Source organism: Runella aurantiaca (genome assembly GCF_003339505.1).
Lineage (GTDB): Bacteria > Bacteroidota > Bacteroidia > Cytophagales > Spirosomataceae > Runella > Runella aurantiaca.
In genome coordinates, this window is record NZ_QPIW01000009.1 from 114,297 (window position 1) to 229,639 (window position 115,343).

Here is a 115,343-nt window from a genome sequence, read left to right on the forward strand (position 1 = left end):
CTAATTCCCTCAAAATCACTGACAACAATAGACAATTGTGTTAATTAGGGCGCAAAATTACGGCTTTTCAGCGACTTTTGGGTTTTGGGGGTGAAATTGTTATTTTTGAATAAAAAACGGTTAGAGATTATGGTTGCATTGGATGAATATGTACTCAGGCTTCCCGACGAGATTCGGTGGGATGATGCCGCGTTTTTGGCATTTTGCCGCATGAACGATGAACTGAATATTGAGCGCGATGCCGACGGGAATATTATCATTATGTCACCAACCAACACACTTTCAGGTTTTTACGAGAATAAGCTCTTGTTCATTCTCGAATTGTGGAACCACTCTTCGAAGCTGGGCTATACGTTCAGTTCGTCGGCGGGGTTTACGTTTGCCGACGGTTCTATGCGTGCCCCTGATGCTTCTTTTATTCTGAAAGCCCGTTTTGACGCGTTGCCTGAAAGTGAAAAAAATCAGTTTGCCCACATCGCTCCCGATTTTGTGGCCGAACTTCGCTCCAAAACCGATAGCCTTCCGAAGCTCCAACTCAAAATGAATGCATACATTCAAAACGGCGTACGATTGGGTTGGCTGATTGATTTGGCGGGCCAAGAAGTGTGGATATATCGCCAAAACGGAACGGTGGAGCTGGTGCCGTTTTCAGCAGGGAAGGTGTCAGGCGAAGAGGTGCTGCCTGGTTTTGAATTGGAATTGAGTGTTTTTGAGTGATAGCGATGTGGGTGTTATTCCACCAACATTTCTTTCGTAATTAAAACTTATGCTTCTACCTGTTTGGTGATAACACCAAACAGGGCAGTAATAGTATAATTGTAACTTGTACTTCTACGGCTTGGCGTCATCACCTGAATAGAATCAGGCCGCCAGATTGAAATTTGGCAGTTAAGGATTATCGACATTTTCGTACCTTTGTATTCAATTTTAATGGTCAATAGTATGAAAAGTACTGTTATTCAGATAGACCCTGATATTCAGAGTGGAGAACCGGTTTTTTTTGGTACTCGCGTTCCAATCAAAAGCCTTTTCGATTATTTAGGTACAGGAGAGACGTTAGAAACGTATCTGGAAGATTTTCCTGCCGTTACTAAAGAGCAGGCATTGGTTGTGATTGAGCAATCTGGCTATTTATTAATCCAAGCATATCACGTTATTAATGCCGAAAATATTGCTGGATGAAAACATCCCTAAAAGGCTTAAATTTAGGCTTTTAGAGGTGGAGCCTGATGTGTTTACGGTAAGGGATATGGATTGGCTCAGCGTCAAAAATGGTAAGTTATTGGCATTAGCAGTTGAAAACAGATTCGACATATTTGTTACAACGGATAAAAACATTCCTTTTCAGCACAATATATCACAGATAGATTTGGCATTCATTGTTTTAAATGTATCCAATCTTAAATATGAATTTATCCAACCGCTTCTTCCGCAGATTTTTATGCTCATTCCTAACGCAGCGAAGGGGCAAGTTTACAGTTTACACGTATAAATACAAATGATTATCGGTATTATTCCCGCTCGCTACGCTTCGACGCGTTTTCCGGGCAAACCCCTCATTGATATTCAAGGCAAAAGCATGATTCAGCGCGTGTACGAGCAGGCATCGCAGGCCAAATGCCTGTCGGAAGTGATTGTCGCTACCGACGATGAGCGCATTCTCCAACACGTACAAGCGTTTGGTGGCAAGGCCGTGATGACCCACCCCGACCACCCCAGCGGCACCGACCGGTGTTGGGAGGCGTATCAGTTTACAGTTCACGGTTTACAGTTTAAAAATTCAGAAACAACCGTAAATCCCAAACCCGAAACCCATTACATTATAAACATTCAAGGCGATGAACCCTTCGTGGCACCCGAGCAGATTGATGAGTTGGGAGCGGTTTTGGACGGGAGTGTAGAGTTGGCTTCGCAGATGATTCCCGTGAGCGATTATGAAGTACTTTTTGATGTGGGGGAGGCTAAAGTGATTGTAAATCAGAATTTTGAAGCCATCTATTTCAGCCGTCAGGTATTGCCTTTTCTGAAAGGAGTTGACCCCAAAGAATGGCACAAACACCACATTTATTATCGTCAGGTGGGAATGTACGCTTACCGGTCCGATATTTTAGAGAAAATTACAAAATTGCCCGTTTCTAGTTTAGAAAAAGCCGAATCCTTGGAGCAATTGCGCTGGATTCAAAACGGTTATAAAATCAAAATGGGGCTTACGGCCTACGAAAGTCATTGCATCGACACGCCTGAAGACGTAGAAAAAGTGTTGCGATTGATGGCTCAATAGTAACATTCACCTACTAAAATCGGCGACCGAAAACCACAAATCAATAACCCATGACACCCCCACCCAATACCTCTACGTTTGGCCTTTCTCCTGGTACATTGGTGTATGTGGGGCCAGAAGTGGCAAAAGATACTACCCTTAAAATCGTTAAATACAACGAGCAGTACCACGAGCAACACACCATCAAACAAATCAAAGATTGCCAGATTTCGGGCGATAAACCCTACATCAGTTGGCTAGATGTGGACGGGATTCACGAGTCGGGCGTCATTGAGGCCGTGGGGCAGTTGCACAATATTCATCCGCTTTTGTTGGAAGACATCATGAATACCCGGCAAAAGCCCAAGATTGAATTTTTTAACGAAACCTACGTGTTTGTGTCCCTCAAAATGCTGTATTGGCACGATGAGACGGGAGAAATCGAAGCGGAGCACGTGAGTTTTTTGTTGGGGAGCAATTACCTGATTTCGTTTCAGGAAAAACGTACGGGTGATATTTTTGGTCCCGTTTTGGATAGAATCAAAGCGTCGGTTGGAAAAACGCGCCGCAATGGGGCGGATTATTTGCTGTTTTCATTGATTGATTTGATTGTGGACAATTACCTCGAAATCCTTGAAAGAATGAGCGAGGAGTTGGAAGAACTGGAAGGGTTGATTTTGGCCGGAAAACACAAAGACCCCATCAGTGAACTTTATAACATGAAACGTCAGCTTACCCTCATGCGCAAATACGTATTGCCGCTGCGCGATATGTTGAGTCAGGGTCTGCGCGAAAATTCAAAACTCATTGGCAAAAGTACGTTTCCGTATTTCCGTGACGTACACGACCACGTCATCAATGCCATTGAAACCATTGACTCCAACCGTGAATTATTGACCGGGTTGATTGATATTCACTATTCTACGCTTAGCTCCCGCATGAATACCGTCATGAAAACCCTCACTATTTATTCGGCGGTTTTTATGCCCCTCACGTTTATCGTTGGAATCTACGGCATGAACTTCGACAATATGCCAGAATTGCGTCAGCCCAACGGGTATTTTTATACCATAGGCGGCATGGCGGTGTTGGCGGGGGGGCTGTTGATTTATTTTAGGCGGCGAGGTTGGATGTAAGGGATTGATAGAATAAAAATATCTTACGATTAAATGGTATATATTCCATAAAAAGACGCTCCTACGCAAGAAATTGTGCAATTTTGGGATAGACCATTTGTCGTATATGAAAGATATAAAATTAGTGGCTACCGACATGGACGGTACGTTGCTAAACTCTAAAGGGGAGTTAAACCCGGCCATCTACCCCATTTTAGCTACCCTTAAAGCCCACGGGATACGTTTTGTGGCGGCCAGTGGACGCCAGTATTTCAACCTTCAAAAACAGTTTGAGCCCGTTAAAGATGACGTGATTTTTGTGGCCGAAAACGGCAGTTACGTCGTGTACCAAAATCAAGAACTGTATGTCCAACCGCTGCAAAGAGAAATTGTTGATTCTTTGATTCTGACCTCCCGACCCATTTCGAACGCATACCCTATTTTTTGCGGCAAGAAAAAAGCCTACGTCGAAAACACCGAGCCTGCCTTTTGGGCGCAATTGACCAAGTATTTTGAACGCTACGAATTGGTGGAAAATTTGCTGGACGTCGCGGATGATGAATGCCTGAAAGTGAGCATCTGTGATTTGGACGGCTCGGCGGCCAATAGTTATCCGCACTTTAAGGCGTGGGAAGATGAAATTAAAGTGAAGGTCTCGGCGGGGATTTGGCTTGATTTGTCGCACAACTTGGCCAATAAAGGCAAAGCTATGAACGTACTTCAGCAATTGCACGGTATCTCGGCGGCCGAAACCATGGTCTTTGGCGATTACCTCAATGACTTGGAAATGATGCAGCAAGCCTATTTTTCGTACGCCATGGACAATGCCCATCCCGACATCAAAGAAGCGGCGCGTTTTAGGGCCGAATCAAACGATGAAAATGGCGTGGCTAAGGTATTGGAACAATTGATTGCGGAGCTTACAATGGTGAAGAATTAGCCCCTTTTATTCTCCCAACTTCAAATAAAGCTCTTTGGCTTCGTTGAGCGATTGGAAGATTGCGGTGCGCTCGCTGGAAAGCGTTTGCATTAGTGTAGGTTTACGCCGAAAGAGCCGTATAGCATGCCATACATGGCTCAGGCGAGTGACTCGACCCCAGTACCACAAAACAAAAAAACCGCTAAGGGGCAGACAAATTGCCAAGCCTATCGTCAGCCAGGGTAGTTGGAAAATAGCCTGAAATATCCACAGTTGGAGTCCGTAAAAGAGGGGAAATGTGAAGATTCCAAGGGTCATCATGAGGGGGGCGCGGTAGGAGATGTCTTTAGAAATCAAAGGGGTAATTTTGGAAGGTAAGATGTACGGTAGATAATTGAAAAATAGCCCGAATAGGTACACTGGAAGGCCTAAAATCAATAAACTTACGGTGCTCCTGAGATGGCGGCTGAGGTGTTGGGTTTGGGTGAAAATTTCATCTGAAAGACGGAGCTTGTGTAGTGTATCCAAATAGTTGGACATTTTGACTTGCATAGACTTAAAGAGGGCGGGGCGGTGTTGCTCAAAATACCGTACCGCCGTCACAATTTGCTTAATGAGGTCAAACTCGTCCTTTTGGGCTTTGCTGTCCAAAACCAATTCTTCAAAGAGTTGATTCTTATATAAAATTTCGACTTGTTTTACCAATGTATCTTCTTCTTCATCCTCGGTAATGATGACCGTTTCGGCCATGCGCTGTTGAATCAAGTCCGTTAGTTCTTCAACGGTTTCAAAGGACTCTGAATTGTATTTTTCTTTGAAACCAGCGAGGGCTATCGGATTGCCAACGTTGATAAACACGTCGCTTCTAAAGCGCGTAGGGTCTGAATAATTAAGACCAATCGGTAAAATTTGAAGGCCCAGTTGGAAGTTGTTTTCGTATTCAGCACCCAAGGCAATGCGGGCAGTGCCCGTTTTGAGCTCGCGCAAACGACGCTCGATTTCGCTCGTTCCTTCGGGAAAGATAAGAATCGTTCCTTTGGCTTTTAAGTAATCATAACACCGCTGAAATGTCATTTTATTGAGTTCGGCGGGGGAGAGTGGAACGTCGGAGGTGTCTTTTTTTCTATATACAGGAATGACGTGAAAATACTTGAAAACGGGTCGGGTCAATCGGTTGAAAATACCGCCGTTGGCAATAAAAGCAACCCGTTGGGGCATCAAAGTAGCCACAATGAGCGGGTCCATAAAAGTATTGGGGTGGTTGACCGCCAGAATCAACGGACCTTTGGCTTTCCGCAATTTTTCGAGTCCATGAACCTGAAACCGCCGAAAAAAGAGGCGAAGCGTAACCGTAAAAACAAACTTTAGCAAGGAGTAAAAGAGCATAATAATCCTCAGGGTCAGATTTGGCTCAAATTAGGAATTTTCGTTTAACTTTGTAAAAACTGCTTATTTTATGGTTGCATTACTTTCGCCCGAAACCACGTATAGCATCGAAGAATACTTCGAACTGGAGGCGCAATCATTGGAAAAACTGGAATATTACGACGGAAAAATAACTAAAAAGCGTGCGGCTTCCTACGTTCATAACCGCATCGCTACTAATGTCTTAACGGCATTAGGCAATGCACTTCAAGACTCGCGTTTTGAAGTTAGCAACAGTGATACCAAAATCCATATTCCCACCATTGAGAGTTTTGTGTATCCAGATGCTGTGGTGATTTGTGAAAAACCGTTGTTTTATCAAAATCGAGTAGATACCATCCTGAATCCATTGTTGATTGTGGAGGTGCTGTCGCCTTCTACGGAAGAGTATGACCGGGGCGAAAAATTCTATTTATACCGTTCGCTACCCTCATTTAAAGAATACGTGGTAGTTCATCAAAAACACGCACTGGTTTCTGCTTACTTCCGATTGAATGAAAAAGATTGGCGCACCAACGACGTAGCCAGTCTTTCAGAAACAATTCATTTACAATCAATTAATGTAACGCTGAAGCTCTCAGATATTTATCGGGGAATTGATTTGTCGGCGAGATAAAGGGAATTATTAACTATTTGTCGCAGACCAATAGAACACCGATAAAACGGACGGTTGGCCGCTGCCATGTTCCAACACGGGTTTAATCCGTGAAAACCCGTGTTTCCAAAGGAATCAGTGTCATCCGTGGGTCATTAATTAATCAATGCCCCCTTTTGTTCTAAATTAACTCCGTATTCCATCCCAAAGTACACTAAATGTCAATTCCCATTCGGCGGTACTAATGGGCTTTTGGGTATAAACAGACACTTTTGCCATTTCATTCAGCATTCCGTACACCAACGTAACGAGCAGCTCAGGGTCGGCTTCTTTGATGAGACTTTGGCGTTGGCCTTCCACCATCAATTGGTAGAGTGGTTGTTTGGTGATTTCTTTTTCGACGCGGGTCGAATCCTCTTTATGAAAGTAGGGTGAACGAAAATATTGTTCCAAAAATGCGCCGTATTCGGGGTTGTTTATGTTGTCTTCTAGGTAGTTACGGGCTATTTTTTTGATTTTGATTTTGAGTGGATCGGTCTCCGAAATTTGCGGTGCTAAATCATTGATACTGACATGCATCAGGTAATGGTATAGCTCAAAAATAAGTTGATTTTTATCCTCAAAATAAATATAAACGGTTCCCGTTGCTACGCCTGCCTCTTTGGCTAAATCCGACATTTTGAGTCCCGTCAATCCTACCCGAGCCACCATTTTGAGGGCAGTTTTGAGAATGAGCTGTACTTTGGTTTCATCTTTTGTTCTCATGATTTGGGGGCGTTGTACGGAGTTATTTACTTCAATTTAGGGTTGTAAGAAACTAAACGTACGATTTTGGTAGTAGGGGCGAGTCAGCAGTTTTTCCATGCTTGAAAAAGACTGATAAGGCCCCACCGCAATCAGGGCATTGACGAGCCAAATCGGTAGCTCACCGCCTGGGTCAACGGCAAAATTGTAGTCTATCCTCAACCGTTTGCTGTCAATTTCCTGGACTGTCCAAAGCGAATGCCAAAGAGGAATTCTAACCACTCCTTTTTTTTGGGGAGCCAACTCTGGGGCATTGTTGCCACGAATACGGAGGGTTCGGGTCGTGCGGTTCATGTCAAACTCCATACGGATAACCAAGCCACGATTCGATACAGGCCAAACCATTTCGGTTTCGCTGTAATAATAAAACTCCCGGTCGCTGATGCGCTTAACTAAATAGGCATCTGCTACCCGATACACGGCGTCTTTGTAGTGGTCGATGTCTGATACAAACGCCACAAGTTGCGATAAGGTAGCGTTGAGTTCACAGGTTACTTTTACCTCTTTCAACTTACTTCCAGTGAGGTGGCGTGAGTACACCCTGATTCCGTTTTTATCCTTTTCCAACTTCCACTCATTCTGTTCCTGACTTACGGAAGTAAATGGTAATAGAAGGAGAAAAAAGTAGAAATAATGAGTTAAGTTCCAATTTTCAAGCATACGCAATCGGCAATAAAGCGGCCGTGGCCGTAGGTAGTTTAAGTTAATAATGTTTGTAATTTCTTATTGTTTGTTAGCACTGTTTGTTAATTCATAGACTTTTTCGATGTCTAAATCCTTCATTTTGAACACATCCTGAAACGTGTACGCTACTGGAATGTCGGGCATTACACCGCGCCCTTTGTCGTAGCCCGGAAGGTTTAACACAATTTTGTACATCGGGATTCTGACCTTTGCTTTTGTGTTTGGGAGGGTAAGATAAGGGGAAATGAAGGCGTTGCAACCGTACTGCCCGCCGCCGGTTTCGCGGCCAATAACGACTGCCCTTGGGTTATATTCCTGAATGATAGAAGGGAAAATCGCCGCCGCTGAAAACGACCCGCCGTTGGTCAGTAAGTAAACCTTGCCTTTAAAACCGTATTTTTTGTTAGGGCGTATTTTTTTTGCGGTCGACCGGTTGCGAATTCGGTCGGAAGAGATTTTTTTAGACCAGAAATTACGCGCTGCAAAGCGCAGCAGTTTGCCGCCGTAATAGCGGTTGAAAGAGGGGCGCCCCCGTACGGCGTCGATGGTATCATAAACCACGAAGGTTGAGTCCAACAGATACGACATCAGGTTGACGCTGGCATCGGAGCGGCCGCCGCCATTGGCGCGTAGGTCAATGACCAAATGTTGAATGTTTTTTTGCTTAAGGGTGCGAAAAGATTTTCGGTAGAACTTGCGATGACCGCCGTCGCGGAAAGTGTTGATGTCCAGAATTGCCACGCTGCTGTCGCGCGTCGATATGTTCAAGGTGCGTCGTCTATCGACTTTGGGTGCTTTAGGGCGAGGAATGGGCGTCGTGGTCGGAACGGTGTTGGGTTTAGGCGCACCGACTGGCTTAGGAGCGTTCTTTTTGGCGGGTTTGGGAGGAGCCGTAAACGAAATTTTTAGATTATGCGACTTTCCCAAACTGTCTTTTACAGTCATAGTAAATGTGCTGTCGTTGCCGTACAAATAGCGATAAAATGAACCAAAATTGGTGTTCGCTACGGAAATTTTAAAGGTTTGGTTATAGCCATCCGATGGAATTAAATCCCACATTTCTTTCATCACTTTTTCGATGGGCCGACCATCCATGCGGGTGATTTCGCCACCCACGGCAAGGGTGGAATCTTTGGTGCGGTTTTGAGTGATACGAAGCTGATTATCAGCCCAAAAAACCGAAAGTGGAAGTTCTTTGGATTTATTTTTTTTGATGTATTTTGTGTACTGTTTGGATGGATAAATGTCGGTATGGCCGCAGCGGATGTAAGAAAAAACGGGATTGACCGTACGCCTAAATTCGCGCTCGGTCATGGAGTGGGTCAGTTGCTGAGCGGTTTTATTAAAAATCCACTGAATGGTATCGGGTGAAGAATACCGATAAATTCCTGGATGAGACTCCAGCAACGCCCGTTGCATGAGGTTGAAATCATCCTGAATTTGTTGCACCGAATACGTTTGTTTGGGGTTAAACGTGGAGCTACAGGCGGTAAACAGGCAAAGGCAGATACAACTTGCGAAAATAGAAAATTTCATCGGGTGGTGCATTTCGTTTTATGTCGCCAGAAAAATGATTTGGACAACGTAAAACCTTAATTTTTACAAAAAAATACATAAATTGCCTTAAAACAAAAACCAGCAACAAGGTGTTTTTTGGTTAATTCATTATCGAAACGATTCAATTAACTTAATCAATACATTTACGATTATGGCACGCCCGAATCTTGACCTTATTGCGGCGCTTCGTCGTACGGCCCGAAAAATCGAAAAAGGTTCACCTTATCAATGGGGCCACATGGGAAGCTGCAATTGCGGAAACTTAGCGCAGGAACTTACCCGCCTGACCAAAGCCGAAATTCATGTCCATGCCCTTGCCAATGGGCGCGGCGATTGGAACGAGCAGCTCAATGACTATTGCCCAACGAGTGGTTTGCCCATGGATTTGCTCATCGGCGAAATGATGGAGGCGGGCCTCGACCCCGACGATTTGAAGCAATTGGAACGACTGTCGGATGTCCGCATTTTGCAGCGCCTGCCCGCCGAGAAACGCTACTTGCGTCATAATTTTCGGGATGATGTGGTGCTCTACATCAGCGAATGGGCCAATATGCTCGAAGAACAATTATTGGCTCCGATTAAGCTTCCGCATTTTGAATGGAGCGAGCAAACGGTGCTTTCATAGTAATTTATTATTTTTGTTGCTCGGTATAAGATGATATAAATCAAGCGCTTATGTAATGTAAGCGCTTATTTTTTTGTAAATAAAATTGGGTTGGGCCTACCTTTTTGGATGTTTATTACCAGTGGGGAAGCACTGCTCACCCTTTGGCGCAGCCTCAAACAGTCGATTGCGCGCTGTGTTTTGGAAAGAAAAGGCTTGAAACAACAAAAAAAATGGGCCGCAAATAGCCAGCCCATTTTTGAAAATATGAGTTGTTTATATCGTAACTACTTCTTCCCCAGCGAAATTAAGTTGGCAAACAACCGATACGCACCCGATACTCCGCCAGGAAGCTCGCGGAAAAACACCAAGCCAGTATACACAAAATGGCCTTTTCCGTAGGGTGCATAAATAAGGCTACCTTCTTTGGCGGCTTCGTTGGTATCGTTGGCTGAGAAAAGGGGCGTGTAGTTTTTGTCCCATTCTACGGCAAAATAAATACCGCGCTCCTGAATCCAGCCTTCAAAGTCTTTCGACGTAATTTTGTTGGGGGTATTCAAGATAGGATGCGTGGGTTGTAAAATCCGCATTTCGGCATCCTCTTCCGTGACTCGGTCGCGGCCTACTTTAAAGGGGTACGGACCTATGTTGTTCACTTTGAGTGTATTACCAAATCCTCCCGCCGTTACGTATTGCACCACCATCGTACCGCCGTTTTTGACGTACTCCATCAATTTCTCCTGAAAATACTTGATGCGCTCTTCGGTGTTATAGGCCCGAACGCCCACTACGATGGCGTCATAAACCGCAAGATTTTTGCTGAGTGCGGCTTCATCAAGTAAGGTTACATTGCAGCCCATTTGGCGCAAGGCCGCGGGTACTTCGTCGCCTGCGCCCGCAATGTACCCGATGGTTTTTGCTTTGTTTTTGATGTCGAGTTTGACCAAGGCGGTGGTGGCCATCGGAAAAATCGTCTGCGTCGGAATGTGCTTATATTCAACCGATTTGAGGCTATAAGGACTCTCTCCGTTCTCGGTTTTGGCAATTACTTTCAGTTTTACTTCACTCTGCTGGGCAGAAGGGAAAATCTTGACGCTCACAGTTTGTTCTTGGTATTTTTCGGGCAAATCAAACGGAATTTGGGCTGGCTCCACGCGCCAGCCAGCGGGCACGTCAAACGTCAACGTCCCTTTCACTTTGGCACGGTGGGCTTTTACCACAATGTCCACCATTTTGGGTTGGTTGTCGGCAAAAACGTACACTTTTTCGCTCACGTTGGCGGTCACTTCGGGACGAATCTCGAACGGACGGTATACTTCACCATCCACGGGGTCGGTTGATTTGTAGACCCAAGGTTTGGTAAAGATAAATGATTGACCATCAATGAGGAATGTGAACGATGTTTGTAACGAAGGCACATTTTCGGGTGTGCTTAGTTTGGATTGGTCGTCAATCTGGAAAGCTCCGTTTTTGATGGGTTTTTCTAACCAATACGGCTGACTGATTTTGATTGTTTTAGGAACCTCCGCGCTGAAAGTAAAGGTTGAAAGTTCATTGTTTTTCAACTCCAATGACAACGTAGAATCTTTTTGAGCACCCCAAAATTGCACACTGGTAAGTTTGAGGGGATAATCGGCGCGTTTTACCACGCTTACCCGCACCGCCGCGCGGTCGCCTTGGGCTACGGCGTAGTCGATGGGGTTGGTTTCAAACCAAAGTCCTAAACAGTTTTGAAGCAATACTTCGATTTCGGCTTTCTTTTGCTGAACGTATTTATTTTGAGCGTCTAGCTTTCCTAATTCTTGATGAATTTTGACCAAAACTGGTACCGACGAGGCGGGATAATTGACGTTGTAATTGCGAATGGCTTGGTCTACAAGTTGCGCTACCTGCTCACTTCCTTTGACGCGGTTCCACGACATATCAACGCCGTCAAACAGGTCTTTTTCGGCGGGTACGCCGTCTTTGTGCATCATAAAATCAATGCGTGCGTTGCGGTTAGCCCCTGAGCCAAATCCCTGGCTTTTGTGTGAACTACGGCTTTCGGCGGCGATTTCAGCGTGCGATTTTCCGAGGTATGGGCTATAGCCGCCAATGTCGATGGTAATAAAACTGCCTTTATCGGTGGGTTTTTGGTTAGAAAAACCCGGTGAAAAAGTATTCCAAACCACCCGCTTGGGTTGCCACGTTTGTACTTCTTTGAGTTGTTCTGGAAATTTGGTGGGGTCGCCCGCCATATTGAAGGCCAATTCTGCTAAGAATGCCGACGAATTGTGGTGGCCGTGACCTGCCCGTGCATCTGGCGGAAAGCGCGTAATGAGTACATCGGGTTGGTTTTTACGAATGTGATACACCACGTCGGACAAAATGTTGTTTTCTCCCCAAAATTTGAGCGTTTCTTCGCGGGTTTTGGAAAAGCCAAAATCGTAGGCTCTCGAAAAAAGTTGCTCAGCTCCGTCGATGCGCCGAGCGGCCAGCAACTCCTGCGTACGGATGATGCCGATGTATTCGCCCTGCTCAGGTCCGATGAGGTTTTGACCGCCATCGCCACGCGTGAGGGCGAGGTACTGGGTCTTAACGAGTCGTTCTTTGGATAAATACGTAAGGAGTAAGGTGTTTTCGTCGTCGGGGTGAGCGGCGATGTGCATGGCGCTACCCAATACATTTAGTTTTTTAAGATTAAGGAGGATTTCGCTGGAGGTTAATGGTTTTACCTGGGCGTGGATGTTAAGGGTGGAAAGTAATAAAAGGAGAAAGAAAAAGGTGTAAGACGTAAGTTTTCTCATAGTTCGGCAAATTTGCAAGTGATTTGACAAAGCTACAAAAACCGTCGAAAATGAATACATCATTGGGTTTGCCTTTTCTTTTTTAGACCCGAATTTTTTTCAGGGACTCCATCGTACCTGCGACGGGCGGAATATAGGAACGAAGCCTTTCTTAAAAACGATGCTGTCCATGCCCCAAACAGCCATAAACTGGAACATGGTCAGATTTAGAAGATATACAAGAGAAAACTCGGCTGTTTTTGTCACGACCATAACAGCCAATTTTGCATAAATAGGCATAAAAACCACTGGGGATGCGATTTCTCAACCCTTTTTTTTACCTTTAATGCACATAAAAGAACCTCAACATGAATCAGGTAAAAAAACTAATCAGCGAAGTATTGGCGGCGCGCAATCGTTACCTTGACACTGTTAGGCAACTTTCTGAAGCGCAAGCCCAATGGAAACCTTCTCCCGATGTTTGGAATGTGGTAGACAACACGGAGCACTTGTATTGGGCCGAGCACGGCGGCATACTCGGGATGTGGAAAGTACTTCAGGCCGCCCGCGAAGGCAAAAAAATCTGGAATGGAGAGATGATTCACAAAGGACTGTCGATTGAAGAAATTGTGGAAAAGACCTGGAAGCCAAAAGAAATCGCCCCTGCAATAGCCGCTCCCCGTTTTGGTGGTCCGATCGGTTTTTGGGCGGCTTCGTTGGAAAGTCTTCAAGTGGAACTAAACGCTTTGGGGCACGAATTGCATGACGATGAGTTGGAATCCCTGATTCATCCGCATCCTATCTCTGGCCCGATTGATATTCGTCAGCGCTTTGAATTTTTGCGGTTTCACATTGATCGACATCTCAATCAGGTCGAAGAACTCAAAAACAACATGCCTGCCTGAGCCTTTGATTTAATAGCAATCTAACGTTTATTTATTTATCGCACCGTTTATGGAATTTGTGCCTCATTTACTTTTGGTTGAAGACGAAACAAAAGTGGCCGCATTTATAAAAAAAGGCTTGGAAAGACAGGGTTTTACGGTCGAAATGGCCGAAGATGGCAAATTGGGACAGCGTCTTTTTGACGAGCGCACGTTTGATCTCATCATTCTGGACGTGAATTTGCCTTTTATGGACGGGGTAGAATTGGCTGCTTACATCCGTACCAAAAATACCCAAATCCCCATTTTGATGCTTACGGCCCTGGATACTACCGCCGACAAACTGGCGGGTTTTGATGCGGGAGTTGACGATTATCTGGTCAAACCTTTTGATTTTATGGAGTTGGTGGCTCGTTTGAAGGCACTGCTCAAACGAGCCGTAAAAACCATCGAGCAGACCAACGTACTGCGAGTGGCAGACTTGGAATTAGATTTGGACCAAAAACTGGCCCGACGGGGCGGACAAACCATTGACTTGACGGCCAAGGAGTTTGCTTTATTGGAATACCTGATGCGAAATCGTGGAAGGGTGGTCTCAAAAGTAGATATTGCCGAAAAAGTATGGGACATTGATTTTGATACAGGCACCAATTTTATTGAGGTCTATATCAATTATTTACGAAAAAAAATCGACAAAGACACTGCTAACAAGCTCATCCATACGGTAGTTGGGATGGGTTATACGCTCAAGGAAAAATGACGATTCGTACCCGTTTGACGCTGCTTTTTACGGCGGTCGTCTCGATTTTATTACTGTTGTTTTGCATTGTTATTTATTTGCTCGCAGAGCGGCACCGTAAAGCCCAATTTTACGAACAACTGAAAGCCGAGGCCAATACCAACGTAGAGTTACTTTTTGGAAAAGAAACGTTCAGTCCAGAGCTTTATAAGTGGCTCGATAAGAATCATTTAACGGTTCTTAACGAAGAAGAAATTATTATCTACAATTACCGCGATTCGCTGGTGTATGAAAGTGGTACCGATTTTCTAAAAGTCGATAAGACAATCCTGAATCAAGTGCGCCTTGAGAAGGAATTTCGTTGGGATGAAGGAAAAAGAGAGGTGGTAGGTGTATTGTTTGCAGATGAATATAACCGCTTTGTGGTCTTTGCCTCGGCAGTTGATAAATACGGCCACAGCGAAGTCAGCAACCTGCTTTGGGTGATGGGAGTAGGGTGGTTTATTTCTGGTTTTATCGTCTTTTTGGTGGGGTGGTTTTATGCACACCGGGCTTTGTTGCCGCTCAAAAAACTAATTGGAAGGGTAGATGCGATTACGGCGTCACGTCTGGATTTGCGGGTAGATGTTGGAAATACACCCGACGAAATCGGTCAGCTGGCCGAACGCTTCAACCAAATGCTCGACCGTTTGGAAGAAGCGTTTCAATTACAGCGGGCGTTTGTCTCCAATGCTTCGCACGAGCTACGAACGCCGCTTACGGCCATTACGGGCCAAATTGAGGTTGCGCTGATGGACGATAACCCGCAGGAATGGCACGATACGCTCCGCTCCGTACTCGACGACGCCCGCCAGCTGAATCGACTCTCCAACGGTTTGTTGTCGCTGGCAAAGGTCAGCATGGAAGAGTCGGCCGTTAAATTGTCGGAGGTTTACCTCGACGAAATTTTTTGGCAGGTTCGTAGTGAGTTACTCAGGGCCTATCCAGGGTATACGGTTAAAGTAAATTTGGCGAATTTTTCAAATGAATCAACGCATTTCAATGTGTTAGGAAATGAACCTCTTCTTCAAATTGCGTTGACAAATTTATTGGAAAACGGGGCTAAATTCTCCCCTAACAACACAGTGGAGGTTCGTTTCAACAAGTTGGGGAGTGCTTTTGAAATCCATTTTCATAACAATGGGCCAGCCATTCCGAAAGAAGAATTACCCCTTATCTTCAAGCCATTTCGGCGCGGTTCAAACGCACGCAATATTGCTGGGCATGGTATTGGGCTTTCATTGACCGCCCGAATCATCAAATTACACCACGGTAGCCTATCGGTAGAATCGGGACCTGAGGTTGGCACTACCTTTGTGATAACGCTTCCCCAAAAATCCTAATACTTTTCTAATATCCTTCTAAGTTCCTTCCAAGGTGGCGGTAGTAGTTTTGCCTACTTAAAATAGGGCAAAAACATGACGCGCTACAAATTAGATTATTTTTCCACACCCAATCCCCAAGCCACGGTGCGCAAGCGCAGTCGTCGATGGGCGGCTACGTTTGTGGGTGGGATTGTCTTTTTGGCCTTTGCCCTGTTGTTTTTTGGCGGTCTGGACACGGCTTTTCGGTACCGAGGTCAGCACCAAAGCCTCCAGCAGCAGCACGACGCGCTTCGGTTGCGTTATGACTCGCTCTACGCGGCTAAACTGCAAACCGATAAGCAGCTCAATATGATTCGTAAGCAATTGGAGTTGCTCCAGAAGTCAACACCTTAATTTTCTAAGTTACTTCTAATTTGGTTATAATATCCCTCTAATAGTAGCACGCTACTTTTGTATCATCAAAAAAAACAACGACATTCTCTTGGATGACGGGGCATCCTTAAAACCTCCCCGGATAAGGTAGAGTAGTAATGGCTGTAGTGACTTTAGACAGGATAAATGATTGGTTTGTCCTGTCTTTTTTTGTCCTAAAGTTCTCGAAAAGTAAATTTTAAACACACATTAACCGCTAAAATACCATGAAAATCATCGCTCCAAATTTATACATTGGTTTAGGAAGTGCCGTATATGCACTCATAAAAATAGACGGACAATTGCAGGATCAGGAATCCCTGAAAGCCCGAAAAGTACTGATTAACGAGCCACATGGGGAGTTGGCGATGCAATCTTTTCAGTTGCGAGAGCATTACCAAACCCCCGTTGAAGAGGCCTACAATTTTGCCATGCGCTGCTTCGCGTCGCACAGTAAAGACCTGGATGATTCTACACGCGAATATTTTATTAAGATAATGACCGATATAGCACAAGCTGATGAGAGAGTATCAGGAAAAGAAACAGAATTTATTCGCCGGTTCAGACGCGATATACGCAAAGTATAAGAGGAGAGAAGAAAGGGACGCGGATTTCTAAGGCAATTCTAATCTTGGCCTAATATCCCTCTAAGACCAGCGCCGTACTTTTGTAGTGTCAAAAGACAACAACATTTGCTAAGTATTCCAAAACATAATAATTATCATGAAATCGTTCATTCAATCATTTATCGTCTTAATTTTGTTGGGTTCGTCGTCTGTATTGGCGCAAAATGCATCCATTAACTCACCGCATAATTACAAGCGTCCGGTTTCGCAGAAAGCGCCGCAAAATGCATCGTCGTTGGTCGTTTCGTCAAATGAGCGTGTCATGCCGCTTGAATTAAAAAATAATGTCCAATCGGTACATAATTATAAGCGTCAGGGAAAGGTCAATTTTGAGCAGGAGGCAACGGTGGTTATGAGTGTGCCAACGATTGGGCTCGAACCCCAAAATCCGCTGGTATTACCTAATCACTACAAAAGCCAGGCTAAGCCCGCGCAAGTGGATGAAAGGGTAGCTCGCAAAGCGAAAAAAACAAATGTGCAGGCAGATAGTTTAAGTAAATAAAACATGCTTCATAAGGGTAACCTTATGGAAACCCTCGCTGATGGTGTGGGGAGCACAAGAAAGCACCATTTCGTTTAGATTAAGAATTGTAGTACATAGTTCCACTGAGAAGATTCTCGGTGGAACTTTTACATTTATGTCAATCTAAACCCGTAATGCCATTATTTTTGGCAGAAATAAATTACTTCGTTGGCTGGCAACGCAAAGCGTTTTACTTCTTCAGGGCTGAGCTCGTTCATGACGAAACGGTCTTCGGTTACTTTAAATCCTCCTTTTTCAAGACGTTTGCCGTAATCTCGCCCAAAAAGACGAAGGTGGTCGTCCTGCCAATAGTGCTTTTCGCGCTCTTTGGGGTCGGTGATGGTCGGATCTTCAAACGTTTCGGCCCTTGACCAATCTTGCGGTGATTGAATGATGGCCCAGCCACCGGGCTTGAGCACGCGATAAAGTTCGGACATGGCTTTGATGTCGTCGTCTACGTGTTCCATGACGTGATTACAAAAAGCGACATCAAACGTATTGGCTTCAAACGGAATCTGGTGAATGTCCATTTTTACCTTTGCCAAAGGAGACTCAATATCGGCGGTGATATAATCCAGATTTTTCATCTTCTCGAAGCGGTCGATGAAACAATACTCCGGTGCTACGTGTAGCAATTTGAGATTAGCTTTGAAAAACGGCGTTTTGCGCTGTAAGTACAAATACATCAATCGGTGACGTTCTAGTGATAAACAGCTGGGACACAGGGCATTGTCTCTGCCTGAACGACCATAAGGCAGAAATTTTCTGAATTCGCTGCCGCAGACGCTGCATTCGACTCCCTTACCACGATAAAAAACCGACAGTACTTTGACGCCAAAATGACTGACTAATTGTAAATATTTGCGCGGTACGTGTCGTAACACCCAACTGATGATGTCTTTCATTCGAGAATTTTATGAGATTTTTATTCAACAAGTCCTGCAAAGTTTTTACTTTTCGGTTTAAAAGCAAAACTTAAAGACACCTACCACAAAGATGATTCCGAAAACGTCAAAACCACCCGGCCAAAAATTGGTAAAACGCATGAACTCCCGAACAAAGTGGCTCCTGTTGGCCCCGACAAGTTTGGTCGTGATTGGGTACGGACTGTGTGTATTTAGTGAGGCAGGGCATTTAAAACATACCAACGCTCCTTTCAGACAATGGTTTTTGATGGGAACGTATAGCTTAATCGTCATCAATGCGGGTATTTCACTGTTTGGTCAAGCCGTTATTTTTCGCGTACAATACCAATACCGTCAGGAAGTGCGCCGGAAATTGAGAAAAATGCAAAAGGAGTTTGAAACTGCCCTTAAAAAGAAAAATGCCGCTCAAGGCGGCAAAATTGGCTAGGCTTTGGCGGCAAACTCTGCCTTGATTGCCTCGATGTCAATTTTCTTAATTTCTGGTTTCCACGTGCGGTGCTTAATAAGAGCCTCTTTGTTTTGTGGAATCATTACGTTGCGCTTTGCTTTGCGCAAAAGTTTGGTCACGCCCATTGTAGTATTATCTTTTAATGTTGATTCTAAAATTGAGCCGCAAAAATACGGACTTCTTTCCGAAAAAAATAAACCATGCGCCTATTTTTTTCAAAGAGGATGCTACTTTTGCGGTTTAATAGTTGGGAGTGGCTTGTGAATAGTGACTATTACTCACCAACCACGAACTGCTAATCACCAACCACGAAAATAATGAGTAAACCTTCTCTGGCCCGTGGAACGCGCGATTTTGGGCCCGCGCAGATGGCCAAGCGTAACTATATTTTTGATACCATTCGCCGTATTTTTCAACGTTATGGGTTTCAGCCTATCGAGACGCCTGCCATTGAAAATCTTTCGGTGCTGATGGGTAAATACGGCGATGAAGGAGACCAACTCCTCTTCAAAATTCTTAATTCGGGCAATTTTGCCGAGGGCCTCACCGAAGCCCAATGGCAGGAAGGTCACAAAAAACTCACCCTCAAAGTCTCTGAAAAAGGATTGCGTTATGATCTGACGGTGCCTTTTGCCCGGTTTGTGGTGATGAACCGCAGCGATTTGGTGATGCCCTTTAAGCGGTACCAAATTCAGCCCGTATGGCGGGCCGACCGTCCGCAGCGGGGACGTTATCGGGAGTTTTATCAGTGTGATGCCGACGTCGTTGGGACAGATTCTCTGCTGTGCGAAGCCGAGATTGTGCTGATGATTCATGAAGTGCTGCGTGGATTGGGCGTGTTGGATTTTACCGTAAAAATCAACAATCGTAAGATTTTGAGCGGCATCGCCGAAATCATCGGTGCGCCGGGACAGGAAGGGCCGATGTGCGTGGCGATTGATAAATTGGATAAAATCGGCAAAGAAAAAGTCGAGCAGGAGCTTTTGGAGCGTGGCTTTTCAGCCGAGGCGATTGAGAAATTGCAGCCTATTTATGAATTAGCCAACAATCAAACCGATATTTTCGACAATCTCCGCCAATGGCTGGCAGGCTCCGAAATCGGCTCCAAAGGGGTGGCAGAGTTGGAAGAAGTTTGGACCAAAGTGACGAACTTTGGCTTGCCGTCTCCCCAACTGCAATTGGACGTGACACTGGCGCGTGGTTTAAGCTATTATACTGGGGCTATTTTTGAAGTAAAAGCCAACGGAGTACAAATGGGAAGTATCTCGGGCGGTGGCCGCTACGATAACCTGACGGGGACGTTTGGAATGCCCGGGCTGTCGGGTGTGGGGATTTCGTTTGGCGTAGACCGTATTTATGATGTGATGGAAGAGTTGAAGCTTTTTCCTGAAAATCAATCTATTACTACCCAAGTGATGATTACGAACTTTGACGCCGACGCCGAAGCCTACGGATTGGGGGTATTGCGCCAATTGCGCGAAGCGGGCGTCAACGCCGAGCTGTATCCTGATGCCTCAAAACTCAAAAAACAATTCGACTATGCCGACCGCAAACGCATTCCGTACGTGTTAATTATCGGCTCAGAAGAAATTCAAACGGGAGTATTATCTCTCAAAAACATGCATTCGGGTGAGCAGCAGAAATTGACTTTGGCGGAGATATTGGACCGCATTGCCTAACAAAAGATGTTTACCTGAATACGGATGACTTACCTTTGGAGTAAAAAATAACGTTTTCCTCAACACAATAAAGGCTGCGAAGTAATACTCCGCAGCCTTTATTGTTATTCATACTCCGTAATTCTTAGGGATTTTTCTTCTTTAATTGTTGGCGTTTTGCCTCAGTTTGTTTCTTGGCATCGTCCGATTGTTTTTTAGCTTCTTCAGCGGCTTTCATGGAGCGCTCTAGAATATCGGAGAACTTCGATTTCTTTTTCACGCCCGATGCAATCTTCTTGCGATTTTCTTCCAGAATCGCCCGGATTTTATCATCGTTTACAAAGCGACGAATAATCTGCTGTTGAAGAATGGTCACGACGTTGGAAACCAAATAATAAAAGCTCAGACCCGCAGGAAACGAGTTCATGATAAACATAAACATGACAGGCATGAAGTACGTCAACATGCGCATATCGGGCATACCTGGCTGCTGTACTTGCGTTGGCGTGATTTGGTTGTTATACCATGCGTACACTAATTGTGAAACCGTCATGGCCAGGGTGAAAATACTCACGTGCGCACCGTAGAACGGAATCGAGAAAGGCAACTTGATGGGTGCGTCATAGGTAGAAAGGTCGCTTGCCCACAAGAAAGCCTCCTGACGAAGTTCAATCAAGTTAGGAAACAGAAAGAACAACGACATCAAAATTGGCATCGTTGCCAATACTGGAATACAACCGCTCAACGGACTGACGCCTACTTGCTGGTAGAGTTTCATTTGCTCCTGTTGCATTTTGGCGGCATCGTCGCCCACTTTTTCGCGTATCACCGCCAACTCAGGCGCTAGCATTCGCATCTTGGCCATACTCACGTACGATTTATACACGAGTGGCGTCATCACGAGCTTGACAATCAGTACCAGAACAATGATTAAAATTCCGTAATTGCTGAAGAATTTCTCCAGAAAGTTGAACATCGGAACAAAGAAGAACTTGTTGAGCGGCTTCAGGATAGCGTAGCCTAGGTCTACGTTGTCGCCAAAATCAGGGGCAGCTTTTACTTCTTTTACCACCTGATAATCGTTAGGCCCGAAAAATAACTGGAAGTTCCCTTTGCCAGCTTTCAAATCTGCCGTGGCCAGCGAACCCTCACTTTGCATGGTTTTGATATAGGTCGTATCCGTAGCATCCACCAGTGATTTTAGGGTTACGTTGCTCAGTGCCGTGCCTTTTGTAATGAATGCCGTTAGGAAGTACTTGTTTTTGTGCGAAAACCACGAAACAGGTTGTTCGATTTTTTCTTCCACATTTTCGCTTTGGCCAACACCGATGTTGGAAAGAGAACCTTCTGAGTAGTAATTGGTGGTCACTACTTTGCGGTTTTCAGCCATATCGTTTTCGAGTTGTTTGAGTTTGTCTTGCCACACAAGGCGTGTAGGCTCATTTTTGACAAGCCCGTCTAGTCCGACCAATTGCACATCATAATCAATTAGGTAACCGTTACCTTGTATGGTGTAGGTTTGCTCTACATACTGGTTGTTGCCCATTGGCAGGCGAAACGATACTTTTGCGGATTTGCCAGCGGTGATGGTTTGGCTTTGTGCATCGGTGGTGAAATATAACTCCGAAAGATTAACCGTTCCTTTGTTGGTAGGAAGTTCAAGGCTGAAAGCACTGCTTTGTTCATCAATCAGATACAAGGGTTGCAGCGTGTACGTTTTGTATTTCTTGAGCAATACTTCTTTGACATTTCCGCCCTTGGTACTGAATGTAACACGCACATCGTCGTTTTCTACGACAATGTCGCGGGCCGTTCCCTGCGCCGCACTTGCAAAGTCACCATAGACCGCTTGGGCCGTGATGGAATCCAATTTCTTTTGGGCCGGAGCCGTGGCCGCGGGTCTCGGTGCGTTTTTGGCTTGCTCCGCAGGATTAGGCTTGGTTGGTTCAGGACTTGGGGCCAAGAGCTGGTACCCAATCAGCATCGTCATAATCAGCGCTAATCCAATGATTTGATTTCTCTCCATTTGTTTGGTTTTGACGTTATATGTTACACGTTGTCCGTTAGCCGTAAATCAGTTTGTTGCTTTTTTCTGATTACCCGTTAAACTTTAACGTTTAACTATCTTTTTTTAAAACGGCTGCAAAGTTAGTGAGTTTTCAAGAAATAGCACTTGAAGGAAGGATAAGCGGTAATATTTTACCGAAAATTTAACTTGTACAGTTAAAAAATTAATAATAGCTGAAAATTTTCTTGACACAATCACGTTAAAGAGTTATCATTGCGAAACTTTCTGGCAGTACTGCGGTTACAATCTGATACCGGTTCATCCAAATACCGCCTCTCTTGTTCAGTTTCAGCTTACATTCAGATATTTTCCTGGTTTGCTCTCTAATTGTTAAACACTTAATAGTCAACGATTTTCTTGCGTAAAGATTCTCTTTACTCTCCTCTATTTTATGCTCAGCATTGACGATCTTAACCTCAAGCTCCTGTCCGAGCTACGGGTACTTGCCGAACAACTCGGTATCAAAGACCAAAACAAGTATTCTAAAAAAGACCTCATTAACCGAATTTTCGAACAGCAAACGGCATCAGCGGCTTCCGAAGCTGTTATTCCGCCCAAGCGCGCTCGTAAACCGGCCAGCAGTACGCCTGCCCCTGCACCTTCTGTTCCTAAAGAGGAAGAGATGCCTATTCCTTCGGCTCCCGTCGTTGAAGAAAAAGTGGTGAAAAAAGCAGAAGAGCCAGTAAAGCAGATGCCTATTGCCCACAAACGCTCACAATCTCATTCATTTGTGTCAGACAACTCCGATAAACGTTCAAAGCGTCAACGAATACAAAAAGAAAAAGAAGACGAGCCTGAACTTTCCTTTTTCAATGCCCCTGCGGAAGTGGCTGTTCCTCAAGAACCTGCCGCCATTTCAGAAGAAATGGTGCCCGCTTCGTTGATGGAAGAAGGAGAAGATTTCGGTGATCTTAAAATTGATTTGCCCGAAGAAGAATTTCTGGATACTTCCTTTATTACGGAAAGCCTCGAAGTAGAGCCGGTAGCGGAGGTTGGCCCACCCAAACCCGAAGAACGCCCTCGTGAATATCGGGGCGATGAGGTCCACAACAAAATCAAACGTCAGTATAATAACTACGTAAAAGAATTTGACGGACTGATTGTCAACGAAGGGGTGCTCGAAATTATGTCGGATGGCGGGTACGGATTTCTGCGCTCGGCCGATTATAACTACCTCGCCAGCCCCGATGACATTTATGTATCACCGTCACAAATCAAACTTTTTGGTTTGAAAACGGGCGATAGTATTCGTGGCTCGGTTCGACCGCCCAAAGAAGGTGAAAAATATTTTGCCTTGCTCCGCGTTGAAACTGTCAACGGAAAAACCACCGAAGAAATTCGTGACCGTATTCCGTTTGAGTATTTAACGCCTTTATTTCCAGAAGAACATATCAAGTTGAGCGGCAAAGCCGACAACTACTCGGCGCGGGTATTGGACTTGTTTGCCCCTATCGGTAAAGGCCAACGTGGTATGATTGTGGCCCAACCCAAAACGGGTAAAACCGTGTTGTTGAAAGAGATAGCCAACGCCATTACGCGCAATCACCCCGAAATTTATTTAATTATTCTTCTTATCGACGAGCGTCCTGAGGAAGTAACCGATATGCAACGCAGTGTGCGGGCCGAAGTGATTTCGTCTACCTTTGACGAGCAGGCCGACCGCCACGTAAAAGTGTCGGGCATGGTGCTCGAAAAAGCCAAACGAATGGTAGAATGTGGCCACGATGTGGTCATCCTGCTAGACTCAATTACGCGTTTGGCGCGGGCGTACAATACCGTCACTCCCGCTTCGGGTAAAATCCTGTCGGGTGGGGTGGATGCCAACGCCTTGCATAAACCCAAACGCTTTTTTGGAGCGGCTCGTAACGTGGAGCACGGTGGCTCGCTGACCATCATTGCCACGGCCTTGATTGATACGGGTTCAAAAATGGACGAAGTAATCTTTGAAGAATTCAAAGGAACGGGTAACATGGAACTCCAACTTGACCGTCGTTTGGCCAACAAACGTATTTATCCTGCCGTTGACGTGATGGCTTCAGGAACGCGCCGGGAAGATTTGTTGCTTGACAAAGAAACCCTACAACGTATGTGGATTCTGCGTAAGCACTTGTCTGACATGAATCCCAACGAAGCGATGGACTTCCTGCTCGACCGCATGAAAGGTACCCGCAGCAACGAAGAGTTTCTGGTTTCAATGAACCGATAAGCTATACAAGTGGATTTTCATTAACCGCCGAGCCGCAACACGTTGCGGCTCGGCGTGTTTTTAGCCAATCAAAAACACGGTAGGTTTTCGGTGCAAATCGTAGGGTTTATTTTTCCAGTCTTTGACAAAAAGCGTTTTGACAAATCCGTCAGGAGCCGTCAGGTTACAGGCTACGCAGAGGCGGGTGGTAGGCTCACAATGAATCAGTAAATCTTCCATTACCTGATTATTTCGGTAAGGTGTTTCGATAAACAACTGGGTTTGTTTGCGCGCCATGGCCTCTTTCTCCAAATACTTAATCGTTTTTACCCGTTGGGCGCGTTCGATGGGCAAATAGCCGTGAAACACAAACGATTGGCCATTCAGTCCCGAGGCCATAAGGGCCAATAAAAGGGACGACGGACCCACCAACGGCACCACTTCGATGTTGAGTTGATGCGCTATCTTCACGGCGGTTGCGCCAGGGTCAGCCACGCCCGGGCAGCCCGCTTCTGACAATACACCCGCGTTTTTGCCTTCTTTCAACAAAGCTTTGAGTTGAGCCAGCGTTTCGACTTCGGGGGTTTCTTTGTTGAGGTCGTAAAAAGTCAGGGTATCAATGACTTTCCCCAGTTTAAGGCCGCTAATAAAACGCCGGGCGGTACGTAGGTTTTCGGCAAAAAATACATCAAGATTTTTGACGCTTTCGGAAACTTGGGCAGAGAGTACATCGGCAGAGGTATCGTCGGCGAGGGGCGTGGGAATCAGAAATAATTTCATTGTAAAAAGTTAACCAACGATTGCACAAATGCTTCGGGCTTTTCGGCCTGCACCCAATGGCTTGCACCTTCGATGGTGTCAACGGTGGAGTTAGGAAAAAGATGCTGAATGGTGGGAAGGTCTTTATCCCGGACGTAACCAGATTTTTCGCCACGCATAAAGAGCGTGGGCTCGGTCACGATGCGCGGGTTGATGAGGTCTTGCCCGATGATTTCGATGTTTGCTTCAATGACGGGCAAATTGAGTCGCCACGCAAAAACGCCATCGTCGTTGCGGTAGAGGTTTTTGAGCAAGAACTGCCGTACCGACGGAATCGACTCGTACTGACTCAAAATTGCATCGGCCTCGTTACGACTTTGCAACGAAGCCAGAGGAATGGCTTTTAAGCCCGCAATGATTTCGGCGTGGTGTACTGGGTACGAACGCGGGGCAATATCAACCACCACCAACTGACTGAATGCATCAGGATACTGCATGGCGTACTGCATTACGGTTTTGCCACCCATCGAATGTCCGACCAAAATGGGTTTTTCCAGTCCCTGTTGTTGGATAAATTCGTGTAAATCATCGGCTAACTTAGGATAAGAATGCGTAGGGGCGTGTGGAGAACGCCCGTGGTTGCGCTGGTCGACGGCGTATACCGAAAAGCCTTGGTCGGCAATTACTTTGCTGATGGTGAGCCAGTTGTCGCACGAGCCAAAGAGGCCGTGCAAGATTACCATGGGACGTCCTGTCCCGACTTGACGAAAGAAAAGTTGCATGGATTGTCTGAAATCGTGGTGATGATGACCAAACCCCACCAAAAGGGGATATTGGCTAAAACCAACGTATTTGATTGGTATATGAACAAAATTAGTAACTTTTGGAAAGTATTGAAAAGTTACTTTTTGATTAGTTCAAATGAATACCAGAATTGCTTTCTTACTTTTTTTGATTTGGCTCATTAGTATACCCACCTTAGCTCAGGAACGCATTGAGCTAAGCTCCTCAAAAGAATCTGTTTCAGTGGGATTGATGTGCGGAGTTTTGGAGGATTCGGAAGGGATTTTTACCCTTCAAACCCTTCAAAAAATACCCTTTAAAAGAGCGGTGTCGACCATCCCGAACAGTGGGTATACGGCTTCGGTTGTTTGGATGAAAATAAATGTGCTGAAAACGGGAGAAAATCAGTGGTATTTGGAAATTGACAACCCCCGCTTGAACGACGTGACGTTGTACGTGATTCATGACCAAAAAATGGTTTACACCCAAAAGTTAGGGGATGCGTTACCTTTTGACGCTTATTCTATCCCCGACCGAAGCCCCATTTTCAATCTCCCTTTGGCGTCTAATCAATCGTATACCCTGTATTTACGGGCGGTTTCGACCGAGGATTTGAAATTACCGCTGATGTTTTGGGAAGAGCATCAGCTGTACGCGCATTTGGCGGGCAAAAACCTTATTTGGGGGATTTATTTCGGGTTTATTTTGCTCATTACGCTGTATAATTTCTTTTTATGGTTCGTGACCCGCGATTCAATTTATGGCCATTATTGTCTTTATGTGCTGTTTTTTGGGGCATTTCAATTTTGTTTGTACGGTTTTGGCTATCAGTATATTTGGAGCAACTCCGTGTTTAATGACCGTTCTCACATCTTTTTTTTGGGTATCTCGGGCGTATTTCTGACGTTCTTTTCGCTTGCTTTTTTGGACCCGTATAAACGCTTTCCTTGGCTAAAACTGTTCATGAAAACCGCCGCTTATGTCTTTGCGGTGGGTTTTACGGCTTGCCTGTTTTGGTATAATTCATACATCAACGTGGTTTTTATTACCGCCGCTGCCGTAATGGTTGGCATTCAGTGTTACAGCGCTATTGGCTTGGCGTGGGCGGGTTCAAAAATGGCTCAATTGTATTTGCTGGCTTCAGGTACGCTCTCAGTGGCGGTGTTGGTGGTAGGGATGAAAAATCTGGGTTGGATTTCCGCCGACAACCAAGATTATTACCTTATGGCGGGGTCTATGTTTGAAATCGTTCTGTTTTCGCTGGCGTTGGGGTATCGGCTACGGTCGATGCAACTCGAAAGGCTTCGTCAGCAACAGATGAGAGATGAGATTTCAATCAATCTACACGATGATTTGGGGGCTTCGTTGAGCAGTCTAACGATGCTTTCGGAACTTAATCGCCGAAAAGCACAGAAGCAAGACCCCGAGTTGGCGGAGATGTTTGGGCGAATCAGTGAGCGCTCCCGAGAAGCAATGCGTTTGGTCAGGGAGGCAGTTTGGGAAATTAATCCGCACAACGATACCTCCGAAGAATGGGTAGACCGGATGGTGACGTTTGCGCAGGATACGTTCGGCGCCCGACAGATTGAATTCGAACTTTTGATTGATGACAACCTTCGCAATGAACAGTTTCCTATTGACCAGCGACGCAATTTGTTCTTATTTTTTAAGGAGGCGGTCAACAATATTGCCAAACATTCAGGGGCTACGCACGCAAAGGTGCATTTCGAGAAAAAAAACGGGGTTTTAAAACTGTTAATCAGCGATAATGGACATGGATTTAATATTGCGCAGGCTACCGAAGGCAATGGACTTAAAAACTTTAAAAAAAGGGCAGAAGCGCTCAGAGCCGATTTGTCAATGCAATCATCGCCCGAATCAGGCACGTACATAGAATTAATTTTTCGGGCGTCGGCCTACTTGAATTAACAGTTGACAGGCATACGTTTTATTCTCAAATTTACGGATGATAAACCCACCCAATATGATACGTGTTGCGCTATTTGAGGATATAAAAGAAATTCGGGAACTGCTGTCCGAAACCATCGAAAACAGTGAAGGGCTGTTGATGACAGGAGCCTACGCCAATGCAAACGATGCCCTGAAAGTCATGAAACGCGACCGACCCGACGTGGTGCTGATGGATATTCAAATGCCCGGCATATCGGGGATTGAGGCGGTGCGTACCATCAAGGCGAGTTTCCCAGAGATTCAAATTTTAATGCAGACCGTTTTTGAAGACAATGCGCGTATTTTTGCGGCGATTTGTGCGGGCGCTTCGGGGTATATTTTAAAGGATGCTTCTCCCGAACGTTATTTGGACGCTATCATTGAGGTAGCGCAGGGCGGAGCGCCGATGTCACCTGTGATAGCCCGTAAAGTATTGACGATGTTTCAGGGGCAAAATACCGCCGCTCCCAAGGAAGAATACCATGAACTCAGCCCGACGGAACAAAAAGTGTTGGGGTGTTTGGTGAGGGGACTAAGCTATAAATTGATTGCGGATGAATGCAAAATAAGCATTTCTACGGTCAATTTCCACCTCAAAAATATTTACCGTAAACTGCACGTCAACTCGGCCACCGAGGCCATTTCTAAAGCTCTGCGTCAGCAATTGACCAGTTTATAGAGGCAAGTTTACTATTAACTTTTAACCGAAAAACAGCAGAATAATAAATGTAAAATGAAATGTAAGGGCAGGCTTACTATTATCTCTTAACCGAAAACCGCTAAACAATAAATATAAAATGTAATGTAGGGGCAGGCTTTACGTCTGCCCATTGTTGTGTTTAGTCTGCCTCAATTCCGCCTTCTGCCTACTTGATTTAGTAGTTTACAGGGCTTCTGGAAAGCACTACTTTTGAGTCATTCAAAATCGTTTAATGAATACTTTAAATCCAAGCTGCTTATGAAATTCAATGTCTTGTTGCCCGCTCTGTTGCTTTGTATGGGAAGCGTTTTCTGTGGTTTTGCTCAAGAGGAAGAAGAGCAAGAGCCTGAAACTCCCGTGAGGAAAGTGAATCTACAGTTGCTGATGCAAAACGCTTCGCCGTTGCAGAAAAACAAGCTAACCCAGTTGAAGTCGCAGGCCCAGGCCAAAAAGTTTTCGTTTACCCCCCGGGTAACTTCTGTTTTGGGGGCTGATTTGACTAAAATTACGGGTTACAAAGTCGACAAAACCTTAACGGCCGATAAGATGCAAAAGCAAATTGAGGCCGCCAATAAATCGTTGAGCGAATCGGGAGAAGGTGGTAATGTAACCACTTTTTCGTCGGCCCCACCGCCACCAGTGTTTAGAACGCCTAATCTCCCCGCCATCCGAAATCAGGAAAGTTGCGGTAGCTGTTGGGCTTTTGCAGCCTGTGGAGCGGCCGAAATAAGTTTTCGTAAGAAATACAATTATAGTACCAATTTGGCTGAACAACAGCTAGTTGACTGCGCTACACCCGCGTTTGATGGTTGCTCAGGTTTTTTCTCTGAAGGAGCAATGACCTATATGCAGTTGTTTGGGGTGTTGTACGAAACCCGTTATGAATACGATGCTCGTGATAATAACCGTTGCCGCGACAACGTACCGCGACGGAAACACAAACTTTTGGCGTGGTCGTGGTTGGATGCAAATCCCTTTAACATGGACGATGCCACGGCCATCAAAAGGGCCATCCTGCGCTATGGCGCGGTGACCTGCGGCATTGTGGCAACGGATGCATTTTGTAGTTATGGCGGTAACGAAGACGAGGTGTTTGACGAAATTGCCCCGCAAAATTTCAAGGCCGAAGACGTAAATCATGCCGTGGTCATTGTGGGCTGGGACAACAACAGAGGGGCGTGGTTGGTCCGTAATTCGTGGGGAACGGGTTGGGGAAATGACGGCTACGCGTGGGTAAAATACCGCCACAACGGCATCGGCTTTAATTCAGTTTGGGTAAGTGGGAAAAAAACGTGGACCAATAACTAACCCAAATCTCCAGCATGAAAAAAATCATTTTTGGGATATTTTTGCTCACTTTTGGACAAACTTCCCTCAATGCTCAATCGGATGTTTCCTTTGAGAAAGTAAGCATTTGTCTGACCAACACTCCCAATCGTTGCCTGAACAGAGCCCGCGCAGAAACCATCGGCGAAAACGACCCGCTGACGGTGGAAGTAGTCTTGAAAAGCAATAATGCACGCCTGCTTAGAGACCAGATACAGTATATTTATGTGGAAGCGGCCCGCATGTCGCCCAATTGTCTGAGGGCCTCTTCAACCCCCGACAATTGTCCTCCTGATGCTTATTTAGGGTGGTTGGGCCTTTATACCTCCCCGACGGTAACTATCGCCAAGCCGCAGTTGGTGGACGATGCTGATTTTATTCGTCCGCAATTGGCGGCCACCAAAAAACTGCGTCAGGAAATGCTCGAAATCCCCGTCGAAATTGTCGAAAATCGCCCGGGGTTGCCGGGAGAAAAGCCGATTGGTCGGCTGGATTGGCCTGATAATAAACGCAAACCACCTTATTCGTTTCGATTCAAAGCCAATGGAATGAGGATGATTGCCCAGAATGCCCATAAATACTTGCGCGTGACAGTGACCCTGCGAAATGGTGAAAAAATTTCTTCTGACCACGTTCGAATCAATGTGCAATGAGGTATATATTTAAAAACAGAACTAAAACTTTTACCCGATGAATAGATACGTGTTCATAAAACGTTTTCCCGCTAGAGTATCCTTTTGGGTGCTTATGTTAATATGTTTGGGATGTATTCAATTAATGACTTTTGCGCAAAATCCTGACCCGTACGTGGGCACTTTCAAGGCCGAACAGGCCGATATTTTACTCAACATTACGCAGCGTAACAATCGCTATGAAGGCGTGTTTACCGCCGAGGGAAAGCGCTATAACTGTGTGGCCAATCGAGTAGTGGCGGGGGTATCTGGAACTTATTCTGACAACGGACAAGATATTGAATTTTCGTTGGGGAAATTATTGGGGGAATATTTTATCACCACGCAGGGAGTGACCATCCCGATGAAACGGACTTCGGTGACGCCTTCCTTTTCCAATGCTCCCAGTACAAGGCCTGCAACGGCGGCGGCGCAACCCGCTCAGCCTCAGGCCACCACGCCAACGGCCGCAAGAGCTTTTGGTAAAATGTACACAAGTGCTTCGGGATACAGTTTTAATAGCCCTGCGGGCTGGAATTTGCAGGGGCAAGAAAACGGTGGGTACTCTTTCTTGCGCTCGGGACAGCAGACCGTTCTGTCCGTTTCGCCTCATGCGTATCCAACGATTCAGGCTATTCTAAATGATATTTATGATCAAAATGATGCCGCTTCCAATACCTATTTGAAGGTCCGAAAAGAGCGTTATGGCTCCAACGGAGTGCTGGCAACCTACGAAGGAACCATGCAAGGCACACCCGCCGTGTTGACAATCCTCTCTTTGTTGTCGCCCTACGGGGGTGGGGTCACTTTCACGACCATTGCACCGCGCGCAGAGCACACAACCGAACTGCCGCAAACGCTCAAATCAATGGCGGCGAGTGCGACTTTCAGCAAGCCGCAAACCTCTCCCGCCGCCGAGCAATGGCGCAATCGGCTCAATGGTAAGCAGTTATTGTATCTCTATACGGGAAGTGGCTATTCCGAAAAACAAACCTTTGATTTATGCTCCAACGGCACTTTTATTTCGGGAGGAGATACGTCGGCGAGCAGTTCGGGAGGCTTTGGGGGTGATTTTTCGGCCGTGACGCAAGGGGGCGGCTCGGGTACGTGGCGTGTGGGGGCAGAAGGGAATCAGGTAATTTTGGTTTTTAATTACCGCAACGGAAACACTTCACGGTTTACGGTGGCCACGGCACCCAACGGAACGAGTGTGTTGTTGAACAACAAAAAATACTTTGTACAAGCCAGCCCGAGTTGTCGCTAACGCGGGCTGGCTTGTTGGGGATTAATCTTTCAGGTTAAGGACTTTTTTCACTTCATTATAATCTTTCCAATTGACGTGGCCAAGGCGCGCGCCCGTGGCTGGCGGAACAATAACCGCCCGAAATTCTTCGTCGACAAAGAATTGGTTTACGTCAACCTCCTTGGAAAAAGAAATAAAAGCGGAAATGAGGCCAGGCTCCATGGCAAAGGAGTAGGTTACATGGGCATCGTTGAAATACGTATCCCACGGCACTGCGTTTACAAACGCTTTATTGGCGGCGGTGCGGTTATAAAGAAACACCATGCCGCCATCCATCGTCTTTTGGGTCAAGTACGTCTGAATAGCGCCCCCTTGCAATCCAATGGTGGTATAACGCTCGGTTTTGTTGTAGTTGGTAATGAAAGATTGTTTGGAAACCGCCACCCAATTGGTTGAATAAAAGGCCGTTCCGCCTGTCGTTCCGGGGTCGCCTTTAGGTCCAATTGGGCCTTGGGGTCCAACAGGCCCTTGATCACCTTGGGGTCCAGCGCAAGCCGAGACAAAAAGTACTGCTGCAAGCGATAAATAACTTAAAATCTTCATGATGTTAGAGAGTGCTCCCACCTTCAGGGAGACATTTTTTGGAGTGATTCATATCCTGAAGGTCTTGTGGAAGATATGAGATGGACTGCAATCATTTTTGCAAGATTAACGAGTATTTCTGAAAGATATTTAGAAACCCAGTCATAAATAATACAATCCTGTTTGCCATAAATGATGAACCCCTACAATTTAAACTTTAGATCAATCTAATGAAAAGGAACATTTTTATTTTGACAATTGTGCTAATGCTGCTGGGCGTTGGCGTGCGGGAAATCCAAGCCCAAAACGTAACCATTTTGCCAAGTGGTATCAGCCCGTCGCCAGCGGGAGCCGTGCCGCGTATCAGCTATGAAGCGATTATGGCTTTGCCTTCACCGCAGGGTGGTGATTTGGCCTACGATATTACCTTTGGCGTAATGCGCATGTACAACGGCACCGATTGGTTGATCCTCCGCGCCACTGATACCTCTCGCAGAGAAGCGGGTATTTATGAAAGCATCAATACCAAGCAATTAGAAAATAATTCAATCGCCGTAGACGTTGCGGGCAATGTCTACATCTCTGGTCGATTTAAAGGTACATTTTCTGCGGGTGGATTTACGTTGGTATCGGCGGGAGGATATGACCTATTTGTTGCTAAATTCAATTCCTCAGGTACGATGCAGTGGTTGCGGCGTGGGGGAGGGCAGTTTGATGATTTTGACCATCGCCTTGCCCTTGATGCTGCCGGGAATATATACGTTACGGGTGGTTTTCAGTCGGTTGCGGATTTTAATACTCCCTCCGCTTCTGGGAAAAACGAATTGGTATCAGCCGGAGGTTTGGATATATTCATCGCCAAATACAATTCGGCGGGGGCACTTCAGTGGCTTCGTCGCGGGGGGGGGGCTGTTAATGATCGAGGAAATGATATTGCCATTGATGGAAACAACAACATCTACATCATTGGGAGTTTTAACGGTACGGCCAATTTTAATACGCCTTCTGCTTTTGGAAGCAACCAACTCATTTCCGCTGGAACCGCAGACTTGGATATGTGCGTGGCCAAGTACAATTCAGCGGGTACGCTCCAGTGGCTCCGTCGGGGGGGAGGAACCGCTAATGATGTTGGATTGGGCATTGCCGTAGATCCAACGGGCGTGGTGTACGTCACAGGAAGTTTTGCTTTTACCGCCAATTTTAATACTCCCTCCGCTTCTGGTAGTAATGAATTGGTATCAGTATCTAACGGAGTGTCTGATTTATTTTTGGTCAAGTACAGTACGCTTGGTACGCTTCAGTGGATTCGGCGGGGCGGCGGGTCGAGTTTTGATTATGGTAATGACATTGCCCTGGATGCAACGGGCAACGTTTATGTAACGGGAAAGTTTTCTGCTACGGCCAATTTTAATACCCCTTCGGCTGCTGGAAGTAACGAGCTGGTAAGTGCTGGTTTAGAAGATATACTTGTTGTTAAGTACAATCCATCAGGGGTTGTACAACTTCTTCGACGGGGAGGAGGAGCTGGTAATGATATTGGGCATGGTATCGTGGTGGATGAAAGCGGGAACATTTACGTAACGGGCGAGTTTAAACAAACGGCTAATTTTAACACGCCCACCGCAACGGGAAGTAATGAAATGATAGCAGCAGGTACCGATCTTGCAAGTACGGATATGTTTACTGTCAAGTACAACGCCGCCGGTACAGTGCAGTGGCTGCAACGTGGGGGCGGCCCTAGTTACGATCATGGCTACGGGATTGCACTAGGCGCAAACGATAACGTGTATGTAGTGGGGACTTACCGAGGCTTAGCACCCTTGGGACTTGGAACATTTAACACGGGTAGTAATGACGTATTGGGCGGTTTTTGGGCTTTTTTTAAGCAATAGACGTGTTTAGATTTTGTGGAAAATTGTTCTCTTCAGTTCATATCTGCTTATCTTTGCGCCCAAACCAAAAATCAGCTAAAATGAGTTTAATGAAAGCCTACCCGTACCTCTACCGTTGGGCCGAAACGTACGGAAAAGTGGAGTTTGGAAAACTGGAGGACGCCGAAGGAACAGTACGTTGTATTGATGAAACAGGAACGGTTTTTGAATCTCCTAAAAAAGTAAAAGACCTAGATGCCGCGCTGAAAATGGCCGAGGAAGCCATTTATGAGTGGTTTGAGGTAAACGACCCTGATGAATTAGATGATTGATTTGTAATAAACCGAAAAATAATAAATGTAAAAGGCTGAATATAAAACGGAAATTCAAATTGTCGTTGCAATGGGTTGATTCTAAAATCTAATTTCAATCGTTTGATTAATAGGTAATTATGTTGGTGTTTTGCGTTCTTTATTTCACATTTTAAATTTTACATTTCCCTAACGTGTTTGATATTAAACAAAAAGTAGGTGTTTTAGGCGGCGGTCAATTGGGCCTGATGCTACTGCAAGCCGCGATTGACTGGAATTTAAACGTCAAGATTTTAGATGCCGCCGATGCGCCCTGTGCTGCCATTGCGCCCGAGTTTGTGGAAGGCTCGTTGCAGGACTATGACGCAGTGTATCAATTCGGCCAGGATGTGGAAGTGCTGACCATTGAAATTGAAAAAGTAAACGTGGAAGCATTGGAAGCGCTCGAACGAGAAGGAAAAAAAGTGTTTCCGCAGCCGCACGTCATTCGATTGATTCAGGACAAACGCTTACAGAAGCAATTTTATCGTGACCACGGCCTGCCCACCGCCGATTTTGTGCTGACTGAAAATCGCGCCGATGTGCGCAATTATGCCGATTTTCTGCCCGCTTTTCACAAACTAGGCAAAGACGGCTACGATGGCAAAGGTGTACAGCGAATCGCATCGACCGCTGATTTTGACAAGGCGTTTGACGCGCCGGGGCTACTGGAAAAAGCCGTTGATTTTGACAAAGAATTGGCCGTAATCGTGGCCCGGAATGAGCGTGGCGAAGTAGCCACTTTTCCGACCGTCGAAATGGTTTTCCATCCCGAAGCCAATCTGGTCGAATACCTTTTTTCTCCCGCCGATATTTCACCTGAAATTGAACAGCAAGCCCAAGAATTGGCCAAAAAAACAGCACAGGCCATCGGAATCGTGGGACTTTTGGCCGTTGAAATGTTTTTGACCAAAGACGGGCAAGTGCTCATCAATGAAGTGGCTCCGCGCCCACACAACAGCGGTCACCACACCATTCGGGCCAATTTTACCTCGCAGTTTGAGCAGCATTGGCGGGCTATTTTAGACTTTCCGCTGGGCGATACTACCGCTTACACGCCTGCCGCCATGGTCAATTTATTGGGAGAAGAAGGTCACACTGGCCCTGCGTATTACGAAGGAATGGAGGCGTTGCTGGCTACCCATGGCGTATTTCCGTTTTTATACGGTAAAAAAATCACTAAACCTTTCCGTAAAATGGGTCACATTACCGTGACGGACAGTGATTTGACAAAGCTGAAAGAAAAAGCCGAATGGGTGAAAGGGGCATTGAAAGTGGTGACCAAATAACGAACCAACGTTGGATTGGATGTGTTTAAAAAATAGATTTCGGCACATTTGCCGTGACATACCGACTATAAACTGCCAATTTAAAAATGACACCCAATCTCCCCAAAACTGAACTCAAGCGCGTCGTAATCGTGGGCGCGGGGTTTGGTGGGCTTGTGCTGGCGCGTGAGCTTTCAAAACGTTCTGATTTACAGATTGTACTGATAGATAAGAATAATTACCACCAATTCCAGCCGCTGTTTTATCAAGTAGCCATGGCGGGGTTGGAGCCGAGTTCTATTTCTTTTCCGCTGCGTAAAGTATTTCAATCGAAGAATAACGTTCATATTCGGGTCACGGAAGTGGTGAAAATTGATACTGAATCCAACGTCATTGAGACAAAACTCGGACCCGTTGAATATGACTTTTTGGTGTTGGCGACGGGAGCCGATACCAACTTTTTCGGCATGAAAAACATGATCGGAAATGCCATGCCCATGAAATCGGTGTCGGAGGCATTGGCGCTTCGTAATCGAATGCTCCAAAATTTTGAGGATGCCCTGAGCGTAGAGACCATTGAAGAACGTCACGGCCTGATGAACGTGGTGATTGTGGGCGGCGGGCCAACGGGCGTGGAAGTGGCTGGCACATTGGCCGAAATGAAACGGCATATTTTGCCGAAAGATTATCCCGAATTGAACTTCGATTCGATGCAGATTTACCTTTACGAATCGTCGCCCGAAGTGCTGGAAGTCATGTCGGACCAAGCCTCCAAAAAAGCTAAGCAGTATTTGACCGACTTGGGCGTCAATCTGCGTTTGGGCGTTCGTATTGTTGATTTTGACGGAAAATACGCCACCACCAACACAGGCGACCGCATCCGTACCAACAACCTGATTTGGGCGGCGGGCGTCAAGGCCAACGCGATTGAGGGCATTCCAGTGGCTTCCATTGTACGGGGAGGTCGGGTAAAAGTGAATCAGTTCAGTCAGGTTGAAGGCACGAAAAATATTTTTGCGTTGGGCGACTTGGCCTTAATGACTGAAGAAAAATATCCCAATGGGCACCCCCAATTGGCGCAGCCGGCCATGCAGCAGGGCGAATTGCTCGCCAAAAACCTGGTACGGATGCTGAAAGGGCAAGAGATGAAACCATTTGTGTACAAAGATTTAGGTTCGATGGCGACCGTGGGCCGCAATCTTGCCGTGGTAGACTTGCCTTTCTGGAAGTTTCAGGGATTTTTTGCGTGGTTGACTTGGATGTTTGTGCACCTTATCTCCATTGTTGGCGTTAAAAATCGGCTTTTAATTTTTATCAACTGGCTCTGGAATTATGCTACCTACGACCAGTCGCTTCGGTTGATTATTAAACCTAAAATTTTAAAAGAAAAAGAACCCGATGTTGTAAAAGAAACCGTTTAGGCGGTTGCCTTTCTTCCTGCTTTTTTACCAGCTCCGGCCCGCTAAAGCCTATCCTCAATATAGTATACAATCAGACCAGAAAACGTGTACGTTTGTGGCATAAATTTTAAACCCAAACTATTATGTTTCTGATTGTTATCGGAGTGATTTTGGTCATAGCAGGCTTTGCGATCAATACTCCATCGTTGGTGTTTGCCAAATTTTCCCGCCCTGTCAAAGTGGCGGGTGTTGTCTTGGCCATTTTCGGGGTTCTTACGTCGTGTATCAAGCAGGTTGATGCTGGTTCGGTGGGGATTCAATCTTTGTTTGGAAAGGTAAGTAATACTGTTTTGAGCAGTGGATTAAACTTTGTAAACCCGCTCGTGGATGTCACCTTGCTAGATACAAAGACGCAAAATTATACCATGTCGGCCGTACATGATGAGGGGGATAAAACAGGCGACGACGCCATCCGTATTCTGACCGCAGACGGACTTCAGGTTGAAATAGATTTAACGATTCTCTACCGCGTTATTCCCTCTGAAGCGCCCAAAATTTACCGCGAGATTGGACCTACTTACGTTGAGAAAATCGTACGACCTATCACGCGAACGCGCATCCGTGACAATGCCGTTAATTATGACGCAGTAGCGTTGTACTCGACCAAGCGTGATGAATTTCAGGCGCGTATTTCCAAACAAATTGAACAGGAATTTAAAAATCGAGGAATTTTTCTGGAAAACGTCTTGATTCGGAATATCAACCTGCCCGAGTCGGTCAAAAAAACCATTGAGTCCAAAATCAATGCCGAGCAGGAATCGCAGAAAATGCAATTTGTGTTGAGCAAAGAAAAGCAAGAAGCCGAGCGCAAGCGCGTTGAGGCGCAGGGGATTTCGGATTATCAGCGCATTATCTCCGAAAGTTTGACCGACCGTCAGTTGCAGTACGAGCAAATCAAGGCCCAAAAAGAATTGGCGTCGTCGCCCAATGCCAAGGTCATTATCATGGGAAGTAAAGGCAATGTACCCGTGATTTTAGGTGAGAAATAATAATAATTCCTGAAATATGCGGTACGTACCTGTCTGACGGTTTTGAACCGTCGGACAGGTGATTGCTAGACGAGACTCCGAAACTGATAGAGGCCAAACGACATAATAACGCCCCAAATCGTGCCCCAGAGTAGCATTTGAGCAATGACGGTCAGACGCGGTACTTTGAACGACACGGCAATCAATGTGCCACCGATGGGCGTAAAAAGCAAAGGCGTAAGCAAGGCAATGCCTGTCATTCCTGATTTTTTCCAAACCCTAACGGCCAGCCGAGAACGCTTACTGAAAAGGCGGGGTTGAGTCTTTCGATAGCGGGCTATCAATTGTTGAATGGCGCTGCCCAAAAACACGAAAATAACTACACTCAGCATCATACCCACAACGGTGCAAATGGCCGTTTCCCACCAACTTAAGCTAAGTGCCAGGCCTGCCAATGGGCCTGCTACAAATTTGACCATGCTTGCCAATACAACTGAAATATATTTTGCCCAAGGCATTTTTAGAGGTGTGGTTTTGTTAAATAATCAGCAAAGTAGTCATTAACTTAGGACGAACAACCCAAAAACCCAAAAATCTGCTTAAAATCAAAAAACAAATTGCGTAAGTTTGGGCCAAATATCAGACGAAAATGGAAATCCTTGAACAAGTACAAAAATATGGATACGTGCGCGAAGCAGTTGCGCCAGAAGTAGATTTAGTGGCGGAAATCAATCGGCTTCGTAAAGAAAAAAACGCCGTTATCTTGGCGCATTACTACGTCGACGGTGCCATTCAGGATTTGGCCGACTACATCGGCGATAGCCTCGGGCTTTCGCAGCAGGCCGCCGCTACTCCTGCCGATATGATTGTTTTTTGCGGCGTTCACTTCATGGGTGAAACGGCCAAAATCCTCAGCCCTGAGAAAAAAGTTGTGATTCCTGACCTGAATGCGGGCTGTTCATTGGCCGACTCGGCCCCTGCTGATAAATTCGCGGCTTTCAAAGCGCAATATCCCGACCATTTGGTTCTTTCTTACATCAACTGCTCGGCCGAAATCAAGGCATTGTCGGACATCATCGTGACCTCGTCCAATGCCGTCAAGATTGTGGAGCAACTGCCCAAAGACCAAAAAATCATCTTTGCACCCGATGCCAACTTAGGACGTTATGTAGCCAAAAAAACGGGCCGTGATATGGTGCTGTGGGATGGAGCCTGTATTGTTCACGTTGATATTTCGGAAGCTAAATTGAAAGCCCTGCGCGAAAAATACCCGAATGCCCTGCTCGTAGCGCACCCTGAATGCAAAGACAACATCTTGCTTCAGGCCGATTTTGTGGGCTCAACCACCGCAATTCTGAAATTTGTGGCTGAAACGCCGCACGATGAATTTATCGTAGCTACGGAAGCAGGGATTTTGCACAAAATGAAACAAGCAGCGGCAGGAACGGGCAAAAAAATCATTCCCGCCCCCGCCACCGAAAACAACACCTGCGCGTGCAGTGAGTGTCCGTATATGAAAATGAACACGGTCGAAAAACTATACAACGCCCTTCTGTACGAGCAACCCGAAATCACAGTTCCAGAAGATATACGCCTGAAAGCCTACGAATCCGTCAATCGAATGCTGGAGATGAGCAAGAATTTGTAACGGATGCCTGATTTATACATCATCGCTGGGCCAAACGGAGCAGGGAAGACAACTGCGGCTAAAGTGCTTTTGCCAGATGTATTCCATGTTACTACTTTTATAAATGCGGACATCATTGCCGCTAAAATTAATCCACTGTCACCCGAATCTGCGGCTCTGCAGGCTGGGAGGCAAATGCTGAGCGATATTGAAAAATGCCTGGCTAACGGAGAGAGTTTTGTGATAGAAACAACTCTTTCAACAAAATCATATGTTAATCTCGTTCATAAAGTTAAGAAGCAGGGATACGAAGTTATATTGATTTATTTTTGGTTGGAAGGGCCCAGTCATGCTATTGAAAGAGTGGCTCGCCGTGTTAGGCAGGGCGGTCATTATATTCCCAATGAGGTCGTTATAAGGCGATATTGGAAGGGAATAAAAAATTTAAAGGACTTGTTTATTCCTATTGTTGATAAATGGGTACTTTTTGATAACTCTGATTACACCGAAGGGCATCCTCTAAGGATTGCCGAAAAGTTGCCCGATGGAAATGTTATAGTTGAAAACTCCGATATTTGGTTAAAAATCAAGGGCAATGAAAATAATTAGAAGAGATCCTTTATTTGAAAAGGTAGAGAAAGCTTTATTAAAAGCGTATCATCATATTCCTGCGGAACTTGAAGCTGAAAAAAAAAGGGACTTAACAAATGATGTGTCACCTAAGGCTCAAAAGAAGTAATTCAGTCACTATAATTTAACTCAATGAAACCCACCCTCTTAATACTTGCCGCTGGCATGGGCAGCCGCTACGGCGGAATCAAACAACTCGACCAATTTGGCCCCAACGGCGAAACCATCATTGATTATTCTCTCTACGACGCCATCCGGGCTGGTTTTGGCAAAGTTGTCTTTATTATTCGCGAAGAGCTTCGTGCTGATTTTGAAGAAGTATTTGGCCCAAAACTCAAAGGAAAAATTGACTACGATTACGCCATTCAGGGTTTTCAAAGTTACGTGCCCGTGGAGTTAGGGGAAATCGAACGAGCCAAACCTTGGGGAACGGGCCACGCCATGCTGTGCGGCTGGGAACAGACCCAAACGCCTTTTGCCATCATTAACGCCGACGATTTTTATGGTCTCGAAGCCTTTCAACTCGTGGCGGATTTCCTCAATACCAGTGCAGACGACAGCGAGCATACGCTGATTGCGTACCAAGTAAAAAAGACCCTGTCGGAAAACGGTACCGTGTCGCGGGGTGTGTGTGAAGTCAACTATGAAGGCTATTTGGACGTGGTGACTGAGCGCACGAAAATCTTCCCGCAGGAAGGAAAAATCTATTTTGAAGAAAGCGGCGAGCTTACCGAACTTGGCCCCGAAACGCCCGTTTCGATGAATTTTTGGGGTTTTAAGCCGTCTGTTTTCCCCATTACCCAGACACTTTTCTCTGATTATGCCCGCAATAACTACAATGCACCCAAAGCGGAATTTTATATTCCGGTAGTAGCTACGCATTTGATTAAGAGTGGTTTAGGTAAGCTTAAAGTGATTCCTAATGCTTCCGAATGGTTTGGTGTTACCTATCCAGAAGATAAACCCACCGTGCAGGCGGCATTGAAAAAGCTGCACGAGGATGGGAAGTATCCGAGCCAATTGTGGTAAGAAAGCAAATTTGTCATGCCGGACGGGGGCGCCCATGCGGGCATCTAAAATCGACTACTTTACGCTGATTTTAGATGCCTCCGGCATGACAAAGTAAATATTCATCTTATGAAAACCATTCTCATCTTCATTGTACGGGCTTATCAGGTGGCGCTTTCGCCGTATCTGCCCAATTCGTGCCGCTATACGCCGACCTGCTCGCACTACATGATTCAGGCCGTTCAAAAACACGGCGCGCTCAAAGGCGGTTGGTTGGGTCTCAAGCGCATTGCAAGTTGCCACCCGTGGGGTGGGCATGGGTATGATCCGGTGCCTTAAAAAATCGAAACATGAAATATCCCCGCAAACTTTCGTCGGGTGCCAATAACACCGTGATTGTGCTTTCAGATACGGAAGTAGCCAAGCTGTTTACGGACGATACGCGCTCGGACATTGGCTCGGAAGCCGAAAAGATAAAGTTTGCCAATGCAGTGAATGATTTGATAGTCAAGTTTATCCGTTTGGATTATAGCGAAGACTTAAAAGCTGAAATGCTCGTGATGGAACGCCTCCGCCCAATGGACTACCGCGCCTACGAAGTGGAAATACGCGAACTATGGCTTGATGTGTTTGAGGATGAACTCCGCGCTTTGCACCAAGCGGGCTTTGTACACCGCCACCTCAAACGCCCTTCCGACATTGGTGGACTAGCTTTTGATAATATTTTGCTGACCGAGCAGGGGCTGCGCCTGATTGATGTGGGTATCTCCGCGTTACGCTCGCAGGTGGAGAACGTGATTTTTGAGAAATACGTAGCGGTAGAAATCCAAGAGATACACTTATTTAAAAACTATTTTTTAAACCGATAATTTGTAGAAAAAACCATCGCTATGCCAAACTGGATTACGGCCAAAGAATATACGGATATTACTTACAAAAAATGCGACGGAGTAGCTCGCATCGCGTTTAACCGCCCTGAAGTGCGCAACGCCTTCCGTCCCAAAACTACCTTCGAACTCCTCGATGCCTTTGGGGATGCTACCCACGACCCCAAAATAGGGGTGGTGCTGTTGTCGGGTGAGGGACCATCGCCCAAAGATGGCATTTGGGCATTTTGTTCGGGAGGAGACCAAAAAGCCCGTCAAAAAGGCGGCTATCGCGCCGAAGATGGCCGCGACCGCCTCAATATTTTGGAAGTACAACGCCAAATCCGTTTTATGACCAAACCCGTGATTGCGGTCGTGCCAGGTTGGGCCGTAGGTGGTGGACATAGCTTGCACGTTGTCTGCGACCTGACGTTGGCCAGCAAAGAACACGCAATTTTTAAACAAACCGATGCCGACGTTGCTAGTTATGACGCAGGCTACGGATCGGCCTATTTGGCGCGTATGATTGGCCAGAAACGTGCCCGTGAAATTTTCTTTTTGGGACGTAGTTATTCGGCCCAAGAAGCCTTCGAAATGGGCATGGTCAACGCCTTTGTTCCGCACGAAGAGCTGGAAGATACGGCCTTCCAATGGGCGCAGGAAATTCTTGGAAAGAGCCCAATGGCTATCCGGATGTTGAAATTTGCTTTCAACCTCGTAGACGACGGCTTGGTCGGGCAGCAATTGTTTGCAGGAGAAGCCACTCGTTTGGGATACATGACCGAAGAGGCGCAAGAAGGGCGCGATGCGTTTCTTGAAAAACGCAAACCCAACTGGGATAAGTTTGAGCGATTCTCGTAATAAAACTTCGTAGTAGGCGCTTTATACAAAATACATGGTAAAAGTGAAATTGGCTTTGTCTGAAAGATTGACAAATTGCCAATTTTTGGGATTTTTGCGTAGTTTTGGGCAAATTTTTCGCGAGTACCCATGCCCGTAACGCTGCCCATCTTCTTGATAATGGCCCTTTCCTCCGTGGTGGTGGGGGTGTATTTGGAACGTAAAGTCTCCGCTTTTATTCAGGACCGTATGGGACCGATGGAAGTAGGGAAATGGGGCTTGCTGCAACTCATCGCTGATTTGCTCAAACTTCTGCAAAAAGAAGACATCGTTCCCGCCACTGCCGACCGAAAGCTGTTTCTGTTGGCCCCGTTGGTGATTTTTACGGCCATCTTCGCAGGTTATGCGGTGCTTCCGCTAAGTCCTGATTTACAGGGCTCTACCACGTCGGTCGGGATATTTTATTTGATGACGATTATCTCGGTCGATGTAATTGGGATTTTGATGGCGGGTTGGGGTTCCAACAATAAATTTGCCCTTTTTGGGGCGGTTCGTTCCGTGGCTCAAATCATTTCGTACGAAATCCCGCTGGGGTTGGTCATCTTGTGCGTCGTGATGACGGCCCAGACCCTTGATTTACAGACCATAAGTTATCAACAAGGGATTTATTCTGACGAAATCACGTACCTGTTTGGCTTAAAATCAATGGGCGTTGATATTACGCGGGTCGGTGGTTTTTTAAGTTGGAATATCGTCAGAAGTCCCTTTTTGATTATCGCCTACATTGTGTTCTTTATCACTACATTGGCCGAATGTAACCGCGCCCCTTTTGACATCCCCGAAGGAGAGTCAGAACTCGTGGGAGGATTCCATACGGAATATTCGGGAATGCGCTGGGCGCTGCTGTTTTTGTCAGAATACGCCATGATGCTGTTGGTGTCGTTGTTGGGGGCCATCCTGTTTTTAGGAAGTTGGAATACGCCGTTGCCCAACATTGGCCCGCTTCGCCTTGCCGATTGGACGAGCGGCGCTCCTGGCACCATTTGGGGCAACGTAACGGGCGCTTTTTGGCTGATTTTTAAAGCAGGTTTTGCAATTCTGATTCAGATGTGGGTTCGTTGGACTTTCCCGCGTTTGCGCGTAGACCAGCTCATGTTTTTGTGTTGGAAAGTGCTTACACCGGTGGCGTTGATTCTGTTTCTTTTCTGCGGGATTTGGCGTTTGTTGATGGTATAAAAAAACATTCGCAAGAATATTTTTGTCCTGAAATAAAAAAAATCAAGTCCCTTTTTTCTACTTTTGTTACATAAACACAATTACGATGTACCTCACGCTGAGAAACATACCTGCCGTCAAAGTCACGAAAGTTCGTGTGGTGGGCTGTGTCCGAGTCGGGAGCGTCGTATTTTAGGTAGCTATTAACCCCTAAAAATATACCGCCCGACTCGCCTGAGTCGGGCTTTTTTTTTAATTCAAATTATCAAACAACTCAGAAACAATGAACGTCTATTCCTCCGCATTCCAAGCCATTGTGTGACCGGGTTCACGGAGAATTCCCTATCTTTGCACACATTTTTTGATCGCAATAACGGATATTTTACCTAGTATATAACCCCCGACATCTCAAGTCAATACAACTAAAACATGATTTCGAAGACCTACAATCCGCGTGAAATTGAAGACAAATGGTACAGTTATTGGATTGAAAACCGCTATTTCAATTCCAAGCCCAATCCTGACAAAGAGCCCTACACCATCGTCATTCCGCCGCCCAACGTGACGGGGGTGCTGCACATGGGCCACATGCTCAACAATACCATTCAGGATGTACTCGTCCGCAAGGCACGCATGGAAGGCAAAGAGGCATGTTGGGTGCCGGGCACCGACCACGCTTCGATTGCGACCGAAGCCAAGGTGGTGGCGATGCTCAAAGAACAAGGTATTCAAAAAAGTGACCTAACCCGCGAAGAATTTTATAAATATGCCTGGGAATGGACCGATAAATACGGCGGCATTATTTTGAAGCAATTGCGTAAACTGGGCGCTTCTTGCGATTGGGACCGCACGCGATTTACGATGGAGCCGTCGCTTTATGATGCCGTCATTGACACTTTTATTGACCTGTACAACAAAGGCTACATTTATCGGGGGCACCGCATGGTCAATTGGGATCCACAGGCCAAAACCACCGTCTCTGATGAGGAAGTCATCACCAAAGAGGTAATGACGAAACTGTGCTACCTGCGGTATCCCATCGTGGGGGAGGATGAGGCAATTATCATTGCGACCGTTCGCCCCGAAACCATCATGGCCGACTCCGCCATTTGTGTTCACCCTGAGGATGAGCGTTTTAAGCATTTACACGGTAAAAAAGCGCTTATTCCGCTCATCAACCGCGAGATTCCGATTATCACGGATGAATACGTAACGATGGATTTTGGAACGGGAGCCTTGAAAGTGACGCCCGCGCACGACCAAAACGACTACGATTTGGGCGTAAAACACAAGCTCGAAATCATCGATATTTTGACCGAAGAAGGAAAACTTAACGAGAAAGCGCTGATTTTGGTGGGTGAAGACCGTTTTGTAGCCCGTAAAAAAATCATCAAACTGCTCGAAGAATCGGGGAATCTGGAGAAAATAGAGGATTACAAAAGCAATGTCGGTCACTCCGAGCGCACAAACGCCGTGATTGAGCCGCGCTTGTCGTTGCAGTGGTTTGTACGGATGAAGGAGCTATGTCAACCCGCGCTCGAAAACGTGATGAATGACAACATTCAGCTGCACCCGCCTAAGTTTAAAAATACCTATCGAATCTGGATTGAAAATATTCGTGACTGGAACATCAGCCGGCAGTTGTGGTGGGGACAACAAATCCCTGCTTATTATTTGTCGGACGGTACCGTGATTGTGGCCAAAACCAAACGTGAAGCCCTTCGCAAAGCCCAGCACGAAATGCAGTTGTTTGCCCTGACCGAAGCCGACCTGACCCAAGACCCCGACGTGGTGGATACGTGGTTTAGCTCGTGGCTGTGGCCTATTTCGGTTTTTGACGGTATCAAAGACCCCAACAACGAGGACATCAACTATTATTATCCAACCAATGACCTCGTTACGGCGCCCGAAATTCTGTTTTTCTGGGTGATGCGGATGATTATTGCGGGTTATGAGTTTAGAGGCGAATTGCCTTTCCGTAACGTGTACCTGACGGGTATCGTGCGCGACCCCAAAGGTCGTAAAATGTCGAAATCGTTGGGGAATTCTCCCGACCCATTGGCTTTGATTGAACAGTACGGAGCCGATGGAGTACGGACAGGAATGCTGTTCAGCTCGCCCGCAGGCAATGACTTGCTGTTTGACGAAAAACTCTGCGAGCAGGGCCGTAACTTCTGCAACAAGATTTGGAACGCATTTCGATTGGTCAAAGGATGGGAAGTGTACAGCCCACAGTCTCCAGTTTTCAGTGCACAGTTGGCGGTTAATTGGTTTGAGTCAAAACTCAACCAAACAATTACGGAAGTCCTTGACCTGTTCTCAAAATACCGTATTTCTGATGCCCTCAATGCGGTATACAAACTGATTTGGGATGATTTCTGCTCGCAGTATTTGGAAATGATTAAGCCCGAATACGGCCAACCCATTGATAAAGATACTTTCGAGGCGACCATTGACTTTTTTGAGCGCATCATGGCGCTGACGCATCCTTTCATGCCGTTTATCACCGAAGAAATTTGGCAGGATATTCGTCCGAGAGGGGAGAAGGAAAGTCTTTGCGTGGCTGAGTACCCCACGACTAAAGCAATTGATACCACACTTTTGGCTAACGTTGAGATTTTCTTCGAGATTGTGACCAACATCCGTAACCTGCGGAGTACCAAGAATATAAGCCCTAAGACGGCATTGCCTTTGACGATAAAGACCGAAAATCAAGGTTTGTACCAGCCTTTTGAAGGGTTGTTGGTAAAACTGGCCAATATTTCGGAAATCAACTACGCGACCGACCAAGCCGATGGGATGTCGTTTTTGGTGAAAGCCGATGAGTTTTTTGTGAATCTCGCGGGAGAACTTGACGTAGCCGCCGAAATCGAAAACCTCCAAAAGGAATTGGAATACAGCTTAGGCTTCAAAAAATCGGTAGAAGCAAAGCTGTCGAACGAACGTTTCGTCCAAAACGCCAAAGCGGATGTGGTCGAAAAAGAACGCCAAAAACTCGCCGATGCCGAAGCTAAAATTGTCGCGATTCAGGAATCGCTGATTCGTCTAAAAGCGTAGTATTTATTCTTCTAACAGACAAGGCATATAAGACCAACTAACGAATGTGGTTTTATATGCCTTCTGTGGTTTTAAGCGGATTCTTTTTGAAAAACAATACCCATCCCAAGGTTGAAAAATAGGCCAAAGCAGTTCCTAAAATGGGAATGGCAATAAGAAACATGGGGTTGAAGGGCATAGATTTATGCAACAGGCCGATCCACGTAACGCCTAAAATGGAAGTAAGCGCTAAAATAAGGACCAAACGATACAACAGCGGAAAACGTTGGCTCCTGAAAACGTTATAAAAAGTCAGCGCATACGCTACGGTAGCCAGCCCGCTGGTTGCGATGATTTGGTATCTGCTCAACACGCACGAAATGCCGAAAATGCCGATGATGACGAGAGGAAATTTGGCGTCTGGAAAAAGTTGGTTTGCTCTAAGCGGTAGCTGAATGGAGGTTTGTTCAGGAAAAAGTAAGAATTTTAGGGTATTCCATTCATACAAAAGCGCGAGAATATTCAAGACCGTAAAGACCGCGTCTACGTATGGCGTCCCCGTCCAATTCTGTGAAATGGTCACTACCAATATGCCTAAATTCATGGGAATGAGCATAATAAGGCCCAGCACAGAATAGCGTTGCGATAGGACTAATGCCCCTGCCATCACCTGCGAAATGGCAATAAAAAAACCAAATGTACGCAGGCCGTGGGGCGTAAGTTGCTGAATGAGAAGGGGCGGGCCAATCAGTTGGCCAAACTGCCCTTCGGTGAGCTTACATAATCCCGAAGACGTGAATAAATAGCCTAAAAAAAGGCGGATAAGAAGCACATTGAAGTCTTTGAACGTCATCGGATTGTTTTTTGAGGAACAAAATAGCGGGGCTTTTGTTGAATCTCAACCAAAATGTGACGAACGGCGGCCTAAACTCAAATTGAAAAGAGGCGTGACCGTAAGCCACGCCTCTTTTCAATTAAATTTACTGGTAATTAATAAGGGATTGGTAAAACCTTGCTTTCCTTGAAAGTCGAAAGAATCACCATGGTTTGGGTATTGGCTACTTCCTCAATTTCATTGATGCACTCCAATAATAATTTCTGATAAGACGCGATGTCTTTCGAAATCACTTTCAATAAAAAGTCTCCTGAACCCGTAATATGGTGGCACTCTATGATTTCGGGAATTTCGTTTATTCTTCGGGCAAACGAATCTGTAACATCTTTTTTGTGACCAGTCAAAGATACTTGAATAAAAGTTGTGACGCCCAACCCTACTTTTTCGCGATCTAACTGTGCGTGATAACTTTGAATAATACCATGCTGTTCGAGTTTCTTTACCCGTTCCAGGGTAGGAGCCGGAGAAAGACCAATTTCTTTCGAAAGTTGTGCATTGGTAATTTTTGCGTTAGCTTGCAAAATGTCCAAAACCTTGCGGTCTATTTGGTCTAATTTCATGTGAAATGCTTAATTTTTATAAAAAAGGCCGTAAACAAATAATATACTGCAAATGTAAGCACTTTGTGGAATTATTTTACAATAAAATGCTAATTTTATTCAATAAAACCAAAGAAAAAATAACTTTTGAAAAATAATCAAAAAGGCAAAAAGAAACTTTTTTATTAAAATAACACGAATAATTACAAGAAAATCATTCAATAGTTTTATATTTGAATTTGACAGAATTGATTAGACTAATGAAGAAAAAGTGTGTATTTCTAGACCGTGACGGTGTTTTGAACCAAGATACGGAAGGGTATCTTTATCAAGTAGAAGAAATGATTATTCCGGAAGGTGTGGTAGAAGGGCTGAAGAAGATGAAAGATGCGGGATATTTATTGATTGTTGTGACCAATCAGGCGGGTATTGCCAAAGGGCTGTACTCAAAGGAAGAGGTATGGAAATGTCACCAGTATTTCCAGGAGCAATGCGGTCATTTATTAGATGATTTATATTTCTGCTCACATCACCCTGATTATGATAGCCGCTCACTGATGCGCAAGCCCGAATCACTTATGCTTGAAAAAGCAATTGCTAAATACGACATTGATGTGATGTCTTCTTGGATGGTGGGCGACCGCTCCCGCGATATGCAGGCAGGAAAACGCGTTGGGGTACGCACAATACACCTTACCTCCGCACCTGAGAAATCGGCCGGGGATAGTTATGCATCTAATTTCTTAGACGTGACTCAATTGGTGATTGAAGCTAATTAGGCTTTCTTGAACGTTTTTGCCGAGCTATCATAAGCGGGGCAGTATCCTTTGCGGTTGCAGCTTGTAGCGGCAAGTACGACCATTAGTAAAGCAAGAGTAAGTAACTTTTTCATATTATGGATTGATGATTGGCGCAGGCAACCCGAGGGTTGCCTGCGTGTATATCAAAATTTTACTACGAAAATCGTGCCGATTTTATTGTTAGCTGTGCGCTAATTCTGTTTGAGCTTCCAAATCAAGCGCGGTGGCTTTTTGCTCTTCAAGCTCATTGGCCGCAGAGTTATTTTCCGTGTATCCTAAAATTGTCAACATGCCCTCGCTTCCCTGCTGGGCCGCAAAGAGTTTGGTGACTATGTTGCCGTTTTCGTCACGATCTACGAGCACGTGCTGGGGCGCGGGTATAAGACAGTGCTGAATACCGCCGTATCCTCCCAATGACTCCTGGTACGCCCCCGTGTGGAAAAATCCAACATATTGCACTTCGGTATCAAGTCCAAAAACGGGAAGGTATAAGTCGGCGCTGTGCGCTTCGGTATTATAAAAATCTTGCGAGTCGCAGGTCAAACCACCAATGTTTACTTTTTGGTAAGGATTGTCCCAGTTATTGACCGCCAACATGATGTATTTTTGGTTCATTCCCCATGAATCGGGCAAATGAGTGATAAACGAACCGTCAATCATGTACCACATCTCCTTGTCATTTTGGAGTTTTTGGTCAATGATTTGATAAATAACCGCGCCGCTTTCACCCACTGTGTAGCTACCAAACTCCGTAAAAAGGTGCGGTACTGGAACGTTGTTTTTGTTACAAATCCATTGGATGTTTTCCACGATTTCATCAATCATTTGCTGATAATCGTAGTTGAACTGCAACGAAGTCTGAATGGGAAGCCCGCCGCCGATGTCAATCGAGTCCAAATCGGGGCAAATCTTTTTCAGTTCGCAGTATTTAAACATAAAACGCGTCAATTCGCTCCAATAGTAGGCCGTATCTTTCATGCCCGTATTGATGAAAAAGTGCAGCATTTTAAGCTTAAACTTCGGATTTTGCTGTATTTTGTCCTTGTAAAGGTCGTTAATATCACTGTAGCGTACGCCTAAACGTGACGTATAAAAGGCAAAATTAGGCTCTTCGTCGGTAGCAATTCGGATACCAAAATTGACCGATTCAGCCGTTACATTTTGTTCGTAGTATTCAATCTCGCGGAGGTTATCCAATACCGGCATCACATTAAAGCCTTCGTTGATAAGCTCCGTGATGGCTTTTTGATACCGTGGTAGTTTGTAGCCGTTACAAATAATGTAGGTGCTTTTGGCAATTCTTCCCTCTTTGTAGAGATTCCGAATAATGGGAATGTCAAACGCCGACGAGGTTTCGATGTGGATGTTGTGCTTCAGCGCTTCTTCTAAAACAAAACTAAAATGAGAAGACTTGGTGCAATAACAATAAGTGTAGGAACCCTTGTAATTGAAACGTTTAAAAGCGTTTTTGAAAAACTGTTTGGCGTTGCCGATGTGCTCGCCGATTTTGGGTAAATAAGTGATTTTTAGCGGTGTACCATACTGGCGGATAATGTCCATAAGGGGTACATTGTTAAACGACAGCTCGTCGTTTTGGACGTTAAACTCCAGCGTTGGGAATTCAAACGTCTGCTCAATTAGGTTTGTGTAAGAACTTTTCATTTTGCCTTAGAAGCATAAAAAGTGTGTTTGGTGAAACAAAAAAAGTCTGCGAAAGTCTGCCAAAATAACGGCTTTTGCAAGAAAAAAGTGCAAAAAACCTCCCATTATTCTTTACTTTTGTTGGCCGATACTGTGGGTAGATTGTGTAATTTATAATTTCTCGGATGTTGATTTCTTTTTTTGAACGTGAACGAGCGCTTACCTTCTTGCTTTGGTTTGGCATTGCGTTGAGAGTATTTCTCTATTTTTTTATTTCTCCTTACGGCGCCGATGCGCACGGCGAAATCATCAATTTTATTGCTACTCAGCACCGTCTCCCGCTTACCCGCGAGATTTTTTGTGCCATGCACCCACCGCTGTATTATTTGTTGGCGCAGCCTTTCTTTGCTTTCGATACGCTCTCAAGTCTGAAAGTGACTCAACTACTGTCGGTTATCTTGTCGTGTTTGAACTTATACGTCCTGTATTTGTTGGCAAAACATTACTTTAGCCACGTTTTGACCCGCAATGTAAGTTTTTTACTGGCCATTTTCCTGCATTCCTACATTACCTTTTCTTTATATGTCACCAACGACAGTTTGGCGTTTACGGTCGGGACGTGGTGTTTTTGGTTGTTATCACGCTTTTTTCAATCACCTTCTCCCAAAACCGAACGTTGGTTGGCGTTGGCCCTTGGTATCGGACTTTTAACCAAAGGTACTTTTTTGGCGTTTGTTCCCATCATTTTTGGGGCAATCGCCCTTACGCTGTGGTACTTTAAAATCAAATGGCAAAAGATTGTGCTACGGCTGATGATTCTGGGGTTCATTACGGGGATAATAGGAAGCTATAAATTTGCCGAAAATTGGTACTACGAAGGAAAACCCGTGGTTCATAACATGGATATTTTTCCGTTGAGTGACCAAAAAATGTACACTGGCCCGAAAAGCTACTACGGATTTCATTTGGTGCGTTTGATGAAATCGCCCGTCATTTATCACGGAGATGAAAAATTATTGCATGTCTATCCTATTCTGTTCTATAGTACCTTTTGGTATAAATTTGCGGACCTTGAAAATGATTTTACGTTGGGTGTAAAAACCCGTTTTCGGTACATCGGCAGTTTGATTTACTTGGTAGCGATGATTCCCACGTTGATTATTTTGTTGGGTTTGGGGTTATTAATTCGTCAAACCGTTCTTTTTTTGACAAAAATATCTTCGTTGACGGCTACTGAATTCCGTGAAAATATCGAAAAAAGTACATGGCTTGGCCTTCTGGTGGTGAGTGTCGCCTTGGTATTGACGGCGGGTTTCAGGTACGATGCGTGGTCTTGTTTTCAGGGGCGTCTGTTCCTGCAATCTTTCTTCAGTATATTGGCCATGTTTTACATGGGGCTTTCTTATTTGCAAATGCGAAGTGCCTTTTTGTACAAAATCGGATTGTTTAGTATGATAGGTTTGGCATTTTTATACAGTATATATTTCGGTATTGAAAGTTTGTTTAAGTTTATTGCTTAATAAACCTTTCACCAATAATGTCTAAATACGTAGCTGCCATTGATCAGGGTACCACGAGTACCCGTTGTATTATTTTTGACCGACAGGGAAACATTATTTCAGTGGGCCAAAAAGAACACCAACAAATTTATCCTCAGCCGGGCTGGGTGGAACATAACCCCGAAGAAATCTGGAAAAATACGCTTGAAGTAATTGCAGGGGCCCGCATCAATGGGTCGATTTCGGCTACCGAAATTGCCGCCGTCGGAATTACTAACCAACGCGAAACCACCGCCGTTTGGAATCGAAAAACTGGTAAACCTTATTACAATGCCCTAGTTTGGCAAGATACCCGTACAGGCGACCTAGTAAATCATTTTGCGCAAGACGGCGGACAAGACCGCTTCCGTGCCCAAACGGGCTTGCCTTTGGCTACGTACTTCAGTGGGTTAAAACTGAAATGGCTGTTGGATAATGTGCCCGGCCTGCGCGAAGATGCCGAAAAAGGAGAGGCGCTTTTTGGTACTATGGATACCTTCCTGATTTGGAATTTGACGGGTGGCCCCCACGGCGGCACGCACGTAACCGACGTGACCAATGCCAGCCGCACGCAGTTGATGAACCTCCATACTTTGGCTTGGGATTCAGATATGTTGGCTGCTTTTGGCATTCCGAGTGCGATGCTTCCCGTCATCAAAAGCAGCAGTGAAGTATACGGAAACGTGGTACTTGACGTATTGCCCAATGTGCCCATTGCGGGAGATTTAGGCGACCAACACGCGGCGTTGGTTGGGCAAACCTGCTTCGAGCCGGGGCAGGCCAAAAATACCTACGGAACGGGCTGTTTTATGCTGCTCAATACGGGCACTGAACTAAAAGTTTCCACGCAAGGATTACTTACGACGGTGGCGTATAAATTTGGAAATCAGCCCGTTAATTATGCTTTGGAAGGAAGCGTTGCCATTGCGGGGGCGCTGGTTCAATGGCTACGTGATAATTTGGGAATGATTGAAAAAAGTAGCGACGTAGAAATACTGGCAAAATCGGTCGAAGATAACGGCGGGGCGTATTTTGTGCCTGCATTTTCGGGATTGTATGCTCCTTATTGGAAGGCCGACGCTCGGGGAGTAATTGCGGGCTTGACGCGCTACGTGACCAAGGCCCACATTGCACGGGCGGTGCTGGAAGCAACGACCTATCAAACCCTCGACGTGATGAACGCGATGGAAAAAGACGCTGATATTGAGCTTAAATCGTTGCGGGTAGATGGTGGGATGGTGGCCAACGAAACCCTTATGCAGTTTCAGGCGGATATGCTCAACGTACCCGTCGTTTGCCCAGCGGTGACCGAAACCACGGCTTTGGGCGCGGCGTATGCGGCAGGTTTGGCGGTAGGCTATTGGGAAAACTTCGACGATTTACGGCAGAATTGGGGAATAGCCCATACTTGGAATCCTAAGATGGAAAATGCACAACGGGATAAATTATACAAAGGTTGGCACAAAGCCGTAGAGCGTTCTTTTGGCTGGGAAGATTGAAAAAATGTAAATGAATCAGTTCGTTAAGCCAGGGGTTACCGACGATATATAGACCCTTAAGTATACGGTCAGTCGATAGTCAGACCTCTAACAAACCAATTAAAGTATAGGGGTAAAATGTTGAATATTTTACCCCTATACTTTAACACTTTCCCCTTCTTTTCTCGTTTTCTTCTCAAATAGCTTCTTAAAATCAGGGCTTTCAGTGCCACTCCACTTGTCCCAAAAGGTAAAATATAGCCCGTAATTGTATTTAAACTGTGAATGATGTAGGCTGTGATGCGTGGCGCCAATCCACCATTTGCCAAACCAATGACGGTGAAAATCGCGCGGATAGAGTTCGGTATTTAAGTGATTGACAACGCTAGTGGTGGTCATAATCAATAAAATGATACCAATCGAAACGTAATGAAGCGGAATAATAAACAGCAATACTGGCAGCACAATCGCCTGTAAAATGCTTTCAATCGGATGGAATGAAAAAGAAGTCCAGGCCGAGGTGGTAATGCTGTCGTGGTGTGCTTTATGAACCCATTTGTACACTTTGGGGTGGTGCATCCAGCGGTGAAGCCAATAATAGTAGGTTTCGTGGCAAAAGAGAATAATCAGGATGCTGACAATAAACCAAAGTGTGGAATACTCATGGAAGTCGGTGTAAATTTGGGTGTATCCTTTTTGCCAAGCCACCACCATTCCCGTACCAACAAAAGCAAAGATAAGGGCGGTGATGAACGAAAAACCGATTTCTCGCCAATGTTGTCCTTGACGTCGGGGGCGTTGGTTTACTTCACGGGGTTGAAAATAAGCCTCGTATTTTACTTTAAAAAGGTAATGAAACAGGGCTGCGATGAGCACATAACGTCCGAAAATCCCCAAAAAAAAGTACAGTGCTGTTTGGGCAAAAGTCCACGGTTGGGTAAAATCAATGGTTTCCATGCGTTTTTAACTGCTTTTGGCCCGTTTATGTTTCATATAAAATAAGATTTACACTTCCCTCACCGCCGCCCGACGGATGCGGTCATTGATGGCACGCCCCAAGTCTTTATCGGGGAGCAATTCCGCGTATATCACGTCAATAGGGAGGCTGTCTAGCTGGCGCATGTACGCAAAAAGATGTTTGGCAGCTTCGGGGTAATCAGCGGTGGGAGACAGAACGCGCTGGTTTTCAGCGGGAATTGAATCCACCAAATGATTAAATGTCAGACTTCCGATTTTGCTGGGTGAATATTGTTGTAATATTTCAGGCAAATGATTGATAAACAGGGGTTTTCTAGGAGAATAATGGCTTTTTAACATCCCTGGCGCTTTGGGGTTGGAAGTAGAATGCGATACGGTTTGCACAGGGCCAATGATGCGCTCAATGGCTTCTACGGCAATCCCGCCCAGACGATACACCACGGCATCTTCCCCTTCAAACCCTACAATGGTAGATTCAATGCCTACCGTACTCTCGCCGCCGTCGAGGATGTAAGGGATTTTCTTTCCAAGTTGATTTTCGACGTGCTGCGCCGACGTGGGACTAATGTACCCAAAGGGATTGGCACTTGGTGCGGCCAATGGAAAATCAAGGCAGGCAAGCAACTCCAGCGTCAGCGGGTGATTGGGAATGCGGACGGCGACAGTGGAGAGCCCAGACGTTACCAAATCAGAAACGGCGTCAGATTTGGGTAAAAGCAACGTAAGGGGGCCTGGCCAAAAAGCCTCGGCTAGTTGCTTTGCTTTTTGGGGAAAAGAACGGACAAAGGTGGCGGCATGAGCAATGGAATCGGTATGAACAATTAGGGGGTCAAATTGTGGGCGATTCTTTACGCTGAAAATCTTCAAAACAGCATCGTCGTTGAAGGCGTTGCCCGCCAAACCATATACTGTTTCGGTCGGAATGCCCACTACTTCTCCTGCGCTGAGGAGTTTTTTAACGGATAGAATATCGGTTCCAATGGTTGCCATGCTGCAAAATTAGTCTATAGAGTAGCGTTAACCCTCCTTCTGCAACGGTTTTTTTGTTAATTTGGCCATTATTTCACCCTTTTTATGAATTTTAACTACGAACTCACGGCGGTTGAATACATTTTTATGGGTACGTTTCTCGTACTCTATGTACTTTACATTGGCCGTACTTTTTTGGTTGCTAGGGCGTTAGGGGCAACGGCCCGGGCCGTTGTGATTAAATTTTTTCTGCGCACTACGTATTTTGCGTTGCTGATTGTGGCGTTGTTGGGACCTTTTTTCGGGGAACCCGAACGGGATATTATTGCCGAAGGAAAAGATGTGATGGTATTGGTTGATGTTTCTAAATCCATGGACGCTACCGATATTCAGCCCTCACGACTAGAAAAAGTGAAGTTTGAGTTGCAACGGCTCAGTGCTTCGTTGGTCGAAAATCGTTTTGGTTTAATTGTGTTTTCTTCGGATGCTTTTTTGCAAGTTCCGCTTACGTTTGACCTCAATGCGTTTGAGTTATTTACGCAATCGCTGAGTACGTTGCAGGTGAGTAATACTGGTACGGATATTTGCAGTGCGCTGGAATTGTGCATTCAGAAACTGCTCCAGAATCCTTCGGCAAATACGTCAAAAATTATTTTGTTGATGACCGACGGGGAAGATTTCGGGAACTGTGAGCGCAAAACTTTGGCTTCGGTTCGGCAGTTTGGTTTTAATCTGTTTATCGTAGGAGTCGGCACAAACGCGGGGGGGCATATTCGTCAAAAGGGAGATTGGATAAAAGATGAAAACGGGCAGGTGGTGACGACCAAACTCAACTCGGCATACCTGCGAGACTTGGCCGCGACTACTGGTGGGAAATATTTTGAGATAAACAACCAATCTAATGCTATTCCAGAAGTAGTAAATGCGATAAATTCGGTGGAAAGTCGATTAATTGATAGTCGGAAGGTGGCCGTAGTCAGTAATAAATACAGGTATTTTTTACTGGCAGCATTGGTGTTGATTGCGTTTGACGTATTGGTCACCGTCACCACTTTTCAGGTCTAGAAGTAACTTTTTGCCATTTTGTAAGTATCCACATTACACACTCTTATTATATAGCCCACTCTACGCTCTTAACAGATTTCTTATGTCCCAAAATGAAAATTTGCATCGTTCACTTACCCCTACTTTACTTTGGGGGTTAGGTGTAGGTTACGTTATTTCCGGAATGTATTTCGGGTGGAACTTTGGACTAGAGAAAGGGGGTACTTTAGGAATGGCCGTTGCCACGGTGTTGTCGGTTATTATGTACGTTTGTTTTACGTTAGGATACGCCGAATTATCGTGTGCTATACCTAAAGCGGGCGGTGTGTTTGATTACGCCACGCGGGCTTTAGGGCGGGATTGGGGGTTTATGGCGGGCATAGCCCAAGTGTTTGAATTTGTATTGGCACCGCCCGCGATTTCGGTGGGTATCGGTGCGCACATTAATTTGTTCTTCCCTGAATTGCCACCAACCTACGCGGCATTGGGTGCGTATATGCTATTTACGTTACTGAATGTTGTGGGCGTGCAACTGGCGGCTACGTTTGAGTTGTTGATTACTTTTTTGGCCGTGGCGGGATTAATCTTGTTTGCAGGGGCAACCTACAACCAAATCTCAATTCAAAATCTTACGGCCAATGCGCTACCCAATGGATGGGCGGGCGTTTGGGCGGCTCTCCCTTTTTCCATTTGGTTTTTTCTGGGCATTGAAGGCTTGGCCAACGCCGCCGAAGAAAGCCGAAACCCTCAGCGGGATCTTATTCGCGGTTTTGGTTCGGCCATGCTTACGTTGGTGGTGCTGTGCGCCTTTACGTTTATTTGCTCCGTTGGCGTAGGGGGCTGGGAAGCCATCGTGTACAAACCAGATGGTACAACTTCTGATTCACCGCTGCCATTGGCCTTGGCGCGTCTGGTTGGGGAGGCCAATCCTTTGTATTTTGCGGTCATTGTTTTTGGCCTTTTTGGCCTGGTAGCCTCTTTTCATGGATTGTTGATGGCGGCTGGAAGAGCAACTTTTGAAATGGGACGCATCGGGCATTTTCCGGGCCTACTCGGAAAAGTTCATGCTAAGTTTAAAACGCCTACCAACGCTTTGGTCGTTAATATGTTGGTGGGGATTTTGATATTGTTTTCAAATACCGCCGCCGAAATCATCATTTTGTCGGTGCTTGGTGCGCTGACCTTATATTGCTTTGGTTCCATTTCTGTGATTCAGCTTCGTCGTAAAGAGCCTGCGCTAAAGCGCCCTTTTTTGTCGCCTGCTTACCCTTTTGTTCCGCTTTGTGCCTTGATTCTTGCGGGAGTAGCATTGGTGGCGGTGGCAGTCTCCAACCCGTTGCTTACGGGGTATTACATTGGAGCGTTGGTGGTGGCGTTTGTGCTTTACAAAATGTTTAATCGAAATGAAGAGCCAGAAACCCAAAAGTAACCACCTCGCTGAGGAGACAGTTACTTTCGGTTTTTCCAACTTTCGTTAAGCAGGGATTTCTTAGGAAGTCAACTCACTTACCTGCTGGGCCCATGAGGTATAGGCACGCAGGATTTTGTTGAGTTTCCGCTGGGTTCCTGCTTTTTTTTTATCAAGTTCTACGTTCGAAAGTTGCTTTTCGTACACAAGCTGATTGTCGACGCGGTAGATGCGGACAATACTAAACGGCTGTGTCTCCGTTCCGTTTTCAATTACCCAAAAGTAGGTGTTTTGAGAGGTTTTCTTGGCATGGGTGCTCGTCAGACTAAGGGCACTTACCATAAGTGCAATGAATACTGTTTTGACGGTCATGGCTGTAAATAATGAAAAAAAGAACTATGTTGGCTGTTGTAATTTCAGCGATTGGCCGAATTGCGAAGTGAAGTTCAAGATTTGGATGGTTTTCATCAATACCATTTGGCATGAATTGCTATCATCGGGTTCTAAAATGACTTAAATCAATCCCCAACAGAAATCAATAATAGCTAAAAAGCAGTTTTTCGGTCCCACCGATTACTTTTTTGATTGGCCAACCCTTGTCGTTGTATTCATAGGCGTTGGTAATGAGGTAGGAATACCAGCCTCCTTTCACAATTATTTCTTGGGGGTTGTTGCGATGCATTATTACATGGGGGAGAAGCGGGTATTTCATCATCTGCTCCACGTAGGTCTTGTCATCGTATTTACGATATATCACCGTTTGATAAACCGTCCAATCGTCGAGTGCTTTCCCAGGGCTATAACTGGTTTCCTGAGTTAGGTTGCCTTGAGCGTCATAAACGTAGGTATACTTCAGTGTTTCGGGTTCTTGGTCGTTGGGCTGGGCAAGTTTTCTGATTCTTTCAATGAGTTTTCCGTCGGGATTAAATGTATATGCAATCGTTCTTGTGAGAATTTTATTGGAATACTCCTCGGTTTTGACGAGTGAAGTTTTGTCGTAAAAATAATTGGTTTCTCTAACGGTACCTGAGTCTTCTTGCCCCAAGACCTTCACTAACTTGCCGCTAGAATTGTACGTGAGCGTGTAGTGAGTGCTAAACTCGTCTTCGCTTTGATAATTATTGATGATGCTAATTCGATTGACGAAATCTTTTGAATCATAAAAAAATTCATGCTTCCGATTGAAGGCAACAACATTGTTTAGTTTGGGGAGTTTCTGGGCGGGCAGAGGTTCTTCGAGAGCATTTTGCCGATTGCAGCCGTACATACAAAATAATATCCAAAAAACCAAAAGCCCTCTTAGCGTTCCTAAGTAGGTGTATTGAGATGTTTCCATTTTTAATGGGTAATAGGTGGCTGTATAATTTGGAAACAAATGTCTTAAATTGACATAAGGGGGCTAAGTGAAAAAACGATGAGTTGATTATTAAGTGAGATGAAATGCCAAAATGTAGGTCTGAATGGGATAGATTTATGATAGAAATCAGAAAAATTTTCTCTTTCAAAAAAGTAAACTTGAAATAGTTATAGTATTACTTTAAAGAGTTTAAAAAGGCTTAAATGTTGTAGTTTTTTTAATAAAATTTTAATATTTGATTAATGGATATTTAAGTATTATTGCAACATAATTCAATTCCAGCTCAAACTGAATTGGATTTATAGAAATGGTGTGGATAACGTCGGAAAGCTGTTCGAAATTTCGGGCAGCTTTTTGTTTTTAAAAAAAAGGGCATTTTTTAAACCCAATAGATAGTAAATTCGGGCGTTTTAACCGATACGTTATATCTAACGCCCAAGACTTGTGCTGCAATCAAACATGTGGGATTCTTACCTCAAACATTTTAAAGACTACCTGATGCTCGAACGGGGCTTGGCCGATAACTCGGTGGAAGCATACGTCCGGGATGCCACCAAATTGTCGGAGTACATGGATTTGTTGGGAGGTAAAGACCTGACTGAAATGACAGAATTGGATATTCTGGGCTTCTTGGGATATTTACACGATTTGGGATTAGTGGCCTATTCTCAGGCGCGGATGCTTTCGGGTATCAAGGCATTTTTCAATTATTTGGTGCTAGAAAATGTATTAAAGGTCGACCCCACCCAGTTGATTGAGTCGCCGCATTTGTCTCGAAGCCTTCCAGATGTGCTCACCTATCCCGAAATTATACAGCTATTGGACGCCAACGATGTTTCCACGGCAGAAGGTGCTCGTAATCGTGCCATGTTGGAGGTCTTGTACAGTTCGGGGTTACGGGTTTCCGAACTGGTCAATTTACAGATTACGAATTGTTACTTCGACGCAGGCTTTATGCGGGTGATTGGCAAAGGAAGCAAAACGCGGCTCGTTCCCATTGGTGGTGATGCCATCAAGTATACTTTATTGTATATCGAGCACATCCGTAGTTTGGTGGAAGTGCAAAAAGGCCACGAAGATTATGTGTTTTTAAACCGTCGTGGAAAGCAATTGACACGCGTTATGATATTCTTGATTATCAAGAATTTAGTGGAGGAGGTTGGGTTGAAGAAAACCGTAAGCCCGCATACGTTTCGTCATTCTTTTGCCACGCACCTGATTGAAGGCGGGGCGGATTTACGGGCGGTGCAGGAGATGCTAGGGCACGAATCCATTACAACGACCGAGATTTACACGCACCTAGACCGTGAATACCTGCGAGAAGTGGTCACGAAATACCACCCGAGGGCCTAAAAAAAGTCGCGAAGGTCAGTGACCCTCGCGATCTTCGCCTTTATTTTACCCCATATTCAAATCATCGCTGAAGCAGCGTGATTCATAATCTTCTATGCAGTATCACCGCTGGTTTTTTCTCCTACAAAATAATGCTCAGGATGTTTGAAGAGCAGATTGAAGGAGGTCATTGAACCGTATATTTTGGTGATATACTGCTGTATATTTACTTTTTCTTCGTCGTTTAGATTGCTGGCATTCACGCGTTGTTCGAGTACCCTGAGGCGGTCGCGAACCATAACAATCTTGTGAAAGAAGCTATCAATCGTCATTTCTTTGGACGCCAAGTCGTGTCGCCCAGGTTTTAAAATAATTTTTCCGCCCTTCCATTTGTCGCCGAGTGGCACAGTTTCAGTGGCGTCCATCCATTTTTGGAGTACTTTGTTTAATGTTTGCTCAACATCAAACAAGCTCACTAAATCGGTGTCTAATTCAACGGCCTCGATTATTTCCAGCGGCGCATTTATTTTAATAACTTTGGCTCCGTGCTGCAGGAATGTGATGGTATAACCGTTGGATTTTACATTAATTACGACTCCTTCCCCAAACTCGGCATGACGAACTCGTGAACCAATGCCTAATATAATATCCATGCTTTTAAATATACTTATGAGTTATAGTAGTCATATTGTCAAACTTCGTGCCATAGTTTATTTTTTTGTAAGAAAAATGTAAAATATTTATAAATAACTGATTTTCAGGATTTGTGTTTGGACTTTTTCTTGGTATTTAGATGTATTGCATTCATAAACGACATGTTAAAAAATAACACTTCATCTCTTTTTTCGCTTCCCGAAGGAATACATTTTATCAATTGTGCCACACGTGGTCCTTTTTCAAAATCCGTTGAACAAGCTGGTATTGATGCCATCCAACAGTTCAGCCCGTCGATTCACCAAATCCGCCCTGATGATTTTTTTGAACGGGCATGGGTTGTTCGGGAATTATTTGACCAACTGATAAACAGCCAAGATAAAGAGCGCATTGCAATCATTCCGTCGGTTTCGTATGCGATGGCGGTGGTGGCTCGCAACTTGTACCGTAAGCCAGGGCTGCGGGCGGGTCAACATATTTTATTGTTGGGCGATGAGTTTCCCAGTGATGTATACGCGTGGTCGCGGGTTTGTAAAGAGTTGTCTTTAACGATTGTGACCGTGCAGATGCCCGATTCCGAAGCCGTGGGGCAAGAGTGGAATGCACGCATTCTGGAGGCCATCAATGACGATACGGCCTTGGTGGTGATGCCGCACGTGCATTGGCAATACGGGATTAAGTTTGAAATCGAGAAAATTGCCGAGCGCGCAAGGGCTGTCAATGCCCTCGTTGCCATTGATGGTACGCAGTCGGTGAGCGCCCTTGATTTTGACGTTCAGAAAGTAAAACCTGATATAATGGTCTGCGCCGCTTATAAATGGTTGATGGGGCCTTATGGAATGGGGCTGGCGTATTTCGGCGAATTTTTTGACGGCGGAATTCCCCTCGAAGAGTCTTGGATGGCCCGCCAAGAGAGCAATTTATTTTATAAACTCACGGAATACCAAGAAAACTACCGCCCAAAAGCGTACCGGTACAACGTAGGAGAGCATTCACATTTTATTCAAATGCCGATGTTGGAAGTGGCACTGCGCGAAAAACTAGCTTGGGGCTGCGATTCGATACAGGCGCATTGCCAATCGCTTTGGCAGCAACCCGTTCAAAAGTTAGCCAGCCTTGGCGTTCAGTTTGAACCCGAAGCGGAGCGGGCGCATCATTTGGTTGGAATCAGGTTACCCGCTTCGACGGATGTCGTGAAAGTACAGCAGGCATTGGAGGCCAGAAAAGTAATTGTGGCGGCGCGTGGGCAGGGCATTAGGGTGTCGCCGCATTTGTACAATACCGCCGCCGACATGAATGCCTTGGTAGAAGCGTTGGCCGATGTGTTGACCTAGCGACGGGTGGTATCTACCGCAATGGAGTCATTGGGCGCGGCCACGTCAAACGCCCGGATAATCTGTTTTTTCTTGTTCCACGGGGCCGTGGTGCGTCTTGCCATGTCGATGGCGAAGAAAGCCACAATGGCTACAAAAACAACGCTGACGATAATAAATATTTTACGATTTCGGTTCATTTCGGGAGTTGCCAAAGGCAAAAGTGAAAACAGGCGCTCTATTGTTTTAAGTGTTTTGGAGAGTCGTAGCTGATGAATTTTCCCGTTCTGGATGAGATTTCTTCCCAATCCATATTGGTAAATTCTACGGTGACAACCGAGCCTTTTGACATGGAGCCGATGTCATAATTGGTAAGGTATTCGGCAAAGTAAGTGATATCGGGGTTATGGCCAAACACCATCAGATGTCGGCATTTTTCGGGGGCGGTATTGACGGCCGCAAGGTAGGCTTTAGGGCCGTTGTCGTACAGGTCGCGGGTGGTTTTGATGGCTTCATATTCGTAATGAAGCTGTTCGGCCATGATGCGGGCCGTCTGAAACGCCCGGGCCGCCGAACTGCTCACCAACAAGTCGGGTTTTAGGCCCTTGTCGGCCAGAAACTTTCCCATGCGGGCGGCGTCAATCGTCCCCGATGAAGTAAGCTCGCGGTCGAAATCCCCGAAGAATGAGGAACTATCTTCCGCTTTGGCGTGGCGGACTATGTACAGATAACGTTTCATAGAAGTCATTTTTGCAAAAATAAGCTATCTTTGCGGGCTCGCCAAGTGTCGTACGCATGAAAATTTTAAATGTCTTTGCTGCTTTCACAGTACTTATTATTGCCTTTTTATTTTATCGTTTTGTGGGCCAAAATGCGGTAAATGTCCCTTATTTTGATGATTATGCGTATTTAGAATACATCATTAAGTTTATCAATGCTCCCAATGCCCTGCATTTTATGCAGGAATTGGAATATAAACACAACGGACACGGGGTGATTACGGCCAAATTGGTGTTTTGGCTGGATTATCTACTGACGGGAGAAGCCAACTACCGAACGCTGATTTTGGTGGGCAGCGGCCTGGTCATCGGCTTGTTTACGTATTTTTGGAAGATACTGTCGGTCAATCGTTTGCCGTTTTGGTATGCGTTGCCAGTGGCCCTGTTTTTGTTTACGCCAGCGTATCACGAGAACATCTTTTGGGCGGCGGCGCTGTGGCAATATACCGCTTCATTTGCCATTGGATTATTGACCTATTTTTTATTGTCGAAAAACAACAATTGGGCGTTTACGGGGGCCATTATTGGGGGATATTTGTTGACCTATACCAACGGAAATGGTCTTTTTGGAATGTACGTTGGATTGGTCATTCCCCTGCTTCAAACACGGCACAAAAAAGCCATTATTTGGTTGATAGCCTGTGTCTTAACTACCGTTTTGTTTTATTGGTATTATCCCTTCGGTTTTGGGTCTTTAGGTCAAGAAAAAAGCCTTAAAAACTCCGCTTTAACCATTGTGTCGTTTTTTGGCTCCTGCGCTTCCTACTTTCGTGGGCGTCTGCCAGAAGTGGCGGTTTTGGGCGTGGGAATTACGCTTTCATTGATAAGCTTAGCGCTTTGGTTGGTGGTTGAATACGTCAAAAAATTAGTAAATAACGCTTCAAAAGGCAAGATTTTATCCGTTTTTACGGATACGCCGGCCAATTTATCGCTTTTGGCCTTGCTTGCTTGGCTGCTCGTTACGGGGTTGGGCGTGGCCACCGCCCGGGCCGTAGATACCCTCGAAACCCCCGCGCGCTACATGATTTATTCTGTGATGTCGGTAGTGGCGCTTTATGTAACGTTTCTATTGATTTTATCCCAAAGAGGTCAAAAAATAATGACGGGGGGAATGACCGTTGTAGGTGTCATTTTTGCCGTCAGTACGTATATGTTTGCCGCGTCCGACGTCATTAATTTTCGAAATTCGCTCATATCCGATGCTTTTTCGCTTAAGCAACATCGTCGGGTGACGGGGAAGTTGGAGACTATGACAAACACAGTGGTCAAGAAATATTTTGATGAAGCTGTAGAAAAAGGTATCTACGTGATTCCAACCACCGCGCTGAATGAAGTAAACTTAATCAAGGCTGATACATTGACCATGCCCAATGTGTCTTTAAGCGTTGATATCGATACCTTGCCCGCCTACGGAGGAATTCTCATTAATAAAGTACGGAATGAACAATTGGCGGTCAGTCAAGACAAACCCCAAAATGCGTTATTCATGGTGCTTAAAAATGATTCTACTGCCTATGTGACGGCCGTAAAACAGCGGCCAAACCGAGAACGAAGGTCCTTTTTACGCACAGGAAACTACTTTAAAGAAGGGTTTGAAGCGTGGATTTATCAAGATAACATCCCCGAAGGAAACTATCAAGTGGGCTTTCTCTTCAGCGAAACCCAAAAACCTCGCCTTGTTTATACTTCTCAACGCCTTATAATTCAGGATTTTCAGAAATAAGCTGTTAACTTTGCAACCTTTTTCGGAAGTCCGATATCCAATAATTTTACAATGAGTACGATCCAACAGGAAATAGCCAAAAGGCGCACATTTGCCATTATCAGTCACCCCGATGCGGGAAAAACGACCTTGACCGAAAAACTCCTGCTTTTTGGAGGGGCCATTCAAACGGCGGGCGCGGTTAAGTCAAACAAAATCAAGAAGACCGCAACGTCTGACTTCATGGAAATCGAGAAACAACGTGGTATCTCGGTGGCTACGTCGGTGATGACATTTGAGTATAACAGCCTACTTATCAATATCTTAGATACCCCTGGTCATAAAGATTTTGCTGAAGATACTTACCGTACCCTTACGGCAGTGGACTCGGTGATTTTGGTGATTGACTGCGTAAAAGGCGTGGAGGAACAGACCGAACGGCTGATGGAAGTATGCCGTATGCGGGATACCCCAGTGATTGTTTTTATCAATAAAATGGACCGAGAAGGGCAAAACCCGTTTGATTTGCTCGATGAGTTGGAGCAAAAATTGAACCTGAAAGTGCGTCCGTTGACGTGGCCCGTCAACGGTGGTGCTACTTTTAAAGGGGTTTATCACTTGCTGGAAAAACAGATGTATTTTTTCAAAGTGAATAAAACCAAAGTGGAAGATGATGTGGCGCTGCTGGAGTTGGATTCTGACGAATTGGATGCAAAAGTTGGCGGGCGCGATGCCGCCCAATTGCGGGAAGATGTCGAACTTATTGATGGTGTTTACGACCAATTCGACCGTGAAGATTACCTATCGGGCAAAGTGGCTCCTGTGTTTTTTGGGAGTGCGGTAAATAATTTTGGCGTCCGTGAATTGTTGGAAGCCTTTTGTCAAATTTCTCCGCTGCCCATTGCCCGTCAAACCAATGTGCGCTTGGTAAAGCCCGATGAGAAGAATTTTACGGGTTTTATTTTCAAAATACACGCCAATATCGACCCGCGTCACCGCGATAGAATTGCGTTTTTGCGGGTTTGTTCGGGCACGTTTGAACGGGGTAAGTTTTATAAAAATACCCGTCTGGAAAAGAACGTCCGTTTTTCCAACCCTTACAGTTTTATGGCCTCCGCAAAAGAGGTGGTTGATCAGGGATTTCCGGGAGATGTCATCGGTTTGTACGATACGGGTACTTTCAAAATCGGCGATACCCTCACCGAAGGGGAGGAGTTGCAATATGCGGGTATCCCGAGTTTCTCGCCCGAAATCTTCAAAGAATTAATCAATCTTGACCCGATGAAATCCAAACAATTGGAGAAAGGGGTGCAGCAATTGACCGACGAAGGGGTGGCGCAGTTGTTTACAGTTCAGCCCGGAAATCGGAAAGTAGTGGGTACGGTAGGCGAATTGCAATTTGAAGTAATTCAATACCGATTGGAGCATGAGTACGGCGCTAAGTGTCGTTGGGTGCAGATGAATACGACAAGGGCCTGTTGGGTAACGAGCGAGGACCCCAAAAAACTTCAAGAATTTATTCGTTTGAAAGGAACACAAATCGGGTACGATAAAGATGACAATCCCGTTTTTCTGGCGGACTCCGAATGGATGTTGCGCATGAACCGGGACAACAACCCCGACATTCAGTTCCACACAACTTCAGAATTTAAAGTAATGGCAGATTAGTGAAGAGCGGGTAATTGCCCGCTTTTTATCATTTTGAGACATTTAGCCGAGGGCGATAAAATAAAAAAAGCTGCTCGAAATCCTCGAACAGCTTTCCGACTATATCCACACCATTATTAGTTGTGCAAATATAGATAGAAAACAATTTATTCCAAAAAAAATCCTGTGTTTTTTTGTGGGTAGGAAACTCCTTCACCCCTAAAAATGCAAGGCTTTTCGTAAGTCCTCGATTGTCAGATTGTTTAGATTGGCTAAAACTACGTCGGCTTCGGTTAAAATATCGGGTTGACCTATGCCAACGGTTTTCATGCCAGCTCTTCGGCCTGCTTCGATACCTGCTACAGCGTCTTCAAATACGACGCATTCGTTGGGAGATGCGCCTAATTCTTCCGCTCCTTTCAAAAAAACTTCAGGGTCGGGTTTGCCTTTGGATATTTTGGTGCCGTCAATAATGGCGTCAAAAGCGTTGAGAATGCCGATACGTTCCAGAATCGGTTTGGCGTTTTTGCTCACCGAGCCCAATCCGATTTTTATTCCTGCTAAACGTGTTTTTTCTAGAAATGCGTTAATACCTGGCAAAATATCATCGGGAGTCATCTTATTGATTAACTCCACATACCAGTCGTTTTTGAGTGTGGCCAAAGTCTCTTTTTCAGCGGGAGTGAGCGTCACATTTCCGTGGGAGAGAATTCGGTCCAGCGACTCGGTGCGGCTAACTCCTTTGAGGCTTTCGTTAAATTCTTCTGAGATGTCGAACCCCAATTTTTCATTGGCCAACCGTCGCCATGCTTGGTAGTGAAAGTGGGCGGTATCTACAATGACCCCATCGAGGTCAAACAAAAATGCTTTTGGCTGGGCCATGTCTGAGTATCATAGGTTTGGTGATACGCAAAAATACGCCGAAAGGCCCTACTTCTCCGCATCTAGTAAGTAGTAAATTTAAGAGACTGACTATTTGGTCGGAAATCCACTTTTTTTGAGGGTCTCAAATAGCTGTTTTACCTCGGCAATTCTTTGGTCACCATTAAGGGCAAAATACCAGAATGTTTCCAATTCTCCGCGGTGCATGGACTGGTTCATGTCGCCGCTTTGGGACTTGTGCGAAGCCTTCACCCAGTCTGCAACAATCATGTAACTATGTTTATTATCTTCCCCAAATCCAAACGAACGGTCGAACTCAAACACAGGCGCGGCGGAGCTAATGGTCGATTCGGGGTAGCCATCCAGCGAAGAAAATGTAAAAGTATATCCCTTATTGGCCGACTGTCCGCCCAAAACTATGGGTGGTTTGGGGCCTTTGTAGCGTTGAACTGCCCGTAAAGCGCTCAGTGAGGCAGCTTTATGGTGGGCGTGCTGCCCTTCATGCGGAACCATACAAAAGATATAATCGTACTGTCCTTTGGCCAAAATACCGTCCAATCGGCGCTCTATGTAGCTGATGTCCCAGTTTTTACCTTGAAGATATGGTTTTTCGTTGCGGTTGTAATAATCGTCGATTTGGTCAAAAAAGTAGTAATTGCCGATGCCAAGTATTTCGCCCGCAGCCATCATTTCTTTTTTACGTATAAGGGGTAAGTTCTTGCGACCCACGACCGAATCGAGCATGTTCATACCATAATACATCGAAGCCAACATACCGTTAAAGCCACCCGAAGCATCTGTAATCAGGGCTAAGTCGGCACTCCCTTTGAGTTCACGCGTAATTTTAAAAACTGTAACGGGAAACATGGTTTCATCGTCGGGGTGAGCCGTAACAATCAGTACCTTGGGGCCTTGGGTAAAGCCACTAAATGCAGATAACAGCAGAAAGTATAAAAGTAAAGATTTCATGGATTTATGAAAAAAATGAAAAATGGTTTTAGAGATGATTATGGGGTATGTGCTTAGGACCGTTTGATAACTATTTGTAAAATTTAATATTAAAAACACGCTTTTTTAGGGTGTAATAGCTATATTTAGACTTCTCGAAAATTTTATATCCCATTGATTATTAAATATATATACCCATTTAATCGTAAAAAAATCTTGTATGGTATAAATTTTTATATCTCTCAACTAACACTATCCAAGACAGTCTTAATCTTCCCCAACTTCTACCAGACTTGTCCTTTTTGCCATCGACGTTTTTCGGTAGTGATAGGGTTTGGTGTATTGTTTTGAAAGAGGGCGATGTCAAAAGTTAATACTGAATTTTAAAGGTAAGAAGAGTATCGAATTATTTATTCCTTTGGAAATAGTCATTTACCCTACACCAATTATATTTTAATAAATGTTTATTGATCGACCCTCGCGTTATAAAATTAAAATACTGCTCTTTTTACTGGCAGTCACGGTAAGTTCCTCGGTTTGGGCACAACTTTCAATTACCTTTCCGTTCGACGGGGCTGTTTTTCAAAGAAATACCTCTAACACCGCCACAATTTCAATTGCAGGGAGTTATACTGGTGGAGTGGAGCGTATTGAAGCACGGTTGACTGCCGTCGCGGGTGGAACTGGAGTGGGTTGGACAAGCATTGATACATCCCCTGCAGCGGGTCTTTACAAGGGCACATTGAGCGGAGTGACGGGCGGGTGGTATACGTTGGAAGTACGTTCTGTTTTGTTTAATAATGTAGTTACCACTGCCACGCTGTCGCGGGTGGGAGTGGGTGAGGTATTCGTTATTGCAGGCCAATCCAATGTGCAAGGGATTGAAAGTCATGGACATAAAGCTTCCGTAGATGCTAATAATCGAATTAAATACGTAGATTGGCTATTGCCGTGTCCTGATGGTACCTGTCAAAATGTGGACCCGCCCTTCCCGCAGATTTCTACGTTGAACAATACAGGTCAGGGAATTCGTATTTCACCCAACGGCATTACTTCTTGGGCGTGGGGGGAGTTGGGAGATGCTTTATTGAATCGTTTTAACGTGCCTGTTTTGTTTTTCAATGCCGCGGCAAGTGGCTCATCTATTGGCAATTGGAGCCGCAGTGCCGACGGCCTGCCATCCGCCCATCCACACATTGGAATCCAATATGCTGGCAATCCGAATTTTCCGTACCAATACTTACGGAAGGCGCTTAATTTTTACGCTTCGTTGTTTGGGGTCAGGGCCGTGCTTTGGCATCAGGGAGAATCAGATTTGGTTAAAAATAGAAACGCAGACCCCAATGATAATACATTGGCAACTGAATACCGAGATAGCCTAAATCACGTAATCAGTCGCTCGCGAAGCCACTCCGATAAGCTGCTCTTGCCGTGGGTAATTTCTAGGGTGTCTTATTGGGAATATGGAAGTGCTCCTTTTACAGATTCTGAAGTAATTTCAGGCCAAAATTTGACCATTAACCCCACGGACAAAATTTTTGCGGGCCCCGAAACCGATTTTATTCAAATTCCTCGTCCTGACGGGGTTCATCTTGAAAATGTATCAGGAGGGATCCAAGGGATTTCTGAAATGGCTAACGGCTGGAATACCTATCTTGATAATAATTTCTTTGCCAATGCTACGCCTTATGCCGCAATGGCTCCGCCTTCGCTGACCTTAGGGTGTTCGGGGGGCACGTATTCTGTGACTGCTCCTGCGGGATACACGTATTTTTGGGTGAGTGGCAACAATGATATTTCCACTGCATACCAATTACCAAATACTCAAACTATAACCCCCGGGGCAGGTACTTATCGGGTGTATTTAAAAGATGGTTCTGATAACATCATATTATCCCAATCAGTGACAGTGCCTGGGGGAGTTTCCGCACCTCCTTCGTTGACGGTCAGTGCTTCTCCAGTCGTAGCTGGGCAATCGGTGACGTTATATGCGCAGGGATGCATGGGGTCGGTCAATTGGTCTACAGGTCAATCGGGCTACAGTATTTCGCAGGCGCCCACGCAAACAACTACGTACACCGCTACTTGTAGTATCGGGAGTTGTGCTTCGGTGGCGGCCAATGTTCAGGTCAGTGCTTGTCCAGCTACTGCCACTTTATCTTCCCCCTATGTTTCGGGGCAAACGCTCACCATAAAAGCCTCAAATACGTTGATTGGGGTTAACGCCGTTCGGGCGGGGGCCAATATTATGTACGATGCTAAAAACTCCGTAACCCTTCAACCGGGCTTTTTGTCTGAAAAGAACAGCACATTCACAGCAGTTGCGGGAGCGGGTTGCAGCAATTAAAGCCCCAGAAAAAGCACTTATTTTAAACTGAAATTACCGCCGACTCGCACACGTAGGTCGGGATAATGCCCGTACTTCTAATCCGAATCTCGGCGTCTTCAGCGGGGATGTTGCCCGTGAGCACCAGCACTGTGTCCAACCCAAATTTATTGCCCCCCGAAATATCAGTCCGGAGGGTGTCACCCACCATGACAATGTCTTTTTTGCCGATGGCGGGATTTTGCGCCACCACTCGTTCATAGGCAAACATGAACAATTGGGCGTCGGGTTTGCCAAAACGAATAAATTGTTTTCCAACAATGTTTTCGAGCATATCGGCCACGCCACCAATTGCGATGGCTACCTGGGTTTTTGAGGTCGGGTAGGTATTGTCGGTGTTGGCCACAATGACGGGAATCGTACGCCTCCGCAGTAGATTGACCGCCTTATTGAGGTCGTTATTCCAGTCAAAACCTTCGTCGTCGAGCAGCACGAGGGCATTAATATCAGCGGTGTTGTCTAAATCTACATCCGAGATAGAAAGCGTTCTTAAGTCGGCTGTTTCAATATAATGGGCCGAATCTTCGGTGCCCAAATACACGGCAGTTCCTTGTTTTACCTTCAATTGTAAATACTCACGCGCCAACATTCCTGAAGAGATGATGCTGTCGGCGGTGACATCGTGCAGTCCCAGCCGCCAATAAGATTCGGCCAATTGTTGCGGGCTCCGCGAGGCATCGTTGGTGAGTATATAAAACTGTTTTTGCTGCTGTCGTATATAGGAAAAAGTGTCAGCAATGTTGGGAATCAATCCATGAGCATTTTTCAACACTCCAAAAGCATCGAAGAAAAAGACCTGATAATTGTCGGCGATTTCTTTAAAATTATCCAGATTTAACATGCAGTGAAATGTTAGGTAAACGAGCGAAAGGTTTCAATCGTCGTTATTTTTAAGTTTGATTAGTGGGTATATTCGATTGTTAATCAATGTATTAGTTTAGCGTTTATAATTTCAATCGTTCCAAAATAGGCTCTACCGAAAACGTATCAATCGACGGGAAATACGTACTGTAGGCTTCACTTTGGAGTTTGGTGGCGTAGGTACGATGGAAAAAATAGCGCCCGTATTTGATTACGTAGTTCAAAATGAAAAAACGATAAGCTTCTGGCAAGAAAAGAACTTCGCGCCGGGTGAGCGGAAAGACTTTGTGATATTCTTCCAAAAACCAGCCAAAACGCTCTTCAGCCAAGGGGTTAATCCAATACGAAAATACGGTACGGTCACCAGCATCGGAACAAACGCGACTGAAAAAATAAAAGTCCATGACCCGATAACTAATGCGGAACCAGTCGTAATCCCAACGCGAGAACAGCTCTAAGTCGCTGTTGACCGAAAAATTGCCGATGTTCCAATCCAAAAACACAGGGATGGTTTCGATTGCCCCCGCCACAATCGTTTTACGGTTTTCCAGAAAACGATTGCACTGAACCCGAAGGGCTTCGATGTTCATCCGGTGCTCGTAGCTGCCCGTTTCGGTATCCAGCAGATCGAGTAAATCCTGAATATCCGAACGCAGGGTTTTAGAAGATTTGGGCATCACGGTGCTCACGCGTGAGCAAGCCAAATGAAACCGCGCAATCTCTGAGCCGAGCTTTCTGATGTGGTACTCTTCCAACCGGCGGGGAAGCTTTTCAGCGACCCGGATGGGGTTGTAAAATACCACCCAAACGTCGATGTCTTCCTGCTGGTGACGGTATACGTACACTTGGTTGTTTTTGACCAGCGACTTCGCCAGCACCGTTTCAAACGGATACAACAGGTTGTTGGCCAGGGTATGAATCAGGCGATGGTCTTCTTTAAAGTGCTCAAACTTACCGAAATACGAGAGTTTGGCAATGACACGGTCGCCGCCTTCAAGAGTTACCCTGAATACGTGATTGGTAGAAACACGGGCACTTATGTCTTCAATGTGGTCGATGGGGCGACTGGAATCAAAATCGGCCCACGCAAATCTGATGATGGAAGGATAATCTAAAAAACGCATTGTAAAAATTTTTACAAAGATAGCGTTAGTTTTGATGGAATCCTTGCTAGGAGAAGGGGTAGGTGAGGAAGTTAAGGGGGAAGCCCCCCTTAACTAAGGCTTTAATTCTTGATAATTTTACCCGCGAGTTCTTTCAGATTCAATCCGCCGAAGGTTCCCGAGCTCATCATCAACAGATTGGATTGTGCCCATTTTTGTTCAAGCAAAAACTGTTGCAATGCTTCATTCTCCGTAAAAACCTGTAAATCATCGCGCTGAAAAGCTGCTTTCACTTCCGATGGCTCAATGGCATCGAGGCGTTTGTGGGCCAGCGTATGAGGGTTATAATAGACCACGGCTACGTCGGCACCATCGAGTCGGTGGGCGTATTGTCCGATGAAATTTTTATTTAAACTGCTGAACGTGTGCAGTTCGACGCAGGCTACTAAGGTTCGTTTTGGAAACTGTGCTTTGGCGGCTTTGGTGGTGGCTTCTACTTTGGAAGGAGCGTGGGCAAAATCTTTGAATGCGGCCGATTTGTCATTTTTAGCCAACGTTTCCATGCGATTGGCCGCTCCCTTGAAATTCTGAATGGCTCGGTAAAATTGCGCTTGGGTCAGGCCAAGTTCTTCACACACCGCCAATGCGCCACTGATGTTTTTCATGTTATGCTCCCCAAAAACCAACAAAGGCACGTCGCCATAATCGTTGGTAGTGAGGAAGGTTTGCCCATTGTTGATTTTGTGGGGGTGAGCCTCGTAGGGAACGGGACGGACATCCAGCCGTTCGTTTTTGCCGATGACGTCGAGCATGTCATCGGTTTCGTCAAAAATCAAAACCCCTGATTTTGGCAGGGAATCGGCTAGTTTTTCAAACTGTTCTACGTACACTTCCCAGGTCGGGAAAACATTATAATGGTCCCATGCAATGCCGCTGATGAGGGCTATGTGTGGGTGATAATGCAAAAACTTGGGGTTGGGATCGGTAGGAGAGGCGGGGTATTCGTCGCCTTCAATGACAATCACGGGGGCATTGTCGGTTAGCTTCACCATCGTGTCAAATCCTTCCAGTTGGGCACCTACCAAATAATCAAAGACGCGGTTGTTGAACCGAAGCACGTGCAGAATCATCGACGTGATGGTTGTTTTTCCGTGGCTGCCCGCAATTACAACACGCTGTTTATGAAGACTTTGTTGGAGTATATATTCAGGATATGAATAGAGTGGCAGGCCCAATTCTGTGGCACGGGCCAGTTCAGGATTGTCTTTACGGGCGTGCATTCCCACAATGACGGCATCAAGTCCCGCGTGGATTTTTTCGGGAAACCAGCCCATTTCGGCAGGAAGTAAATCCAAGGTTTGGAGTCGGGTGAGGGCGGGGTCGTATATTTCGTCGTCCGAGCCGGTCACTTGGTATCCTTTATGATGTAAAGCAATCGCTAAATTGTGCATCACGCTTCCGCCGATGGCAATAAAATGAACCTGCATTTCTCTATGAATAGGGGTTTGAAAAACTTACCATGTTTCTGTTGATGAACTTGGAAAGTTTGAGTAAATGAGTTGTATTTGCAAACAAATTAACAGCCAATCATTCAAACTATCAAACTTTTCACACAATACCAACAAAAACGTGCCACTTTTATTAAGTATTGATACTTCCACACGCGGCTGCTCGGTTGCGTTACACCAAAACGGTCAGTTGTTGACGAGCTATGACCTCTTGGCCGAAAAATCCTCGTCGGGGATGCTGACTACGCTTATTCAAAATGCCGTCGAACATGCGGGCTTTGGGCTGCCCGACGTCGATGCCATTGCCGTAGCCAAAGGGCCAGGCTCTTACACTGGATTAAGGATTGCCGTTTCTACGGCCAAAGGACTGTGTTTTGCGCTGGATAAACCTCTTTTGGCCGTCAATACCCTCGAAGCGCTGACGCTTCAGGTCAGCGGTTTTTTTGACGAAGATACCCTTTTTTGCCCCATGCTCGATGCCCGTCGCATGGAAGTATACTGCGCGGTTTTTGACTATACCTTGAATTATATCGAGCCTACGCAGGCCAAAATTATGGATGGAGAGTCGTTTGCGGAGTTATTACGTCGTCAAAAAATCGTGTTTTTTGGTGATGGTGCCGCCAAATGTCAACCCGTTATGGAAGCATACGGCAATGCTTTTTTTCTCCCCGTAGAGGTGCATCCTTCGGCCAAAACGGTAGGGCAATTGGCGGTTGGATTGTTTGAGAAACAACAATTTGAGGATGTCGAAGCGTTTGAGCCGTATTATCTGAAAGAATTTATGACCACCGTTCCTAAAAAAACGCGTTTGGTTTGACTTAAAAGTACTATCCAAAGTGATTTGCCGTTGTTAACAAAGTTTCGATTGCATTCTAAAAACAGATGAATTGGTTCATGAAAAACAGTATTCTCTCTCTCCTTGGCCTTGTGCTATTGGCAAGTTGTTCTAAAACAAAAGATCCGATGCCCAAAGGCATTGACGCGATTTTTGTGGGAAGCAGTGACAACAAACTCTACGCCATCAATTCCAAAACGGGAATGAAACTGTGGGATTTTACGGCCGCCGACGCCGTGCATTCGTCGCCAGTGCTGGGCAATGGGCTGGTGTTTGTCGGAAGTTCTGACGAAAAAGTCTATACTTTAGATATTCAGACGGGGGCAAAAGCGTGGGAGTTTGCCGCTGGAATGCGGATTTCTTCCGCGCCCTTTTTTGCCGACGGCACCGTATACGCTGGTATGGGCAATACCGCCAATTTTACCAGTAAATTGTACGCGCTGAACGGCGTGACGGGCGCTAAAAAATGGGAGTTCACGGCCGAGGGGCTGAGCGTGTCTTCGTGTACGGTAGTAAACGGCAAAGTATACGTGGGTGGCTACACAAATATCTACGCATTGGATGCCAAAACGGGAGAGAAAGTGTGGGAATTTGCCACTGGAACGGGGGTCGATTCGTCGCCCGCCGTGGCAGATGGGGTAGTTTACATGGGCAGCAATGATTATAACCTGTACGCGGTAGATGCGCTGACGGGGGTAAAAAAATGGCAATTTTCGACGGGTGGTGAAGTAACTTCCTCACCTACGGTGGCCGACGGTACGGTATTCGTGGGCAGTTTTGACCGTAAGGTCTACGCGGTGGATGCCAAAACCGGCACAAAACAGTGGGAGTTTAGGACCGACGGCCCCGTGCTTTCTTCGCCAGTGGTATCCAACGGTGTGGTGTACACGGGCAGTAACGATTATAAACTCTACGCGCTGGATGCTAAAACGGGCGCAAAAAAATGGGAGTTTTGGACCGAAAACCGCATCCAATCTTCGCCCGTGGCTTCCGACAGTTTGGTGTACATTGGGAGTTTAGACCGAAAACTCTACGCCGTAGATATTCAGACAGGCGCTAAAAAATGGGAGTTTCAAACGGGAGGTAGCATTTATTCTTCGCCCGTGATTCTCAACGCAAAAGGGGGGACTTATAGCGCGGGCGTCAGTGGATTGCAACAGTAACCTTATAATATTTTGACGGCGGGCGAACTTTTTTAGCTTATGTGGGTGTTCCACCAGAACCCGATTTCAAAATGGCTGTTTTAAGTAAACGCTTTGCAAAAACAGTCATCGGTTGTAGGGCATCAACTTTTATTGGGGCCGCCATGGTTTTGACAGCGAGTTGAGGCAATACGTATAAGCACGTCGGGACGTGTGCGCGAGTCCTGTTAAAAACACGCATAAACAATAGCTGGCGAATATAGCTACGCTATGGCTGCCTAATCCGGAGTGATTAAGCTTTAGCCATCGTTCCTCCAACCTCCGCCTTGCGGGTTGGGTCAAGGAGCGTCGAAACGTGAGGCTGGTCGGGTTGATGGTGTTGATACCCGGCGAGACACAACACCTAAGGTGCAGGATGAGGTCTGATTTGAACCTTGCCGGCGCTCGAAAACCCAATCAAATCTAAGCGTGTAGAAGGCGTACGGTTTCCTTGTTCTGGACGTGGGTTCGACTCCCACCGGCTCCACAAAAAATTTAAAAACCCCTCAAAATCAACGATTTGAGGGGTTTTTTGTTGAAACATTTTAAATGTGCTACCTATCATAAATCAATGTTCTACCTTTTAGTGTCATTACTTCCCTACTGGTTTCATCTCCATTTCCAAAAATGATGTTCTGATAATGGCGTTACCTTCTTCGTCTACATCATAATTGAATCCCTTTTTTAGACGTACTCTTTTGACCGTTTTATAAGTATATCATTTTCAGGTATTTTCAAACTGAGTATTGTTCTTCCCACAGTCTGTCTTCGATCCTTCAGGCGTGATACGTTACAGTCTCATCTCTTACTGGTTGTTACGATTTAAAGTTTTGGTCAGTACTCGGCTGAGTACTTCGATGATATCTTCAAAGGAGGCGGGCTAAGTGATATAATAATGGACTACAAACAAGTAAAACCTCTACGCAGTCTATCTGTATAGAGAGGGGGTAATGTTGTGATATGTTAGGCTACGTTTTGGAGTCTAACGAGTTCAATGTTCATTTCGCAGCGGCGAACCGCCCTGAACCCGCCAGTAGTGTACGCAATTCTTCAAGGTGTTCGTCTGTTAGTTCTTGGTATTGCTCCACAATCATTGCGGGGCTGTTGGCTTCTGTGTGGCGTTTTACGGCCTCAATGTCTAATCGTATAATCGTATCAGTTCCATCAAACGTGCAACCTGTTCGCTCCATTTGGCGTTTTCAAGTTCTTGAATGGTCTATTAAAAATTTAGGCCGCGTTTTGATTCTTCCATTGTATTTCTACCCCTAACGGTTGCATAAGTACGGCCAATTCACCTAAATATTGACTCCTACGATATTCGTATTGCTCAATCACAAAGGCATCGGGTTCAGGACGGTCTGCCGCGCAGTCGTTACGGTGTATTTGCAGTGTACCGTTGATTTGTTCAATCAATTCAATCAGTCGCATAATACGGCTGCTACGGTCGGTCGGTTGTCGTTCCATTACTTATGCCGCCTTGTCAAATGTCAAATGAATTTTGAGTTTTGGCGCGTCGAGTAGCTGGCTCAACTTTTGGAGGTTTTCGTTTCGTATATCCACATACTGTCTTACGTGTGCATCATTGATGCCATTGGCGCGGTATTGCTCAATTATTTCGGTGTCCATTTCAATCAACTGAAACAACTTGGCCACGGCGGCGGCGCGTTGTTCATTGTTTAAAATCAATTCATTAATGTCTTCCATTGCGCTAAAAATTGAGTTGAATAATTCCTTTTGGGCGTTTTGTAACGTATTCGGTCGTAAAATCGAACAACCAACGTTTACACTCTATTTGGTAAATGTTGTACAAAGGATGATTGGGTGGATAAACCTTTACAAAACAGCCATCAGTCCCTAACTTGCGTGAATATCTGCGTAATCGAAATTCCTCTATTTCTTTCTCGTGCTGTTGGTAACTTTCAAAGTCAATAAAAGTTAAAAAATCAATGTCGTTAGGGTTAAATTTTCGGCTTATAAAACTTCCATCTATCCATTGTACAAAACCGCCTCCAATCACTTGTTTTAAGGATTCCACGTAAGATAAATAGTTGTTAAACCATTTATGGCGTTTACTCATTTCAGAAAACCCATGTACAAACACCTGTTCAAACGTTTCAAGGTCTGTTGGTATCACTTCATAGGGCATTAAGTACCCGTAGCTGTCAAATGTCATACTGTATTTTATCCAAATTTACAGTATTTACTTTTAATTGGCAATACGAAATGGTTCGACTTTTGACAGGGTGTTTTTTTCCATAAGTCTCGTAGATGGTTGGCGTTTTCGTGGGGGTAATTTTGATATACTTATAAATAGTCCGTGCAGTAAGGCCCCTTTCCGATGTCAGGAACGGGGTTTTGGTATGATTGATACAGCATTTGACGCAATACAACTTCTCTGTTTGAGTCTCTACAAAAGTTTTGCTCCTAATTTTTTGTCAAGGCTTTTTAGTGAAATAGCTTATCAATAAACCGGTAATTTCTCCCTACTTCTGACTTTTGAGGTTTGATACCTAAATGACTTATGCCGATTTCCACATCTCCTGATCTTGCCCCCATTACCCGACACGCCCGGGCCATGTACAGTTCGCGCCTGCTGATTGCCGCAGTGCATCACCTTCGTGCGTTTGAAGCGTTCAGTGAGGGCCCATTAGCTCCTTTGGACTTGCGGGCGCAACTTGGGTTAGCAGAACGCCCCGCCATGGTCCTGTTTCCTGCCTTATGTGCCATGAAAATGTGGGCGTACGATGCCGCTGGAAAACTTCACTTGACGGCTCTTGGACAACACCTTACCCAAGGCGCAAGGCCCACATTGACGGAGTATTTGGGGTTGGAAAAGAATGATGCTGGAGTGGTAGAAATGGCCGAACGGCTCCTAAATGACGGTCCGCGACGGTCTGGGGTTGGCGGTACGGCATACATAAAAGAAGGAGATAGTCCCTCGCCGATGGATGATCTAACCACGGCTCGGGCGTTGACATTGGCGCTAAACACAACGGGCATCTGCTGGATGTGGCGGGCGGAACGGGATATTTTAGCTACGAGTGGCTGTTGGTCAATCCGCAGGCTACGGCTACGGTGTTTGACCGTCCAGCGGTGTTGGCAGTGGCGGCTGAATTGCTCGATGAGTTTTGCCAAAGCGGTCGTGCTGGGGCCGCTGGGGTTCGAGCGCGCGTTAGGTTTCAGCCGGGTGATATGCTGACGGACCCATTGCCGCAGACTGATATTTTACTGGCGGCGAGCCTGTTTCATGACTGGCCGACCGATACTTGTCAACAATTAGCGCATCGTTTTGCGGCGGCCCTTCGACCAGAAGGCGAACTGTGGATTCACGACGCTTTTCTGAACGACGAGTTGGACGGACCATTGGCCGTTACGGATTATTCAGCGCAGTTGTTTTGGGTTACCAAAGGCCGAGCATATAGCCGTAGAGAGTATCGAGGATGGCTGCGAGAAGCTGGGTTGCATCCGTCGATGGAGAGTTTTACAACCCAAATGGATTACGGACTTATTTGGGCAAAAAAAAGTTAATGGAATTTAATAAAGATTGCGTTTTGGAATAAGCTTTTGGATGACATTCAACCCAAAAACGGTCTCGTGTTTTACGGGCCGTTTTTGGGTTCTCTTTTTTATTGATAAGTGTAAAATTATACCGTTACTGCTTCTAACAACTCAATTTTATTGCGTGATAGTTTGACGCGGCCCAGGTTTTCGAGTTGTTTTAGGAGGCGAGAAATAACCTCGCGGGAGGTGGCTAACTCGTTGGCGAGTTCTTCGTGGGTGATGTTAAACACGCGGCACGCGCATTGCTTCGACTTGCGTTTGAGCAAGTTGATGAGGCGTTCGTCAAGTTTGTGAAAGGCAATTTGATCAATGGCTCCCAGCAAATCGTCAAAGCGTTTTTGGTAGGTAGCAAATACGTATTGCTTCCACGAAGGATATTTGTTCATCCAGTCTTCCACTTTTTCGACAGGAACCGTGATAAGACGGGTTTTTTCGTCGGTAATGGCCGTGATTTCACTTTGCCGACGGTTTAGGCAGCAAGTCAATGACATGGCACAAGAATCTAGCCCGCCCAGATAATACAGCAGCGCTTCGCGGCCGTCGGGGTCGGACCGTGAAATCTTGACCGAACCTTTCAAAATAATGGGAATGGTACGAATATACCCGCCGGGCCGCATCAACACGTAGCCTTCGTCTACTTCCATGTAGTTGCCAATCTCGGCCAATTCGTTGAGCAAACCTGCCTCAAATATGTTTCCGAATTGTGTTTTTAAGGTCTGACTGTCTATTTTCATGTTTGTTTTTCGGTCGTATTGAGTTTACAACACATTTGAAGTAAATTCAATTGCTGAAATCAAGATTTTTTTATTGAGAAAGAAACAGCAGTAAAATTTAATCACTCGTACAAAAGGGTTACTTCTCGTTCGGCATTGAGCATGACAAGTTTTATTTTAAAAGCTTCGGCGGGATGATTGCCGGTGGGGTACCAATTCCGGCCATCAGGAACGATAATCAGTAGTCCGGTATCTTCGCCTATCACGCTGAAGGTGTCGCTTGGAGGTTGTTTGGCAAAATATTCCAAACGATGCTTATTAATCAATTTTTCACATTCGTCTTTTACATTCTCCACGGGCAGGCCGATTTCACTCACTGATAGAATAAAGGAGGAATCCATTTTATCCCCGTCGGGAAGGTCATTGCGCCCAATGAATTCGAGTATATTGCCGTTGTTATCGTAGAAATAAAAAGATTTTGCATTCCAATTGACAAAATCGGCAAGTTTGGAGTTTTCCGAAATAGGCAGAAGGTCAACCTTCTTGCTCATTTGACTGAATGCGTTCATCACCGCTGTGTAGGGTATATTAAATGCAAAATGATACCGTGGTCGTAGGTTTGTAGATTGTTCAAAACAAAGCAGGGTTGCACCGGCGGAAAAAGAAAGGGTGGATGTTTCTTCGCCAACAATGCGTAACCCCAAAATACGGGTATAAAATTGTTTGGTTTCTGCAAGGTTGTCGGACAGCAAGGTTAATTCTTTGATGATCATTTCTACGAAAATTTTAAAATGATTGCGGGGTTGAATTTATACCTTTTGGAATGTTAAAGATAAATTTTTAAGGGCAAATGAGTCAAAAAATTGAAACACAACATTTACTGGTTATTCCCTGCGATAGACTATTTCTGGAAACAGTGATTGAGGGAAATTCGGCGTTGGAAAAATACCTGAAAGTTTCGGTGCCTGAAAAATGGACCGAATTCGGTACGCGTCCGTTTAAATATGCCCTTCAAAAAATCAAAGCAGATACAAATGAACGGGGCTGGTGGACGTATGTGCCTATTCATAAAAAAGACAATGTACTGATTGGAAGTTGTGGATATAAGGGCAAACCTGATGCCGACGGAGCCGTTGAGATAGGCTACGAAATCATCAAGCCCTACCGCAACCAAGGCTTAGGAATGGAATTGGCAAAGGCACTGGTCATGAATGCTTTTGCGGCCCCTTCCGTAAAAGCGATTAAAGCCTATACTTTGGCAAACGATAATGCGTCTACCCGTATTTTGACTAAAAATGGGTTTCTAAAAAAAGGGGAAATAGACGACGTTGCCAACGAAAAACTGTGGCGATGGGAATTAAAAAAATAAAGCACAGCGAAGTTCACTGTGCTTTTATTACTATACTCAACGTTATGAAAAAATTGTACTTATAAAATCTATAAGTTTGCTTCTTGAGGGTTGTTTTAAAGATACTCGCCTGTGTTTAGCAGACACGTCTAAAATACAATATACTCTTGAAATGAGTTAAAATCAAATTTGTGAATTAAAGCTGCAATATTATACCAAGATGTTAATATTTTCAAATATAATTATCAAACGGTCGTTTGTAGAAGTTTGTTTATAATAAATAGTGTTTTATGGTATATTTAATATTTATTTGGTATATTTCAATATCGTTATCTAAAATACCTAAAATAACCAGCAATTTCCCTTTGAGGTTTTGTGTCAACTAAGCATAAAGGGAATAATTGTAATATGTGGTTTGTATGATGGGTATATTAAAAAGCAACGCTCCCCGATTCTATGTAGAGTTGGGGGAGCGTTGCTTTTGTCAGTTGAACTTCGGGAATCAATGAATAATTTCCACGTTACTTCTATCGGTGTTTAAGTCCCAAAACTTCTGCGCCAGAATTTCGGGCGAATGGGTTGGGCTGTTGGGGCTGATTGCGCCGCTTACGGTCACTGTACCCACGAAAATATTATCGGATTTCAAGGCTTGATGCAATTGGAGGGCAAGGTTTCGGATGCCAGCTTTTCCCAACGAAATAGTAGCCATTGCGGGGCTTGGATGAATGGCTGCACCGCCACCTGTGAGCAGTACGGAGCCTTTATTTTCCTTTAAATCGGCCAATAAAAATCTAGTAGCGGCTAAGGCATTGGCGACGCTGATTTTGAAACCGTTTGTCAAATCTTCCACAGTTTCTTCCATCAGGGGCTTTATTCGGTAGTCTACGGCGTTGTATTGCAGAATAGAAATACTGCCCAATTGAGACTTTAAATCAATGATGGCCTGTTCCAATTGGTCGGTGTCGGCTACATCGGCGGCCGAAAAGGCCGACGTTATGCCCAAACTTTGCAGATGATTTTTGAAGCCTGCCAGTTTTTCGGGATTTCGGCTGATCATACCTACTTTATAGCCTTCTTTTCCGAATTTTTCGGCAATGCCTAAGCTAAGCCCTTGCCCCATTCCGATGATTAAAATTGTCTTGGTCATTGGTTTTTTAGTTTGATGTTTTATAGTCAAAAAATCAAATCACGGAGGTAAGGTATTGGCCTATACCTCCTCATTATAGGTAATGGGCAATGGCTTCGTTGGTTTGGGTATCATACAGTAGAAATCCCTCACTTTTGTCATCAAGTTGCCCTGCCAATGCGCCATTTTCGGTCCAAACGGAGGTTTTTCCGCCGCTTTCAAAGTTATCACAGTATCCCACGCAGTTGGACATGAGCACCGTCATTGAGTAGTTTTTTGCAATATCTGACAACGTCTGTGCGGCTTTTTCAACCCCCGCCGCCGACTTAGCTACGCTTGCTAGGTAGATTTCGGCACCGTTTTTTGCGGCGATTTCCGAATGTTCAGGAATGGATAGTTCGTAACAGATGGCAAGGGCAACGTTGGATTGAGCACCAATCAAACCAACGCTGCTTGAACCACTGATAAAAAAAGGCTCTTCGTCGGGGTGTAAATACTTTTTGGAGTACATCCCGCGTGCGGTATGGGGCTGAAACAAAATCATGCTGATACTGATGCCCAAATCACTCTTGACGGGTATTCCAAGGCCAATTGTGCAATGTGCCGCGTCGCTGATTCTCTGAAAATCATTCAGTTGAGATGTGTCGGCAGATACGGCCAAGGCATTGGCTAGCTCGGGTTCGTATCCAGTTAAAGAAAGCTCAGGAAAGATAATGATGTTGGCGCCGTTGGCAATTGCCAATTCGATTAACTTTTTGTGAATTTCAATATTTTTTGGGATGTCGCCTTTGATGGGCTTGGTCTGAACTGCACAAATTCTCATACCATTTAGCGTTTTGAAAGGCATTGCCTTGTGAAATGCCCTAAATCCAGCATCTCACAAGGTGATATTAGTAGATTAGTGGAGAATGGCTCCCAAGAATTGAGGCGCACTCGTAAAGGTCACATCTGGGTAGCGGTCATTGTCGAGGGCATCGTGGTGAACGCTAAACATTCCGTGCATGTATTGGGCATTTTGCCAGTCGGGATAAAGTGCATTTTCTCCTTCAGGATGAGCTTCGCGTTCGCTTTTGATGTAAGCGGCCAGCCCGTCGAGGCTACCCATCGGGGCAAGGCTAAACGTCGATTTTGTAAGTTCACTCGCCAGTGTTACCAATTCTTTGGGGCTTATTTGGAAACTAGCGATTCTGAGATAACGAGGAGTGGAGGCGTCTAGTGCCGCGGCGGCGGTGTAAGCCGCTGTGTCGTCCATGGTGGCGTAGTCTACGTGCCAGTCAATGTCGTCACCCCAGTAGCCAATGGTTTTGTTGTTGGCATCAAGAGGAGGAATGTTGTAGGCCAACAACTCCGCAAAACAACCATTAAAAATCGTCGTTGCGGCAATCGGAGCCTTGTCAAGATGGGTATGGAATTCGCGTCTTAAATCAAAATTGCGATTGGCTCCAACGGGAATTTTGGTGAAGTCGGTGGCGTAATCGGAAGGGATAAAACGGGGCACACCTGCCGCTACCGCTGCTTCGAGCAAACGAGCTTGAGCGTCAACAATCACATCATGGAGACCTTGCAGGGCCGAAACCACGCAGGATACGCCCGCACATGCTTTCGTGAGTTCTTCGACGTTCGACATGTCTACTGGGATAACTTCAACACCGCGTTGTTCAAATGTCGCCCATTTTGCGGCGTCGCTGCCCGCCCGAACCACCATACGGACATCTGCTCCTTTGTCGAGCAATGCATTGATGATTTTTCCGCCTAGATTACCGGTACCGCCTGCGATTAAGATAGTGTTTTTCATGTTTCGTTTTTTGTGAGAAATTAAGGTACTTAAATTAACAACTTTTTTGAAGGTTGGTTCCACAAAGGAATCCGTCAATGGGCCAAAAACGAAATCCGTCTTCGACCCATCGACGACTTTTAAATCATTTCCATCTTTCAGGGGAATTGTTAAGATACGTTTTTCTGCTTTGAAGTGGCTTCTTGATGGTTGCTATGTTGGCTCAGTAGGCTAGTGACTCAGTTGTGCATTGATATGTTTGTTAAGTCCCACTAATACAATAGCGCAGACCGCCAGCATGGCCAACGAAACCGAGACCAGTAAAAATGAAATAATGGCTTCTTGGATGGGGGTTCCCTCTTTGCCGAGGGCGATTGGCATCATCCTTCCAGCCCCAGTAATAGCGGCAAACAATACCGCTGCAAAATTGGAAAACGTGCCGTAGAGCGCGAGTCCAAAAGTGATGTTGAGCCATTTGTCAGGTAGGGCCACCCGGTTCCAAATCAGCCCCAATACAATCAAAAAAATGCCGTTCATCACGCCTTCAAGGTGAGTGCTTAGCCCCATTCGGGGGTTGGTCATCAGCGGAACGAACAAACCCGCGGCTAATCCAAAAAAGAATAAAAGAACGCCGTAAAAAAGCAGCTTATTAGCGTGCTTGTTTGGTGATTTTACATTTTCCATTTTGTTAAATTTAGGTTTAGGTAAAACAATAATCGCTCGTATAGATAGATTTTTTGCGGTCTGTTATACATGCTAAAAATACTGTTTTTATTTCTTAACCAAAGTCCATAAAATGGAAAAGTCAACCAAAAAGTTTGTCTAAAAACGTGATTTTAAAAATGGAAGGGAAGAAATTGTCTATTGTAATTGATGCAATCGGAGAATTTCACGCGAAGATGTCAGCGTTAGGTTGCAGTGGGAGTTTTGAAGCCTTTTATCAATAGCCAAATCGAGAGCAATAACTGTACTAAGGCCATCGGGAACAATAAAAGAAAATGCCATTGATGATGAAACCCGTAAAAGTTCAGAAGCATTTCAGCGCTTCCCAACATAGCAGCAAGCATCCCCCAGAGGGAGAAAAAAGAAGGGACGAGCTTTGATTTAAATAGCAAATAGAAGAGTATGAAAAACAAAATAAAGGAAAATAAAATATCGCTCAAATGGGTCCAATCGTGAATGTTGGAAAAGATACTTCCCATCATTTTGAGCGTATTTTTGTCTGATGTTTCCCCCTTTACAAACTCATTGCTGACTGCCAGCAGCGAATACACCGTTGTTTTGTCGATAGCTCCAATGGCGAATTTTATGCCATTGATGGCCACGTAGCCCACGGCCAAAAGTGGATTATGTTGTCGAAACAATGGATACATCAACACGGCCATGGTCATCATAAAAAGCCCCGTCAACAGGCCAAGTAGGAGCGAAGAAATAACCTGTTGGGAGTGGCCGGCGGCTTCGGTAAGATAATCAGAAGAAAAGGTGGCGGGACCGAGTAAGAATAGGTTGATTGACATGCCGATAATCAAACTTGACAACATCAAAAGGGCTAATATTCGGGCTGTTTTTTGGGTTGGGTTCATTGGGTTGTTTTTTTTGAAGGTTCATCTTCGCAAAAATCTTCACCCAAAAATGAAATCCACTTGACATTTGTTAAGAAATAATTTTTTTCCTGATTCGGCTCAAACTTTCAGGTTTCATGCCCAAATACGAAGCAATGTACTGGAGCGGAACGTTGTGTACGATGTTGGATTGTTCTTTGAGGAATTTCAAATATCGTTGTTCGGCGTTCAACGTCGCCAGTTCCTTGAGTCGCGTTTTGTCTTCCTCCAAAAACTTTTGCAGAATCAGAATTGTGTAATCTTTCAGGATAATACTTCTTTCAAACAAAATGTCAACGTCATCTCTTTTGATTCTTAAAAGGGAGCATTCCGTGATACACTCTAGGGCCTCGTTGGAAACCGTTCGGTTCATAAAATGCGTGTAAGAGGTAAAAAACCGAGGGCCATTGTTCATATCGGTCGTGACTTCTTCACCTAATTCATTGTAATAAAAATTCCTCAGGTATCCTTTTACAATGAAATACTGATGTTGTGGTATTTTCCCAGCAACCTCCAAAAGGTGATTCTTCGGAAACGTCACTGGTTCGAAATAATCGTAACACAACTGTTTGTCTGCCTCTGGCATTTCCATCATGGCCGATACTGATTCAAAAAGGGTCTGATACATGGCTTTGTCTACTTTCTAATTTTAAACGTTCCGATTTCTTCCTCTCTCGTGGGAAGTGTTTTGGGGGGCACGTATAGTTACATGGTTAGTTTTGGTTTTAAAAAGATTAAAACACTAGAGTAAGTGCTTGACAAGCAGTGGTATAATGTAAAAAATGGGCGTTGACCCTCTTTGAAAGAACAATATTATAGATAAAAACTATATAGTCATAAATATAATCAATTTGATTTATTATCAACCCTGTTGTAGTTTTGAAAACAGATTAGAGAAAAATAGACCTCTCATCCTTGGAGTTTTACATGATGAATATCAGAAAAAAAAGTGAAAAATCAAGTAGCACAGAGTTAACATAATTCTGTAAAATTGTCTTCTTATCAGCGTTGAGCCGATAAGTAAATAGCGTTTATCGTAAACTTATCAATACAAACCTTACCAACAATTTATCAATCTATAAAAATGGGAAATAACGCAATAAACGGTGAAGGCAAGTGCCCGTTTCATGGTGGAGCTCCAAAGCAAGTCGCTGGTGGTGGCACTGGAAACCGTGACTGGTGGCCAAATCAGTTGAAATTGAATATCCTGCGTCAAAATTCTACACTGTCCAATCCAATGGGCGAGTCATTCAACTACGCTGAAGAATTCAAATCGCTTGATTTAGCTGCCTTAAAGCAAGACATCTTCGATTTGATGACTAACTCTCAGGACTGGTGGCCAGCCGATTATGGTCACTACGGGCCGTTATTTATCCGGATGGCGTGGCACAGTGCAGGTACTTACCGCATCGCCGACGGACGTGGGGGCGCCAATTCTGGTACTCAGCGTTTTGCCCCGCTTAATAGTTGGCCCGACAACGTGAACCTCGACAAGGCTCGCTTACTGCTTTGGCCAATCAAACAAAAATATGGCAAGAAAATTTCGTGGGCCGATTTGATGATCCTCGCGGGAAACTGCGCTCTTGAGTCGATGGGGCTTAATACTTTTGGTTTTGGTGGTGGCCGTGAGGATGTGTGGGAGCCTGAAGAAGATATCTATTGGGGTTCGGAAGCCGAATGGTTGGGCGACAAGCGCTACACTGGCGACCGCGAATTAGAAAATCCGCTTGCGGCCGTTCAGATGGGTTTGATTTACGTGAATCCAGAAGGTCCTAACGGAACGCCCGATCCGCTTGCTTCGGCCCGCGATATTCGTGAGACCTTTGGCCGGATGGCAATGAACGACTACGAAACAGTGGCACTTATTGCGGGTGGACACACCTTCGGTAAGACCCACGGTGCAGCAGACCCTGGTCAGTACGTTGGCCGCGAGCCCGCCGCCGCAGGCATTGAAGAGCAAAGCCTTGGCTGGAAAAACACGTTTGGCACTGGTAATGCACAATATACAATCGGTAGCGGTCTTGAAGGTGCATGGACTACGTCGCCGGCGAAATGGGACAACAACTACTTCGAGAACCTGTTTGGCTACGAATGGGAATTGACAAAAAGCCCCGCTGGCGCACACCAGTGGAGACCCAAAGATGGAGCAGGTGCTGGATTGGTTCCCGATGCCCACGATGCATCGATAAGCCACGCGCCAATGATGTTTACGACCGACCTAGCCTTGAGAATGGACCCAATTTACGAGCCAATTTCAAGACACTTCTTCGAAAATCCAGAGGAATTTGCCGACGCATTTGCCCGCGCATGGTTTAAATTGACTCACCGCGATATGGGCCCTATCGCTCGTTATCTCGGCCCAGAAGTACCTTCAGAGGAGCTGATTTGGCAAGACCCTATTCCTGCCGTTACGTACGAACTGATTGACGCGCAAGACATCACTGCGTTGAAAGCAAGCATTCTTGCTTCTGGCCTGTCGGTGTCTCAATTGGTATCAACCGCTTGGGCGTCGGCATCTACCTTCCGTGGCTCCGACAAACGTGGTGGCGCAAACGGTGCTCGTATTGCCCTTGCTCCACAGAAAGATTGGGACGTTAATCACCCGGGCCTTCTGGCGAATGTACTGGATAAACTTAAGGGTATCCAACAGGAATTCAACAGTGCACAGTCGGGTGGTAAGCAGGTATCTCTTGCTGACTTGATTGTATTAGGTGGATGTGCAGGTATTGAGCAAGCAGCTAAGAAAGCTGGTTATGACGTAACTGTTCCTTTCACGCCAGGACGTGCCGATGCTTCGCAAGAGCAAACCGATGTAGAATCATTCGCCGTTCTTGAGCCAGAAGCCGACGGGTTCCGCAACTACGCCAAGACCAAATACACGGTGTCAGCCGAAGAAATGTTGGTTGACAAAGCACAATTGTTGACCCTGACCGCACCTGAAATGACTGTGCTTGTGGGTGGTATGCGTGTGCTGAACACCAACTATGGTTTTTCTAAACATGGCGTGTTCACCAAGCGTCCTGAGGCCCTTACCAACGATTTCTTCGTCAATCTACTTGACTTGCGTACGACTTGGAAAGCGGCTTCTGCTCACCAAGATGTGTTTGAAGGCCGTGACCGCTCGACGGGCGAACTCAAGTGGACGGGCACCCGGGTTGACCTCATTTTCGGTTCAAATTCGGAGCTTCGTGCCTTGGCGGAAGTGTACGGATGCGGAGATGCGCAAGAGAAGTTCGTAAAGGACTTTGTGGCAGCGTGGAACAAGGTGATGAACCTCGACCGCTTCTAATTGGCCTGATTTCAGCGCCCTATTATATATTCCCTAAAGAGGTGGCTCGGCAACGGGCCACCTCTTCTATTTTCGATATGTCTCAAAGAAATAATGAGAGAGACTTTTATGGAAACAATTGATAGTTGTTTCCATAAAATGCGGTATTTCTGGCGGTTATTATAAAATTGCTCGGAAAGTTTGGAGAAATAGAGACTTTCCAAGTGTTCAAAACTTGAAAAGTCTGACCTTGTTAGGCCCAATGTTTTTTAATTACTTCTAAAAGCTCGGTTTGAGCTGGACAACCCGCAATAACATCACCGCCAAAGAGCCATTCTTGGCCACCCGAAAAATCGGTGATTTGACCGCCTGCTTCCAGTATGAGGAGCGCACCAGCGGCCATATCCCACGAGTTGAGATTGTATTCATAAAAGGCCTCAAAACGGCCCGATGCTACGTAGGCCAAGTCAATGGCCGCCGCACCCATACGCCGCAATCCGTGGCAACTTTGCATGAGCGTTTCTAGCACTTTGAGGTATCGGTCCTGTTTTTCAAACTTATAATACGGAAATCCCGTAGCCAATAAACTGTCGCCGAGGGTAGTGGCGGTCGAAACTTTCAGGCGGGTTGCTCCCTGAAGAAAAGCGCTGTCCAACGGTAATCCGCCAAGCATATACCGTAAGTTGACCGTCCACGCGCCGCCGCCTTGCCAACCGTAAAATAGCTCTTCGGTTCCCAAATGATAAATGACGCCCGCAATAGGAATTTTATTCTTTACCAATCCCACACTGACGCAATACACGGGCAAGCTATGGATAAAATTGGCCGTGCCGTCGAGCGGGTCAATGATCCAATACAGCTCGTCGGGATTGGATTCTTCGCCAGCGGTGCCTTCTTCGGTGATAAAACCCGCTTCGGGCAAGATTTGGCGTAGGCCCGTTACCAACAGCTTTTCTGTTTCTTTGTCGACGTACGACACGAGGTTGTTGGCGGCTTTGTACTCGGTCAACGAGCGGTCAAACTTAGCGGCTTCGTGTTTGATAAAAGCTCCCGCTTCGCGGACAATTTCTATGGTTTGGTGGGTGATATTTTCGAGGTACATATATTCTCGTTTAAATTTTACTATATCGTCGGGATTTTGAGATTTATAGATTGGCATGGCTTAAACGCGTTTGCGGAGAAAGTTGAGGCGATAAAAGAGACCGATAATGATAAAGGCCGCTTCAATGGGTTGACCGATAATCGTACCTAAGACTAAGCTACTCACAATCATTCCTACGCCAAAAATGACCAGTAAAATAAGACAAAATAGTACATACTTCTTTACCCAACTGCTGTGTTTTGGATTTCCTAAGAAAAACATCAAAGGAAAATGTAGGGGAAATGCCCAGAGTAAATGCGGATTCCAGTTCGTGACGCCGTGGTCGGTGGCAATCCAGAGTAAGAGTAAAAGCCACCCCGCCAATCCAATCACCGTGAAGATGATTTTATCATAAAGGAACGAAATCTTTTTGCGTCTTTTTTGATAAGTAGTAAGACCGCTAAAAACGCCCATTAGTAAAATGAAAATAAACAGCGGACTTAACAATAGCTCATAAAAAGGGGGAAAAACAGGATTGGGTTGGGGGGGCTCAAAAAGTTTGTTTTTTTGCAGAACCAGCTTTTGTCCGCCAATTTTTGCCCTGTCAACGTGGTCTCTTAGGTTGTTGGGCAAGTACATTTCCTCTTGAGGGGTAGCTACGTGGTCAGAAGGTAACCCAATGCCCAAATTCATTCCAAAACGGGCCCAAGGTTTATTGCCCAGATAGCTATTCATCCAATTTCGGTAACTTTTAGCTTCAAAAGTTCCGCGAATAGGTTGATTATAATATTGTAAACTATCCCCGCAGGCCGCTTTTAGCGCATCCCGCAGGCGCGTTGCACAGTTGTCGTAAAAGAACTTATAAGCGTACTGTCGATTTTGGGGCAGGTAATTGTTCTCCAAGTAATCGTACAGTTTTTGTTTTTGGTTTTGCGAAAGATTCAATACCTGCTCCGTTACGCTACGATTTTCGGCCTGCGCGCCGTACATCGTGTAATACATCGGCGAGACCGACAACTGATACGGAAGGGTGCCGCGCATAAACTTGATATAAAAACCCTCGGTTCTAAAATCAAAAGTGCCATAATTATAGACTTTGTCGATGCCCTGCATGGGGTCAGAAACCCACAAGGCATTGTGGCCAAAGCTGCTGTATAATTCCGCTCCTGGCGAGACCGTGATGAGGCTTACTTTGGCATCCCGGCTCAGCGGCTGAGCAAATAAGTGGGCAGTAAATAGCAGGCAGTAGGCAGTAAGCAGTAGGCGATAGGCACTAGAGGATTGGACACTGCAAACTGTGGACTGCGAACCGCCCACTATGGATTTTAAAGTGAGGACTGCGTACAGTGGAGTGGAACGACGCGTGCTGCCAACTGCCAACTGCCGACTGTAAACTGAGAGACTATTTCCCTGCAACGATAATAACGATTTCACCTTTGATTGTTTTTTCGGCAAAATAAGCAATAATTTCTGTTAAAGTCCCACGGATGGTTTCTTCATAAAGTTTTGTTAATTCCCTTGAAACCGAAGCCTGCCGGTCGGCACCGAAGTACTCCACAAACTGTTGGAGCGATTTGAGCAGGCGGTGCGGCGATTCGTAAAAAATCATCGTGCGCTCTTCTTCTTTTAGTTCAGTAAGGCGCGTTTGACGGCCTTTTTTGTGGGGTAAAAAACCTTCAAAAGTAAAGCGGTCGGTGGGCAGCCCTGAATTGACCAAGGCGGGTACAAAAGCCGTAGGCCCGGGCAGACATTCGATGTCGATGCCATTTTTGAGGCATTCACGTACCAGTAAAAAACCGGGGTCAGATACCGCCGGCGTACCCGCATCGGAAATCAGCGCCATGTTTTCACCTTTCAGAATGCGTTGAATAATTCGCTGCACCGTTTGGTGCTCGTTATGGATATGATAGCTCTGCAAGGGTTTGCTGATACCCAAATGTTTGAGCAAATGCCCCGACGTGCGGGTGTCTTCGGCCAAAATAACATCTACACTTTTCAACATATTGATGGCGCGCAGAGTTATATCTTCTAAGTTGCCGATGGGCGTAGGGACCAGATAAAGTTTTGGATTCACTGTATATGTTAATTTATGACGTCATTTATTGAATTAGGGCAATTTGTACGATTTCAAGGTGTTAACAAATATGTTTTATTGGTTTATACTTGGCTTTATCTTTTGCTTTTTTGTGACAAAAAAGCCATTTTAAGGTCAAAATAAGGACAAAAATGTTGTTAACAATTATTTAACCAATGGATTTGGAAAAAAAACGATAAAAAAATGTATTATTCCAATAAATCAGGCATTTAGGTCCGCTAACGTACTATTTTCTTTCCAAAGTGCTTTTGTTTGTCCCATAATTTTCTTGTTTCTTTGCAGCGATTTTTGACATCAACCAACTGATTTTACCAAACACAATTCTAACCAAAATTCCCAATTTTATGAATGTTAAACATTTACAAAGGAAGAGGGTAATAATTGCACTTTTCGCAGTCGTTGCGTCTCTTTTTATGATTTTCCCGGCGGCACAAGCCCAGGTTACCGCCTCTTCAATTCGGGGTATTGTAAAAGATGATAAGGGAGCAGAGCTTCCGGGTGCTACCATCGTAGCTACTCACTTACCTTCTGGAACAAAATACGGAACCGTTACCAACGAAAAAGGACGTTATGTATTACCCTCCGTGCGGGTGGGTGGACCCTACAAAGTTACGGTTACTTTTGTTGGCTTTAAAGAACAATCTAAAGAAGACATTGTTGCAAACTTGGGTGCCTCTGCCGATGCTAACTTCTCGTTGGTTGAAGATGGCAAAGAAATTCAGGAAATTGTGGTAACCAGCGGTCGCTCGGATATTTTCTCTTCGGGACGTACGGGGGCAGCTACTACATTGGGCCTCAACGCCGTAAACAGCCTGCCTACCATCGGTCGTACCATTGATGACATCACCAAGTACAATGCGTACAGCAACGGTCGCTCATTTGCGGGTCAGGATAGTCGTCTTAACAACTTTACCATCGACGGTGCGGTGTTTAACAACGGTTTTGGATTGGGTTCATCAGCTCAGGCTGGTGGACGTACTGGAACTACTGCCGTATCATTGGATGCGATTGAGCAGGTACAAATCAACATCGCACCTTTCGACGTACGTCAGTCAGGTTTTGCGGGTGCTGGTATCAACGCCGTTACTCGCTCAGGAACAAATGAAGTGACGGGTTCGGCCTACTATCTTACAAGAGGCAGTAACTTAGTCGGCAAAAAAGCGGACGGAAGAGATTTGCCAACGGTAAACATCAACGAGAAAACGTTTGGTTTCCGCGTGGGTGCGCCAATCATTAAAGATAAGTTGTTCATTTTCGCCAACTTCGAAACCTTTACCAGCTCTACACCAGCTACCACTTGGGTGGCGGCTCGTGCGGGTGCGGCGGGTAACGTTTCACGCGTTACTTACGATGACTTGACCGATATTGCCAACTTCATGAAGACCAACTTCAATTATGAATCAGGGGCTATCGACAACTTTAACAATGAAGTTAAAAGTACCAAAGGATTGGTTCGTCTTGATTACAACATCAACAACAACCACAAGTTGACGTTGCGCTACTCGCACCACAATTCGCAGTCGGGGGCCATCATCAGTAACAGTAACAGTAGCAACACCGCAGGAAATGGTAACCGTACCAACTCTTCGTTGGCGCTTTCGCCCGAAAACACGGGTTATCTGATTGCGGATAACACGCGTTCTTTGGTTGCTGAATTGAACTCTAACTTTGGCGGTAAATTTGCCAATAACTTCATCGCTACCTATAACAAGCAAAATGAAGATCGTCAGTACAAGAATGAAATCTTCCCAACGATTGACATTTTGAAAGACGGAAGTACCTACACTTCTACGGGTTTTGACCCTTTTACCCCCAACAACAAGCTGAACTACTCAACGTTGAACTTTACCAATAACTTGAGTTACTTCGCGGGCAAGCATACCCTGACCTTGGGTTTAGCTTATGAGCACTTTACGTCAAACAACGTATTCTTCCCGTCTTCAAACGGAGTTTATGTTTTCAATTCAATCGACGATTTCAAAACGGCTTTGTTGGCTTATAAAGCCAATCCAAATTTGACGGTTTCGCCAGTAACAATGCCTCGTTTCAACTACCGCTATTCGTTGTTGCCAAACGGAGCTGAGCCTTTGCAGACCTTGAAGCAATCGACTTACACAGCTTATGTACAGGATGAGTTTCAGGTAAACGACAAATTCAAGCTAACAGGTGGTGTTCGTTTTGATATGTTTGACTACAATGATGATTTAGCCAAAGACTTCAACAACCCTGTGGTTGCGGGTTTGACGTATCGGGACGAAAATGGTAATCCTTTAAAAGTAAGCACGGGGGCATTTCCGAGCAACAAAATTCTGGTGTCGCCACGTATCGGTTTTAACTTGGATGTGAAAGGTGACAGAACGACCCAAATCAGAGGTGGAACGGGTATTTTTGTATCACGTATTCCACAAGTATTGGTTTCAAACCAATTGGGTAACAACGGGGTAAATACCGCAGTTTTGAACTTTACTAACACCACTGCGTATCCGTTTACGTTGGATCCTACCCGTTATAAGCCAGCTACAACTGACATCACTAAACTGCCTGCGTACGTAATCAACGCCTCGGTAGACGGATTGAAAAACCCTGTCATTTGGAAGTCTAACTTGGCGATTGACCAAAAATTGCCTTGGGGATTAATCGGAACATTGGAAGGTATCTACAACAAGAATATTCAGGCGCTTCGCTACATTGATGGTAACTTAAACGGTCCAAACAGAACTTTGAGCGGTCCAGATACGCGTGGTCGTTTCCCTGGTTCGGGTTTATCAGGAGCCGCCGTCAACCCTGCCCGTTTTATCAACTCTGCAAACACCAACGCGTTTATCCTGACCAACACGAAAGAAGGTTACTCTTACTCTTTCACGGCTAAATTGGAAAAAACAGCTACCAAAGGCTTGAGCGGTATGCTAGGATATACTTACTCATTAGCGAAAGACATTCAATCGGTAGCGAGTACGGTATTGGCCAACATCCCAACGGTTGCGGGTCAAAACTTCTTGACTCCATCATGGTCTGACAACGATTTGCGTCACCGTTTTGTAGGATACTTGAACTACCGTTTGAATTACGGCGGTAAATTGGGTGGCTCTACCATGTTTACGTTGGGTATGGTTTCCAACAGCGGCTTCAAAATCTCTTATACCTCAGGAAGTGACATCAACGGCGACGGTCAGAACAATGACCTTATCTTTGTACCAAACAGAGGAAGTGATTTGACGTTTGCTTCTTTGACTGCGGGTGGAAAAACCTTCACACCCGACCAACAGGCGGCGGCGTTTGATGCTTACATCGAAAACGACCCTTATTTGAAATCACGTCGCGGTCAATACGCAGAGCGTAACGGCGCCACTGTACCTTGGCTGACTCGTTTTGACTTTACCGTTGAGCAAGATTTTTATGTGTCGGTGGGCGCAAAAGGAAAGAAAAATATCATCCGTTTGCGTTTTGACGTGCTGAACGTAGGTAACCTCATTAACAATGCCTGGGGTGTAGCTGAAACAACTACTACCACCAACCCATTGACAATGGCGTCTATCAGCGCAACGGGCGTTCCAACGTATCGTATGGCTACACAATCTGTAAATGGCGAAACTATCTTGTTGCGTGATGCTTTTGTGAAGAGCATCAACGTAAACAACGTATGGCAAGGTCAGTTCGGTATTCGCTACATCTTCAACTAGCAGTTGCCGTTTTTATCATCAAAAAATCCCACGCCTAAAACGTGGGATTTTTTGTGAAAAAGAGCCAAATTCGTCAGATAATAAAAAAAAAGCTCCCTTTTGAATTTTTCAGTTTTTCTGTTTCTAATTTTTCTGTTTCTTAGTGTCGCTTTTCTTTGTTCTTTTGCAGGGAAAACAGTAAACCACCAAAACTTAATACATTATGTCGCAAAAGCGCGTTCTCATCGCTGAGGATAGTTCCGTAATCCAAAACTTAGCCCGTAAGATTTTGGAATTTCAAAATTATGAAATTACAGCCGTCAAAAACGGTGAGCAAGTAATGCAAATTGTAGACAAAGAAGATTTTGACATCGTTTTGCTCGACATCAACATGCCCATCATGGACGGCATGGAATGCGTAAAAGCCATCCGAGCGCTCGGCGATAAGAAAAAATCAAACTTGCCAGTTGTGGCCATCACGGGCAATGCCAAAAACTACTCGGAAGAAGAATTTAAGGCCGCAGGCTTCAACGATGTGTTGGTAAAACCACTCAACTTTGACCGCCTCGTGGAGATTGTAAATGAATTAACGGAAGAGTAATAGCGGAAGCGAGAAGTGAGCAGCGAGAATGTAAAAAAAACATCACTCGCTCCTGACTTCTCGCTCCTCACTTCTTAAAAATGATTGTCACACTCCTAGGTACCGGAACTTCTTCGGGCGTACCGTTGATTGGCTGTAGCTGCGATGTATGTCGCTCGTTGGACTACCGCGACAAACGGCTGCGGGTTTCGATACACTTGGCAGTAAACGGTCATCATTTTGTCGTTGATACGGGCCCGGATTTTCGTCAACAGATGTTGCGGGAAGGAATCAGCCAATTGGATGCCGTAATCTTTACGCATCAGCACAAAGACCATACCGCAGGGCTGGACGACGTCCGTGCGTTTAATTTCCTTCAGCAGCGCGATATGCCCGTTTATGGACGGGCGGAAGTACTGGAGCAAATTCACCGCGAATTTGAGTACGTTTTTGCCGAACACCGTTACCCGGGCATTCCCCGCCTGCAACTTCACGAAATTAGCAATACCCCTTTTGAGGTCAAAGGCGTCACTTTTATTCCTATTGACGTGCTGCACCACAAACTCCCCGTTTTTGGCTTTCGGGTAAGCAACTTCGCGTACGTGACTGACGTAAATCACATTGCGGAGTCTGAACAACACAAATTGAAAGGGTTGGATGTGTTGGTGCTGGGAGCCCTTCAGCGAGATCAACATATTTCACACTATTCACTGGAGCAGGCATTGGGCATGGTGGAAAGGCTGCAACCCAAAATGACCTATTTTACGCACGTCAGTCATAAAATGGGCAAACACGGCGACGTAGAAAAGGAGCTTCCGCCCACGGTGCGACTGGGATATGATGGCCTAAAATTGAAATTGTAGCAGAGCTGAAATAAAAGTGTAATTTTTTTCAATCCGAAACCGATTGATTTTCAGTATAAAAGCAAATTATTTGAAAATTTTACACATTTTCCGTTTGGAATTGAAATTTAAACAGCTACCTTTGCAGTCCCAAAACAACGGGAAATATAAAGAATCGGATGCGTAGCTCAATTGGATAGAGCACCTGACTACGGATCAGGAGGTTTGGGGTTCGAATCCCTACGCGTCCACCAGTCCTAACAATTAAAGCCCTAATTTTCAGGGCTTTAATTGTTTTAAGGGGGTTCATTTGAGTGCTATTTAGTCTATTTTGGTACTCATAAATATTCATAGATAACTACTCATTTAGTACCCATTTTTGTACCGGTCTTTTACGACTTTTAGTAGATATGTTTGTGCTTACATCTAAACATATCTAACAATGCAAAGCGCTTACGTTCAGTACAAAGTTATTTTTAACCGCAAAAACGAACTTAATAAAGAGGGAAAAGCTCTCATTCAGGTTCGGGCCTACCATGAAGGCAAAAGTCGTTTTTTCGGTACAGGCATTTACATTGCTCCTAACGATTGGAACGCTAAAAAGATGCAACCTAAAGACCCGATATTGCTGCGTAAAATAGAGCAATTTCTTCATGAGTTGAAGCAGTATGAGTTTGAGGTCCGAACAAAATGTAATTCCTTCCAAATATCTAACTTCGATCAGTACGGACAGCCCATTGAGCCTGTTAAACCTACCAATGTCTCCTTTACCGTTTTTTTTGGAAAACAGCTTGAAGAAGAGCGCCAATTAGCTCAGCCTTCTTGGCGTATACGTAGACGTTCTTATGATGTGTTTAAAGAATTCAGAAAGGATGTTTTGTTTACTGAGGTCAATTATGAGCTGGTACATAAGTTTGGGCAGTTCTTAGAAAGTAAGCGTTTTCATCCCAATACTATCTATAAACATCAAAAGCATTTACGCAAATACGTACTCCTTGCACTTCGCTACAAACATATTATAGAGAATCCCTTTCAATACTTTCCCCTAAAGCAGGTAGAAACGAATGCACAATTTCTAACAGTTGAGGAAGTGGGGCGCTTGGAGTCTTTGGCATTCACTTCTGAGCAGTGGAGATTGGAGAAAAGCCGTGATATGTTCCTTTTTTCGTGTTTTACAGGTCTTCGTTACAGTGATGTGGAAGGATTACGTCCCAAAGACTTTATCAATGCGCCCGAAGGCTTAGAGCTTGAATATCGAGCCCAAAAGACTGGGAAGTTCGGTAAGAAATACCTGTATCTCATGTATGAGGGGAAGCCCCAAGCTATTGCCAGAAAGTATATTTCAGTGGATGAGAATCGACCTCTTTTTAGAGGCTTGACTAACCCCAAAGTAAATAAAGACCTCAAGCAACTGGCAAAAATGGCGGCTATTCATAAGCATATCTGCTTTAAAGATAGCCGAGATACATTCGGAACGGATATGATAACGAAAGTTGATTTTAGGGTTGTGCAGGATGAATTGCAACATACCAGCCCTAATACTACCAAGAAGTATGTTCAAATGAATGACGAGCTTAAAAAGCAGCGCTTAACTCAAATTAAATGGTAAAATGGAAGCTAGTGAAACGCCAAAACGGAAACAACGGACAGTTACGAAGCCTTATCAAAAACATAAGGTGGATTATAAAATTGTAATTGAGCATAAATTAAATAAATCTTATTCTCATACAAAAGATCCTGAATTACGTCAGTATGATAGTCTTCCGCTTTATATTGAAATAAGAGCTAAACGACAGACGGCATTTGTACCAAGTCGCTTGATTTTTTACTCAACACCCCTAATATTTGACCAATATTTTAACTTATCTATTGTCCAAAGATTGATAGAAAGAGAAAAAAAAGATATTTTAGAATCATTAACACCAATTATTGAGGAAAAAGGTGATGAATTTAGAATTTTTGAATGGTATGAGTGTTATAAGAAAGAAATATTTAAAGATAAGGTAGTACTAGACGCAATAATTGCAAGAATATTTAAAGAGAATTTTATAGAGTTATTGGTTAAGGAAGGAATTGACAAATCATTTTATAAAATTTTATGTGAAAGCAATACAAGGACAAATGAACTAATCAAAAGTGTATATTTAGCAACTGTTTTAGAAAAATTAAATGTAAAAGGCTTTCGCTCTTTTTTTTACTTACATCTTACATTTGTAAAAAAAATATGGTTTAAATTAGAAATAGAAAGTAAAAACCCTAACGAGAATTACAGGGACCCTAAATCTGCAACTATACATTTGACAACCTTCTTTAGCTTATCCGATATAAAATCTGGGTTCTTTAAAAGGATTATAAGTGAATTTTTGGACCTAGACAAAGATGAATTTGCTCGGAAAGCATTAGAAAAATATGAAAAACTTATATTGGATTATGACCTCAAACGCATAGAAGTATCAGGAAAATAAAATATAAATGTTCTCATAGTTTATTTTTTCTCTACAAACATTTTTATACCTTTGTATGGTATTAGATAATCATATATATTCTATTAACCATGCAAACCTCTTCCGTTACCTTGGAAAGTCTCTATGCCGAGCTTCAGGCAGTAAAGGCATTACTTCAGAAGCCTGCTCCTTCCATTAGCTCTAATGAGGAAGATCAATTACTTACACCTACTGAAGTCTGCAAACTGTTAAAAATCAGTCGTTCTCAATTTGAGAGAATGAAAAATAATGGTTTTATCCAAGTTGCGCGTAACCTTAAAGATCCTAAAAGCCGTAAGATTTACGTTAGCAGAATAGAACTTTTTAAGACATTCCGCAAAGATTTTAGTGACCAAACCGCCTTGTAATAGGCGGTTTGGTCAATTAAAATCAAATTTTCCTGCTACCCCGATTGGCCATTCAGTAAAAGTTAGCTAAGAAACTTAAAGTCTTGAAAATCAGCACCGCTTACCGGGCTGACTCTAATCATATTGCTTTTTAGTCCAAGTTTTCACTAAGCGACCCCGAAACCTGTGGCTATACGGTTCCCGCTGTTGTATCACTAACCCTTGCTTAACCTTACTACCATGTTTCCAACCATCCAAGCTCAGCACCTCCAACCGGCAGCCCCTTTCCGCTTCCCCGGTAAACGCAAATGGCGAGTAGCCAAAGAAGTGGCGTTTCTCAAAACGGACCATCCCCAATTCAAAGGTAAGCTCATTATTGTCCTTGACAACTGTAAACAATATGTCGTTGACCCTACTCGGGAAGTTGAACTCTTTTCCTCATGCTGAATCCCACTTTTCATTCCGACCGTTTGGCCATTTGCCAACCCCTCGACTGGACACCAGCGCAGCTAGAAGATGCACTGAGTCAACTTGAAGCCGCCCTTGAGTCAACCTCCTGTCATAGTCTGCCTAACGACTACATCGAGCGTCTGCATTATCATCTTACGTACCTGAATCATCAGAAAAGGATTACTCGAAAAAACACCCAAGAATGACTCCTGAAGTACATCTGAAAGCCCAAAACCTTCAGAAGGAAATGGCATTCCTCAAAAATGACGCCCGTGAATTCAGACACAACCTGAACATGGCTGCACTGCGTTCTAAATCTCCTGAGCATTGCGGTACCTACCCTCTGGCCCAATACCTCAAAAAAATCGTCGATGCCTGGGAAGAAAAGAAACTCTCCGAACTGCAACTTTACGACGCTTTATAACCGCTTTTTCTTCATTTCAAAACCTCTCCATCATGTCAACACTACAACCGCTCCCGACCTCTCTCCTCAACGATGGCAATCTGAAAGCGCTCAATAAACTGCTTTCGGAACTCGAACCCACTTTGATGACCGATATGCTTAAACAATTCTTTCGGGGCTGGCTGGCTTCTACTTACGTCGAAGAAAAAGAGGCAAACGAACGCGCTGACCTCTATTTTACCTTTGAAAGAATGCTGGCCTTTACCGAAGCTCTCCAAGAAGACCTGCCCAAAAACACTGCTGTACATGGCTAGAAAGCAAATCCGAGCAAACTTAAAATGCTTTCTCTCAACTCACGACAATAAAAAAATGGCGATGGATTCCACCGCCATTTTCCATACAAACAGATATTTTTTAAAGAATGCCGTGTAAAGTAAACCAATCTTATGAAGAAGTCCGAAGCATCTTCCAAACCTGCCCCTGTTCCTCCGCTGCCGTCCGATAAGTCCCCAAACCTTTCCCCTCCTGATGAAACGCCCTCAGTGACTATTGAACCGACTGAGCCAACGTACTTTCAGAAACGTTTGCAGGAATTGGGCATTACTCCCGAACTCAATCAGCAAACGGCTGCTTCCTTTACGGATGAATATTCCCGTCAAACCTTTCCCGTCTTCTCTGAAAACCTCAACGGGGACATTCTCATTCGTTATGCGGGTATTAACGGTTGGAAGAGTTATTTCAGGGGCAAAAGTCAGGAAGCTGCTTACATTCGTACCAGGTTGCATCCTTCCCGCTGCACCGACGGAATGCCTAAGTACCTCACCCCACGCGGAGCGGGAACCGAAGTGTTTTTTCCGCCCCTGATTTTGGAGGCTTACCAGCAATCCACCGAAATCAAAACGCTGGTCGTCACCGAAGGGGAGTTCAAAGCCTTCAAAGCCTGTATACACGGGCTTTTCTGCGTAGGTGTTCAGGGGATTCACAATACCCATGAGAAAGACCCTGATGGCGGGAATATTCTCAATACCGAATTACAGGCCGTGATTCGCATTTGCAAGGTCAAAAACCTGATTTTCTTGCTGGATAATGACTGTTTGACCGTGGAATACGAAGAAGATAAAGATTTGGCGAAACGACCCACCCTTTTTTACTCAGCAGTGCGGAATTTCAGGGAATACACCAAACATTTGGATTGCGATGTATATTTTGCCCACCTGAACCCTGAACGTCCCGAAAAGGGGATTGATGATTTACTCTGTGCAAAGGCAGATAAAGCGGCGGTGATTATCGAAGAGCTACTGAAGCTCAAAGTCAAAAACCCGTACTTCTTCATTGAGAACGTCACCGATAAAAGCCTCAAGAAACTCAAGAGTTATTTTGCGCTCGACAATGCCGATGCTTTTTACGATAAATACGAAGAGGTCCTGACCGATAAGAAATTCCGTTTCAGTGGCCACTATTATCAGTTCAACGGTTTGGAGCTCAAAAGACTGGTTTCCGATGCCATTAACAATTTTGTCCGGGTGGGGGATGATTATTACGAAGCCTACCACAAACCCGACAAAGAAGAGCGAATGGAACTGGTTTTTGATAAACGAAAGAAAAGCACCATCACCGATGATTACGGCAAAGATGCCACTCAATTCATCAAACGTTACAAAGGCTTCTGTCTGGTGCCTTCCCATCACAACTACAGAAGGGAGATTAACCAATGTTATAATACTTACTACCCACTGACCCATCAGCCTCAGGCAGGAAGTATTGAAAACTCGCTCAGCCTGTTGCGTCATATTTTCGGGGAACGCATCGAATTTGCCGTAGACTACATGCAGCTTCTCTATCAGCGGCCAGCTCAACTGCTGCCTATCCTTTTACTCCAGTCCAAGGAACGGGAAACCGGCAAAAGTACCTTTGGCCAATGGCTGCGGGATATTTTTGAAACCAACAGCGTCAAATTGGGCAATGCAGACCTTCAGGGTGATTTTAACAGCTCCTTTATGGAAAAACTGCTAATTGTGGTTGATGAAACGAGTCTTGAACGGAAAACCACCTCAGAAGCCATCAAACGCATGTCGACCGAAGTGGGTAAAGTGATTGTTAAGAAAAAAAGCGTGGCGGAGTACGAAACCGACTGGATAGGGAAGTTCGTTTTCTGTACCAATAATGTGGGTACGTCGCTCTACATCGGCAAGGGTGAAACGCGTTATGCGGTATTCACAGTGCCACCCTTCCCCAAAGAAAAAAAAGACCCTGACATGCTGGCCAAACTGCGGGAAGAAATCCCCGCTTTTTTGCATCATTTACAAGGGCGAACGCTGCACTATCCTAAAATCGGCCGAATGTATTTTGATTTTGAAGTGTACAAAACGGATGAATTAGACGAGGCTATTGAGGCCAATATTCCGATTGTAGAAAGGGAAATCAGGACTTACATTCAGGATTGTTTCGATACGTGGCCGTACCTGAAGGAGCTTTTCTTTACACCAAAGGATTTGGTCGATGAGCTAAAGGAGAACTCAAAATTCATTGACCACGTATCGGTCGTACGTACACTGAAAAATGATTTGGAGTACCTGCCCAGCAAAGAATCCGTCCGCTATCAGTTTTACAGTATCCGGGTGTTCTCCCAGATTTCCGATGGTTATGCTCCTTCATCACGGGTGGGGAAGTGTTACTGTGTTAATCGACACTTCTTTGAAACTGGAAAAGTACAAATTTCAGAACCTCAGCAAAAAATACCGTTTTAGGTCATTTTAAACGCGGCAAAAAAGGGAAGTGTCTAATAATTAGGCACTTCCCTTTTTTGTGTAACTATTTTGTAACTAAGTCCTGATTTTGGGCAGTTACAAAGTTACAGGCCCAAAGTAGGGAAATATGCCCTAAAAGGGCTATTTTTAGAAATTATATATTAAAAAGTTACAAAAGTTACAGAGTAGTATAAAGCTGCTGAAAATCACTTTATTAGTCATGTAACTTTTTTATTTTAAAAAGTTACAAATAGTTACAAAAGGTTACAAACTTGGAAAAATGGGCGGTTTTGTAACTTGTAACTTTTGTAACTGTTTTTTGGTGGGTTTTCTATAAGAAGGATGAACTGGAACTCACAAAAATAAGTAAAATACTATATGCTCAGTGGCTTTGTTGCATGGTTAACATTTAAAATAGATTAATGTAAATACCTATACAAAAACCAGGCTTTTTCTATTGATTCAGCCTATTTTTGGCAATTTAGGTTTTTTCGTTATTGTACAAATTGCGCTTTTATTGTATTTTTAGACTATCAATATCTATGCAACAAAGCCGTGTTCAATGCAAAAACTCAAAAATTAATTACTTTTAATATTTGTCAATAAAATTATTGAATAGCTGCTATTAAGTTATATGATTAAACTTAAAAAGCGGATTCATAAATTAATACAGTATTAATCTATTTTAAATGTTTCGCCTGTTCATTGCATACTCGTCTACTATCGACCGTTCCCAGAAATTAAAAAGTTTAAACAATACAATTTGTAAATTTTAAAGCAATCAATTAGATGAAGATTCTATTTATTCAATTATCAGATATACACTTTAAGGGAGGAGAAAACTCTCTGTTAAAAAAAGCAGATCAACTATTTACTGCTATATCAAATAACACCTTAGGTGTAGAAAAAATTTTATTGTTAATAACAGGCGATATAGCTTTTTCTGGAAAAAAAAATGAGTATAAAATTGCCAGTGATTTTCTAGCTGACTTAATTTTAAGAATTGAAATATATTCTAAAATAGATGTTGACACAATTGTAATACCAGGAAATCATGACTGTGACTTTTCAGATAGCAGTAGAGTACGAGAAACTATTATAAAAACAATCCAAACTAGCGGTGAAGATATAATTGACAATAGTGTGATTGATGTTTTAACAGAACCACAGAAAGAATATTTCGAATTTGCTAAGGCTTTTAATTCAAAAAAAGGATTAATATATGAAAGTAAATTGTTAAATATCTGGAAACATACAATAAAAGAAAAAAATATAATTTGTAACTGTATTAATACATCTTACATATCTCAATTGTATGAAAAACCTGGACAAATGTTGGTTCCTATAAATTATTTAGGGTACGATATTTCCACACTTAAAGCTGATCTTATAGTTACAATATTTCATCACCCATTGCATTGGCTACATCCTGAAAATAGAAGAGAGTTTAAAAATGTAGTTGAAAAAGTATCAGATATCTATTTAACAGGACACGAGCACCAAAGCACTAAATCTTTAATTATGGATTTAGAGAATAATAATACATTATATATAGAGGGCGCAGTTATCCAAGATTCTAGTGAGTCTGAAAATAGCGGTTTCAACTTAATATTTTTTAACTTAGAAGAAAACAAATTTTTAATTAAAAATTACCAATGGGATAACAATATATATATTGGTCAAAATAGCAACCAATGGGTTTCTTATGAAAGGGGTGTTTCTAAAAGCAAGAATCCATATGATATAAACAAAGATTTTAAAATTTCATTAAATGATATTGGTGCTAACTTATCTCACCCTAATGTTTCCCAAGTTAGGTTATTAGATATATATACATTTCCCAGAATAGAGTATATTAATTATTCTGAAGAGGATGTGAAAAACAGAAATCATTTTAGCGAAGATTCGGAAGCACTAATAAATTCACTGGACAGCAATATAAGGCTATCTTTTTTAGGCCCAGAAAATATCGGCAAGTCTGCAATGATGAAAATTATATTTTTCAAACTTCATTCTAAGGGGCTGGTTCCAATTCTTGTAGAAGGAAAAAGAATAAATGAAACAAATATAGATGATTTTATTACTCTTACTTTAGACTGTTTCTCTAAGCAATATGATAGTAAAAATAACGAATATCTGCTACAACTTCCTAAGGAAAAGATAGTTATCTTAATTGATAATTTTGACAAAATAAATTTTAACAAAAAATACAAAGGTAGATTACTTTCTAACTTATTAAACCATTATGAAAATATAATTATTACCGGTAATGAGTTAATGTCGCTTGAAGATTTTTTAAGTGAAGATGCAGCTGATAGTAATATTTTAAATTCATTCAAAACTTATAGTATTAGAGAGTTTGGGCATTTACTTAGGAGTAAATTTATTAATAAATGGATTACATTAGGTAATCAAGAGATGATAATAGATGAGGATAGGATAAGGAAATTAGATAATGCTGAAAGTATTGTAAAAACTGTTACGGGGAAAAATTTAGTACCTAACTATCCTATATTTCTTTTAACAATTCTACAAGCAATTGAGTTAGGAAACCCCGCTAATTTAACAGCAAGCACTTTTGGTCACTATTATCAATTTTTAATTCAAAAATCTTTTAGCAGTATATTAAAAACTCAACATGAAATTACCAGTTACAATAATTATATATGCGAACTGGCTTATTTTATTTTTAAAAACAAATCAAAAATTTTGACTATATCGAAATTAAAAAAATTCGACTCTAGTTACAGAAATTTATATACGATTACGCCGACCCTCGATCAAATTCTTGAAAATTTATGTGCTGCTAAAATTTTAGAAGAATCAGATAAAATTTACGAATTTAAATATTTATATATTTACTACTTTTTTGTTTCTAAATACTTGTCCGACAATATTGACAATAATGAAACCAAACAAACTATTTCGGCATTAATTAAAAGGATATATCAAGCCGAATTCGCCAATATTTTACTTTTCTTAACTCACCACACAAAAGACCGGTATCTGATTGAGGAAGTTTTAGAAAATGCAAAATCATTATTTGAAGATATAAGTATCTTTAAGCTTGAACCAAGTAATAAAGCTATAAATAATTTAGTTACTAAACTTCCACAAGTTGCATATAAACCAAAGAGCGTAGATGATCACAGAGATGAAATTAATAAGCAAAAAGATGAAATGGATGATATTTACAGTAAAGAATCAGACGATGAGTCATTTCAACTTCCAGATTTAGAAGAAGATATTACAAAGCTAGATATAATCTCTCATTTAAACTTGTCTTTTAAAATGATTGAAGTTTTAGGTCAGATATTGAAAAATAATTATGGCAAAATATCTAATCCAAAACTCTATGATCTAGTAGAGGAAACTTACCTATTAGGCTTACGTACATTAAATATTTTCTTTTCAGCATTAGAAGGTAATATGGACGTATTTATTAGCCAAATACAAAGTATAATTACAGAAAAAAACCTTAGTGATCCTGTAAAAATAGAATCTGTTTCTAGGCAAATTTTATTTTCAATATTTAGTGAAATTACTTATGGTTTCATTAAGAAAATCTCCGACTCTCTAGGTACGCAGCATCTTGAAAATACTTATGATGCGGTTCTAAGCAACCACTCTTATAATTCTGTTAAATTAATTGATTTTTCAATAAAATTAGACCATTTTAGACAGTTTCCAAATACAGAAATGCGCAAATTAAAAAGTGAATTCTTAAAAACTCCTTTAGCGGCAGATATTATGAGAAGGTCTGTTTTAAATTATTTATATCTTTTTCCAACTGCCCCGGATCAAAAGCAAAGAATTTTATCTTTCCTAGAAATTCCTATGGATATGCAAAGAAAAATTGATGCTACATCTCCTATAAAAAAGAAATAAACTAAGTTTCCAATTTACCATATAATTATTTCAACCTACTAAACCGCACAGGATCAATCTTATAGAAGTCACAAAATGTACCGATAGTAACTTTTCGTAGCCCCAATGCCTTTCTTATTTTAGCCATTTTATGTTCAGCATAGCCACTTGAAAAAATGCCGATTCTATCCAATAATTTGGCATTTACTTCCGCTTCATAGGGTATTTTAAACATATCTGTGCTCATTGTCTTTCAAATTGTTAAAATTATTAACTCTTAATTAACATTTAATATACAAAAATAACATTATTTTGTGTTAATTTAAAGCGTTAAACTGCGAGTTTTCCAACTCTTTGAGCCCTTATATCCCCTTCACTTCTTTACCTTAGAAGAATCCGGTTATCATAGTAATTCCTTCTAATTTCGGAATCTGACTTCCATGACAAATACTTTGTTTTCGGAATCAGATTCCTTTAAAAACGCAGGATTCCTGATGGAATCTGCCCTTTTTCCATGAATCCGATTCCTGATGTATGTATACTTTTTTAGGAATCCGATTCCCTATGTTACCTAATATATTCACAGGAATCCGAATGTTTCCCTACGTTTCCACAGGGGGGTATTTGTAAGGCATTTACCCATCGGCCAATTTCACTACAAACAGAAAAGCATCGAAGTCTTTGGCCGCTACATCCATACCTACAAATTTGACGAAGCCGTGAAAGACGGCGTGGTGCTGGATCTGCTCTACGAAGCCCGTGACATAGACCAGCACGTCCACGACCAAAAGAGCATCGACGAGTGGTTTGAGACCATCACCTACGGCATGAACGACCTCCCCAAAGCCGAACTCAAGAAAAAATGGGGCACTATGCAAAAAGTGCTCAGTACCAAGAGCCGGCTGGAAAAGATCGTGTTTGACATCAAAATGGACTTTCTGATGAAACCCCGCCTACGCGACGGTCGCGGCAACGCCATGCTTGTGGCGCGGAGCATCTAAGAAGCGTGTCGGTACTACGAGATATTCCAGACTTTCGGCCTCAAAAAATGCGCCATCATCACCAGTTTTGAACCCAACGCCAACAGCGCCAAGCTCGAACACGTAGGCGAAGGAGAAACCGAAAAAGTGGAGCAATATGAGATTTACCAGCGAATGCTCCGCGACTACGGCTTCAAAGACACCGAAAGTTTTGAGGCGTTTGCCAAAGATAAATTCAAAAAAGAACCCGCCCGGATGCAGTTGCTCATCGTGGTCGACAAACTCCTGACGGGTTTTGACGCGCCAAGCTGCACCTACCTGTACATTGACAAACAGATGCAGGACCACGGGTTGTTTCAGGCGATATGCCGCACCAATCGGTTGGGCAAAGAAGAAGAAAACGACCCCTATTTCAAGGAGTTTGGCTACATTGTCGATTACAAAAACCTGTTCGACAGTCTCAATAAATCCATTTCCGATTATACCTCCGACGCCTTTGATGCTTACGAAGAAGAAGACGTCAAGGGGTTGTTAACCAATCGGTTGGAAAAGTACAAAGAGCGTTTGGAGGATGCTTTGGAGGCCGTCCACCAAGTCTGTGAACCCGTGGCCATGCCCAAAGACGAACCACAATTTTTTCATTATTTCTGCGGCGATACTTCCCAACCCGATCAACTCAAAACCAACGAAGAAAAGCGGTTTACGTTTTATAAATTGGTGGTGGAATTGATTCGGGCCTACAACAACATTGCGTCCGAAATCCTGCAAGCCGGTTACACCGATAAGCAGGCCGAAGCCATCAAACAAAAGGTGACGTACTACACCGAGCGCCGCAACAGTGTCAAACTCCACAGCGGCGACTACATCGACATGAAGAAGTTTGAGCCCGAAATGCGTCAAATGCTCGACATGTACCTCACCGCCGACCCCAGCCGCGTATTGTCTAACTTCGGCGACGCCACACTTTTGCAGTTGATCGTCGAAAACGGCATCAACGATGCCCTTGACCGGTTGCCTGAAAGCATTAAAGAGAACAAAGAATCCATGGCCGAAGCTGTAGAAAATAACCTCACCAAGACCATCATCCAACAAATGCCCGTCAATCCCGCCTACTACGAGCGCATGAGTGTTCTGTTGATGGAATTGGTAAGAATGCGAAAAGAAGGTGCCGTAGCCTACGAAGCACTCTTGAAACAATACGAAGAACTCGCCAAACAGGTGCAGCCTTCTACCCCCAAAAGCAACTATCCAACGGCCATCAATACCTCCGCACGGCAGGCACTGTACGATAACCTGGACAAAGAAGAAGAATTGTCGGTAGTGATGGACAGTGCCATCCTGTACGGCAAGCACGACGACTGGCAGGGAAATTTTATCAAAGAAAAGCACCTGAAAAATCAAGTCTTAAAGCCCATTTTGTCCAAATACCAAAAAACGGAGAAACTGGAGCAGATTTTTGAGATCATTAAGGAGCAGAAGGAATATAAGTGATGCAGGAAGAATTACATACACTTACGCTTGGGCCGCGATTATCCATTGATGTGGTGCGTAAAAACATCAAAAACATTCACCTGTCGGTTTATCCGCCCACGGGGCGCGTGCGCATGGCCGTGCCGTTGAGCGTAGACGATGAATCGGTACGGTTGTTTGCCATTTCAAAATTAAGTTGGATACGTCGGCATCAGCGCAATTTTGCCGCACAGGAGCGCCAATCCCCGTGTCAATACGTAGCGCGCGAAAGTCATTATTTTCTGGGGAAACGCTATTTACTGCGCGTTTTTGAGCATAATTCTCCCCCCAAGGTAGAGCTCAAAACCAAAAAGTACCTCGATTTGTACGTACGTCCCACTACCTCGACCGAACAGCGACAAATCATCCTATAGGAATGGTACCGGGCCGAGCTCAAAAAGCAGATAGAGCCTTTATTAACCCAATGGGAAGCTCGCATCGGCGTGTCGGTCAATGACTGGAGTGTCAAACAAATGAAAACCAAATGGGGCACGTGCAACATCGAAGCGCGTAGGGTATGGTTTAATTTGGAATTGGCCAAAAAGCCGCTTCCCTGTCTGGAATACATTGTGGTACATGAATTAATCCACCTGCTCGAACGCCACCACAACGTCGTTTTTCTTTCGTTCATGGACAAATTTCTTCCGAATTGGAGACAACAGAAAAGGGAGCTAAACGCGCTGCCGGTGAGTCATGCGGATTGGAAGTATTGATCTGCACTTTATGGCTTTGACCTGCCGCTTGATAACTTTTTGAAATTTTTATTTGTCGAGTTAGAGGATTTTTTTAGTTTTATGATACCCCCCTTAACTAATCTAATTCTTCTTCATGCGTTTTCGATCTCTACTGCTTTTTATAGCTCTTAGTGTGTTTACAGCCGCTTATTGTCAAACGCCTATACCCGGCAATAATTTCGGGTATACACAAGGTGGCTTTGGCGTTTCTGACGGTGGGGCGGCCACCTATCAAATTCCTTTTGTAATTCCTGCTGGTACTGCCGGGCTTCAACCTAAAATTGGTTTGAGTTATAGTAGTCAAGGTGGTAATAGCTTTGTGGGGCTTGGCTGGTCTTTGAGTGGCCTTTCAAGTATTACGCGCAGTTCCAAAACACGCGCCCAGGACGAAACGGCTGATGCTGCCCAACAAACTAAGGCTGTTTCTTTAGGAATTACCTACGATAAATCTGACCGATTTAGTTTGGATGGAGAAAGATTAGTCTTAGCTCCAGAATCTGTCAATACAGCCATTGCGTTTGATGATAATTATGGTAACGATCAAACAGTTTACTATACGGAACAAAACAGTTTCAGCAAAGTAGTTCTTCATGAAAATAGCACGACTCAAAGTCCACAGTATTTCAGAGTTTGGACAAAATCAGGACTAATATTTGAGTACGGCAATACCACCGATAGCCGAGTAGTTGACCCCACAAAAAATGTAGGTTACCAATGGCTTGTCAATAAAATTGAAGATAGAAAAGGGAATTATATGACCTTTTCTTACACTCAAAACGCTACCACAGGAGAAGTATATCCCAACGAAATCAATTATACAGGGAACGTAGCGGGGGGCTTATCCCCTTACAATAAAGTCAAATTTATATGGGAAGACCGTCCCGACAAATCAAGTGTTTATGGCATTCGTTACCAACAAAAAAATACTTATCAAAAAAGGTTAAAATGTGTTCAGGTTTTCTACCAAACCACACTGGTAAGGGAATATAAACTTTCTTATACTTTCAACCAATATTCTCTACTCACTCAAATTCAAGAATGTGATGGAAGTAGCCCCCAAATCTGTTTTGAACCCACCATTTTTGATTGGTCGAATATTGAACTAGGCTCAGGAACACCCATTGAAGTACCAACTATTCCCAACACCACACCCGAAAAAAGATTGTTTGGCGATTTCAATGGCGATGGATTGACTGACATTGCTACTTGGGATATTCCAGTAAATACGGCCGATGTATTAGTTCAATTTTACATCAATAATGGTTCTGCTGGATATACACTTTCATCAGTCATTAGAAGCACAACGAGCATTCCTCAGGGAGGAAGTAACTTACGTGTACAAACGGGAGAGGTAAACGGAGATAATATCAACGACATTATCGTTACTTGGCAACCAAGTACGGCAGGGGCAAATGATTGTTTGTTCATCGTTTCAAATCCTCCCACTCCAATTGCAGGGGAAGCTTATACATATCCTTGTGTCTATTACACTAAACTTGTTACCATTGGGGGTACGCCTTGGAATGATTACATAATAGACATCAATCAAGATGGTATTTCAGATTTCATTGATTTACAGACCGAAACCATTACAAACAAGCCGATTTTAGCGGGTGCGAGAATAGCCTTAAATCTTCCAACCAACAATGCAACGCAACAATCCTTTTACGGAATGGTAGTACAGCCCGATTTAAACAATAGCGGCTACAACCTTGGGTGGTCAAGTACAACCGAACCGGAAGAATTATTTGACGATGTAAACAATGATGGACTAACTGATATTTTTATTTACGATAAAACAACAGGCGACAATGTCGTAATTTATGCGGAATCGTTTAGAAATTTTGCCGATGCCGCCAATCGTAAAAATCAGTTTAGAGGACGTTTCCGTTCGAGTCAGCGGCAATCTCTCCAAACCTCTTGGATAGCAGGTGCAACGAATAAAATCAATTTGGTTGATTTGAATAGTGATGATTTGCCAGATGTTTTGGTGGTAAAACCTTCTACAAATCAAGTTGTTATCATTCCGAATAAGGGAGATAAAAGTTTTGAAAGTGCCGTCAATCACAAAACCACGACAGTGTCAATCATTAGCACGTTTCCCAACGTCTTTCTGAATGATTTTAATGCTGATGGTCTGATTGACATAACCTTTTATGAGACGGTTAATGGCACAAATAGAACCTATTTGAATAAAGGCGAGTTTGATTTCAATTTTACTTTACCCCTTGCTGATGTAATTCCTACGTTCCGATTTAAAGATATAGGTGCAAACCCCCAACCTTTAATCGGCAATTTTCTAAAAGGCTCGCACAGTGATATGCTTTACTACAATGCCATCAATAATAAATGGTTTGTGCAACGCATGAGACAAAGCCAAGGCTTTACCCTCAAAAAAATTACGAATGGTGCAGGTTTAGTCACTGAAATCCTTTACGATAATTTACTCAATTCGACACTTTATGAGAAAGCCGGACAGGTAACTTTTCCTAACGTAGATATTCAATCGCCCTTGTATGTGGTTTCCAAAATCAAAACCATTACGACAATGGGCGATGAAACTGCAAAAAGATACCGCTACTGTGGGGCAACTATCAACGTAGAAGGCAGAGGATTTAGAGGTTTTACCAAAATCATCGAAACTGATACGATAACCGGTATTTATGATGCTCGCTATTACAGAC

At 44.4% G+C, this 115,343-nt stretch carries 109 protein-coding genes, 1 tRNA gene, 1 other RNA gene and 2 pseudogenes (1 of these 113 only partly in view); 69 read left to right on the top strand and 44 right to left on the bottom strand.

All coding sequences use genetic code 11. From position 1 onward, the window contains the following. Positions 1-129 precede the first annotated feature (129 nt). The 6 genes from DVG78_RS13095 to DVG78_RS13120 all read left to right on the top strand — a co-directional run bounded on the left by DVG78_RS13095 (position 130) and on the right by DVG78_RS13120 (position 4,315). On the top strand, positions 130-717 hold the full coding sequence (locus DVG78_RS13095) for a Uma2 family endonuclease (RefSeq protein ID WP_147277073.1): 588 nt from the start codon (positions 130-132) through the stop codon (positions 715-717). A gap of 225 nt (positions 718-942) precedes the next feature. Then, complete coding sequence (locus DVG78_RS13100; protein WP_199563246.1) at positions 943-1,182, top strand: DUF433 domain-containing protein; 240 nt, start codon at positions 943-945, stop codon at positions 1,180-1,182. Further along, a complete protein-coding gene (locus DVG78_RS13105; RefSeq protein ID WP_114461528.1) occupies positions 1,160-1,492 on the top strand; it encodes a DUF5615 family PIN-like protein in 333 nt (110 codons plus the stop codon). Before DVG78_RS13100 ends, DVG78_RS13105 begins: the two co-directional genes overlap by 23 nt. 6 nt (positions 1,493-1,498) lie before the next feature. After that, on the top strand, positions 1,499-2,281 hold the full coding sequence (gene kdsB, locus DVG78_RS13110; RefSeq protein ID WP_114461529.1) for a 3-deoxy-manno-octulosonate cytidylyltransferase: 783 nt from the start codon (positions 1,499-1,501) through the stop codon (positions 2,279-2,281). Between the two features lie 50 nt (positions 2,282-2,331). After that, entirely contained in the window at positions 2,332-3,396 is a 1,065-nt protein-coding gene (gene corA, locus DVG78_RS13115) for a magnesium/cobalt transporter CorA (protein WP_114461530.1), read from the top strand. Between the two features lie 106 nt (positions 3,397-3,502). Next, complete coding sequence (locus tag DVG78_RS13120) at positions 3,503-4,315, top strand: HAD family hydrolase (RefSeq protein ID WP_114461531.1); 813 nt, start codon at positions 3,503-3,505, stop codon at positions 4,313-4,315. 6 nt (positions 4,316-4,321) lie between these two features. Here the strand turns inward: DVG78_RS13120 and DVG78_RS13125 are convergent, their stop codons facing one another. Beyond that, entirely contained in the window at positions 4,322-5,680 is a 1,359-nt protein-coding gene (locus tag DVG78_RS13125) for a lysophospholipid acyltransferase family protein (RefSeq protein WP_114461532.1), read from the bottom strand. A 70-nt stretch (positions 5,681-5,750) separates the two neighbouring features. Here DVG78_RS13125 and DVG78_RS13130 point away from each other — a divergent pair, with 70 nt between their 5' ends. After that, positions 5,751-6,335: a Uma2 family endonuclease gene (locus tag DVG78_RS13130; RefSeq protein ID WP_114461533.1), complete on the top strand. Its 585-nt coding sequence runs from the start codon at positions 5,751-5,753 to the stop codon at positions 6,333-6,335. 165 nt (positions 6,336-6,500) lie between these two features. Here DVG78_RS13130 and DVG78_RS13135 read toward each other — a convergent pair whose 3' ends face one another. The 3 genes from DVG78_RS13135 to DVG78_RS13145 form a co-directional block, all read right to left on the bottom strand. Next, positions 6,501-7,079: a TetR/AcrR family transcriptional regulator gene (locus DVG78_RS13135; RefSeq protein ID WP_114461534.1), complete on the bottom strand. Its 579-nt coding sequence runs from the start codon at positions 7,077-7,079 to the stop codon at positions 6,501-6,503. A 36-nt stretch (positions 7,080-7,115) separates the two neighbouring features. Then, positions 7,116-7,778, bottom strand: coding sequence for an SRPBCC family protein (locus tag DVG78_RS13140; RefSeq protein WP_114461535.1), 663 nt, complete (start codon positions 7,776-7,778; stop codon positions 7,116-7,118). Positions 7,779-7,841: 63 nt separating this feature from the next. After that, positions 7,842-9,338, bottom strand: coding sequence for a S41 family peptidase (locus DVG78_RS13145; RefSeq protein ID WP_158550025.1), 1,497 nt, complete (start codon positions 9,336-9,338; stop codon positions 7,842-7,844). A gap of 172 nt (positions 9,339-9,510) precedes the next feature. Between DVG78_RS13145 and DVG78_RS13150 the strand changes: the two genes are divergently transcribed. Then, on the top strand, positions 9,511-9,984 hold the full coding sequence (locus tag DVG78_RS13150; RefSeq protein ID WP_114461537.1) for a hypothetical protein: 474 nt from the start codon (positions 9,511-9,513) through the stop codon (positions 9,982-9,984). Between the two features lie 266 nt (positions 9,985-10,250). Here the strand turns inward: DVG78_RS13150 and DVG78_RS13155 are convergent, their stop codons facing one another. Further along, positions 10,251-12,749: a PIG-L family deacetylase gene (locus tag DVG78_RS13155; protein WP_114461538.1), complete on the bottom strand. Its 2,499-nt coding sequence runs from the start codon at positions 12,747-12,749 to the stop codon at positions 10,251-10,253. A 347-nt stretch (positions 12,750-13,096) separates the two neighbouring features. Between DVG78_RS13155 and DVG78_RS13165 the strand changes: the two genes are divergently transcribed. The 6 genes from DVG78_RS13165 (at position 13,097) to DVG78_RS13190 (ending at position 17,254) form a co-directional block, all read left to right on the top strand. After that, complete coding sequence (locus DVG78_RS13165) at positions 13,097-13,633, top strand: DinB family protein (RefSeq protein WP_114461540.1); 537 nt, start codon at positions 13,097-13,099, stop codon at positions 13,631-13,633. 49 nt (positions 13,634-13,682) lie between these two features. Further along, positions 13,683-14,372: a response regulator transcription factor gene (locus DVG78_RS13170; protein ID WP_114461541.1), complete on the top strand. Its 690-nt coding sequence runs from the start codon at positions 13,683-13,685 to the stop codon at positions 14,370-14,372. Continuing rightward, the gene (locus DVG78_RS13175; protein ID WP_114461542.1) at positions 14,369-15,733 is read left to right on the top strand and encodes a HAMP domain-containing sensor histidine kinase; all 1,365 of its coding nucleotides are present in this window, start codon (positions 14,369-14,371) and stop codon (positions 15,731-15,733) included. The genes DVG78_RS13170 and DVG78_RS13175 overlap by 4 nt, the downstream gene beginning before the upstream one ends. 75 nt (positions 15,734-15,808) lie before the next feature. After that, entirely contained in the window at positions 15,809-16,108 is a 300-nt protein-coding gene (locus DVG78_RS13180; RefSeq protein ID WP_114461543.1) for a hypothetical protein, read from the top strand. Positions 16,109-16,353: 245 nt separating this feature from the next. Continuing rightward, on the top strand, positions 16,354-16,713 hold the full coding sequence (locus DVG78_RS13185; protein ID WP_114461544.1) for a TerB family tellurite resistance protein: 360 nt from the start codon (positions 16,354-16,356) through the stop codon (positions 16,711-16,713). Between the two features lie 136 nt (positions 16,714-16,849). After that, positions 16,850-17,254: a hypothetical protein gene (locus DVG78_RS13190; RefSeq protein ID WP_114461545.1), complete on the top strand. Its 405-nt coding sequence runs from the start codon at positions 16,850-16,852 to the stop codon at positions 17,252-17,254. 161 nt (positions 17,255-17,415) lie between these two features. Here the strand turns inward: DVG78_RS13190 and DVG78_RS13195 are convergent, their stop codons facing one another. Further along, positions 17,416-18,180 (bottom strand): class I SAM-dependent methyltransferase, encoded by a 765-nt coding sequence (locus tag DVG78_RS13195; RefSeq protein WP_114461546.1) that lies wholly within the window; start codon positions 18,178-18,180, stop codon positions 17,416-17,418. Positions 18,181-18,319: 139 nt separating this feature from the next. On the opposite strand from DVG78_RS13195, the gene DVG78_RS13200 reads away from it, so the two are divergent. Beyond that, positions 18,320-18,628, top strand: coding sequence for a hypothetical protein (locus DVG78_RS13200; RefSeq protein WP_114461631.1), 309 nt, complete (start codon positions 18,320-18,322; stop codon positions 18,626-18,628). On the opposite strand, the gene DVG78_RS30230 is transcribed toward DVG78_RS13200, so the two are convergent. Continuing rightward, the gene (locus tag DVG78_RS30230; protein WP_013929369.1) at positions 18,625-18,774 is read right to left on the bottom strand and encodes a hypothetical protein; all 150 of its coding nucleotides are present in this window, start codon (positions 18,772-18,774) and stop codon (positions 18,625-18,627) included. The genes DVG78_RS13200 and DVG78_RS30230 overlap by 4 nt on opposite strands. Before the next feature lie 192 nt (positions 18,775-18,966). On the opposite strand from DVG78_RS30230, the gene hisS reads away from it, so the two are divergent. After that, positions 18,967-20,328 (top strand): histidine--tRNA ligase, encoded by a 1,362-nt coding sequence (gene hisS, locus DVG78_RS13205; protein WP_114461547.1) that lies wholly within the window; start codon positions 18,967-18,969, stop codon positions 20,326-20,328. A 124-nt stretch (positions 20,329-20,452) separates the two neighbouring features. Here hisS and yidC read toward each other — a convergent pair whose 3' ends face one another. After that, positions 20,453-22,333, bottom strand: a complete 1,881-nt coding sequence (gene yidC, locus DVG78_RS13210) for a membrane protein insertase YidC (RefSeq protein WP_114461548.1) — start codon at positions 22,331-22,333, stop codon at positions 20,453-20,455. Between the two features lie 433 nt (positions 22,334-22,766). On the opposite strand from yidC, the gene rho reads away from it, so the two are divergent. Then, positions 22,767-24,581: a transcription termination factor Rho gene (rho, locus tag DVG78_RS13215; RefSeq protein WP_114461549.1), complete on the top strand. Its 1,815-nt coding sequence runs from the start codon at positions 22,767-22,769 to the stop codon at positions 24,579-24,581. A 60-nt stretch (positions 24,582-24,641) separates the two neighbouring features. Here rho and DVG78_RS13220 read toward each other — a convergent pair whose 3' ends face one another. Both DVG78_RS13220 and DVG78_RS13225 read right to left on the bottom strand, forming a co-directional pair. Continuing rightward, positions 24,642-25,340: an SAM-dependent methyltransferase gene (locus tag DVG78_RS13220; protein WP_114461550.1), complete on the bottom strand. Its 699-nt coding sequence runs from the start codon at positions 25,338-25,340 to the stop codon at positions 24,642-24,644. Next, positions 25,337-26,101, bottom strand: a complete 765-nt coding sequence (locus DVG78_RS13225; protein ID WP_114461551.1) for an alpha/beta fold hydrolase — start codon at positions 26,099-26,101, stop codon at positions 25,337-25,339. Before DVG78_RS13225 ends, DVG78_RS13220 begins: the two co-directional genes overlap by 4 nt. A gap of 139 nt (positions 26,102-26,240) precedes the next feature. Here DVG78_RS13225 and DVG78_RS13230 point away from each other — a divergent pair, with 139 nt between their 5' ends. The 5 genes from DVG78_RS13230 (at position 26,241) to DVG78_RS13250 (ending at position 32,013) form a co-directional block, all read left to right on the top strand. Next, complete coding sequence (locus DVG78_RS13230; RefSeq protein ID WP_114461552.1) at positions 26,241-28,031, top strand: sensor histidine kinase; 1,791 nt, start codon at positions 26,241-26,243, stop codon at positions 28,029-28,031. A 55-nt stretch (positions 28,032-28,086) separates the two neighbouring features. Further along, on the top strand, positions 28,087-28,731 hold the full coding sequence (locus DVG78_RS13235; protein ID WP_114461553.1) for a response regulator: 645 nt from the start codon (positions 28,087-28,089) through the stop codon (positions 28,729-28,731). Positions 28,732-29,010: 279 nt separating this feature from the next. Then, positions 29,011-30,060, top strand: a complete 1,050-nt coding sequence (locus tag DVG78_RS13240) for a C1 family peptidase (protein WP_114461554.1) — start codon at positions 29,011-29,013, stop codon at positions 30,058-30,060. A gap of 14 nt (positions 30,061-30,074) precedes the next feature. Then, positions 30,075-30,731, top strand: a complete 657-nt coding sequence (locus DVG78_RS13245; protein WP_114461555.1) for a hypothetical protein — start codon at positions 30,075-30,077, stop codon at positions 30,729-30,731. Between the two features lie 124 nt (positions 30,732-30,855). Then, complete coding sequence (locus DVG78_RS13250; protein WP_114461556.1) at positions 30,856-32,013, top strand: hypothetical protein; 1,158 nt, start codon at positions 30,856-30,858, stop codon at positions 32,011-32,013. Between the two features lie 21 nt (positions 32,014-32,034). Here the strand turns inward: DVG78_RS13250 and DVG78_RS13255 are convergent, their stop codons facing one another. Beyond that, a complete protein-coding gene (locus DVG78_RS13255) occupies positions 32,035-32,595 on the bottom strand; it encodes a collagen-like protein (RefSeq protein ID WP_114461557.1) in 561 nt (186 codons plus the stop codon). Between the two features lie 209 nt (positions 32,596-32,804). Between DVG78_RS13255 and DVG78_RS13260 the strand changes: the two genes are divergently transcribed. The 5 genes from DVG78_RS13260 (at position 32,805) to DVG78_RS13280 (ending at position 38,512) form a co-directional block, all read left to right on the top strand. Beyond that, on the top strand, positions 32,805-34,466 hold the full coding sequence (locus DVG78_RS13260) for an SBBP repeat-containing protein (RefSeq protein ID WP_114461558.1): 1,662 nt from the start codon (positions 32,805-32,807) through the stop codon (positions 34,464-34,466). Between the two features lie 80 nt (positions 34,467-34,546). Beyond that, complete coding sequence (locus DVG78_RS13265; protein WP_147277074.1) at positions 34,547-34,777, top strand: hypothetical protein; 231 nt, start codon at positions 34,547-34,549, stop codon at positions 34,775-34,777. A 173-nt stretch (positions 34,778-34,950) separates the two neighbouring features. Further along, the gene (locus DVG78_RS13270) at positions 34,951-36,084 is read left to right on the top strand and encodes a 5-(carboxyamino)imidazole ribonucleotide synthase (RefSeq protein WP_374755720.1); all 1,134 of its coding nucleotides are present in this window, start codon (positions 34,951-34,953) and stop codon (positions 36,082-36,084) included. 86 nt (positions 36,085-36,170) lie between these two features. Further along, entirely contained in the window at positions 36,171-37,484 is a 1,314-nt protein-coding gene (locus tag DVG78_RS13275) for an NAD(P)/FAD-dependent oxidoreductase (RefSeq protein ID WP_114461560.1), read from the top strand. 122 nt (positions 37,485-37,606) lie between these two features. Further along, on the top strand, positions 37,607-38,512 hold the full coding sequence (locus DVG78_RS13280) for a prohibitin family protein (RefSeq protein WP_114461561.1): 906 nt from the start codon (positions 37,607-37,609) through the stop codon (positions 38,510-38,512). Positions 38,513-38,577: 65 nt separating this feature from the next. Here the strand turns inward: DVG78_RS13280 and DVG78_RS13285 are convergent, their stop codons facing one another. After that, the gene (locus DVG78_RS13285) at positions 38,578-39,009 is read right to left on the bottom strand and encodes a hypothetical protein (RefSeq protein ID WP_114461562.1); all 432 of its coding nucleotides are present in this window, start codon (positions 39,007-39,009) and stop codon (positions 38,578-38,580) included. A gap of 131 nt (positions 39,010-39,140) precedes the next feature. Here DVG78_RS13285 and nadA point away from each other — a divergent pair, with 131 nt between their 5' ends. From nadA to DVG78_RS13325, 9 genes are all read left to right on the top strand, one after another. Further along, positions 39,141-40,139, top strand: coding sequence for a quinolinate synthase NadA (gene nadA / locus DVG78_RS13290; protein WP_114066318.1), 999 nt, complete (start codon positions 39,141-39,143; stop codon positions 40,137-40,139). A 3-nt stretch (positions 40,140-40,142) separates the two neighbouring features. Next, complete coding sequence (locus DVG78_RS13295; protein WP_114461563.1) at positions 40,143-40,727, top strand: ATPase; 585 nt, start codon at positions 40,143-40,145, stop codon at positions 40,725-40,727. Further along, positions 40,714-40,857, top strand: coding sequence for a hypothetical protein (locus DVG78_RS30065; protein ID WP_158550026.1), 144 nt, complete (start codon positions 40,714-40,716; stop codon positions 40,855-40,857). Before DVG78_RS13295 ends, DVG78_RS30065 begins: the two co-directional genes overlap by 14 nt. 23 nt (positions 40,858-40,880) lie before the next feature. Next, positions 40,881-41,777, top strand: a complete 897-nt coding sequence (locus DVG78_RS13300) for a nucleotidyltransferase family protein (RefSeq protein ID WP_114461564.1) — start codon at positions 40,881-40,883, stop codon at positions 41,775-41,777. Between the two features lie 108 nt (positions 41,778-41,885). Then, positions 41,886-42,095 carry a membrane protein insertion efficiency factor YidD gene (gene yidD / locus DVG78_RS13305; RefSeq protein WP_114066314.1) on the top strand — a complete coding sequence of 70 codons (210 nt, stop codon included), beginning with the start codon at positions 41,886-41,888 and terminating at the stop codon, positions 42,093-42,095. Between the two features lie 11 nt (positions 42,096-42,106). Further along, on the top strand, positions 42,107-42,625 hold the full coding sequence (locus DVG78_RS13310) for a hypothetical protein (RefSeq protein ID WP_114461565.1): 519 nt from the start codon (positions 42,107-42,109) through the stop codon (positions 42,623-42,625). A gap of 21 nt (positions 42,626-42,646) precedes the next feature. Continuing rightward, a complete protein-coding gene (locus tag DVG78_RS13315) occupies positions 42,647-43,483 on the top strand; it encodes a 1,4-dihydroxy-2-naphthoyl-CoA synthase (RefSeq protein ID WP_114461566.1) in 837 nt (278 codons plus the stop codon). Between the two features lie 129 nt (positions 43,484-43,612). Continuing rightward, a complete protein-coding gene (locus tag DVG78_RS13320) occupies positions 43,613-44,698 on the top strand; it encodes a complex I subunit 1/NuoH family protein (protein WP_114461567.1) in 1,086 nt (361 codons plus the stop codon). 408 nt (positions 44,699-45,106) lie between these two features. Then, positions 45,107-47,734: a valine--tRNA ligase gene (locus tag DVG78_RS13325; RefSeq protein ID WP_114461568.1), complete on the top strand. Its 2,628-nt coding sequence runs from the start codon at positions 45,107-45,109 to the stop codon at positions 47,732-47,734. Positions 47,735-47,786: 52 nt separating this feature from the next. On the opposite strand, the gene DVG78_RS13330 is transcribed toward DVG78_RS13325, so the two are convergent. After that, positions 47,787-48,566, bottom strand: coding sequence for a hypothetical protein (locus DVG78_RS13330; protein ID WP_114461569.1), 780 nt, complete (start codon positions 48,564-48,566; stop codon positions 47,787-47,789). 137 nt (positions 48,567-48,703) lie between these two features. Beyond that, positions 48,704-49,168 carry an Lrp/AsnC family transcriptional regulator gene (locus DVG78_RS13335; RefSeq protein WP_114066308.1) on the bottom strand — a complete coding sequence of 155 codons (465 nt, stop codon included), beginning with the start codon at positions 49,166-49,168 and terminating at the stop codon, positions 48,704-48,706. 239 nt (positions 49,169-49,407) lie between these two features. On the opposite strand from DVG78_RS13335, the gene DVG78_RS13340 reads away from it, so the two are divergent. Continuing rightward, positions 49,408-49,926, top strand: a complete 519-nt coding sequence (locus DVG78_RS13340) for a D-glycero-alpha-D-manno-heptose-1,7-bisphosphate 7-phosphatase (RefSeq protein WP_114461570.1) — start codon at positions 49,408-49,410, stop codon at positions 49,924-49,926. A 201-nt stretch (positions 49,927-50,127) separates the two neighbouring features. On the opposite strand, the gene DVG78_RS13345 is transcribed toward DVG78_RS13340, so the two are convergent. After that, positions 50,128-51,609: a type III PLP-dependent enzyme domain-containing protein gene (locus DVG78_RS13345; RefSeq protein ID WP_114461571.1), complete on the bottom strand. Its 1,482-nt coding sequence runs from the start codon at positions 51,607-51,609 to the stop codon at positions 50,128-50,130. A gap of 164 nt (positions 51,610-51,773) precedes the next feature. On the opposite strand from DVG78_RS13345, the gene DVG78_RS13350 reads away from it, so the two are divergent. Together DVG78_RS13350 and glpK are read left to right on the top strand one after the other, a co-directional pair. Further along, the gene (locus DVG78_RS13350; protein ID WP_114461572.1) at positions 51,774-53,108 is read left to right on the top strand and encodes a glycosyltransferase family 39 protein; all 1,335 of its coding nucleotides are present in this window, start codon (positions 51,774-51,776) and stop codon (positions 53,106-53,108) included. Between the two features lie 17 nt (positions 53,109-53,125). Next, positions 53,126-54,625: a glycerol kinase GlpK gene (gene glpK, locus DVG78_RS13355; protein ID WP_114461573.1), complete on the top strand. Its 1,500-nt coding sequence runs from the start codon at positions 53,126-53,128 to the stop codon at positions 54,623-54,625. Between the two features lie 135 nt (positions 54,626-54,760). Here glpK and DVG78_RS13360 read toward each other — a convergent pair whose 3' ends face one another. Beyond that, positions 54,761-55,561 (bottom strand): sterol desaturase family protein, encoded by an 801-nt coding sequence (locus DVG78_RS13360; RefSeq protein WP_114461574.1) that lies wholly within the window; start codon positions 55,559-55,561, stop codon positions 54,761-54,763. A gap of 48 nt (positions 55,562-55,609) precedes the next feature. Further along, positions 55,610-56,572, bottom strand: a complete 963-nt coding sequence (locus DVG78_RS13365; RefSeq protein ID WP_114461575.1) for an L-threonylcarbamoyladenylate synthase — start codon at positions 56,570-56,572, stop codon at positions 55,610-55,612. An 84-nt stretch (positions 56,573-56,656) separates the two neighbouring features. Here DVG78_RS13365 and DVG78_RS13370 point away from each other — a divergent pair, with 84 nt between their 5' ends. After that, complete coding sequence (locus DVG78_RS13370; protein WP_114461576.1) at positions 56,657-57,616, top strand: vWA domain-containing protein; 960 nt, start codon at positions 56,657-56,659, stop codon at positions 57,614-57,616. Positions 57,617-57,698: 82 nt separating this feature from the next. Next, entirely contained in the window at positions 57,699-59,024 is a 1,326-nt protein-coding gene (gene eat / locus DVG78_RS13375) for an ethanolamine permease (protein ID WP_114461577.1), read from the top strand. Between the two features lie 60 nt (positions 59,025-59,084). Here eat and DVG78_RS13380 read toward each other — a convergent pair whose 3' ends face one another. Continuing rightward, the gene (locus tag DVG78_RS13380) at positions 59,085-59,375 is read right to left on the bottom strand and encodes a hypothetical protein (RefSeq protein ID WP_114461578.1); all 291 of its coding nucleotides are present in this window, start codon (positions 59,373-59,375) and stop codon (positions 59,085-59,087) included. A 163-nt stretch (positions 59,376-59,538) separates the two neighbouring features. Beyond that, on the bottom strand, positions 59,539-60,339 hold the full coding sequence (locus DVG78_RS13385) for a hypothetical protein (RefSeq protein WP_147277075.1): 801 nt from the start codon (positions 60,337-60,339) through the stop codon (positions 59,539-59,541). A 480-nt stretch (positions 60,340-60,819) separates the two neighbouring features. On the opposite strand from DVG78_RS13385, the gene xerD reads away from it, so the two are divergent. Beyond that, positions 60,820-61,713, top strand: coding sequence for a site-specific tyrosine recombinase XerD (gene xerD / locus DVG78_RS13390; RefSeq protein ID WP_114461580.1), 894 nt, complete (start codon positions 60,820-60,822; stop codon positions 61,711-61,713). Between the two features lie 92 nt (positions 61,714-61,805). On the opposite strand, the gene DVG78_RS13395 is transcribed toward xerD, so the two are convergent. Then, positions 61,806-62,345 carry a DUF8685 domain-containing protein gene (locus DVG78_RS13395; RefSeq protein ID WP_114461581.1) on the bottom strand — a complete coding sequence of 180 codons (540 nt, stop codon included), beginning with the start codon at positions 62,343-62,345 and terminating at the stop codon, positions 61,806-61,808. Positions 62,346-62,507: 162 nt separating this feature from the next. Between DVG78_RS13395 and DVG78_RS13400 the strand changes: the two genes are divergently transcribed. Next, a complete protein-coding gene (locus tag DVG78_RS13400) occupies positions 62,508-63,680 on the top strand; it encodes an aminotransferase class V-fold PLP-dependent enzyme (protein WP_114461582.1) in 1,173 nt (390 codons plus the stop codon). Here DVG78_RS13400 and DVG78_RS13405 read toward each other — a convergent pair. Together DVG78_RS13405 and DVG78_RS13410 are read right to left on the bottom strand one after the other, a co-directional pair. Then, complete coding sequence (locus DVG78_RS13405) at positions 63,677-63,859, bottom strand: hypothetical protein (protein WP_114066294.1); 183 nt, start codon at positions 63,857-63,859, stop codon at positions 63,677-63,679. The genes DVG78_RS13400 and DVG78_RS13405 overlap by 4 nt on opposite strands. A 38-nt stretch (positions 63,860-63,897) precedes the next feature. Continuing rightward, the gene (locus tag DVG78_RS13410; protein ID WP_114461583.1) at positions 63,898-64,398 is read right to left on the bottom strand and encodes a SixA phosphatase family protein; all 501 of its coding nucleotides are present in this window, start codon (positions 64,396-64,398) and stop codon (positions 63,898-63,900) included. A gap of 56 nt (positions 64,399-64,454) precedes the next feature. On the opposite strand from DVG78_RS13410, the gene DVG78_RS13415 reads away from it, so the two are divergent. Then, positions 64,455-66,161 (top strand): hypothetical protein, encoded by a 1,707-nt coding sequence (locus DVG78_RS13415; RefSeq protein ID WP_114461584.1) that lies wholly within the window; start codon positions 64,455-64,457, stop codon positions 66,159-66,161. A 51-nt stretch (positions 66,162-66,212) separates the two neighbouring features. Beyond that, positions 66,213-67,808, top strand: a complete 1,596-nt coding sequence (locus tag DVG78_RS13420) for a peptide chain release factor 3 (protein ID WP_114461585.1) — start codon at positions 66,213-66,215, stop codon at positions 67,806-67,808. Between the two features lie 198 nt (positions 67,809-68,006). Here the strand turns inward: DVG78_RS13420 and pgmB are convergent, their stop codons facing one another. Both pgmB and DVG78_RS13430 read right to left on the bottom strand, forming a co-directional pair. Further along, positions 68,007-68,669: a beta-phosphoglucomutase gene (pgmB, locus tag DVG78_RS13425; RefSeq protein WP_114461586.1), complete on the bottom strand. Its 663-nt coding sequence runs from the start codon at positions 68,667-68,669 to the stop codon at positions 68,007-68,009. 90 nt (positions 68,670-68,759) lie between these two features. Next, positions 68,760-69,638 (bottom strand): PIG-L family deacetylase, encoded by an 879-nt coding sequence (locus tag DVG78_RS13430; RefSeq protein WP_114461587.1) that lies wholly within the window; start codon positions 69,636-69,638, stop codon positions 68,760-68,762. Between the two features lie 439 nt (positions 69,639-70,077). Between DVG78_RS13430 and DVG78_RS13435 the strand changes: the two genes are divergently transcribed. Continuing rightward, positions 70,078-71,964 (top strand): 3-coathanger stack domain-containing protein, encoded by a 1,887-nt coding sequence (locus tag DVG78_RS13435; RefSeq protein WP_114461588.1) that lies wholly within the window; start codon positions 70,078-70,080, stop codon positions 71,962-71,964. 22 nt (positions 71,965-71,986) lie between these two features. On the opposite strand, the gene DVG78_RS13440 is transcribed toward DVG78_RS13435, so the two are convergent. From DVG78_RS13440 to DVG78_RS13450, 3 genes are all read right to left on the bottom strand, one after another. Continuing rightward, the gene (locus DVG78_RS13440; RefSeq protein ID WP_114461589.1) at positions 71,987-72,844 is read right to left on the bottom strand and encodes a TIGR01459 family HAD-type hydrolase; all 858 of its coding nucleotides are present in this window, start codon (positions 72,842-72,844) and stop codon (positions 71,987-71,989) included. Between the two features lie 103 nt (positions 72,845-72,947). Continuing rightward, positions 72,948-73,988 carry an aminoglycoside phosphotransferase/kinase family protein gene (locus DVG78_RS13445; protein WP_114461590.1) on the bottom strand — a complete coding sequence of 347 codons (1,041 nt, stop codon included), beginning with the start codon at positions 73,986-73,988 and terminating at the stop codon, positions 72,948-72,950. Positions 73,989-74,089: 101 nt separating this feature from the next. Then, positions 74,090-75,454 carry a UDP-N-acetylmuramate--L-alanine ligase gene (locus DVG78_RS13450; protein ID WP_114461591.1) on the bottom strand — a complete coding sequence of 455 codons (1,365 nt, stop codon included), beginning with the start codon at positions 75,452-75,454 and terminating at the stop codon, positions 74,090-74,092. Positions 75,455-75,596: 142 nt separating this feature from the next. On the opposite strand from DVG78_RS13450, the gene tsaB reads away from it, so the two are divergent. The 3 genes from tsaB (at position 75,597) to ssrA (ending at position 77,981) form a co-directional block, all read left to right on the top strand. Beyond that, positions 75,597-76,292, top strand: a complete 696-nt coding sequence (gene tsaB, locus DVG78_RS13455) for a tRNA (adenosine(37)-N6)-threonylcarbamoyltransferase complex dimerization subunit type 1 TsaB (RefSeq protein ID WP_229598219.1) — start codon at positions 75,597-75,599, stop codon at positions 76,290-76,292. A gap of 77 nt (positions 76,293-76,369) precedes the next feature. Next, positions 76,370-77,473, top strand: a complete 1,104-nt coding sequence (locus tag DVG78_RS13460; RefSeq protein ID WP_158550027.1) for a PQQ-binding-like beta-propeller repeat protein — start codon at positions 76,370-76,372, stop codon at positions 77,471-77,473. A gap of 134 nt (positions 77,474-77,607) precedes the next feature. Then, positions 77,608-77,981, top strand: a transfer-messenger RNA (tmRNA) gene (gene ssrA, locus DVG78_RS13465). A gap of 508 nt (positions 77,982-78,489) precedes the next feature. Here ssrA and DVG78_RS13470 read toward each other — a convergent pair. The 5 genes from DVG78_RS13470 to DVG78_RS30565 form a co-directional block, all read right to left on the bottom strand. Continuing rightward, positions 78,490-78,681 carry a hypothetical protein gene (locus DVG78_RS13470; protein ID WP_114461594.1) on the bottom strand — a complete coding sequence of 64 codons (192 nt, stop codon included), beginning with the start codon at positions 78,679-78,681 and terminating at the stop codon, positions 78,490-78,492. Positions 78,682-78,718: 37 nt separating this feature from the next. Further along, a complete protein-coding gene (locus tag DVG78_RS13475; RefSeq protein WP_114461595.1) occupies positions 78,719-78,955 on the bottom strand; it encodes a hypothetical protein in 237 nt (78 codons plus the stop codon). Between the two features lie 3 nt (positions 78,956-78,958). After that, positions 78,959-79,195, bottom strand: coding sequence for a hypothetical protein (locus DVG78_RS13480; protein WP_114461596.1), 237 nt, complete (start codon positions 79,193-79,195; stop codon positions 78,959-78,961). A 4-nt stretch (positions 79,196-79,199) separates the two neighbouring features. Further along, positions 79,200-79,664: a DUF6932 family protein gene (locus DVG78_RS13485; protein ID WP_114461597.1), complete on the bottom strand. Its 465-nt coding sequence runs from the start codon at positions 79,662-79,664 to the stop codon at positions 79,200-79,202. Positions 79,665-80,251: 587 nt separating this feature from the next. Then, positions 80,252-80,491, bottom strand: coding sequence for a hypothetical protein (locus tag DVG78_RS30565; RefSeq protein ID WP_310589123.1), 240 nt, complete (start codon positions 80,489-80,491; stop codon positions 80,252-80,254). Positions 80,492-80,500: 9 nt separating this feature from the next. On the opposite strand from DVG78_RS30565, the gene DVG78_RS30570 reads away from it, so the two are divergent. Then, on the top strand, positions 80,501-81,019 hold the full coding sequence (locus DVG78_RS30570) for a methyltransferase (protein WP_310589124.1): 519 nt from the start codon (positions 80,501-80,503) through the stop codon (positions 81,017-81,019). Positions 81,020-81,135: 116 nt separating this feature from the next. Here DVG78_RS30570 and DVG78_RS13500 read toward each other — a convergent pair whose 3' ends face one another. Beyond that, positions 81,136-81,786: a Crp/Fnr family transcriptional regulator gene (locus DVG78_RS13500; protein WP_114461599.1), complete on the bottom strand. Its 651-nt coding sequence runs from the start codon at positions 81,784-81,786 to the stop codon at positions 81,136-81,138. Positions 81,787-81,887: 101 nt separating this feature from the next. Beyond that, positions 81,888-82,538 (bottom strand): VOC family protein, encoded by a 651-nt coding sequence (locus DVG78_RS13505; RefSeq protein ID WP_114461600.1) that lies wholly within the window; start codon positions 82,536-82,538, stop codon positions 81,888-81,890. Positions 82,539-82,615: 77 nt separating this feature from the next. Here DVG78_RS13505 and DVG78_RS13510 point away from each other — a divergent pair, with 77 nt between their 5' ends. Then, the gene (locus DVG78_RS13510) at positions 82,616-83,134 is read left to right on the top strand and encodes a GNAT family N-acetyltransferase (protein WP_229598220.1); all 519 of its coding nucleotides are present in this window, start codon (positions 82,616-82,618) and stop codon (positions 83,132-83,134) included. A gap of 481 nt (positions 83,135-83,615) precedes the next feature. Here DVG78_RS13510 and DVG78_RS13515 read toward each other — a convergent pair whose 3' ends face one another. From DVG78_RS13515 to DVG78_RS13540, 6 genes are all read right to left on the bottom strand, one after another. Further along, positions 83,616-84,260: an SDR family NAD(P)-dependent oxidoreductase gene (locus DVG78_RS13515; RefSeq protein ID WP_114461601.1), complete on the bottom strand. Its 645-nt coding sequence runs from the start codon at positions 84,258-84,260 to the stop codon at positions 83,616-83,618. Between the two features lie 73 nt (positions 84,261-84,333). Further along, entirely contained in the window at positions 84,334-85,062 is a 729-nt protein-coding gene (locus DVG78_RS13520) for a carbon-nitrogen hydrolase family protein (protein WP_114461634.1), read from the bottom strand. 75 nt (positions 85,063-85,137) lie between these two features. Beyond that, positions 85,138-86,034 carry an NmrA family NAD(P)-binding protein gene (locus DVG78_RS13525; RefSeq protein WP_114461635.1) on the bottom strand — a complete coding sequence of 299 codons (897 nt, stop codon included), beginning with the start codon at positions 86,032-86,034 and terminating at the stop codon, positions 85,138-85,140. 210 nt (positions 86,035-86,244) lie between these two features. Then, a complete protein-coding gene (locus DVG78_RS13530; protein ID WP_114461602.1) occupies positions 86,245-86,697 on the bottom strand; it encodes a styrene oxide isomerase in 453 nt (150 codons plus the stop codon). A gap of 224 nt (positions 86,698-86,921) precedes the next feature. Next, positions 86,922-87,596, bottom strand: coding sequence for a DUF4386 domain-containing protein (locus tag DVG78_RS13535; protein ID WP_114461603.1), 675 nt, complete (start codon positions 87,594-87,596; stop codon positions 86,922-86,924). A 70-nt stretch (positions 87,597-87,666) separates the two neighbouring features. Next, on the bottom strand, positions 87,667-88,242 hold the full coding sequence (locus DVG78_RS13540) for a Crp/Fnr family transcriptional regulator (RefSeq protein ID WP_114461604.1): 576 nt from the start codon (positions 88,240-88,242) through the stop codon (positions 87,667-87,669). A gap of 456 nt (positions 88,243-88,698) precedes the next feature. Here DVG78_RS13540 and katG point away from each other — a divergent pair, with 456 nt between their 5' ends. Continuing rightward, entirely contained in the window at positions 88,699-90,903 is a 2,205-nt protein-coding gene (katG, locus tag DVG78_RS13545; RefSeq protein ID WP_199563247.1) for a catalase/peroxidase HPI, read from the top strand. A 232-nt stretch (positions 90,904-91,135) separates the two neighbouring features. On the opposite strand, the gene DVG78_RS13550 is transcribed toward katG, so the two are convergent. The 3 genes from DVG78_RS13550 to rsmI are packed head-to-tail and all read right to left on the bottom strand — an operon-like array spanning position 91,136 to position 94,037. Then, complete coding sequence (locus tag DVG78_RS13550) at positions 91,136-91,984, bottom strand: inositol monophosphatase family protein (RefSeq protein WP_114461636.1); 849 nt, start codon at positions 91,982-91,984, stop codon at positions 91,136-91,138. A gap of 60 nt (positions 91,985-92,044) precedes the next feature. Beyond that, the gene (locus tag DVG78_RS13555; protein ID WP_158550028.1) at positions 92,045-93,397 is read right to left on the bottom strand and encodes an Lnb N-terminal periplasmic domain-containing protein; all 1,353 of its coding nucleotides are present in this window, start codon (positions 93,395-93,397) and stop codon (positions 92,045-92,047) included. Further along, positions 93,366-94,037: a 16S rRNA (cytidine(1402)-2'-O)-methyltransferase gene (gene rsmI, locus DVG78_RS13560; protein ID WP_114461607.1), complete on the bottom strand. Its 672-nt coding sequence runs from the start codon at positions 94,035-94,037 to the stop codon at positions 93,366-93,368. Before rsmI ends, DVG78_RS13555 begins: the two co-directional genes overlap by 32 nt. A gap of 365 nt (positions 94,038-94,402) precedes the next feature. On the opposite strand from rsmI, the gene DVG78_RS13565 reads away from it, so the two are divergent. The 13 genes from DVG78_RS13565 (at position 94,403) to DVG78_RS13625 (ending at position 109,457) form a co-directional block, all read left to right on the top strand. Beyond that, complete coding sequence (locus DVG78_RS13565) at positions 94,403-97,738, top strand: TonB-dependent receptor (RefSeq protein WP_114461608.1); 3,336 nt, start codon at positions 94,403-94,405, stop codon at positions 97,736-97,738. A gap of 202 nt (positions 97,739-97,940) precedes the next feature. Continuing rightward, positions 97,941-98,318, top strand: coding sequence for a response regulator (locus DVG78_RS13570; protein ID WP_013931087.1), 378 nt, complete (start codon positions 97,941-97,943; stop codon positions 98,316-98,318). 80 nt (positions 98,319-98,398) lie between these two features. Further along, positions 98,399-99,160 carry an MBL fold metallo-hydrolase gene (locus tag DVG78_RS13575; protein ID WP_114461609.1) on the top strand — a complete coding sequence of 254 codons (762 nt, stop codon included), beginning with the start codon at positions 98,399-98,401 and terminating at the stop codon, positions 99,158-99,160. A 156-nt stretch (positions 99,161-99,316) separates the two neighbouring features. Continuing rightward, positions 99,317-99,393: transfer RNA gene (locus DVG78_RS13580), tRNA-Arg, on the top strand. Positions 99,394-99,581: 188 nt separating this feature from the next. Beyond that, entirely contained in the window at positions 99,582-100,748 is a 1,167-nt protein-coding gene (locus DVG78_RS13585; protein WP_114461610.1) for a site-specific integrase, read from the top strand. A gap of 1 nt (position 100,749) precedes the next feature. Next, positions 100,750-101,604 (top strand): hypothetical protein, encoded by an 855-nt coding sequence (locus DVG78_RS13590; protein WP_114461611.1) that lies wholly within the window; start codon positions 100,750-100,752, stop codon positions 101,602-101,604. An 89-nt stretch (positions 101,605-101,693) separates the two neighbouring features. Then, positions 101,694-101,990: a helix-turn-helix transcriptional regulator gene (locus DVG78_RS13595; RefSeq protein ID WP_114461612.1), complete on the top strand. Its 297-nt coding sequence runs from the start codon at positions 101,694-101,696 to the stop codon at positions 101,988-101,990. Between the two features lie 219 nt (positions 101,991-102,209). Further along, a complete protein-coding gene (locus DVG78_RS13600) occupies positions 102,210-102,416 on the top strand; it encodes a hypothetical protein (RefSeq protein ID WP_114461613.1) in 207 nt (68 codons plus the stop codon). Next, the gene (locus DVG78_RS13605) at positions 102,410-102,625 is read left to right on the top strand and encodes a hypothetical protein (protein ID WP_114461614.1); all 216 of its coding nucleotides are present in this window, start codon (positions 102,410-102,412) and stop codon (positions 102,623-102,625) included. Before DVG78_RS13600 ends, DVG78_RS13605 begins: the two co-directional genes overlap by 7 nt. After that, positions 102,622-102,843 carry a hypothetical protein gene (locus tag DVG78_RS13610; RefSeq protein ID WP_114461615.1) on the top strand — a complete coding sequence of 74 codons (222 nt, stop codon included), beginning with the start codon at positions 102,622-102,624 and terminating at the stop codon, positions 102,841-102,843. Before DVG78_RS13605 ends, DVG78_RS13610 begins: the two co-directional genes overlap by 4 nt. A 32-nt stretch (positions 102,844-102,875) precedes the next feature. Next, on the top strand, positions 102,876-103,136 hold the full coding sequence (locus DVG78_RS13615) for a hypothetical protein (protein ID WP_114461616.1): 261 nt from the start codon (positions 102,876-102,878) through the stop codon (positions 103,134-103,136). A gap of 132 nt (positions 103,137-103,268) precedes the next feature. Further along, positions 103,269-105,569, top strand: a complete 2,301-nt coding sequence (locus DVG78_RS13620) for a DUF5906 domain-containing protein (protein WP_114461617.1) — start codon at positions 103,269-103,271, stop codon at positions 105,567-105,569. A gap of 789 nt (positions 105,570-106,358) precedes the next feature. Then, entirely contained in the window at positions 106,359-109,457 is a 3,099-nt protein-coding gene (locus DVG78_RS13625) for an anti-phage protein (protein ID WP_114461618.1), read from the top strand. 25 nt (positions 109,458-109,482) lie between these two features. Here DVG78_RS13625 and DVG78_RS30070 read toward each other — a convergent pair whose 3' ends face one another. Next, positions 109,483-109,683, bottom strand: coding sequence for a hypothetical protein (locus DVG78_RS30070; protein WP_114461619.1), 201 nt, complete (start codon positions 109,681-109,683; stop codon positions 109,483-109,485). Positions 109,684-110,107: 424 nt separating this feature from the next. On the opposite strand from DVG78_RS30070, the gene DVG78_RS30355 reads away from it, so the two are divergent. From DVG78_RS30355 to DVG78_RS13650, 4 genes and pseudogenes are all read left to right on the top strand, one after another. Beyond that, positions 110,108-110,437 carry a hypothetical protein gene (locus DVG78_RS30355; protein WP_262511871.1) on the top strand — a complete coding sequence of 110 codons (330 nt, stop codon included), beginning with the start codon at positions 110,108-110,110 and terminating at the stop codon, positions 110,435-110,437. 12 nt (positions 110,438-110,449) lie between these two features. After that, positions 110,450-111,907 (top strand): annotated as a pseudogene (locus DVG78_RS13640) (type I restriction enzyme subunit R domain-containing protein); the annotation flags it as partial. After that, positions 111,907-112,638: pseudogene (locus DVG78_RS13645) on the top strand (M48 family metallopeptidase). The pseudogenes DVG78_RS13640 and DVG78_RS13645, both read left to right, overlap by 1 nt. Positions 112,639-112,753: 115 nt before the next feature. Then, positions 112,754-115,343, top strand: the start of a protein-coding gene (locus DVG78_RS13650) for a SpvB/TcaC N-terminal domain-containing protein (protein ID WP_114461622.1). 3,755 nt of this gene lie beyond the right edge of the window; 2,590 of the gene's 6,345 nt are visible here — the first part of the coding sequence; its start codon is at positions 112,754-112,756; its stop codon lies off the right edge, out of view.

Coding starts and splice junctions, on each gene's coding strand:
- DVG78_RS30565 (WP_310589123.1), bottom strand. CDS start 80,491: ATGCCCGTTGTGTTTAGCGCCAATGTCAACGCCCGAGCCGTGGTTAGA.
- DVG78_RS13135 (WP_114461534.1), bottom strand. CDS start 7,079: ATGAGAACAAAAGATGAAACCAAAGTACAGCTCATTCTCAAAACTGCC.
- DVG78_RS13345 (WP_114461571.1), bottom strand. CDS start 51,609: ATGAAAAGTTCTTACACAAACCTAATTGAGCAGACGTTTGAATTCCCA.
- DVG78_RS13100 (WP_199563246.1), top strand. CDS start 943: ATGAAAAGTACTGTTATTCAGATAGACCCTGATATTCAGAGTGGAGAA.
- DVG78_RS13180 (WP_114461543.1), top strand. CDS start 15,809: ATGACGCGCTACAAATTAGATTATTTTTCCACACCCAATCCCCAAGCC.
- DVG78_RS13225 (WP_114461551.1), bottom strand. CDS start 26,101: ATGCAACTTTTCTTTCGTCAAGTCGGGACAGGACGTCCCATGGTAATC.
- DVG78_RS13460 (WP_158550027.1), top strand. CDS start 76,370: ATGAAAAACAGTATTCTCTCTCTCCTTGGCCTTGTGCTATTGGCAAGT.
- DVG78_RS13170 (WP_114461541.1), top strand. CDS start 13,683: ATGGAATTTGTGCCTCATTTACTTTTGGTTGAAGACGAAACAAAAGTG.
- hisS (WP_114461547.1), top strand. CDS start 18,967: ATGAGTAAACCTTCTCTGGCCCGTGGAACGCGCGATTTTGGGCCCGCG.
- DVG78_RS13595 (WP_114461612.1), top strand. CDS start 101,694: ATGCAAACCTCTTCCGTTACCTTGGAAAGTCTCTATGCCGAGCTTCAG.
- DVG78_RS13230 (WP_114461552.1), top strand. CDS start 26,241: ATGAATACCAGAATTGCTTTCTTACTTTTTTTGATTTGGCTCATTAGT.
- DVG78_RS13510 (WP_229598220.1), top strand. CDS start 82,616: ATGAGTCAAAAAATTGAAACACAACATTTACTGGTTATTCCCTGCGAT.
- DVG78_RS13505 (WP_114461600.1), bottom strand. CDS start 82,538: ATGATCATCAAAGAATTAACCTTGCTGTCCGACAACCTTGCAGAAACC.
- DVG78_RS13190 (WP_114461545.1), top strand. CDS start 16,850: ATGAAATCGTTCATTCAATCATTTATCGTCTTAATTTTGTTGGGTTCG.
- DVG78_RS13570 (WP_013931087.1), top strand. CDS start 97,941: ATGTCGCAAAAGCGCGTTCTCATCGCTGAGGATAGTTCCGTAATCCAA.
- DVG78_RS13360 (WP_114461574.1), bottom strand. CDS start 55,561: ATGGAAACCATTGATTTTACCCAACCGTGGACTTTTGCCCAAACAGCA.
- DVG78_RS13385 (WP_147277075.1), bottom strand. CDS start 60,339: ATGGAAACATCTCAATACACCTACTTAGGAACGCTAAGAGGGCTTTTG.
- DVG78_RS30065 (WP_158550026.1), top strand. CDS start 40,714: ATGAAAATAATTAGAAGAGATCCTTTATTTGAAAAGGTAGAGAAAGCT.
- DVG78_RS13600 (WP_114461613.1), top strand. CDS start 102,210: ATGTTTCCAACCATCCAAGCTCAGCACCTCCAACCGGCAGCCCCTTTC.
- nadA (WP_114066318.1), top strand. CDS start 39,141: ATGGAAATCCTTGAACAAGTACAAAAATATGGATACGTGCGCGAAGCA.
- DVG78_RS13285 (WP_114461562.1), bottom strand. CDS start 39,009: ATGCCTTGGGCAAAATATATTTCAGTTGTATTGGCAAGCATGGTCAAA.
- pgmB (WP_114461586.1), bottom strand. CDS start 68,669: ATGGCCCAGCCAAAAGCATTTTTGTTTGACCTCGATGGGGTCATTGTA.
- DVG78_RS13195 (WP_114461546.1), bottom strand. CDS start 18,180: ATGAAAGACATCATCAGTTGGGTGTTACGACACGTACCGCGCAAATAT.
- DVG78_RS13470 (WP_114461594.1), bottom strand. CDS start 78,681: ATGGAGCGAACAGGTTGCACGTTTGATGGAACTGATACGATTATACGA.
- DVG78_RS13500 (WP_114461599.1), bottom strand. CDS start 81,786: ATGAAAATAGACAGTCAGACCTTAAAAACACAATTCGGAAACATATTT.
- DVG78_RS13535 (WP_114461603.1), bottom strand. CDS start 87,596: ATGAACCCAACCCAAAAAACAGCCCGAATATTAGCCCTTTTGATGTTG.
- yidC (WP_114461548.1), bottom strand. CDS start 22,333: ATGGAGAGAAATCAAATCATTGGATTAGCGCTGATTATGACGATGCTG.
- DVG78_RS13310 (WP_114461565.1), top strand. CDS start 42,107: ATGAAATATCCCCGCAAACTTTCGTCGGGTGCCAATAACACCGTGATT.
- DVG78_RS13155 (WP_114461538.1), bottom strand. CDS start 12,749: ATGAGAAAACTTACGTCTTACACCTTTTTCTTTCTCCTTTTATTACTT.
- DVG78_RS13320 (WP_114461567.1), top strand. CDS start 43,613: ATGCCCGTAACGCTGCCCATCTTCTTGATAATGGCCCTTTCCTCCGTG.
- corA (WP_114461530.1), top strand. CDS start 2,332: ATGACACCCCCACCCAATACCTCTACGTTTGGCCTTTCTCCTGGTACA.
- DVG78_RS13400 (WP_114461582.1), top strand. CDS start 62,508: ATGTTAAAAAATAACACTTCATCTCTTTTTTCGCTTCCCGAAGGAATA.
- DVG78_RS13120 (WP_114461531.1), top strand. CDS start 3,503: ATGAAAGATATAAAATTAGTGGCTACCGACATGGACGGTACGTTGCTA.
- DVG78_RS13405 (WP_114066294.1), bottom strand. CDS start 63,859: ATGAACCGAAATCGTAAAATATTTATTATCGTCAGCGTTGTTTTTGTA.
- DVG78_RS13260 (WP_114461558.1), top strand. CDS start 32,805: ATGAAAAGGAACATTTTTATTTTGACAATTGTGCTAATGCTGCTGGGC.
- DVG78_RS13140 (WP_114461535.1), bottom strand. CDS start 7,778: ATGCTTGAAAATTGGAACTTAACTCATTATTTCTACTTTTTTCTCCTT.
- DVG78_RS13275 (WP_114461560.1), top strand. CDS start 36,171: ATGACACCCAATCTCCCCAAAACTGAACTCAAGCGCGTCGTAATCGTG.
- DVG78_RS13625 (WP_114461618.1), top strand. CDS start 106,359: ATGAAGATTCTATTTATTCAATTATCAGATATACACTTTAAGGGAGGA.
- DVG78_RS13610 (WP_114461615.1), top strand. CDS start 102,622: ATGACTCCTGAAGTACATCTGAAAGCCCAAAACCTTCAGAAGGAAATG.
- DVG78_RS13395 (WP_114461581.1), bottom strand. CDS start 62,345: ATGGATATTATATTAGGCATTGGTTCACGAGTTCGTCATGCCGAGTTT.
- katG (WP_199563247.1), top strand. CDS start 88,699: ATGGGAAATAACGCAATAAACGGTGAAGGCAAGTGCCCGTTTCATGGT.
- DVG78_RS13445 (WP_114461590.1), bottom strand. CDS start 73,988: ATGCGTTTTTTAGATTATCCTTCCATCATCAGATTTGCGTGGGCCGAT.
- DVG78_RS13475 (WP_114461595.1), bottom strand. CDS start 78,955: ATGGAACGACAACCGACCGACCGTAGCAGCCGTATTATGCGACTGATT.
- DVG78_RS13615 (WP_114461616.1), top strand. CDS start 102,876: ATGTCAACACTACAACCGCTCCCGACCTCTCTCCTCAACGATGGCAAT.
- DVG78_RS13265 (WP_147277074.1), top strand. CDS start 34,547: ATGAGTTTAATGAAAGCCTACCCGTACCTCTACCGTTGGGCCGAAACG.
- DVG78_RS13220 (WP_114461550.1), bottom strand. CDS start 25,340: ATGAAATTATTTCTGATTCCCACGCCCCTCGCCGACGATACCTCTGCC.
- DVG78_RS13280 (WP_114461561.1), top strand. CDS start 37,607: ATGTTTCTGATTGTTATCGGAGTGATTTTGGTCATAGCAGGCTTTGCG.
- DVG78_RS13350 (WP_114461572.1), top strand. CDS start 51,774: ATGTTGATTTCTTTTTTTGAACGTGAACGAGCGCTTACCTTCTTGCTT.
- DVG78_RS13365 (WP_114461575.1), bottom strand. CDS start 56,572: ATGGCAACCATTGGAACCGATATTCTATCCGTTAAAAAACTCCTCAGC.
- eat (WP_114461577.1), top strand. CDS start 57,699: ATGTCCCAAAATGAAAATTTGCATCGTTCACTTACCCCTACTTTACTT.
- DVG78_RS13370 (WP_114461576.1), top strand. CDS start 56,657: ATGAATTTTAACTACGAACTCACGGCGGTTGAATACATTTTTATGGGT.
- DVG78_RS13550 (WP_114461636.1), bottom strand. CDS start 91,984: ATGTACCTCGAAAATATCACCCACCAAACCATAGAAATTGTCCGCGAA.
- DVG78_RS13185 (WP_114461544.1), top strand. CDS start 16,354: ATGAAAATCATCGCTCCAAATTTATACATTGGTTTAGGAAGTGCCGTA.
- DVG78_RS13575 (WP_114461609.1), top strand. CDS start 98,399: ATGATTGTCACACTCCTAGGTACCGGAACTTCTTCGGGCGTACCGTTG.
- DVG78_RS30070 (WP_114461619.1), bottom strand. CDS start 109,683: ATGAGCACAGATATGTTTAAAATACCCTATGAAGCGGAAGTAAATGCC.
- DVG78_RS13590 (WP_114461611.1), top strand. CDS start 100,750: ATGGAAGCTAGTGAAACGCCAAAACGGAAACAACGGACAGTTACGAAG.
- DVG78_RS13440 (WP_114461589.1), bottom strand. CDS start 72,844: ATGTTAAATCTGGATAATTTTAAAGAAATCGCCGACAATTATCAGGTC.
- DVG78_RS13585 (WP_114461610.1), top strand. CDS start 99,582: ATGCAAAGCGCTTACGTTCAGTACAAAGTTATTTTTAACCGCAAAAAC.
- DVG78_RS13340 (WP_114461570.1), top strand. CDS start 49,408: ATGAAGAAAAAGTGTGTATTTCTAGACCGTGACGGTGTTTTGAACCAA.
- DVG78_RS13450 (WP_114461591.1), bottom strand. CDS start 75,454: ATGCAGGTTCATTTTATTGCCATCGGCGGAAGCGTGATGCACAATTTA.
- DVG78_RS13335 (WP_114066308.1), bottom strand. CDS start 49,168: ATGAAATTAGACCAAATAGACCGCAAGGTTTTGGACATTTTGCAAGCT.
- DVG78_RS13165 (WP_114461540.1), top strand. CDS start 13,097: ATGAATCAGGTAAAAAAACTAATCAGCGAAGTATTGGCGGCGCGCAAT.
- DVG78_RS13530 (WP_114461602.1), bottom strand. CDS start 86,697: ATGGAAAATGTAAAATCACCAAACAAGCACGCTAATAAGCTGCTTTTT.
- DVG78_RS13565 (WP_114461608.1), top strand. CDS start 94,403: ATGAATGTTAAACATTTACAAAGGAAGAGGGTAATAATTGCACTTTTC.
- DVG78_RS13125 (WP_114461532.1), bottom strand. CDS start 5,680: ATGCTCTTTTACTCCTTGCTAAAGTTTGTTTTTACGGTTACGCTTCGC.
- DVG78_RS13245 (WP_114461555.1), top strand. CDS start 30,075: ATGAAAAAAATCATTTTTGGGATATTTTTGCTCACTTTTGGACAAACT.
- rho (WP_114461549.1), top strand. CDS start 22,767: ATGCTCAGCATTGACGATCTTAACCTCAAGCTCCTGTCCGAGCTACGG.
- DVG78_RS13325 (WP_114461568.1), top strand. CDS start 45,107: ATGATTTCGAAGACCTACAATCCGCGTGAAATTGAAGACAAATGGTAC.
- DVG78_RS13620 (WP_114461617.1), top strand. CDS start 103,269: ATGAAGAAGTCCGAAGCATCTTCCAAACCTGCCCCTGTTCCTCCGCTG.
- DVG78_RS13250 (WP_114461556.1), top strand. CDS start 30,856: ATGACTTTTGCGCAAAATCCTGACCCGTACGTGGGCACTTTCAAGGCC.
- DVG78_RS13095 (WP_147277073.1), top strand. CDS start 130: ATGGTTGCATTGGATGAATATGTACTCAGGCTTCCCGACGAGATTCGG.
- DVG78_RS13430 (WP_114461587.1), bottom strand. CDS start 69,638: ATGAAATCTTTACTTTTATACTTTCTGCTGTTATCTGCATTTAGTGGC.
- DVG78_RS13145 (WP_158550025.1), bottom strand. CDS start 9,338: ATGAAATTTTCTATTTTCGCAAGTTGTATCTGCCTTTGCCTGTTTACC.
- DVG78_RS13240 (WP_114461554.1), top strand. CDS start 29,011: ATGAAATTCAATGTCTTGTTGCCCGCTCTGTTGCTTTGTATGGGAAGC.
- DVG78_RS13515 (WP_114461601.1), bottom strand. CDS start 84,260: ATGACCAAGACAATTTTAATCATCGGAATGGGGCAAGGGCTTAGCTTA.
- DVG78_RS13520 (WP_114461634.1), bottom strand. CDS start 85,062: ATGAGAATTTGTGCAGTTCAGACCAAGCCCATCAAAGGCGACATCCCA.
- DVG78_RS13235 (WP_114461553.1), top strand. CDS start 28,087: ATGATACGTGTTGCGCTATTTGAGGATATAAAAGAAATTCGGGAACTG.
- DVG78_RS30230 (WP_013929369.1), bottom strand. CDS start 18,774: ATGGGCGTGACCAAACTTTTGCGCAAAGCAAAGCGCAACGTAATGATT.
- DVG78_RS13420 (WP_114461585.1), top strand. CDS start 66,213: ATGAGTACGATCCAACAGGAAATAGCCAAAAGGCGCACATTTGCCATT.
- DVG78_RS13330 (WP_114461569.1), bottom strand. CDS start 48,566: ATGACGTTCAAAGACTTCAATGTGCTTCTTATCCGCCTTTTTTTAGGC.
- DVG78_RS13480 (WP_114461596.1), bottom strand. CDS start 79,195: ATGGAAGACATTAATGAATTGATTTTAAACAATGAACAACGCGCCGCC.
- DVG78_RS13525 (WP_114461635.1), bottom strand. CDS start 86,034: ATGAAAAACACTATCTTAATCGCAGGCGGTACCGGTAATCTAGGCGGA.
- DVG78_RS13255 (WP_114461557.1), bottom strand. CDS start 32,595: ATGAAGATTTTAAGTTATTTATCGCTTGCAGCAGTACTTTTTGTCTCG.
- DVG78_RS13150 (WP_114461537.1), top strand. CDS start 9,511: ATGGCACGCCCGAATCTTGACCTTATTGCGGCGCTTCGTCGTACGGCC.
- DVG78_RS13605 (WP_114461614.1), top strand. CDS start 102,410: ATGCTGAATCCCACTTTTCATTCCGACCGTTTGGCCATTTGCCAACCC.
- DVG78_RS13435 (WP_114461588.1), top strand. CDS start 70,078: ATGTTTATTGATCGACCCTCGCGTTATAAAATTAAAATACTGCTCTTT.
- yidD (WP_114066314.1), top strand. CDS start 41,886: ATGAAAACCATTCTCATCTTCATTGTACGGGCTTATCAGGTGGCGCTT.
- xerD (WP_114461580.1), top strand. CDS start 60,820: ATGTGGGATTCTTACCTCAAACATTTTAAAGACTACCTGATGCTCGAA.
- DVG78_RS13105 (WP_114461528.1), top strand. CDS start 1,160: ATGCCGAAAATATTGCTGGATGAAAACATCCCTAAAAGGCTTAAATTT.
- kdsB (WP_114461529.1), top strand. CDS start 1,499: ATGATTATCGGTATTATTCCCGCTCGCTACGCTTCGACGCGTTTTCCG.
- DVG78_RS13300 (WP_114461564.1), top strand. CDS start 40,881: ATGAAACCCACCCTCTTAATACTTGCCGCTGGCATGGGCAGCCGCTAC.
- DVG78_RS13130 (WP_114461533.1), top strand. CDS start 5,751: ATGGTTGCATTACTTTCGCCCGAAACCACGTATAGCATCGAAGAATAC.
- DVG78_RS13200 (WP_114461631.1), top strand. CDS start 18,320: ATGAACTCCCGAACAAAGTGGCTCCTGTTGGCCCCGACAAGTTTGGTC.
- DVG78_RS13295 (WP_114461563.1), top strand. CDS start 40,143: ATGCCTGATTTATACATCATCGCTGGGCCAAACGGAGCAGGGAAGACA.
- DVG78_RS13415 (WP_114461584.1), top strand. CDS start 64,455: ATGAAAATTTTAAATGTCTTTGCTGCTTTCACAGTACTTATTATTGCC.
- DVG78_RS13485 (WP_114461597.1), bottom strand. CDS start 79,664: ATGACATTTGACAGCTACGGGTACTTAATGCCCTATGAAGTGATACCA.
- DVG78_RS13380 (WP_114461578.1), bottom strand. CDS start 59,375: ATGACCGTCAAAACAGTATTCATTGCACTTATGGTAAGTGCCCTTAGT.
- DVG78_RS13175 (WP_114461542.1), top strand. CDS start 14,369: ATGACGATTCGTACCCGTTTGACGCTGCTTTTTACGGCGGTCGTCTCG.
- DVG78_RS13410 (WP_114461583.1), bottom strand. CDS start 64,398: ATGAAACGTTATCTGTACATAGTCCGCCACGCCAAAGCGGAAGATAGT.
- glpK (WP_114461573.1), top strand. CDS start 53,126: ATGTCTAAATACGTAGCTGCCATTGATCAGGGTACCACGAGTACCCGT.
- DVG78_RS13540 (WP_114461604.1), bottom strand. CDS start 88,242: ATGTATCAGACCCTTTTTGAATCAGTATCGGCCATGATGGAAATGCCA.
- DVG78_RS13315 (WP_114461566.1), top strand. CDS start 42,647: ATGCCAAACTGGATTACGGCCAAAGAATATACGGATATTACTTACAAA.